The following is a 115,343-nucleotide window of genomic DNA, read 5'->3' on the forward strand; positions in this document are numbered from 1 at the left end:
TGGGCGCCCTTCCATATCGGGCTAAAACCCTTTTTTCCCCCGCGCCCGGGGTCGGCCGGGGCTCCCCGCTCAAAGCTACCTACGCTGGGATGGCGCCGCGCTAATCCTCCCGCGCCCCCGCCACCATGGGCGGGGTGCCGCACCTGCATGCGGTCCGCGGGTACGGGTCCGTCTACACGCTGCTCAACGTGGTCAACCCGACGCTGGAGTGGCTCGCCCGCGGCGGTCACGCGCGCCCGCGCTCCGGCGGCCTCGCCGCGGTGCGGCAGCGCGGACGTGACCAGCGCCGCTACTTCCGGCCCCTGATCGCCGAGGTTGTCGCCGGCGGCGACACCGCCTACGACGGCCCCTTCTGGGACGCGATGAGCCCGGGGCTGGTCCTCGCCAAGGTCGCCGCCAACGGCGTCGCGACGTTCCTCGTCGGCGGATGGCACGACGCGTTCCAGCGCGGGGCGCCGCTGAACTACGCCGCGCTGCAGAACGCGGCCGCCGGACGGCCGGACGACGCACCGATGGAACCCGGCCAGCCGGTGTCGGATCGGATCCGGTTGATGATGGGCCCGTGGTATCACGTGTCGAACCACGGCGGGCTGCACCTGCAGGCGCTGCAGTTGCGCTGGTTCGACCACTGGCTCAAAGACGACGCCGACGCGGCCATCTCTGGAAAGCCATTGACGTTCCAGGCGATCGGCAGCCCGCGGTGGTATCGCGCCGACAACTATCCGCTCGCCGAGGCGACGCCCACCCGCTTCTATCTGTCCGACCCGGGCCGGCTGAGTTTGAACGCCTCCCCGGACGGCACCGTGGTGCCACTCACCTACGTGCCGCGCGGCCCCTTGTCCGGCCGCAGCCTGGAGCAGTGGTCACTGGGCCTGAACAGCTTCATGTTCTCCCAGCGCGGCCGCACCATTCGCTACGACCAGGACAACCGTCGCCTGCAGCGTGGCGCGCTGACCTACACCACCGAGCCGTTCGGGCGGGCGAAACTGGTGGCCGGGCCGATCGCCCTGACCATCCACGCGACGGCCACCACCACCGAGACCGTGTGGGTCGCCCACCTCGACGCCGTCGCGCCCGACGGGGCCAGCCGCCCGCTGACCCAGGGCGCGCTGCTGGGCTCGCACCGCACGCTGGACCCCGACCGCACCTGGTACCTGCCCGACGGCAACGTGTTGCGGCCACAGCACCGCAGCACCCGATCGGCCGCGCAGCCCGTCGTGCCGGGGGAGCTGACCCGCTACGACGTCGAGATCTTCCCGACGGCGGCGCTGATCGAGGTGGGCCACCGGCTGCGGCTGACGATCACCACCTACGACTTTCCGCATCTGGTGCCCAGCAAGCCGGCCCGCCGGGCCCTGGCCGGCGGACACTACCAACTGCATCAGGGCGGGCCGACGCCGTCGCACCTCCTCGTCTCGTTGGTGGACCCGGACGCCGTGAGTTGAAACCGCGGCGGCTCCGCCTTCGCCGCCAAACGCGAGCCGCGGTTCACCGGAAAGTAGTCAGGCTCAGCGCTCGACGGCGGCGTGGGCGCGCACCGACGGTGCGATCCAATCCTCCAGAAACCTGCGCAGCTCCCGTCCGGCGCGCGGCGGACGGCCTGGGTCGACGATCAGTGATTGCAGGGTGCGCAGCATGATCTCGACCAGTTCGTCGAGCCTGCCCTCGGCGAATCCCGCTGCGGCCCAATCGACGTCGAATCGCTGCAGGATCGACCGGCCGAACGAGATGGCCATGTCGGACGTGACGCCCGCGGTGAAGGCGCTGGCCTTGCCGGGCTGGAACACCAGGCCGAGGTAGTTGTCGTGCGCGAGTTGCTCGTACGTGTAGGCGATGCCCTCGACCACCGCCTCGGTGGGATCGGTGATCGAACCCAGATGTGCCGCAAGGCGATCCAGGAACCCGTCGACGGCTGACAGTGCGGTCGCGCCCAGCAGCGCCTCGTGGGTGGGGAAGTACCGGTAGATCGTCTGCCGCGTCACGCCGAGCGTCGACGCGACCTCGGAGACGCTCACGGTTCCGCGCGCGTCGATGGCGCTGCGGGTGGCGCCCAGGATGCGTGCGACCGCCTCATCGTCGTCGGCCGGGATGTCACCCGACCAGCCGTGCCGGCGCATGGCGTGATCGTCGCACACGCCGGGCGCCCGCCTTGACAATACAAACAATAGTGATTGTATGGTCCGGAGCGTCGAGGCGAAGGAGACCAGCGTGACGACGACCGACAGACCGGTGAGCGGCACCGACGAGACGCTGACGCGGCGGGGCCTGCGTCTCGCGCGGGAAAAGACCACCGACCTGGCCGAGCGCGAATTGCGCGTGCCGCTGCACTACTACCGCGACCCCAAGATCACCGAGATCGAGGAATCGCAAATCCTGCGCCGGGTGCCGCTGGCCATCGTCCCGTCGGCGCAGGTGCCGAACAAGAACGACTACGTGGTGCGCTCGGTGCTGGGCGACTCGCTGCTGGTCACCCGCGACCGCACCGGCGCCAGCCACGTCTTGCTCAACTACTGCCGGCACCGCGGCGCCATGCCGGCCTGCGGTTCGGGTAACGCGTCGCGGTTCGTCTGCCCGTATCACGCCTGGACCTACCGCAACACCGGCGAGTTGTTCACCGTTCCGGGCAAGGCCGGCTTCGATTCGATGGACACCAAGGACTACGGCCTGGTCGAGCTGCCGTCCGACGAGCGGCACGGGTTCATCTGGGCGGTGCTGACGGCCGACGCCACCATCGATCTCGACGCCCATCTCGGTGACTTCGGCACGGAACTGGCGCTGTGGAATTACGAGTCGTACGGCTATCACACGCAACGCGAATTCACCTCCGCGGTGTCCTGGAAGGGCGCCCTGGAAGCGTTCGCCGAGGGTTATCACTTCCCGTACGTGCACGGCGAGAGCCTCATCGGTCAGAACACCCTGGCGAACACGATGGTCTACGACGAATTCGGCAAGCATCATCGCATCGGCTTTCCGTTCACCTGGATCACCAACGTGGACACCGACCCGACGGCGTCGCTGGACCCCTCGACGAACATGGGCGTGATCTATTGGGTCTATCCGAACCTGATCCTGGCCAACAGCCCGGTGGGAGTGGAGATCATCGACATGCTGCCCGCCGGTGAACCGACCCGGTGCACGGTCCGGCACAGCTGGATGGGCCGCGTCCCGGCCACCGACGACGCGATGAGAGCGGCCTACGACACGGTCTTCGAGGGGGTGCACGCCGCCGTGCGCGACGAGGACTTCGCCATGCTGCCCCAGTGCGGCGAGGGCGTCCGGCACGGCCAGCACGACCACATGATCATCGGACGCAACGAAATCGCCGTCCAGCACATGATCAAGGTGTTCGCCGAAGAACTGGGCGTCGCACTGGCCTGAACATCTTCCCGTTGGGTAGCCGCAGGCCAACGCGGGTACTGACCCTCTGAACCCGATGACGGAGAGGATCCGATGGCGCACCGCGACCGCGACTACACCGACGAACTGCTGCAAGAACTTCTGTTGACCTTCGGGCCGTGCGGGCAGGAGGGCGCGGTACGCGCGGTCATCGCCCGCGAACTGCAACCCCTCGTCGACGACATGTGGACCGACGACGCCGGCAACCTGATCGGCTACGTCGCGGCCGACCCCTCGGCCGGCGATCCCGGGTCCCCCAACCACCGCCACCGCACCGAGTCCATCCCCGGCACCGCGACCCGGGTGATGGCACACATGGACGAACTGTCCATGATCGTCAAGCGCGTGGAATCCGATGGCACACTGCACCTCACACAGCTGGGCACCATGTACCCGGGCAACTTCGGACTGGGGCCGGTCGCGGTGCTGGGCGACAACGAAACCCTCACCGCCGTACTGACTCTCGGCTCCGAGCACACCACCAAGGAGAGCTCGCGAATCTGGGAGACCAAGCCCGATCAGGGCGATCGCGCGCTGGACTGGGATCACGTCTATGTCTTCACCGGCCGCAGCACCGATGAGCTGACCGCCGCGGGGGTGCACGCCGGCACCCGGGTGTGCGTCGACGGTAGCAAGCGATCGGTGGTCGAGATCGGCGAGTACGTCGGCGCCTATTTCCTCGACGATCGCGCCGCGGTGGCCGCCCTGCTGAACGCCGCACGCCTGCTGCGCGAGCGCCAACAGCGGCCCGCCGACGACGTGTACCTGGTGTTCACCACCAACGAAGAGATCGGCGGGGTGGGCGGCACCTACGCCAGCGCCACCCTGCCCGGCGACCTCACCCTGGCCCTGGAAGTCGGCCCCACCGAACACGAATACAACACCAGCGTCACCGGAGGCCCGATCATCGGCTACAGCGACGCACTATGCGTCTACGACAAAGAGGTCGCCGACCGGCTGCTGAAATTCGCCACCGACCGCGAGCTGTCGCCGCAGCCGGCCGCGCTGGGCGCCTTCGAATCCGACGCCTCGCACTCCAAGGCCAACGGGCTGACCGCACGCGCCGGTCTGCTGTGCCTGCCCACGCTGAGCACCCACGGTTACGAGGTCATCGCTCGCCGCGCGATCGATGACATAGCCGCGATCGTGGTCGATTTCGTGCTGCAGCCGAGTCAAAAGACCACCTGAAAACCCGGTGGCCGCGCTGTCCGCGTGATCAACCGCGCGCTGACGGCCGCGGGCCGGGCACCAGACCCGGCATCGAAAACCGACCCGCGAATCCTTGCCGCGGCCGCAACGGTGCTCATAACCTGGCACCATCCGACCGCGTCCGGGGTGTTCGGTCCGGCGCGGTACACGACGGCGAGCAGGCGGGCAGGTCATGGCATCACCGCGACACGCAGAGCGCTGTCGCGATGCTGCGGGCGGCGGTCCTTAGCGGTGGCCGGACTGACCGGCGCCCGGTTGGACGAGCTGGCGACGATGGACATCTTCAAGGGCTGTCCCGCCGAAGACCTCGCCCCGCTGGCGGGCCGCCTGCAGCCACTGCGCGCCGCGGCCGGCCAGGTGCTGATGCGGCAGGGCGAGCAGGCCGTCTCGTTCCTGCTGATCTCCTCGGGCACCGCCGAGATCACCCATCTGGGCGACGACGGCGTGGTGATCGTCGAGCATGCGTCCCCGGGCATGATCGTCGGCGAGATCGCCCTGTTGCGTGACATTCCCCGGACCGCGACGGTCACCACCGCCGAACCGCTGACCGGTTGGATCGGCGACACCAGGGCCTTCGCCAGCCTGGTGCACATCCCCAACATCACGCCGCGACTGCTGCGCACCGTGCGCCAGCGTCTGGCGGCGTTCATCACGCCGATCCCGATCCGCGTACGTGACGGCACTCTGCTGTTGCTGCGCCCGGTGCTGCCCGGCGACAGCGAGCGCACCGTGCACGGACACGTCTACTTCTCCAGCGATACCTTGTATCGGCGGTTCATGACCCCGCGGCTTCCCACCCCGGCGCTGATGCACTACCTGTCGGAGGTCGACTACGTCGACCACTTCGTGTGGGTTGTCACCGACGGCAGTGACCCGGTGGCCGACGCGCGCTTCGTGCGGGACGCGAACGACCCGACGGTCGCCGAGATCGCCTTCACCGTCGCCGACGCCTATCAGGGCCGCGGTATCGGCACCTTCCTGATCAGCGCGCTGTCCATCGCCGCCGAGGTCGACGGCGTCGAAAGGTTCTCCGCGCGAATGCTTTCCGACAACGGGCCGATGCGCGCGATCATGGACCGCTACGGCGCCGTTTGGCAGCGCGAAGACATCGGCGTCATCACCACGGTGATCGACGTGCCCCGCCCGCGCCACCTGCGCCGTGAGGAGGCCGAGCAGATCAAGCGGGTGGCCCGACAGGTGATCGCGGCGGTCGGCTGAGGCCGCGCTGGCGTGGGACGACGGGTGCGGTCGCGTCGTGTGTTATCAACTCCTCATGCGGCCGTTCCGGATTGGCCCGTCACTGGCTGCCGTGCTCGCGGTGGTCATCGCCGCGTGCGGTCACTCACCCGCGCGCGCACCCTCGGCCAAATCCACGAAACCCGTTCCGCCCAGCGCCGTTACCGTCAACCCCGCCAACATCAAACGGGTCGTTCGAGACCTGCCGCCCGGCTACGAGGTGACCACCGGGATCCCCAGCACCGCCTCACCGAGGGTGATCTGGAGCCTGGGGGACGACCTGCAGGCCAAGCCGGCCACATGCGGGACGCTGGCCGATCCCGGGAACGGGCGCGACCAGTCGGCGCAGGGCGTGTCGGGATCGGGGAGCGGCGGCATCGTCGACGCGGTGGTGGTGGCTTTGCCGGAGCCGGTCGATTTTCCGGACGACCTGCTCGCCTCGTGCTCCCAGTGGTCGGAGTCCGCTGGGCGGACCGTGGTGCATGTCCACCTCACCGACGCGCCGCACGTCGACGGCGCCGACACCGTCGGCATGGTGGCAGATGTGAAGTCATCCGTCGAATCAGGCACCGAAATCGATTCGCGCACCTACACATTCACCGCGTACCTGGGCAACTATTACGCGTTCACCACGCTGACCACCGATCCGGGTTCGGCGCTTCCGGTGCTGCCGCCGCAGTTCGCCGCGGATCTGCTCGCCAAAACGGTGTCCACGTTGCGCAGCTGAGGCACCCGCTTGGGTAGATTGGCCACGATGTCCAAGATGTTGCTCGCGGTCGCGGCCGTCTGTGTCCTGGCCGGCTGCTCTTCGGCCAGTCACCCGACCAAGGTCGACATCAGCAAGGTCGCCGACGTGAAGTCCAGTTTCGGACCCGAGTTCAAGGTCAGCGACATCAGCGAACGGGGAATCGATCCCAAGCTGCTGGCGGGCCGCAAACTGCCCGACGGGTTGACGTTCGACCCGGCGAACTGCGCGAAAGTGGCGGCCGGGCCGGACATGCCGGCGGACCTGAAGGGCAACATGGCCGCGGTCACCGCCGAGGGCCGCGGCAACCGGTTCGTCGTGATCGCGCTGGAGACGTCAAAAGCGTTGCCGTTCAACGATCCCGGTAAGGACTGCACCAAAGTGACCTTCACCGGGCCGCAGATGCGGGGCGGTGTCCAGGTGGTCGAGGTGCCGCAGATCGAGAGCACCCGCACGCTGGGCGTGCATCGCGTCATGCAGGCGCTGACAGCGGGCGGTCCACGCACCGGTGAGTTGTACGACTATTCGGCCGTATTCGGCGACTACCAGGTGATCGTCATCGCCAATCCGTTGGTGGTTCCCAATCAGCCGGTCGCCCCGGTCGACACCCAGCGGGCGCGCGACCTGCTCGTCAAAGCGGTGTCCGCGGTGCGCACCTGAGCCTTTTAGCTTGATGGCGGCGGCCCGCGGCGCCCGGCTTGGACTATGCGGCGACCCGCTGCGCCCGGCTACGCCGCGCTTGCGATCGCCGCGGCCGCGCTTGCGATCGCCGCGGCCGCGCTTGCGACCGTCGCTAGCGCACACCGCGAGGCCGGAACTGGATGCTGACCCGGGGGCCGACGGGCGCCGTCGTCTTGGGCACCGCGTGCTCCCAGGTGCGCTGGCACGAACCGCCCATCACCAACAGGTCGCCGTGCGCCTGCGGTAACCGCAGCGACGGGCCGCCGCCGCGGCGGCGCATCGCGAACGCGCGGGTGGCGCCCAGGCTGACGATCGCCACCATGGTGTCCTCCGAACTGCTGCGACCGATGGTGTCGCCGTGCCAGGCCACGCTGTCCGAGCCGTCGCGATAGCAACACAACCCGACGGTGGTGAACGGCTCGCCGAGTTCGCCGGCGTAGATGTCGTTGAGCCGGCGCCGCAGCCGGGCCAGCTCCGGGTGCGGCGGCTCGTCGACCGTGAGGTCGTGAAAGCTCACCAGCCGCGGCACGTCGACGACCCGGTCGTACATCTGCCGGCGCTCCTCGCGCCACGGCACCGTCGACAGCAGGGCGTCCAGCAGGTCATCGGCGTCGGTGAGCCAGCCGGCACGGATCTCGATGAACGCGCCGTCACCGAGCTGCCTGCGCTCGGTGTGCTGGAACAGGGAGCCTTGGACCGCGATCTCCACGCAGCCGAGTTTATCGCACATCCGTTCGATCGCATGGGGCGCGCGGCGGGCGTGTGGCGGGACCGCGCGCCCCGGCGCCGCTACGGTTGAGCTGTGGGTGTTGTTGAGCTGGGCACCAATTCCGAGATCGGCGCGCTGCGCGTGGTCATCCTGCACCGCCCCGGGTCCGAGCTGCTCCGCCTCAATCCGCGCAACGTCGACCAGTTGCTGTTCGACGGCCTGCCGTGGGTCGCCCGCGCGCAGGACGAACACGACCAGTTCTCCGCGCTGCTGCGGTCCCGCGGCATCGAGGTGCTGCTGCTGTCGGACCTGCTCACCGAGGCGCTGACGCACAGCGGCGCCGCCCGCATGCAGGGCGTGGCGGCCGCCGTCGACGCACGACGGCTCGGAGTGCCGTTGGCACAAGAACTTTCGGGCTACCTGCGGGGACTCGAGCCGGCCCGGCTGGCCCAAGTGCTGATGGCCGGCATGACGTTCAACGAATTGCCCTCCGACACCCGCACCGACGTGTCGCTGGTGCTGCGCATGCACCACGGCGGCGATTTCGTCATCGACCCGCTGCCCAACCTGGTCTTCACCCGCGACTCGTCCATCTGGATCGGCGGGCGGGTGGTGATCCCGACGCTGGCATTGCGCGCCCGCATCCGCGAGGCGTCGCTGACCGATCTCATCTACGCCCATCACCCGCGGTTCACCGGCGTGCGGCGTGCCTACGAGTCGCGCACCGCCCCCGTCGAGGGCGGTGACGTGCTGCTGCTGGCGCCCGGCGTGGTCGCCGTCGGGGTGGGGGAGCGGACCACCCCGGCCGGCGCGGAAGCGTTGGCCCGCAGCCTTTTTGATGACGACCTGGCGAACACGGTGCTTGCGGTGCCGATCGCTCAGCGGCGCGCCCAGATGCACCTGGACACGGTGTGCACGATGGTCGACACCGACACGGTGGTGATGTACGCCAACATCGTCGACTCGTTGTCGGCGTTCACCATTGCGCGCACACCGGACGGAGTCGCGATCAGCGACGAGGCCCCGTTCCTGGAGGCCGCGGCCAAGGCGATGGAGATCGACAAGCTTCGGGTCATAGATACGGGGCTCGATCCCGTCGTCGCCGAGCGCGAGCAGTGGGACGACGGCAACAACACGCTGGCGCTCGCCCCCGGCGTGGTCGTCGCCTACGAACGCAACGTGCAGACCAACATTCGCCTGCAGGACGCCGGCATCGAGGTGCTGACCATCGCGGGATCCGAACTGGGCACCGGCCGCGGCGGTCCCCGGTGCATGTCGTGCCCGGCCGCCCGCGACCTGCTGACGTAACAGCGTCGAGATTGCCGCTAGGGTCGCGGTCGGTAGGTGAAGCACAGCCTTCACGGCAATCTCGGCGACGAACGGCGCCTCAGCGCCTCGCGCACGCGTTGAACGATCACGTTGGGTCGGTCCTCCTTAATCACCCTGATCACGTTCCAGCCGAGTCGGTCCACCATCTCGGCTCGCCGGATGTCTTTCACGTACTGTCTTCGGTCGGTGCGATGTTGCTCGCCGTCGTATTCGACTGCCACCATCGGCTGTTCCCACCCCATATCCAGGAAAGCGACGATGCGTCCGTCGGTAACCCGAATCTGCGTGGTAGGCGGGGGGAGTCCCGCGTCTATGAGGACGAGTCGCAGCCAGCTTTCTTTGGGTGATTGCGCACCGCCGTCCATCAGCGAGAGGGCTGCCCGGCACCGGCGCACGCCTCTCGCTCCTTTGTGGCCCGCGATCAACGTAGTCACCTCGGCGGCCGTGACGCCGGTCGCTGCGGACAAGGCGTCGAGATGGGTCACGGCCAATCCCCGCGGCAGGTGCCGACCAAGATCGAAAGCGGTACGCGCCAGGCTGGTGACAAGCATTCCGCCTAGGCCAACGACTTCTTCGGCACCGGTTCGTTCCCGGCGAACGATGATCCCGGGCGGCGGATGGTTGAACGGTCCGATGATCTCTATGGGTGTGAACTCGTCGACCCACTTGGCCCCGTGGAGCGCGGCGGCGGCACGGCCCGCGATGGTGCCTCGGCGGCCAGACCACAGCCAGGCCCCGATGATGTTCTCCCGCAGCGACATCGGGGCGTGTTTCGGAAGGTAGACGTTCCGGTGGATTCGCCGATAGTTCCAACGCAATTGACCACGCGTCATCGCGCCCCGCGCTATCGCCTCGGTCCCGAGGAAGGCCCTCGCCACGCGCCCATCATGAGCGCCGCCAGCGCTGCCGCGTCCACATTGCCGCCATGGCTGTGGATAAGGTGCGAAGCGCAGCCCTCACGGCAATCTCGCGGCAAAAGCTAGCGCCAGCTGGGCAGCCAGATCTCCATGTTCCAGGTCTGCTGCGAAATCGGCAGGCCGGTCAGTATCGGGAACAGCCACGCGAAGTTGGTCACCACCGCGGCCACATAACAGGACACGGCGATCAGCCCGAGCGTGCGTCGTTCCGAATTGTCATGGAGCCGCAGCCGCCGGGGCGGTGCGCCCGGGGTGTAGAGGACGTCGCCGCAAATCAGCGCGATCGCCATCACCAGGAACGGGGCCATGGTCGCCGCGTAGAAGAAGTACATCTGCCGATCGATGTCGGCGAACCACGGCAGCCAGCCGGCGCAGTAGCCGACCAGCACCGCGGCGTACCGCCAGTCGCGCCGGACCAGCATGCGCCACAACGCGAAAACCAGGACCGGCACCGCCAGCCACCACATCGCCGGGGTGCCCACCAGCATCTCGGCCTTGACGCAGGATTGGGCGCCACACCCGGCGACGTTCTGCTCGTCGATGGCATAGAGCACCGGCCGCAGCGACATCGGCCAGCTCCACGGCTTCGATTCCCACGGGTGGTAATTGCCCGCGGAATTCGTCAAACCCGCGTGGAATTGGAACGCCTTCGCGGTGTAATGCCACAGCGACCGGATCGCGTCGGGCATCGGAACAATCGAATGGGCGCCGATCGTCTGGCCCACCTCGTGCCGGTCGATGGCGGTCTCGGAGGCGAACCACGGTGCGTAGCTGGCCAGGTACACCAGCACCGGCATGACGGCCAGCGCGTACGCGGTCGGGACGAGGTCGCGCCGCAGTGTCCCCAGCCACGGCCGGGTGACCTGGTACTGGCGCCGCGCGGCCACGTCGAACGCCAGCGACATGGCCCCGAAGAACAGCACGAAGTACAGGCCCGACCACTTTGTGCCGCAAGCCAATCCGAGCAGGATCCCGGCGCCGAAACGCCACCACCGCACACCCAGCCGCGGCCCCCACACCGTGTCGGCGTTGCGGCCCTCCAGCAGCGCGATGTGCATCCGTTGCCGAACCTGGTCGCGGTCGACGATCAGCGCGCCGAACGCCGCGACCACGAAGAACGTGAGGATGCCGTCGAGCAGGGCGGTCCGCGAGGCGACGAAGCTGACGCCGTCGCAGATCACCAAAACCCCGGCGATGGCGCCGACCAGCGTCGAGCGGCTGATCCGCCGGACGATCCGCATCACCAGTGCCACCATCACCACGCCGAGCAGCGCGCCGGTGAACCGCCAGCCGATGCCGCTGTAGCCGAAGATCGCCTCGCCCAGGGCGATCAGCTGCTTGCCAACCGGGGGGTGGACGACCAGGCCGAACCCGGGGTTGTCTTCGACGCCGTGATTGTGCAGCACCTGCCAGGCCTGCGGCGCGTAATGCTTCTCGTCGAAGACGGGCGTGCCGCCGTCGGTGGGTGAGCCAAGATTGAGGAACCGGGTCACCGCGGCCACCAGCGTGATCACCCCGGTCACGACCCAGCCGCGGACATGATCGGTCGGGCCGAAATCGGCCACCGGCACCAGCGGCCCGGGGCTGACGACGGGCACCACGCGCTCCTGGTCGGCACCCTCCATCGTCAAGGGGGATTCGCGGGGCGGGGCGGTCATCACGTCGATCGTAGGCTGTCGGTCATGACCACCGGCCGCCTGTTGCTGGGCGCGACCCCGCTGGGCCAGCCGTCGGACGCCTCCCCCCGCCTGCTGGACGCCCTGGCCCGGGCCGACGTGGTGGCCGCCGAGGACACCCGTCGGGTGCGCACCCTGGCCAAGGCCCTCGACGTGCGGATCAGTGGTCGGGTGATCAGCATGTTCGACCAGGTCGAGAACGCCCGGGTGGAGTCGGTGATCGAGGCGATCCGCGCGGGCGCGACGGTGCTGGTGGTCAGCGACGCCGGGATGCCGCTGATCAGCGACCCCGGCTACCGGCTGGTGACGGCCTGCGTGGAGGCCGGACTGCCGGTGGGATGCCTGCCGGGGCCGTCGGCGGTGACGACCGCGTTGGCGCTGTCCGGCCTGCCTGCCGAGAAGTTCTGCTTCGAGGGATTCGCGCCGCGCAAGAAGGGGGCGCGGCGGACCTGGCTGGACTCCTTGGCCGACGAGCGACGCACGTGCGTGTTCTTCGAATCGCCGCGCCGGTTGCACGCCTGCCTGCAGGACGCGGTCGAGCGGCTCGGCGGCACACGCCGGGCGGCGGTCTGCCGGGAGCTGACCAAGGTGCACGAGGAAGTGGTGCGTGGGTCGCTCGACGAGCTGGCGGTGTGGGCGGCCGACGGTGTGCTCGGGGAGATCACCGTGGTGCTGGCGGGCGCCACCCCGAGCGCCGACCTGCCGTCGCTGGTCGCCGAGGTCGAGGAGCTGGTCGCGGGGGGCACCCGCATCAAGGACGCCTGCGGCGAGGTGGCCGCCGCCCACCCGGGGGTGCGTTCGCGTCAGCTCTACGACGCGGTGTTGCAGTCCCGGCGCGGCTGAGGCCGCGCGGTCAGACGGCCGGGCTCGCGGCGGCGACGGACGGCAGCCCGACGATCGGAGAGGCCTTGTGCAGGCATTCGGCCCACTCGGCGTCGGGCTGGGAGTCGGCGGTGATCCCGCCGCCGACGCCCAGCACGGCGGCGCCCACGGCATCGAATTCGACCGTGCGGATCGCGACGTTCAGCTCGCAGCCGGCCACGGGTGAGGCCAATCCTATTGTGCCGCAATATATTCCACGCCGATTCGGCTCCCATTGCGAGAGCAGTTGCCGGGCACGGTGTTTGGGCGTCCCGGTGACCGAGGCCGGCGGGAAGGTGGCATCCAGCAGCGCCGACGTCGGCAAGTCGGTGGGGACCTGCGCGGACACCGTCGACACCAGGTGCCACACGCCCGGGGCCCGCCGCACCACCAGCAGCTCGGGCACCGTCACCGTGCCGGTGACCGCGACTCGGCCGAGGTCGTTGCGGACCAGGTCGACGATCATGATGTTCTCGGCGACCTCTTTGGCCGACGCACGCAGCGCCGCGGGCCAGGCATCGAGCGGCAAGGTGCCCTTGATCGGGCTGGACCTGACGACGGTGCCGCGCCGTTGCAGGAAGAGCTCCGGGGACAGCGACGCCACCGCGCCCCAGGTGCCGGCGACGTAGGCCGCCCGGGCCGGCGACGTGCGCGCGACGCCGTCGATGAAGAAGTCGAGCGGGGAGCCGGTGACCGTCCCGGTGAACTGCGTGCACACGCAGGCCTGGTAAACCTCCCCGGCGCGGATGGCCTCCAGGCAGGCCAGCACCCCGCCGCGATGCGCGGCCCGGTCGGCGATGCCCCAATCGATGTCGCACTCGCGCGGCGCGACATCCGGTGCGGCCAGCGCGGTGGCGAGCCACCCCGGCATCGGCGCGCCGGAGAGGCTCTCGTACCACCAGTGCCCCTCGCGGTCGCGGCGCAGCACGCAGTCGGTCCACCCGCCGGCGGCCTCGGGGATGCGGCTGGGCTCGGCGCCGGCGCCGGCGTCGGGGTAGGACAGGTAACCGATCCAGCCGCCGCCCACCGCGTGCGGCTCCGGCGTCCGCGACGCCTCGACCGCGAACACGTCGTCGGCGTGCACCGGGCGCACCGACAGGCTCGGCGCGATCACCGCGAGGGCGCCGAACCACTCGCCGGTCAGCGCGGCCGGCGGGGGCAGACCGAACCGGCGGGTGGCGTCGCCCACGGCGCGCAGCACCTGGGGTGCGGCGCCAAGGTCGCCGAGCCGGTCGATTCGCACAGCCCTAGCTTGACAGAGCGGCGGCGTGTCGCACCCGCGGCGCCCGCCGCTGGTCGGATGGCGGCGACCCGTCCCCGGGCTACGCGCCCTTTGCGATCGCCACGCTCAGCCGCGGCTGATGTCGCGCGCGGTGGCCAGTGCGGCCAGTTTCTGCGGGTTGCGCATCACGTAGAAATTGGTGATCTTGTTGCCGACGATCTCCAGCGTGATCACACCCTCGAGCCGTTCGTCGAGGTATAGCAACACCGCCGGGGCGCTGTTGCAGGTCACCATGTCCACCCGCATCGTGCCGAGGGCCGCGGCCCGGCGCATCAGGCCGGCGACCGCGCGGGCGACCTTCTCGGCGCCGACCACCGGCCGCCGGGCGGCGCTCACCACGCCGCCGCTGTCGGCCGTCCAGGTGGCGTCCGGGGCGAGCATCGTCATCAGCGCTTCCACGTCGCCGCCGGCCGCAGTGGCCAGAAACTGCGCGGTGATCTCGGCGTTGCGTTCCGGGTCCACCGAGTCGAAGCGCTTGCGCCGGGCCCGCACGTGTTCGCGGGCGCGGTGCGCCACCTGCCGGACGGTGGGCGTCGGCCTGCCCACCGCCTCGGCGATCTCGCCGTAGTCGAACCCGAACACCTCGCGCAGCACGAACACCGCCCGCTCGTCGGGACTCAACGTCTCCAGCAACACCAGCATCGCCATCGAAATCGACTCCGCCAGAACGACGTCGGCCGCGGGATCCTGCTCGTCGAGCAGCAGCGGCTCGGGCAGCCACGGCCCCACGTAGTCCTCGCGCCGGCGAGCACCGGCCCGCAGCGAGTTCAGCGCCTGGCGGGTGACCAGCTGGGCCAGATACGACTTGGTGTCGCGCACCGTCGCCAGGTCGACCGCCGCCCACCGCAGATAGCTCTCCTGCAAGACGTCGTCGGCCTCGGTCGCCGAGCCCAGCATCTCGTAGGCGATGGTGAACAGCAGTGGTCGCAGCAGGGTGAACCGTTCGGCGTGCTCGCTGCCGGCCGGTGCTTGCGTCATGGCGCGACGGCCTCCGGGTCGGCCGGGGACTGCGCGGGCCGCTTGCCGCCCTTGATCCAGCGATACGAACCGGGCTTGGCCGCCTCCCGCCGGATCGACCACACCGTGCCCTTGCAGATCGCTTCCTTGAGCGACGCCGCCGCCCGGCCACCGAGGTACATGTTCACCGGGGTGTCGTCGGTGCGCGCCATCTGGAAGGTGGCGTGCGTGCGGCCCAGGCTGATGCACTGCCCGACGAAGGCCTGGTTCAGCGCCGCGGGGGTGTCGCCGGCGATACGGGCGAGCACGGTGTCGGCGGCTTGGGCGCCCATCGGGCCTGCGGCCTGGCAGCTCATCCGCAACGGCTGGCCGGACGGCGCGGCGGCGTCGCCCGCGGCGACGACGCGCTCGTCGTCGATGCTGGTGAGCGTCTCGTCGGTGAGCAGCCGGCCGGTCGGGTCGGTGTGCAGCCCGCTGCGTACGGCCAGGTCCGGCACGGCGAATCCGGCCGTCCAGATGGTCGCCCCGCTGGGCAGCACCACGCCGTCGCTCAGCACCACCTCATCCCAGCGCACCTCGGCCACCGCCACGGACTCCAGCACGTTGACACCCAGGCGCCGCAGCCGCTTGGCCACCGAGCGCCGGCCCCGCTTGCTCAGCGACGGACCGAGCACCGGGCCGCAGACCAGGGTCACCGGGCGTCCGGCCGCGGCGAGCTCGGAGGCCGTCTCGATGCCGGTCAGCCCACCGCCGACCACGGTGACGGGTGCGGGCAGCGGCAGATCGGTGAGCGCGTAGTGCAGCCGCTGCGCGCTTTCCAGGTCGGCGACCGAATGCGCGAACTCGGCGTAGCCGGGCACCGTCGACGCGGTGGCGCCGGTGCTTCCCACGGCGTAGATCAGGTAGTCGTAGGCCAGTTCGGCGCCGGAGGCCAGCCCCACCCGGCGGCCGGTGGTGTCGATGTGATCAACCGAGTCGACGATCAGCTGGATCCCCTCGCCGAGCAGCGTCGCGTAGTCGGCGGTCGCCGTGCCGGTGTCGGCAACCAACTGGTGCAAGCGGATTCGCTCGACGAAGACCGGTCGCGGGTTCACCACGGTGATCTCGATGTCCGGGCGCTGGCGCAGCCGGTTGGCCGCCAGCGTTCCGGCGTATCCGGCGCCGACAACGACAACATGGGTTCTTTGTGAGGCCACCTCGGTCATGGCTGTCTCCTTTTCGTGAGGACCTGTGCCCTTGAGACACCGCAGACCCGCCGAGCGTGACAGGGTCGCCCGCAAGTGTGACCCGTCTCACTTCCCGGTACGCGGCGCTGCGGGCCGATGACCGCCTGCACCCCGCTGAGCTGCGGCGAAGCCATGCCGAAACGCGCATGATACGCTGCGCTACGCCAATTCGTGGCCTGCCCCGGGCCGCCTGCACGCACCACTAGAACGCGCGAAATACGGGGCCACTTACCCGCGCATCGGTGTGTATCGGGAGAAGCAACCTTGACGACGATGACAGCTCTGACCGGGCGAGGCGCCGCGCCGGCGCGGTCGTGCAGCCCGCGCGGGCGGTTGTCGTCGGGCGCGATCTGACGTCACATGGTGTGCTCATTGAGGAAACGTGCGTTGGCCGCTGTCGTGTGCGCGGCTGTGGTGCTCACCGGTTGCGGCGGTAAGAGCGACCCCGGGCCGCTGTCGGCGATGGTCAGCCCGGCCATCCCAGGCACCGCGCAGGAGATCCCGAACCCGCTGCGCGGCCAGTACGAGGAGATGCTGAATCCGCTTTTCCCGCAAGGCAATTCGGCGCAGCAGCGATACTCCGCCTGGCCGGCGTCCTACGACGCCAGCCTGCGCGTCTCGTGGCGGCAGTTGCAGCCCGTCGACCCGCGCACGCTGCCCCCGGACGCACCGGATGACCGCAAGTTCGATTTCAGCGCCATCGACGACGCGCTGGCCAAGCTCGGCAGCCGCAACATGCGCCTGACCCTGGGCGTGTACGTCTACAAGTCCTGCTGCAACGACGCCTACGCCGACAACACCAACATCGCGATTCCGGACTGGCTGCGCCCGTCGGCCGCCAGCTACCCCGCGCCGCCGAACGCTTCCGCCCCGGGCGTGACCCAGGTGGTGCCGAACTTCAACGACCCCGACTACCTCAACGGCGTCAGCCAGTTGCTGGCCGCGCTCGGCCGCCGCTACGACGGCGACGAGCGCCTGTCCGTGTTCGAGTTCTCCGGGTACGGGGACTTCGGCCAGAACCAGCTCGCATACCTGCGTGATTCGCTGAGCGCGCCGGGTCCCACCCCCGACGACAGCGCGGTGAAGCTGGGTTATTACAGCCAGTTCCGAGACCAGAGCATCACCAAGGCCTCCATCGCGCAGCTGGTCGCGGCCAACACCAACGCCTTCCCGCACACCCAGCTGGTGGTGGCCCCGCAGAATCCGGAGATCGTCCGCCAACTGTTCGCCGACGACATCACCAAGAAGTTGGCCGCACCGGTCGGCATCCGCGCCGACTGCCTCGGGGTGCGGGCGCCCCTGCCGGAATGGGCCGAGGCCACCGACTCGCACTACGTGCGGTCCAACGACGCGGTGGTCAACGCGATCAAGCAGCGGCTGATGACCGCGCTGGTGATCAGCCAGTGGTGCCGCTTGCCCAGCGGTGCCGACGCCCGGTCGTATTACGAGAAGGGCCTGCACGACGTCATCCGCTATCACGTGTCGATGACGTCGAGCGCCGATTTCCCGGACCGCGATGCGACGTCGGCGATGGATCCCAAGCTGTTTCAGCTGTGGAGCCAGGCCAATACGTCCGCCGGCTACCGGTATTCGGTCGAGGCGAAGCCGGGATCGCAATCGATCCAGGGCAAGGTGGCGACGATCTCGGTCGACTGGACCAACTACGGCTCGGCGGCGGCCACCGAGCGCTGGGTGCCCGGCTACAAGCTGGTGGACTTCTCGGGCGCGGTGGTTCGCAGCCTGCCGGCGAACGTCAACCTCAAGACGTTGGTCCACGACGAATCCAGCCAGTCGCGTGAGGAGCCTGTCGCGGAGTCGGCCAGCGAGTCGGTGCATGTGGACGTCGCCGGCCTGGCGCCGGGTCACTACACGCTGCGCGCCTCGGTCGAATGGCAACAGCACATTCCGGGCGCCTCGCACGTGGTGAACTACGCCCCGATGGCCCTGGCGCGGGACGGCCGCGACGGCTCCGGACTGTACCCGATTGCCACACTTGACATTCCGAGCGACGCGGCCTCAGCAAACGGTCAGTGATCCGTCGCCTCGCGGCGCCCGTCGGCACCTTGCCGTAAGTCCTGATCGGCCGGGCCGTGCGTGATACCGTTTCCAAACGGATTTCGGCCGCGCCGCCGCGTGGTTCGACGTTCGGCCAGCAAACAACCGAGCGAACTATCGGACCCCTTCGATGGGTATTCGGACGGGTCGCCGAGTGTGCCCGTATCGGAGGACCCGTGCCACGCAGTCTGGACCTGGTGGTCACCTCCGTCGCCACCCAGTTGATGGAGGCCACGGCGTCCACCGCGACCCAGGTCAGCGAAAAGGTTCTCGCGCAGCTCGTCGCGCAGTTCGACGTGGACGCCAGCTTCCTGCGCCACCACGCCCCGGACGCCCCGGCCTCGGTGCCGGTGGCCGAGTGGCCAAGGCGCACCGACGCCACCGATCCGGATCCGGTGGCCGATCTCGAGCTGGACGGCGCCGAATCGGTGCTCGCCCAGTGCGAGCGCGACCGCAAGCCGGTGGTGACCCGGCCGGATCGGCCCAGCGGCTGGATTCGCCGCTCGCTGAACCAGGGCAAGTCACCGGTGTCGCCGTCGCTCGCCGTCGCGCCGCTGGTGTCCGGCGATGCGACCACCGGCGTGCTCGGCTTCGTCAAGTTCGGCGCCCGCAAGTGGAAACAAGCGGAGATCAACACGCTCGAGGCGGTCGCCGCGCTGTTCGCTCAGCTGCAGGCCCGCATCGCCGCCGAGGAACGGCTCCGCTATCTGGCCGAACACGACGACCTGACCGGCGTCTACAACCGTCGCGCGCTGGTCGCGCACCTGACCGAGCGGCTCGCGGCCGGCAGCCCCGGGCCCGTCGCGGTCTTCTACCTCGACCTCGACCGGCTTAAGCCGATCAACGACTACCTCGGCCACTCCGCGGGCGACTGGTTCATCACGATGTTCGCGCAGCGCCTCGAGGAGTGCGCGGGAAGCCAGAGCATGATCGCCCGGCTGGGCGGCGACGAGTTCGTGGTCATCCCGCACCAGCCGATGCCCTCGGAGGATGCCGAGGCGTTCGCGCGTCGCCTGTCGGCGATGTTGTGCGATCGCCTCACCATCGGCGGCCATGTGATCAGCCGCACCGTCAGCATCGGGCTGGCGGTGGGCACGCCCGGGACCGACAACTGCGCCGACCTGCTCCGGCGAGCCGACGAGGCCGTGCTGACGGCCAAGCGCGCCGGCGGCAACCAGACCGCGGTGTCCACGGACGACATGTCGCTGAAACGGGCCTTCCGCAACGACATCGAGCTGCACCTGCAGGGCGACATCGAAAGCGAAGGCCTGATCCTGCACTACCTGCCCGAGGTCGACCTGTGGACCGGCGCCATCGTCGGCGCCGAGGCGCTGGTGCGGTGGCGTCATCCGGTGTGGGGCCTGCTGCTGCCCGACGCGTTCATCGGTGTCGCCGAATCGACCAACCTGGCCGCGGAATTGGGCCGGTGGGTGATGCGCAGCGCCTGCGCCGAATTCAGCGGGTGGCGGGCCAACGGTGTCGGGCAGGGCGCCATGCTGCGCATCAACGTGTCGCCGATCCAGCTGATCAGCCGCGGTTTCGTGGAAGGTGTCGCCGACACCATCGGCGAGTTCGGCATCGAGGCCGAGTCGGTGTGCCTGGAGATCACCGAGCGCGCGGTGGTGCACGACATCGACACCACGCGAAAGACCTTGGCAGAGCTCAAGGAGGTGGGCGTGCAGATCGCCATCGACGACTTCGGCACCGGTTATGCCGTTCTGTCCCACCTGAAGTCCCTTCCGGTGGACATGCTCAAGATCGATGCCGGGTTCGTGCGTGACGTGGGCACCAGCGCTGGTGACCTGGCCATCGTCCGCGCGATCATCGGGCTGGCCGAGGCGTTCGACCTGGAAGTGGTCGCCGAAGGCGTCGAGACCCCCGCTGCCGCACTGACTCTGATGCAACACGGCTGCCACCGCGCGCAGGGCTTCCTGTTGTCGCGCCCGCTCCCCGGTGATGCGATGGCGGCCTTGCTGTCCGCGCGCTGGATGCCGATGCCGTTTCTGGCCGATCGCGAGTCATCGTCACTGGGTTCGCTGTAGCGCTGAAGTGCGGAGGGTCGAGGCGCCCTGACCGGCGCGTCGCGAGTGGCGAAACCCTACGCCCATGCGACCTGTGCGACGGGCGCGGCAGCTCGGGATCAAGGCACCCTGTCGATTTCGACAAAGCGCGCGTGATGATGCTGCATAATCTGCTGTGGGTACGCGCGGCCGGCGCTAGGAAATCTTCAATGGCGCTATTCGCGCCAGCAACTCGGGAAAGGTTCTTAGCCGATGGATTTCCGTACCTTCGTCCGGATTCTCGGCACGCACTGGAAACTCGCCCTGACCGGGCTGCTGGTCTGTACGATCGGCGCCGCGTTCGTTACGGCGTTGCAGACGAAGCATTATCAGTCGTCGGCTACGGTCCTCGTCTCGTTTTCCGGTGCCACCGACTTGAACGAGTTGTACAGCGGCACGGAGGCCGCCCAAGAACGGCTGTCGTCGTATGCCCAGATCGCCGGAGGGCGCATCGTGGCGGAGCGTGCTATCCGCCAACTCCAGCTTCCGATCAGCGTCGATGACCTGTTGAGCCAGACCCAGGTGAAATACACCGCGAAATCGGTGCTCTTCACGATCAGCGTCAAAGACACCGATCCGGCGCGTGCTGCCGCGCTGGCGGGCGCAATGGCGAATCAATTCGGCGTGATCGTGCCGACCCTCGGCGCGAATCCGGCCTCGGACGGTGCGGTCGTGCCGGCAACGCCGGGCGCGCGGCCCGAGGCGGATGAGCCGACCCTGCCGGCGGGCCAACCGCAGGACATCCCCGGCCCGCCGGGGCCGGCAGGACCGCCCGGGCCGCCAGGGGCTCCGGGACCGCCGGGGCTGCAGGTACCGGCAGGAGTGCTGGGGCCGACGGGGAAACCGTGGCCGAAAGCGCGGGCGACGGTCGTCGAAGCGCCTCGGGCATCCAAGATTCCGGTTTCGCCGGTGCCCATGCGCAACATGCTGATCGGTTTCATCGCCGGGGTGCTGCTTGCCATCGCGGTGGCGCTGACCCGCGAGGCCAGCGACCGCACCATTCGTACCCGCGAGAAGCTAGAAGCCGTTTCGGGACTGCCGATTTTGGCGGAGCTGCCCGGAAAGCGCGGAAAGGTTCCGCGCTTCGGCACCGACGCCGCATCCGACGACGCCATCCGGGGCATGCGCACCCGCCTGCTCAGGACGATAGGACCGGACGCCCGCCGGGTGTTGGTGACCGGGCCGTTCGGCGGCGAAGGCACGACGACGACCGCGATGAACCTTGCGCTCGCCCTCGCCGAAATGGGCGAGGACACACTGCTTGTCGAGGGCGATAGCCGTCGGCATGTGGTCGCCGGCTTACTGCGGGTCGAATCGGGCGAGGGATTGGGCAATGCTCTGGCCAACCCCGACCTCGCCGCGGAAGCCGTGAAGCCAACGCCGATTTCGAAGCTGTTCACCCTGGCGTCCCGCTCCGCGCGCCGCGAGAGTTTGCCTGCCAGCGCCTATTTGCCAGAAGTGCTGGACCGGGTCCTGCGGGAATTGTCGTCGCGCTTCGATCGAATCGTGGTCGACGGCCCGCCGGTCCTCGCGACGGCCGATGCCGGACTGCTGGCCGGCGCCGTGCATGCCACGGTGGTGGTGGTTCGCGCGAGACGCACCACCGCAGACGAACTCAAGGACGCGATAGCCGCGCTGCGCGCGACCGGCGCGGAAATCGTCGGCACCGTGCTGACCGACGCCCGCCAGTCGCTGCACATCAGGGCCGCGGACCGCGCCTACCGGTCAAAGGCCAGCGGGGCGGCGTGATCCGCCCTCTGCGCTTCGGCGTGGACCGCAACCGCGCGCAGACGCCCGCCGCACTGGTGATGTCGCAATGATCGCGGTGACCCACGTAGGGCCCGACATGTACACCATCGGCGGGACGCAATCCGTGATCCGGACCTTGCGCGACAACAAGATTGGCGCCGACGACATCCGAGTCCTGTCCACCTGGAACGGGAACAACCACGTGAAGAACCTGTTCCTCACCGCGCGCGTCGCGCTCGCGCTGACCCGGGCCGCTCGGCCGAGCATCGTGCACTTCCATATGACAAATGGCGGAGCGTGGCTGCGCGAAGGACCATTGCTTCGACTGGCCAGGGCCCGGGGCTCACGGGTGATCGTCACCCTGCACGGCTCGGACTTCCCCTACTTCGCCAGGGCACACCCCCGCTTCGTGGCTGCCACGTTGAAGCATGCCGACCATGTGATCCTGCTGTCGGAAGAAGCGCGCGCCGCCGTCACCGACGTGGCGCCCGCGGTGCGAACATCTGTTGTGGCGAACCCGATCGTGATCGATCGCGGTACGCCCGGGGCCGGATCGACGCCACCGGTGGTGCTTTTCGCCGGCACCGTCGGCCTCCGGAAAGGTGTCGACAAGCTGGTCGCGGCGTGGCGGCTACTCCTCGCCGAGGGTATCGAAGGGTGTTGTCGCATAGTCGGTCCCATCGACGACTACACCCCACCGCCGACCGAGCGGCTGATCGTCGAAGATCCGATACACCCCGACGCGGTCCGTGAGCTGATCCGGTCGGTGCGCGTGATCACCCTGCCGTCCTTCTCCGAGGGCATGCCGATGATCCTGACCGAGGCGCTTGCCGGCGCGCGCCCGTTCGTGGCGACCCCCGTCGGGGGCACGGCCCAGATCGCACCGGACCCGAGCATGCTTGTTCCCGTTGATGACGTGCCGGCACTGGCGGCGGCGATCGGCCGCTACCTGCGCGATCCCGGCCTGGCCGAACGTGACGGGTGGCGCGGTCAGCGGCACGTCGCGGCGACCCGCAGTCCGCACGTGATCGACGCCGAACTTCGCCGGATCTACGAGGGCTGCGGCATTGCAGCGCGTTGAACTTACACGATCCCGAATGGCCGTCAGCGCCATCGGTTTTGGATGCGCGGGCCTGATGCGGTCGCCGTCTCGGCGGGAACGGATGGCCGTGCTGGGTAGCGCCGTGGACAGCGGCGTCACCCACTTCGACACCGCCCGGATGTACGGGCTGGGCAGGGCCGAGACCGAGCTGGGGGCGTTCTTGCGCACCGTGCAGCGCGACGCCGTGACTATCGCGACCAAGTTCGGCATCGACGTGGGCGGCGCGGCGCGGCACCTCGGCCGGTTTCAAGCACCGGCACGAGCGTTGCTGACGAGGGCGCCCGCGCTGCGCCGCACGATCAAGCGCCGGCAGGCGCCGTCGGCGAGCGCCCGGCGGTATGACAAGGCCGCCGCGGCGCGCAGCCTCGAGGAAAGTCTCACCGCACTCCGGGTCGACTACGTGGACATCCTGTTCCTTCACGCCCCGAGGTCTCAGGACACGGTGGTCCACGATGAACTCCGCGGATTCTTCGAAGACGCCCGCCAGCAGGGCAAGATTCGTGCCTGGGGCGTCTCACAAGACGAGGAACTCGACGTGGATTTCGCTCGCGCGATCGGACCGGATTCGGTGAGTCAACTGCGCAGCGACCTGCTGGCTCCTTCACCGCGGTCTGCCGACCTCGCGTTCGGCATACTCAACAGGCCCTATGCGACCCTTTCGGCGGCGTTACGGGCCGACCCCGCCTTGGCGGGGCGCTGGCGCGAGGCCCTGCAGCTCGATCCGCTCGCTTCCGGTGCGCTACCCAGGCTGATCCTCGGTTCGTCTGCCATCGCAATGAGTTGCCGCGCAATGCTTTACAGCACCACCAAGCCACAACGGGTCGCCGAGGCGGCGGCCGCGGTTTCGGCGCCGCCGGACTCTGAGACCGTCGCGCGGTTCCTCGCTCTGGTCGAAGAGTTCCGAAACGGCGCTGCCGCATGATCGGCGGCCCGGCGGACTTCGTGCCCAACATGACGGTCGAGACCGATGTGGCGGTGGTCGGGGCCGGCCCGATCGGCATCGCGACGGCGCTGGAACTCGCGGGCTCCGGCATCCGCGTGGCGCTGATCGAAAGTGGTCTCGAGGGGGCGGACCGCACAGCGCAGCAGCTGGCGTCGTTCGATTCCCGACAAAACGACTACTTCCACTCGCGCAGTGACCTGACGGTCCGCCGGCAGGTGGGCGGCACGACGGCGCTATGGGGTGGGCGATGTGTCAGCTTCGACCCCATCGATTTCGAGGACCGGTCGATCACCGCCGACGCGCCGTGGCCCATCCGGTACCAGGATGTTGAGCCGTACCTGCAAAGGGCCTGCGACTGGGCGGTGTGCGGTAGGGCGGTGTTCAATGCGCGCGACATCCCGGAGATCGCGCAGCAGGACATGGTCGCCGGGCTTCCCGACGCCGCGGTACGCACGACCGATCTCGAACGCTGGTCCCTGCCAACGCGTTTCGGGCGCGAGTACGCGACCATGCTGCGCGACACCTCCTCTCTCACCCTGTGGACCGGCCTGACCTGCACCGAAATCGTGACGACCCCGGCCGGCGACTCCGTCGACCACCTGGTGGTCAAAACGCTTGACGGCCGACAGGGCCGGGTGGTCGCGGTGGACTACATCATCGCGACCGGCGGTTTGGAGGCCACCCGGCTGCTGCTCGCGTCGAACCGCCACCATCCGGCCGGGCTGGGGAACGCGGGCGGCCACCTGGGGCGCTGGTACATGTCCCACGTCGAAGCCCGGGTCGCGCGAGTGCATTTCACGACGGACCGGGTCATCCACGCATACGAGCGGGACAACGACGGGGTGTACGTTCGCCGGCGCTTCACCTTCGACCCGCGGCTGCTGGCCGAATCCGAGATGCCGAACGCCGCAGTATGGTTGGTGAATCCGCCGATCAGCGATCCCGGTCACGGAAGTGGGATCTTGTCGGGGGTCTACTTGACGCTGATCTCTCCGCTCGGCCGATTCCTGCTTGCGGAGGCGATTCGTGAGGCGCACACGAAGACGGACGGGTCGCCGCGGATCCTCGCGCATGTGCGCAACATCGCGCGAGACCTCTTCGGCTCGATCCGATTCATGGTCACGTTCTCCTATGCCCGGTTCTTCCGCAAGGGCCGCAAGGCGCCGGGCTTTTTCGTGAAGAGCGCCGACAACCGATACCTACTCCACTACCACGGTGAGCACGTTCCGCACTGGGAAAGCCGGGTGGAGCTGTCAGATGAGCGGGACGCTCTCGGCATGCCCAAGATTCGCACGCATATGCACTTCTCCGACGACGATTGCGAAAGCGTACGCAAGGCCATCGCTCTCATCGATGAGCACCTTCGCCGTCACGGCGTCGGGTGGGTGGAATGGCTGACCGACGACATCGGGGGCACGGTGCGTGCCTTTCTGGCGGGCCGGGCCGGGTTCCACCAGGCCGGGACCACCCGGATGTCCGAAACCGAGGCCGGCGGCGTCGTGGATCCCAACCTCGCAGTCCACGGGGTGCGTGGGTTATATGTGGCGAGCACGTCAGTTCTTCCGACATCGAGCCAGGCCAATCCGACGCTGCTCGGGATCGCGCTGGGCGTCCGGCTCGCAGAGCACCTCACGAAAGCCCGAATGGCTTGCCGTCCACCGGAATCACGCTGATACCTGCCAGAGTTCGTCGATGAGCGATTTGGTCTGCCGGATGTTCGCACGGCTGGAAGCGCCGAAGACAATGGACTGGATTTGTGGTTGCCCGCAGATGTACTCGATCGCCTCACGTGGCGGGATCGCACCCGAGGCGAAGACCGACATCGCGATCAGCCGGCATTGGCGTTCGCGGATCGTCTTCTCGTAAAGCTCGATGCCCCCACACATCCGGAAGCCGATCTTGTTGAAATTGGCGCATACGACCGGGTTCTCGATCCCTTGCCGGTCCAGCGCGTCGAGGAGGCGCGGAAGATTCATCGTGATGAAGCCCGGTTCGGCGCCGTACTTGGTCCTCACGTGATCGGCAAAAAACCGGAAGGCCTCATCCATTCCCAGTCCGAGGAGCAAGTCGGTAACGACGTTCTGGACAAAGATGATCGGCGTCGACAGTCCGGCGAACATCTTCATCTCGGCATCGACCAGAAGCTGCATTATCGGCTCGATGTCCTTGCTTGCCAGCGCGACTCCACCTTTGAACATCGACCTGACGGCCCCGGTGTCCGGCAGAAACTTCCGCAGCGCCTCGACCATCCCGAACTCGGTGACGGCGTTCGCGTACTTGTGCGCATACGGCATGCCCGGGTAGAAGACGTAATCGGGGTATTGAGCCTGGTTGGCCCGGAAGTGATCGCAGATTTCGCCGACGCGATCGTGAGTCGTGCAGACAAATGTGCGGATGCCTTCCTGATAGGCGTCATCGAGCGTCGCCAGCACCGGGGCGAGGTGCTGGAACCGCATCGCCTGGGCGCGCGCCTTCTCCTCGGACATGTGGTTGACACCGAAAAATTGGTTGTCACCGAAAAGCACACGGTCCATGATCAAGACGCCTTCGGGGTTGCGAATTTCCTGATGCGAGCCACAAGCTCGCGGCGCCGTGAACCGCGCGGAGATCCGTTCGCCGCCGGCAGCGCTGGCGGCTCGGGGCGCACGCTCAGCCCGGCGCCGGTGATCATGTCGACCACCCGGTCGACGTCAAGCGCCGAGCGAAAGGTGTTCACGCCATTGGTGCGATTCGTCATCACGCTCTGGGCGAAATAGTCGATCTGTGCCGAGTACTCCTCGCCGCGAAGGTAATACCAGACCTCCTCGGTGAGATCTGTCGTGTACCGGATCGTCCATCCCGGTTGCAGATCGGGGAGCTTAGGGTGCGCCTCGCGCAGATAGATCTGGCATTCCTGCCGATCGGCAGTGACGCGCCCGTTCGTTCCCCACACCGACACCTTTGTCGACATCTTGCGAAAGCTCTCATCGCTCCAGTTCACGCACAACTGGCCGCTCGCGCCGTCGGCATAGCGCATCGTGCAGTAGACCTCGTCGTCGACGTCGCGCGAGAAAACGCCGTGACGAACGACTCCGTCGACCGAATGAGGCACGCCGGCAACGAAGTTCATCAGGTCGATGGCGTGGCACGCGTAGTCGTAGAGGGCGCCACCGCCTTCGGCCTTCACCCCGCGCCAGGTGCTTCCCTTTTCGCGGAGGACGACCGGCCCGTATGCCTCCGCGCGCACGTGGTGTACCCGCCCGACGGCGCCCGACGAGACGATCCGTGCCGCCTCTTTGAAAGCGCCGACAAAGCGGCAGTGATAGCCGACCTGAGTAACGAGCTGACTGTCCTCCGCCAGGGCGACCAGGCGTTCGCCGTCGCTCACGTCAAGGACGAACGGCTTCTCGCAGAAGACATGCGTCCCGCGCCGCAAGGCCGCCTCCACCATCGGCGCATGCAACCGGGACGGGACCGCCACCACAACCGCTTCGGCCCTGGTGTCGGCCAGCATCCGATCGAGGTTGTCATAACAGGGCAGCCCGGTGTACTTGGCGAGGACGTCGCGCACATAGCCGGTCGAATCACAGATACCGACCACCTCGAGGTCCGGATGGGTACGCAGTATCGCGAGGTGCGACAAACCCATCTTTCCGAGGCCGACGATGGCCGTCCGAATCATTGTCTGGGCCCCTCAGTACGCAGTGACCGCTGCTTTGCGAGCTCGAGTGAACAACGAGGACGCTAACATCCAATCGGTCGTTGTTTTCGGCGATTTCGTCGATCTCTTTGGCCGGGACGGGATTTAATCTTTTCGTCGAGCAACTCGGTCGCAAGCGCCGGAGGTGACAAGACTTATGGGGCGCTTGCTTCTGATCGCGTCCTCGGGCGGGCACATCTACGAGATGTTCTGCCTGCGGGAGTTCTGGCAGGACAAGGACCGGTACTGGGTGAGCTTCGGGACCGCCGACGCTCGCTACCTGCTGCGCGACGAGGATGAGATCTATTGGGCGGCCCACCCCACCGTTCGCAATATCCCCAACCTGCTACGCAACCTGGTGCTGGCGTTTCGGCTCCTGATCGGCCACCGTCCGGCGATGATCTTGACCACCGGCTCAGGCGTCGCCGCCCCGTTCCTCTGGCTCGCCTGGTTGCTGCGGATCCCAACCGTTTTCGTCGAGTCCATCACCCGCATCAACGGGTTGTCGCTCACCGCCCGCATGGTGAAGCCCTTCGCCTCCCGCTTTCTGGTGCAATGGCCCGAATTGGCCGACCGGATTCGCGGCACGGAGTACCACGGGAGGATCGTGTGATTTTCGTGATTACGGGGATGGAGGTGCATCCGTTCAACCGGCTGGCCCGCGCGGTCGACGAACTGGCCCGCACGGGTGCGACGGGGGAGGACATTTTCATGCAACTCGGAACCTGCGGCTACGAGCCGCGGCACGCACGGTTCGAGCGCTTCCTGCCGTTCGGGGACGTCCGCGAGCGGATCCGGCGCGCCTCGGTGGTCGTGACCCACGCCGGCGCCGGATCGGCCCTGTTGTGCATCGAACAGGGGAAGCGCCCGGTCGCGGTTCCCCGACACTCGTCGCTGGGGGAGCACGTCGACGACCACCAGCTCTGGTTTGCCGAAAAGCTGGAGGCGGCGGGCCTGGCGACCGTGGTGCGCGCAATGGACGACCTACCGGAAGCCATCGCGGCGACGCGGTCCCTGTCCGCCCCGGCCGACGCGCTGGGGCCGGCCCGCGAGCTGACCGGATGGCTGCAGACGTACTGGCAGGGACTTCCCCACCGCCGGATGAAACCTTGCGGCCGCAACTAGGCGACGCGCCGCCGGCGCAGGACCACGACACGACAGTTCGCGCCGACCGCGAGTTTTGCGGCGGGGCGTGGTCTAGCATCGCGACGATGGCCCGCATGTGGAGCAAGAGAGCGATGGTCGTTGCCGCATGCGCGGCGTTGGCGCTCAGCGCCTGTGCGGAACAAACTGAACCGCTCACCGTCGTGGTGAGCCCGGCCTTACCGTTGACGGTTCAAGAGGTTTCCAATCCGCTGCGCGGTCAGTATGAATCGCTCTTGACACCGCTTTTCCCGCAAGGCAATCCCGCGCAGCACCAGTTTCCGGCGTGGCCCGCATCGTATGACGCCAGCCTGCGCGTCTCGTGGCGACAGTTGCAGCCCACCGATCCGAGCACGCTGCCGCCTGATGCCCCCGACGATCAAAAGTTCGACTTCAGCGTGATCGACAACGCCCTGGCGACGCTCGGCAGCCGAAACATGCGGATGAGCCTTCGGGTCTTCTCCTACAGTTCCTGCTGCGACACCACCTATGCGAACAACACGAATATCTCGATTCCTGACTGGATGCGGCCGGCGTCCACCAGCTATTCCGACCGGCCACGTTATTGGTGGACGCCCGGGCTGGTGCAGGTGGTGCCGAACTGGAACGACGCCAATTATCTGAATGCTTTCGGGCAGCTTCTCGCTGCCCTCGGTCGCCGGTACGACGGCGATGAACGGCTCAGCGTTTTCGAGTTCTCGGGCTACGGCGACTGGAGCGAGAACCACATCTCGTATCTGCGGGACACCTTGGGCGCGCCGGGCCCATCACCCGAAGAGAGCGTCGCGAAGCTCGGCTATTACAGCCAATACCGTGATCAGAACATCACCAGCGAATCTATCCGGCACCTGGTCGCGGCAAACGTCAGCGCGTTCCCGCGCACGCAAATGATCACGACGGTGCTGAACCCGGAAATCGTTCGCCAACTGTTCGCCGACGACGTCACCAAGCGGCTCTCCGCACCCGTCGGCATCCGATCGGATTGCCTTGGCGTCCTGAGTGTCTTGCACGATTGGTCCGAACGCGAGGACTCACATTATGTGCAGGCGAAGGATCCGCTCATCGCCGTGTTGAAGGACCGACTGGTGTCGGCGCCGGTCATCACGGAGTGGTGCAGACTGACCGAGGGAACTGATCGGCGACGCTACTACGAGAAGGGCCTGCACGACGTCATTCAGTACCACGTCTCGATGACATCGAGCCACAACTTCGAGGACGCGGCCTCCAAGACTCCGATGGACCCGGACCTGTTCCAAATATGGGCGCAAACCAACGTGGTTGCCGGTTACCGGTATTCGGTCGAGGCGCGGCCGGGATCGCAGTCGATCCGCGACGGCAAGGCGACGATCGGTGTCACGTGGACCAATTACGGCTCCGCCGTTGCGACCGAGAAATGGGTCCCCGTGTATCGGCTGGTGGATTTCTCGGGGGCGGTGGTCCGCACGCTCGCGCCGGCCGTGGCGCTGAAGTCGCTGACCACGCGGCAATCCGACCAACGCGTTGCCCTGGAACCGGTGCCCGCGTCGTCCACCGAGTCGGTCTCGGTCGACCTGGCGGGTCTGGCACCTGGCCATTACACGCTGAACGCATCGGTGGACTGGCAACAGCACAAACGCGATGCTTCGCATGTGGTGAACTATGCGCCAATGCATTTGGCGCGCGATGGGCGTGACGGGTCCGGGTGGTATCCGCTGGCGGCATTCGATATTCCACGCGATGCGCTGGTCGCCGCGCACCGATCATGAATTACGCCGGAATCCCGATGAAATGCGGCGGTGCCAAATACTATGCATTGGGTGTCGCGGGCAATATTTCCTGACCCTTCCCGATTTTTGGGATCGTCACACGGTGTCGCGCAGTGCGGCGCCACCTTCTCGATGCTGGGTGCGACTCCACGGCCGGGTGAGGTCCCGCCGAATTCCGTGCAGCCTCTCGACACGCGCGAGCCGGGACGACCGGCGTGATCCCCTACCTCGCCAGTCGACATCGTCTGGCGGTCAATGGGGTGTTGCTGGCGCTATTCGTGTTCGGGTGCTTCGTGTTCGGCGTGCTCTCGGTGCGCAGGACCACCGAGGGTGTGTTGCTGACCGCCGCATTGTTTTGCGTGATCGTCTACTGGGTGAAACCCGAAGGGATGGTGGCGGTCACGCTATTCGGTGCGTTCGCTGCCCTGCCGGAAGACCTGCACGTCGGCAAAGTCATCGGCCCAACAACGATCTACGCGTACCAAGTGGCCGCGTTGCTGGCGATCTGCTATCTGCTGCCTACCGTGCGACCACGGTTCCGCGATTGCTTGTTGCCGGTGATCTTGGTGCTCACGGTGGTGTCCTCCACCGTCACCGGTTTCGTGATGGGACACGTGGACAGGGTGGTGATGCGTGAATCGACCGCCATGCTCGAACTGGCGATCGGGTTTGTGTTGGCCGTGTTGATCGTCTACGGCAACCATGTCACCTGGTCGATCCGGGCGATGGTCGTGATCCTGTGGTTTTCGGCGGGCATGGCCATTGCAAGTTCGTTGCATGTCATCCGGCTGGCCGGCCGGGCGGAAAGCCTGCAAGGCACGACGGGCGCAAACCAGGCCCTCCGATTGATCCTGTCCACTCAGACGCCGGCCACCGCCGTGCTGGCCGGGCTGGTCGCCGCCACGGTCGTCGGCGGTGTCAGGGCCAAGATGTTTCTCGCACTAGGTCTGCCCGCGCTGATCATTTCGCTGCTGTCCTTCTCCCGCAACACGCTGATCGCCATGGCTGTGGCCGGCGGCATCGCCTTCGTCGCCAGCCTGAGCTGGGCGACCGTGCGTCGGACGGTCATGGCCGCCACGATCGGCGCGGCCGTCCTTGCGGTGACGATTCCGGGATCGATGTTTCTGCTGCAGCAATCCAAGGCCGCGGCGTGGCTGGGCGATCAGTTCGCCGCTTTCAGTCAACGGGTGCTCGGCGGGGTTTCGTCAAGTGCGCTCGCGGTGGATATTTCGGCGCTGGACCGGCTGCGGGAAATCAACCTACTTAAAGAGACGATCGCCCAGGCCCCGCTGTTCGGCCATGGCTTGGGTTACCCGTATCAGCCGCCGGACGGGGACGATGAGTTTCATTCGACGTTCCACCCCGCCTATTCAGAACAGTTCTACCTGTGGTGGTTGGCCAAGGCCGGGGTGGTGGGCATGGCGGCGTTCGCGCTGTTCGCGCTGACGCCGGTGATCCTGGCGTTGCGTTGCGCCTCGGCACCGGCGCGGATCAGCGCAGCGGTCGCCGCCGGTCTCCTTGCAATATCGGCCGTTTGGCCGTTACCGGAGATGCCGATGGACTCCTTAGGGCTGGGCTTGGCCCTGGGATCGGCGATGGGGTTCGCCAGACTGCGGGGGAGGACCGCGGACACGGGCCAAAACGAGGTCGACCCTGCTCCGGAGTTGGTCGCTGCCGCTGGGGCGCGGTCATGATCGCGGTCATTGAGGTGGGGCGCCTGATCCCCGCGTTCAGCCAACGGGGTTCAATCCCCGTGAAAGGCAGTCGATGATCAAGGCGCTGTTGGTCGGGGCCGGGGCAGTAGTCGAAAACAATTACCTTTACCCGCTGCGCCGTCTCGAGAAGGCCGAGGCAATACGGATCGCCGGTGTGGCCGATCCCAACACGTCGCGCGCGCAGCAGATTGCCGCCAGATTCAAGCGGGCTCGCCCTTACCCAGACTGCGATTCGGCCCTCGAGAGCGGTTCTTATGATCTCGCCTTGATCGCGTCGCCACCCGGTCTGCATGCCGATCACACGTGTGCCGCGCTGGAGCACGGTTGCCATGTGCTTTGTGAAAAACCCATGACCACAACGGCAGCCGACGCACAACGGATGAATATCGCTGCGGAACAGGCCGGGCGAGTGCTCGGGATTGCCCTTCCGCGAAGGTTTTATCCGAACTTTGCCGATGTCGCGATGTTGGTGGCGAACGGCGACCTGGGCGATGAGCTTCGGTTCACATATCGCGAGGGGGGGACCTTCGACTGGCCGGCCGCCAGCGATGCGGCGTTTTCTCGCGAGACGGCCGGCGGCGGTGCGCTCATCGACAAAGGCGTGCACCTACTGGACCAACTGAGCTGGATTTTTGGTGATCCGCTGGTGGTGAGCGCTTTCGACGACAGTCTTGCGGGCGGCGTCGAGACGAACGCGCAGCTGGAATTGGCGTTTCCCAATGCCCGCGGCACGATGCACGTCAGTTGGGAGTACCCGCTGAACAATGGATTGCGGATCCAGGGAAGTTGCGGCGAGATCGTGCTGGAGTGCGGAGAGATTCGAACCTACCGACGCAAGACGCGCGACGGCTGGATGCGCGTTCCCGCGACCACGAGTTGGCCAGTCGATTTGAGGCGAAGTGGAGGCAAGCGGCTACATCCGATTTTCGGGTTCGACTGCATTGAGCTCCTGGTGATCGCCATGCTCCGCTGCATCACCTATGGTGAGCCCTTCCCCGTCACCGGCGTTCAGGCCGCACGGCTGCAAGTGGCGATCGACGAGGCTTATCGGCAAGCGCAACCGATGGCCTGCCCGTGGCTCACCGGGCGGGAGCAACAGGCGGCTCGGGCGAAATACTGGAGAGCCGGATGAAGCCGATCGCGATCATCGGCGCGGGCAGCTATGTCGGCGCGCGCCTTATCGAGCAGGCGGAGTTGCGGGCCGAGCTGCCGCTCGTGTCGATCGTCCGGTCGAAGCGGAGCCAGGGGCGTCTGGCGAGGTTTGGCGTTCGCACGGTGCAGGGCGACGCCAGTGACCCCGCGTCACTGGTCCCGCTATTGCGGGGCTGCGGCATGGCGGTGAACCTGACGTCGGGAGACGACAAGCGCATCGTCGGGGATGTGCAGTCGATCTACCGGGCGTGTGGGGAAGCGGGAGTGCCGTTGTTCGTCCACATGAGTTCGGGCGAGGTTTTTGGCCGGGCCGATGAGGTTGATCTCCAAGAAGATAGCCTGCCGGACGGCAATCACTGGATGGAATATGGCCGGGAGAAGGCCGCAGCCGAGGGGTGGTTGCGGTCGCAGCCCAATGATCGCGTGCAGACCGTGATCCTGCGGCCCGGGTTGATTTGGGGGCCGGGGTCCGGTTGGCTGGTGGGGCCCGCCCAGGCCTTGATAGACGGTACCGCCTACCTTTTCAACGAAGGCCGCGGGATATGCAACCTCATTCATGTCGACAATCTGATCGGACACCTCGTGCAACTCGCGTGCTCGGAGGATGTCGGATCGGGGGTGTTCAATGTTTCCGATATCGAGACGCACTCGTGGGCAGGGTATTACGAAGCAATCGCCACCGAGATTGGTGTCGACCCATCGACCATCCTGCGGTTGCCGGAGTCAGATTTCCCCGAGGACTGGAGGATGCAGAAGCTCATCCGGCTCGCAAAAGTCGCTCCCGCCATGGCGATCAAGCGGCGCATGGCGGACGAGACCAAGCTTCGGATAAAACAGAACCTGCGGAACTGGATCCGCCCGCCGGCACGCGAAGCCGAGCCGATCAAGCCAACGCCATCGGTCGAGAAGGGAATGTGGTGGATTCAGGGGACGGCGCGGAAGCTGCCGTCGAATGCATTCAAGGAACGCTACCCCGGTTTACAGCTGCAAGAATTTCCCGAATTGATGGCCGCCGCTGGGCACTGGCTTCGCTATGCAGGGTTTGAACCGACCGGCAGCTTTGAGCTCAACAGCTAGCTCCCACCACAGGGTGCAGCGCCGGTTTGGGTGAGGTTTCACTCAGCGCCGACGCGCCGGCAGCACCTCTGCGATGACGTCCAGGAAGCGGTCCGCGACCAGGTCGACGGAGCATTGGTTCGCGTACTGGCGCGCCGCCTCGGCCCCATGCTGCGCCGCGGCGACCGGGTCGGCCAGGGCGTCGAAGGCGGCGGTGAGTCCGGCGATGTCGTCGACACCGATCGGGGAACAGCCCGGCGGCTGGTATTCGGCTAACCCGCCGGCGGTGGACACGATCGGCATGACGCCCAGCTGCATCGAGAGCACCTGCACACCGCTTTGTGAGGCGCAACGATAGTGGGCTACTGAACCTTTCGCGGCTGCCAGCGTGGGGACGACATCGGAATAGCGGTAGTTGCCGGAGCGCCAGAGTGTGTGCTCGGGCAGTGCGCCGACGTCCAGTTCGCCGGCGCCGATGAGCACCAGCTTGTCACCGCGCCAGCCGCCACCGGCGGTATGTCGCCGCCATGCCTCGAGCACCACGTCGACGTTCTTGTAGGGGTTGAGGCGACCGAACATCACGAAATTCCTACGCCGTTCGGGTTCCACCAACGGTGGCACCCGGTCCGGTCCGAGGTCGCTGGCGAGCGGCAACACGTGCACGTCGGTGCCGGCGACGTCGCGGCGGGTGGCGACGGCGGCCGCGACGTAGTTGCTGTAGGCAATCGTGGCCGCCGAGCGGGCGCCCCAGCGGTCCATCACCGCAAGCTCGTAGGCCGGCAGTTCTTCACCGGGGTCGTGCGGTCGATCGTCGTGGATCAGCTGGATGCGTGGAGCCCGTCCCGCCAACGCGATCCAGCGCGGATCTCGGACCAGTTCGGCGATCACGATGTCCGGTCGGTACTGCCGGATCCGGCGCCAGGCCTTTAGGGTCGGTCGCCAGGTCGCGGTCGTGCGAAACCGCGGATCCAGTACCAACTCATAATCGCGGGCGGTGTCCGACTCGGGGTGTTGATCGGAGGTCACCAACAGTACGTCGGCCCCTCGCCGCAGCAGCGCTTCGGCCTGCACGCGGGCCAGTGGCCTCATCCACGGCGAAAGCCACAGCACCCGAGGCGAATTCACAGTACTGCGTTAATCGCGTCGAGGTAGGCATCGGCCATTGCCGTCACCGTGTAGTGCTTGCGCATGCGTTCGTAGCCGCGTTGTCCCACCGCCGGCAGTGCGCCGGGGTCCGCCAGGATCCGGGCCATCTGTGCTCGCCATTCCGACACCGACACCGGCTCGACGAGAAATCCCGCCCTGCCGAAATCCAGCATCTCTGGGACAGCGCAGATCGCCGATGCCGCAACCGGTACCGCCCGAGCCATCGCCTCGAGAATTACGAGCGGGAACGCCTCGGAACGGCTTGGAACACACAGTAGATCCGCGTCCGCCAGCGCCGGCCCGGGGCCGGCCGACCAGCCGCACCACTGCACTCGATCGCGCAATCTGGTAGGCGTTCGCGCTTGTAGCGCTTCCCGATCGGGGCCGTCACCGAAAATCGACAGCCGCCACGGCAATTCGACTAATTCGTCGAGGGCCTCGATCAGCAGATGCGGGTTCTTGTGCTCGACGATGCGCGACAGCATCACCAAGTGCGGCGCTTCCCCGGTTGATCGGACCCGTGGGGTGGGCTCGCCGATCTCGCCGACACCATTGGGCGCGATGAATCGCGGTCCCCGGAGCCGATGCTGCTCGGCAAGCATGTCCCAATGTCGCTGCGCCAGAACGATAAACCCGTCCGAGCGGCGCATGGCGGCCGTCAGTGGCCGCGAGTAGATGGGCCTGCCCTCCTCAGGAGGAACATGCGGAGCGACAAGCCAATGCCGGTCTCTGCCGGCGGCCCGCCACAGGGTGCCGAATCCAACCTCGGTGTTGGTGTCGCCGGTGATGAGTACCGCCGGGCCCTTGGCGATGTCGAGGCTCGGCGCCCACCAGGGCTGGCGGATCACGCGCACGGTGTCCGGAATCTCGGCAAGCAAAGGGCCGAACCGTTGCACGCATACGATCGTGACCGAGTAGCCGCGCCGATCCAATTCCGTTGCCAACAACGCTTTTTGTCGCTCAGCACCCCCATAGACCAGGCGGTTGGTGGCGATGATGACCGATGGCAGGCCCGTCCGCGACCGTGCACGGCGCGACCGCCGCAGGCTTCCCAACGCGGTTGCGCCGGCCAGATATACGTCCGCGTGGTGGACGCCGTGTTGGTGTTCGAGCAGCAGCGCCGTGTGGGCGCGTGCCACGTCGCGGTCGCGCCGATCGACGGTGACGGCGGTCGTGCCGGCCGGCGCACGGTCGGCGCCGAGTTCGTTGGCCAGCAGAATGCGCCAGCCCGCCGCGCGGGCCCGACCCTGCCAGTCGGCCGCTTCGTCGTGGAAGAACTCTTCGTCGAAGCCTCCGATCGTGTTCCAGGCCAGGCGATTGATCGCCAGGCAGCCGCCACCCAAATCCCCGTCGATACTTCGGGTTTCGGGTGGCTGGTGGGCGTAGCGGTGTGAGATCGGGCCCCCGCGCCACGAGTCGGAGTAGCCGGCCGCCATGGTCAGCGCCCGGATCAGCGTCCGGCGCCGCGACGCGATGTCCCACGGTTTGCCACCGGGCGTCGTCGCATCGTGCACCATGGGCGACACGGCCGCCACGTGCGGCAGGCGAAGCAGCTCCCGGGTGCGGGTCAACGGCCCCAGCACCCGGGTATCGGCTTTGAGCAGCAGCAGGTCGGCATCGCCTGGCGCGTGCTCGGCCAGGGTGTTGAATGCCGCGGCGGCGGCGACGTTCGTCGGCCCCGACACCCAGTGCACCGTCGGGTATTTCGTGGCCAGTTCGGTCCGACCATAGGCATAGACGGGCAGCTCTGGCAGATGCTCGGCGACGCTGTGCAGACACATGTCGATGTGATCGTGGTTGTCGCCGGTCACGACCAGCACTGCGAGCGACCGTACGACCGGCAGCGCGGCGGCGCCGCCCACCGGGCGTTTGAGATATGCCCGGTCCGTCTGACGCGTCATGCGTTCAACTGCTTTTCGCGTAGCGCGGCCAGCGACGACCGGGTGATCGGGCCGAACACCGCGGTGGTGGCCAGGTATGCGACGACGGCCACCGCCAGCACCAGAATTACATGGTGTCCCGAGAGTAGCAGCGTCACAACCACACTCGCACCCGTTGGAACCAGCAGCCGCAGCATGAATTTCACCGGCGTGCGGTAGTGGCACCGGCGGCGCAGCCACCGGCTGGAAATCGCTATGTGGAACAACTCGGTGCACACCAGCGCAACGCCGGGGCCGACGGCACCGAACCGCCCGGCCAAAACGACATTGAGGGCGACGTTCAGCGCGAGGGTGGCGATTGTCAACCAGAGCAAGACCTGCTGATAGTGGGCGGCGACCAAACCTTGGCCGAGGGTGCCGCTGATGAATCGTAGAGCCGCCGCGACGAACAACAGTGCCAGCGTGGGCGTTCCGCGCTCGACGAACGCCTGGTCGCCGAAGAAGCCGATCAACGGCCCGGACAGCAGCGCGCCGACAACGGCGACCGGGACCGCCACGAAGGACATGAGCTCGACGCACCGACGCAGAAAGGCGGCGAACGCGGCGACGTCTCGGGAAAACAGTTCGGTGGCCGTCGACAGCGTCGACTTGTGGAAGATCAGTGACACCACGATGGTGTTGAACGCGATGGTGAGGGCCAAGCCGTACACGCCGACCTCGGAGCGCGAGCTCAGTAGGGACAAGATCACGCCGTCGGCACGGCTGTACAGCAGTCCGACCACCAGGAAGCACATGAGCGGCAGGCTTTCCCGTACCAGATCGGTGGCCTCGCGCGGCGCGAATAGCGGTCGCACCGAGATGTGCCGCATCGCGGCGGCGCCTTGGATCAGCAGCTGCGCAGCGGGCGGGATGAGTTGCGCGACAGCGAACCAGATCACGTCGGCGCGCGCAGTTACCAGGCAGGCGACCATGATCAGCGTGGCTGCCCGGGCCGTGACGTCGGAGATGGCGACCGCGGAAAATCGGACGGTGGCCAAAAACACCGGCTCGAAGCGCGTCACCATGGTCTGCATCAGCAATCCGCCCGACAGCACCACGAGCATCACCCGCACTTCGGTGTCGTGATAGACGAGCAAGCCGGAGCCGGCGGCCAGCGCCGCCAGCGGGACGCAATAGATCAGGGCCAGGCCGCTGTTGACGCGCACCAGGCGCTCCAGGTCGCCGCGGCCGGAAGTCACCCGGCGCACGATCACCGTGGCGAAACCGAGGTCGGCGAAGCTGGTCCACATCCCGACGAATGTGACCGCGACGGTGAGCAGGCCGTAGCGTCCGGGCCCCAGATAACGCGCGGTCATGGCCACCGAGACCACGGAGGCCAGCATGCCCAGCGCCCGGCAGATCAGTTGGATCGAGAACGCGTGAGCCATCCGCTTGAGTGGTACCGACGGCACCACCGCATGGGGTGCCGTCGGCTCGGTCATGGCTCGCGAGCCTAGTAGGCTCCGTGGCTTGTGAGGACCGCTTTCACCGTCTTGGCGATAATCACCAGATCACCTGACATCGACCAGTTGTCGACGTAGGACTGATCCAGCCGCACCGACTCTTCCCAGGAAAGGTCCGAACGGCCGCTCACTTGCCACAATCCGCTGACGCCCGGCTTGACCAGCAAACGACGTTTCACGTTGGTTTCGTAATTGTCGACCTCGCGTCGCAGGGGAGGCCGCGGGCCAACGACGCTCATGTCTCCCTTGAGGACGTTGATGAATTGGGGCAGTTCGTCGATGCTGTACCGGCGCAGAATCTTGCCGATAGGGGTGACCCGGGGGTCGTCGCGCATCTTGAACAGCATGCCGCCGGCGCCCTCGTTGAGGGACAGCAGTTGCTCGAGCTGGGTGTCCGCCCCGTCGGTCATGGTGCGGAATTTCAGCATCGTGAAGGGCTTTCCGTCGACGCCGATGCGCTCGGCCGGGTAGAAGACGGGCCCCTTACTGGTCAGCTTGATGGCGATGGCAGCCGCAAGGAGAAGCGGTGCGGTGGCGACCAAGGCGGCCAGGGAGAACACGAAGTCGAAGGCCTGCTTCTGAAAACGGTGCGCGCCTTCATATTGCGGCTTGTCGACGTGCAGCAGGGGCAGCCCTGCGGTGAGGCGCAGCGTCAACCGCGCCGCGGTCACGTCCATCACGCCCGGAGACACCACCAGGTCGACGTCCATCGTCTCGAGCTCCCACATCAGCTCCCGGATCCCGTGCATTCCCAAGCGATCCGTCTGCGTCAACGCCACCGTGTCCGCGCCGCAGATGCCGATCGCGGTGGCCGCATGGGTCTGGTCCCCCAGAATGGGGATCTTGCGGTCTCCGATGGTCAGCGTGTTGCCGCGGGCCGGCCCATAACCGGGGATGCAGACGCCGACCACGACGCAGCCGGCGAGGGGATTGCGGGCAAGTTCACCCGCAAGGTGGGTCACCGCCTGGCGGTCTCCGATCGCCAAAACCCGGGTCTGGCAACGGCCTTCGGCGCGCCTGCGGTTAACGTGCTTACGCCACCCACTGCGGCTCCCCAGCAACGCCAGCGTCCCGACGGGAAGCGCAATGGCCAGGTAGCCGCGGGCCAGATCAACCTTGGCGAGCAGCGTGACCATCGCGATGATTCCGAATGTCCAGAACGACGCGGTGCCGATCCGCCGGTATTCTTCGATTCCTGCGCCGATAACTCGGCTCGAGCGCGTCTGAAACACCGTGAGGGCAGACAGCCACAGCGCCGCGAAGAGGACGGAGAACAGCGTCATCATCGGGTCGGAGTAACCCGAGGTGTTCGCGATCTCGCCGAACCGAACGTACTGAGCGAGCAGCACCGACGCGCAGACGATCATCGAGTCGCTGATACGCAGGTACCGCGAGTATTGATCCTGCCAGCGCCGTAACGCTTTGCCGCCGGCCGCCTCCGCGCTTACCGCGGAAACTTTGATGTCGCCGCGATGCAACGCGGTCATGCCGGCGGGCCAGTGCTTCAGCGGTCGCCGGCCGAGCATGATGTCCGCGTCCACGGTGTTGCGAATCATTACCGACTGATGCATGTTGCCACCTGCTCCACTGGAACCAATCTGGGTTTGCGTGCGGGCCAGCTCGCGTCCCGCTCGGAGATGACCGTGACCGGAATGGGCCACGAGATGCCGAATTCGGGGTCATCCCAACGGATGCCCTGCTCCTCGGTCATCGCGTAGTCCCCGCTGACCTGGTAGCTGACTTCGGTGTCGTCGACCTGCGTCTGGAAGCCATGCGCAACGTAGGGGGGCAAGTACAGCGTCCGGTGGTCGTCGGCGCTCAGTTCGACCATCACGTGGTCGCCATAGGTCAGGGAGTCGGGACGGACATCGACCGCCACGGCGACGATGGCTCCCCGGGTGCAGCGGACGAGCTTGGCCTCGGCGTGTGGCGGCACCTGACGGTACAGACCACGCACGGTGCCCCGGGTGTAGTTGAAGACGATATTCGTCTGTGTGACATCGAAATTCAGTCCATGGTTGGCGAAGTCCCGGGCGCAGAACGAGCGTGAGGAAAACCCGCGATGGTCGCGACTGAGTTCGAGGTCGATGATCGTCACCCCGGCGACCTTGGTGGGTGTGTACTTCACTTACCCCTCCTTCTGTTACCGGGCTTGCAGAAAACCTTGTCGCTCATGCGTATCCGGCGGCCGGCGGGCGCGTCATCACGGTCGGTATGACGCCGTAGCGGGGTCCGAGTGTCTTGCCCGACGCGGCCGCCAGGCGCGGCAGCGAGCCCATGACGCTCGGCGGCACGTTCGCGCCGGCCAGGTTGATCGCGGGCAGGGCGGAAACGGCGCTGTTGGCCGCGGGGATCACGCTGGTCCAGCTGGCCGGCACGGCCAGCGGCCCCAGCGAGGCCGCGCTGCCGAGGCTGCCGAACACGCCGGAGCCGACCGATCCGAGCGATCCGAGCGCGCCCGCGCCGGAGCTCGCCGCACTGGCTGCCCCCGACGCGGCGGCCATGGCCCCGCTGCTGGCGGCATTCGCCAAGCCTTGTGCGGTTTGGGCCATGCCGAGGATCGAGGACATCCCGTACAGCGGGGTCCCCGCCGCCGAGAACGCACTCGGAATGGCACCCGGTATGCCCGACGCGAGGCCCGTCATGATCGACGAGGTGGCCGAGTCGGTGGCCGTGCTCCCGCTGGTACCGAGGGTGCTGCCGACGTCGCTGCCGCTGTCGGTCAGGAGGGAGACGCTGGATTTCATCGGTGAGGAAAGCTGGTGCAGCGTGGTGGGGACCTTCGACACCACCTGGGCGAGGTTTGCCTGCTCCGATGCCGAGGTGGCCTGAGAAACGGCGGCCGCCTGCTGGGCCGTTCCGCTCTCGTTGGTCACATTCGGGGCCGGGTTGAACTGGGTCACCGAGCACGCGGCGGCCGAGCCGGCGGCGTATTCATACATCGCCGCGGCGTCCTGCGCCCACATCTCGCCGTACTCCGCTTCCGTGGCCGCGATCGCCGCGGCGTTCTGGCCGAAGAAGTTGGTCGCGACGAGCACCGCGAGCTGGGAACGGTTGGCGGCGACCGCCGGTGGCGGGACGGTCATCGCGAAGGCGGCTTCGTAGACCTCGACGGCGAGCCTGGCCTGACCGGCCGATTCCGCGGCCCGCGCGGCCGCGCCGGCCGTCCACGCCATGTAGGGGGCGAAGGCGGAGGCCATCGCCAGCGACGAGGGGCCCATCCACCGCTGGGTGGTCAAGCCCGCGATCACGGTGCGGTAGCAGCTTGACGCGGCGTGCAGTTCGGCGGCCAAACCGTCCCAGGCCACCGCGGCGGCGGTCAGCGACAGCGGGCCGGGACCGGCGTACATCCGCATGGAGTTGATCTCCGGGGGAAGCGCTCCGAAATCGATCATTTCAGACCTTGACCATCAGGTGGGCCGAGTCGGCGTTGGCGGCGGAGGAGGTGCAGGCGACCGTCGAAGCGTTTAAAAAGCGCAGGTCAGCCGCGGTCTGGGGGTCGCTTGAGACCTGTGACCAGCGGTTCGCCGTGACGAACGACATGTGCTTCCCCTTATGCGGTGCAGACGGTCGAGACGATGTTTGGGCCGATACCAAACTGACGATCTGACAATAGCGTACAAAACATACTAATGGTTTGACAAGAACCTGTGATCTAGACCTCAGGTATTTACGCGCGCGTCAACCGGGACAGCCGTATGACTGCTAACCTCAGGAGTGGACTGGATATCTTGAGCGACGCGGGTGCGTGTTCGCTCCAACCCGTGAAGAACCGAGGTAGTTGTGTCCTGCTTGAGCAAGGCGTTTGTCGACGTGGTGGCGGGTCACTCTGCCCGCGACGACAGCCTCGGCCTGGACTCTTGCGTCAAATCTCGCGCCGCGGGGAATTCGAGTTCTCGATTGCGATGACCACCCACTCCACTGATGGACGAGCAGATGCGACCCGGCAACAGATACTGCGGGCCGCGTCACATCAGTTCGCCCGACGCCCGTACCACGACGTCGGCCTCGACGACATCCTCGCCGAGGCCGAACTGACCAAGGGTGCGATGTACTTCCATTTCAAGTCGAAGCACGCGTTGGCGGTCGCGATCATCGACGGCCAGACCGAGGCCGGCGCGGAAGCTGTGCAAGACCTGCTGTCACGCGGTCTCTCGGGCCTCGAGACCCTGATCGACTTCTCCTATCTGATCGCTATCAAGGACATCAAGACCGATGTCGTCAGGTCAGGGCTGAACCTGATGGAATCGGTCGGCCTGGCGGACGGGCTGCAGGAGAAGTTGTTCGATCAGTGGATCAAAGCGCTGGCCAGGGTCGCCGAGCAGGCCAAGTCCGAGGGCGACATCAACGACGAGTGCGACCCGCAGGACATCGGCCGCTTGATGGTCTCGCTGCACATGGGCCTGCGGAAGACCAGCAATCTGGACGAACCGGAGCGATTCCTGCGCGACCTGGAGAGGTGCTGGTCGCTGCTCCTGACCGGGGTTCTGCAACCCGACCGCATCGAATACTTCCGCCAATTCCTCAGGCGGCGTGCGGCGCTCGCCATCAACACCAGTTCCGCGGATGTCGACTAACGGCGGCAAGACCGGGGGCTTGAGACTCCGGAGGTGCGTGCACAATGGCGCGCCAAGTTCGCTCTGAAGCCACTCGCCGAAGAATCCTCGACTCCGCGATCGAAGTGTTCGGTGACGTCGGGTACGCCGCCGCCGGATGGAGCACCATCATCGAGCGCACGGGAATGACCAAGGGCGCTCTCTATCACCACTTCGATTCGAAAGAATCGTTGGCGTCGAACATCATCGAGGAAGGCTCGGACGCACTGCTCAGCGCCTTTCGCAATGTGTGCGGGGCGTCGTCGCCGGGACTGGAGAACCTGCTGCACGGCACGTTCACGATTGTCGAGGTGTTGAGCGCGGACAAAATGGCCCGCGCGGCCGCGCAATTGGCCACGGCTTTAAGCGGATTCAATGGAGCGGCATCGCGCTTCTACGCGAACCTGATGCTGGAGACGGCGCAAGAGGCACGGCGCGCAATCAAGGAGGGCGACCTCCGCAGCGAAATCGACCCCGACGTGCTCAGCGCGTCGGTCATCGGCACCATCTTCGGGGCCCGGTTGGTGGCCAATGCCATATCCAGCCACGGGCGAATCGGTGACATCGTCGGCGACCCCACCGCGCGCCTGCATCAGATATGGAAGTTGCTGCTGCCCGGCGTCGTCTCGGAAGCGTCGCTGCCCTACTTCGAGCAATTCCTGCGCCGCGAAGGAATGCGCCACGCGGCGGCCAGGGCCGCCCGCGACGAGGCGGCGGCGGAATCGGAAACCGAATAGCACCCGAAAGTCGCGGGTGACCGATCTCGAAGAGCTGGCGCCAGATACCTTTTCGCGATCGCCACGGCGACGATTCCGTTATTGGGGTTGAAGCGCTTTCAACAATGCATACTGTTCCGGTGATGTACCGGAAATCTCTGCGTCGAGTATTCGCATTGGCCGGTGTCGTCGGATTCCTGGTGATGAGCGCTCCGGCATCGTGGGGTGCGCCCGCCGACCCGACCACCCCGTCGGACTCGACGACGACGACCACGCTGTCGCTGCTCGACGTCGGGGCCCCCGCCAACTTGGAGTTCTGGGGTCTGAAAAGCAGCCAAGAGCTGAGCATTCCGGTGCTGCACGGGCTGACACCGGCCGCCCTGAACGCGACCGTCGAACTGCCGATCAATCTTCGCTCGGGGTTGATCACCGTGATGCAGGCCGACCGCACCATCGCGAGGCTGAACCTGCCCACCGCCGATCAGACACCGATCGTCATCCCCTTGGCTGGTGCAGAGGTGATCGACAACTCGCTGACGGTAACCGTGCATGCATTCCTGGTTCCGCTCGATGGATATTGCCTATACCAGGAGAGCCCCCTGCGTCTGACGAACGCAACGGTCAACTACACGGGCACAGAACTGCCGCCCACCACGGTGGCTCATTTCCTACCGCCGGTGCTGCGGCGGCTGACCATTTATCTGCCGCAATCGCCGTCGACGGCGGAGTCCGACACGGCAATTCAACTGGCTACGTCCGCGGCCTCGCGCTACGGCAGACAGGCTCCGGAGATCGTGGTGGTTCCGTTGCAGGAGGGGCAGACGGCGCCGCCGGCGCCGCCGCAATCGCTGGAACGTCAAGTCGTCGTCAAAGAGGGGCCGGACAACGGGCTTTCGCTGCAGGGCGCGTCGGGCGTGCCGTGGCTACTGATCTCCGGGCCGCTGAACACAACTGACGAATCGGACATGGCCGTCCTGTTCAGCGACCTGTCGGACCTGGCCCTGTCGTCCAAGGCTGCGATGGAATCGCCGAGGCCCAGAGTGCGACTACCCGGCAACACCGCCACGCTGCGCGAGCTCGGGCAGCCGTTCATCAACTCGACTTCCCTGCAACCGCGGGTGACGATCGGCGTGGATCAGACCCGATTCGGCAGATCCATTCACGCGGTGCGGGTGCATCTGCAGGGGTCGTACACGCCGACGTCGAACAACAGTGTCGGCCAGATCTCTGCGATGGTCGGGCGGGAGATCATCGACCACTGGCCGACCGATGGCCATGGCAGCGTCGACCGTTGGATCGACGTGCCGGACCGCGTGCTGCAGCGCTACACCAACCTTGATTTGGAACTCGACGTCGCCAGCAACGTTGGACATTGCGGAGATTTCTACACCGCCGGCCCCGGAAACCAGCTACTCACGTTGAACATCAACAGCGACAGCGCGATTGAAGGCAGCCCCGCCGCACCACCGATCCCGGACGGCTTTCAATCCGTACCGCAGTCCCTGATGCCCCGCGTGCAGGTGGGCATCGCGGAGCACTCGTTCATCGACACCGTGCGCGCGCTCGACATCATGATCGGCCTGCAGCGAATCAGTTCGATCCCGATCGACACCACTGTCACCAGCGTCAAACAGGCGATCGATTCCTCGAATCCCGCGCTATTGATTTCCGCCGACGGCTGGAATCACACCGACGTGGCGCTCCCGGTGGCCGCCGGACCCAGTGGCCCGATCACCATCAACGCCGTCGGGACCGGCGACAAGCCGGCCAAGCTCACGCTGGACCCCGCGCTGCGGTTTGCCTCTCTCCAAACGGTTTTCAACCATGGGAGGTCACTGCTGGTCGCGACGTCCAACGGAGCGCCGGGACAGCTCGACGAGCTGATCAGGTGGCTCAAGAGCGACAACAACAAGCATTGGCAGCGACTCGGAGGCGTCGCGGTGGTGTCGGTGCCCGGACAAGACCCGGTGACTGTCGACCATCCGCCGGTGGCCGCCATCGCATCCGCCGCGGGATCCGGAGGGCACTCCGACCTCGACTGGCTGTGGTGGTTCGGCGCCGGCTGGGTCGCCGTGGCCATCGTCGGTGCCGGGGTGATCCTGTGGCGCGTCAGGCGCGAATCATGGCGGCGCCAATAGGATTTGACACTTGATGGCACGAGTCAAGAGCGTGCTGAAGAGCCCGGCCGTCAAGGACATCGCGGCCCGATTATTGTGCGCCGCCGGGGTTCCGGCACTGGCACGGCGACGGCACCGCGACATGCTCGCCATCGTCATGTTCCACGGGGTGGAGGAACGCCCGCTGTCGCCCCCGTGCTGGCATGTCAACGGCGCAGAGCTGTATCGGCGCCAATTGGAGTACGTGCGTGCGCATTTCAACGTCCTGCCGCTCGAGGAGGCCCTCGCCCGGCTTACCGACGGGACGTTGCCGCCGCGCGCGCTGGCGATCACGTTCGACGACGGCACCCGCAACCTGGCGACACATGCGCTGCCGGCGCTGCGCGAGCTGAACCTGCCCGCGGCGGTGTTCCTCGCGACCGGTCCGATCGGCACCGGCGCAACCTTGTGGCCCGACCGACTGTGGCTGGCGATCGCCCACAGCGATGCGGTCGAAGTCGATTTGGCCGCACTGGGATTGGGAACGCTTTCGCTCGACGGCAACGCCAAACGCGGCGCCGCATACGTCGCGGCCGTCGAGGGATTGAAGAACCTGGCCGACGCGGAGCGCATCGCGGTGCTGGACGAGGTCCTGGGCGCGCTCGGGTACCGCGACGACGCCGACCCCGGCCCGTTCCGGATGCTCAGCTGGGACGAAGCGCGGGAGATGGCCGCCGATCCGCTGGTGACGCTATATCCGCATACGGTCACCCACCCGATTCTCGCGCGGTGCGGGGACGACAAGGTCGAGCAGGAGATCACCGATTCCTGCGTGGCGCTGGAGCGTGAGACCGGGCGAGCGCCAACAATTTTCGCCTACCCGAACGGCCGGCCGCAGGATTTCGATGGCCGGGCCATGACCGCACTGCGCCGCCGTGGGGTGCGCTGGGCGTTGTCCACCGCGCCGGGCTTCGCCGATCGCCGCTGTGACCCGCTGGCACTGCCGCGGTTGGCGGTCGGCAGCAATGCCTCGTTCGACTACTTCCGGCTGATGGTCTCCGGCGGCCTGGCGCGCCGGCGCGCGACGACGCCTGCGGGCCGCTGAGCAACGTCGTCGGCGACTAGCGGGTTTCTTCCCACAGCTGCTCGGTCAGATCCTGGAAGGCGGCCAGGGCGAACTGATCGTCGGCCCGCCGCACCGCGGACTTGCTCATCAGCGCGCGCACCACAGAGCCGTCCTTGTGCGCCAGCTCGACGACCTCGTTCGCGAGAGCATGGACGGTCGCCAACAGCGAATCCGACGCCGGAGCCTCGTGGAAGATCTGTTCAAACCGCAGCGACAGGGTCTCGTCGGGCTCGTAGCCCATCATGTCGGCAAATGCGGTGTTGGCGAACAAGATACTGCCGTCATCGCCGATGGCCAGCACCGGAACCGGGATCCGCTCCAGCACCACCAGTGCGGGCAGCTCCTTCAAGGTCGTCATCGGCGATTGGCTCTGTTGCCTGTTCTGGCGTCGCTCCACACCGAAGATTATGGTCTATGCCAGAAGTTATGTTGAGTTCTTTTGTTCAAAAGCGGCACAGAAGTATTCGCCGTGTCGACGAACTCGGTTAAATGTCAACCGAATTGTAGGGTCGTTGACCGCCGCTCACCGGTTTTGCGGGTTCCGCTCATTCCCCTTCGGAAATCGGCTGGTAGCGCGGGAACACGCCCGCGGGCGCGGGCAGCGCCGTGCCCGGCGTCAGCCGGGTGCCGACGGCGGCAAACGCTCGCTGATCGGACGGCTGGCCGAGCAGATCCAGCAGCTTGCCTGCCGATTCGGGCATGACGGGCTGCACCAGTAAAGCGGCGATGCGGACCGCCTCGCAGGTGACGTACAAGACGGTGCGGAACCGCTCCTGATCGGCTTTCGACTCGCTCTTGCGCAACACCCACGGCTGTTGCGCCGAGAAATATTTGTTCGCCTCGCCGAGCATCAGCCAGATCGCTTCCAGAGCCAGATGCATCGCCTGCGAGTCGAAACTGGCCCGCACGCGTTCCAACAGGCCGTCGGCCGTGGCGAGCAATTCGGAGTCGGCGGCGATCAGCTCACCGGGTTCGGGGAGGACCCCGTCGAGGTTCTTGGCGATCATCGACAGCGACCGTTGGGCCAGGTTGCCCAGCTCGTTGGCCAGATCGGAGTTGATCCGGGTGACGATGGCGTCTTCACTGAAGCTGCCGTCCTGGCCGAACGGCACTTCGCGCAGCAGGAAATAGCGCACCTGGTCAACCCCGTACGTGTCGATCAGGTTGATCGGGTCGACGACGTTGCCCACCGACTTGCTCATCTTCTCGCCACGGTTGAGCAGGAACCCGTGCGCGAAAACCCTACGGGGCAGCTCGATTCCGGCCGACATCAAAAACGCGGGCCAGTACACGGTGTGGAATCGGATGATGTCCTTGCCGATCATGTGCAAGTCGGCCGGCCAGTAGCGGCGGAACCGCTCGGATTCGGTGTCCGGGTAGCCGACCCCGGTCAGGTAGTTGGTCAGCGCGTCGACCCAGACGTACATCACGTGGTCGGGATGCTCGGGCACCTGCACGCCCCAGTCGAACGAGGTGCGCGAGATGGACAGGTCGCGCAGCCCGCCGGAGACGAAGCTGACCACCTCGTTGCGTCGCACGTCGGGCGCGATGAAGTCCGGGTTCGCCTCGTAGTGGGCCAGCAGCTTGTCGGCGTAGGCCGAGAGCCGGAAGAAGTAGGTCTGCTCCTCGGTCCAGGTCACCGGCGCGCCCGTCTCCAAGGCCAGCCGGGATCCGTCCTCGAGGAGTTTGGTCTCCGATTCGACGAAGAACCGTTCGTCGCGCACCGAATACCAGCCCGAGTAGGTGTCCAGGTAGATGTCGCCGGCCGCCGACATCCGGCGCCAGATGTCCTTGGACGCCTCGTGATGGTCGGGATCCGTGGTGCGGATGAACCGGTCGAAGGAGATGTTCAACCGTTCCTGCAGCCGCTGGAACACGTCCGAGTTGCGCCGGGCCAGCTCGGCCGTCGGGATGCCTTCGGCCGCCGCGGTTTCGACCATCTTGAGCCCGTGCTCGTCGGTGCCGGTCAGAAACCGCACATCGAACCCGTCGAGCCGCTTGAACCGGGCGATCGCGTCGGTCGCGATGTACTCGTATGCGTGGCCGATGTGCGGATCGCCATTGGGATAGGTGATCGCGGTGGTGACGTAATAGGGCCTCATCGCCCCCAACCTTATTGGGGGGCGACCTATTGTGTGCGCGTGAGTTCCAAACGCCGGCCCCCTCCGGCCCCCGAGCCGTTGAGCCCACTCGTCGACGCGCACACCCACCTGGATGCGTGTGGTGCCACCGACGCCGGGGGCGTGCGGGCCATCGTGGACCGCGCCGCGGCGGTCGGGGTGGGCGCGGTCGTCACGATCGCCGACGACCTGGACTCGGCGCGCTGGGTCACCCACGCCGCCGAGTGGGACCCGCGGGTCTACGCCGCGGTGGCGCTGCACCCGACCCGCGCCGGCGCGCTCGACGACGCCGCCCGCGCCGACATCGAGCGACTGGTGACCCACCCCAGGGTGGTGGCCGTCGGCGAGACCGGGCTGGACCTGTATTGGCCGGGCCGCCTGGACGGCTGCGCCGAGCCGGCCGTGCAGCGGGAGGCGTTCGCCTGGCACATCGACCTGGCCAAGAGGTGCGGCAAGCCGCTGATGATCCACAACCGCGACGCCGACGAGGAGGTGCTCGACGTGCTGGCGGCCGAGGGCGCCCCGGACACGGTGATCTTCCACTGCTTTTCCTCGGATGCCGCCATGGCCCGCCGCTGCGTGCACGCGGGGTGGCTGCTGAGCCTGTCCGGCACCGCGAGCTTTCGCAACGCGCATGCCCTGCGCGAAGCCGTCCCGTTGATACCGCCGGAGCAACTGCTGGTGGAGACCGACGCGCCATTCTTGACGCCCCATCCCTATCGGGGGACGGCGAATGAGCCCTATTGCCTTCCTTATACTGTTCGGGCGATCGCCGAACTGGTGGATCGTCGCCCAGAAGAGCTGGCCGAGATAACAACAGGCAATGCTCACCGGGTGTACGGATTGGTCACAGCGTGACGTAAACGACCAGGCGATTCGTTGATGTTCGCCGCGTCGGAGTTGCCCAACATTGACCGGTTCGTTACCGTCTTGTGATCGAACGGTTGGGCCTAAGGGCCCTTAATTTGTGACTTGCTGCTGAATGAGTGGGTTGTTGAGGGTTGGGTAGCGCGCGTTGAGTGTATTGACAAAACTTCATCAGAACCCTTCGCCGATGTTGCGGCTCGTAGTCGGAGGGCTGCTGGTAGTCCTGGCATTCGCGGGCGGATACGCGGTCTCGGCGTGCAAGACGGTGACGTTGACCGTCGACGGGGTCGCCATGCAGGTGACCACCATGAAGTCTCGGGTCATCGACATCGTCGAGGAGAACGGCTTCTCCATCGACGAGCGCGACGACCTGTATCCCGCCGGCGATGTCGCGGTGCACGACGCGGGCAAGATCGTGTTGCGGCGCAGCCGCCCGCTACAGATCTCGCTCGACGGCCATGACACCAAGCAGGTATGGACCACCGCCTCCACCGTCGACGAGGCGCTTGCCCAGCTGGCGATGACCGACACCGCCCCGGCCGCGGCCAACCGTGGCAGCCGCGTTCCGCTGGCCGGAATGGCGCTGCCCGTCGTCAGCGCCAAGACCGTCCGCATCAACGACGCCGGCGCGATCCGCAATGTGCACCTGGCCGCGCCGAACGTCGCCGGCCTGCTGAGCGCCGCCGGCGCGCCGCTGCTCGACAGCGACCAGGTGGTGCCCGCCGCGACCGCGCCGATCGTCGACGGGATGGAAGTCCAGGTGACCCGCAACCGGATCCAGCAGGTGACCGAGCGGATCCCGCTGCCCCCCAACGCCCGTCGCATCGACGATCCGGGCATGAACATGAGCCGCCAGGTCGTCGAGGATCCGGGCAGCCCGGGCACGCAGGACGTCACCTTCTCGGTGGCCACCGTGAACGGTGTCGAGACCGGCCGGCTGCCGATCGCCAACACGGTGATCACGCCCGCCCGCGATTCCGTGGTCCGCATCGGCACCAAGCCGGGCACCGAGGTGCCCCCCGTCAGCGACGGTTCCATCTGGGACGCGATCGCGAGCTGTGAGGCCGGCGGGAACTGGGCTATCAACACCGGTAACGGGTACTACGGCGGTGTGCAGTTCGACCAGGGCACGTGGGAGCGCAACGGCGGTTTGCGGTTTGCCTCGCGCGCCGACCTCGCGACCCGCGAGGAGCAGATCACCGTTGCCGAGGTGACCCGAGAGCGCCAGGGTTGGGGTGCGTGGCCAGTGTGCAGCGGAAGAGCTGGTGCACGCTGACCATCCGGCTACTCGGGCGTACCGAGATCAGGCGGCTGGCCAAAGAACTTGAATTTCGGCCACGGAAATCCCTCGGCCAAAACTTCGTCCACGACGCCAATACGGTGCGCCGGATAGTCACGACCTCCGGGGTGAGCCGGTCCGACCACGTCCTGGAGGTCGGGCCCGGACTCGGGTCGCTTACCTTGGCACTGCTCGACCGCGGCTCGACCGTCACCGCCGTCGAAATCGACCCGGTACTGGCCGAACGGCTGCCCCAGACCGTCGCCGAGCACTCCACCAGCGAAAGCCAGCGCCTCACGGTGGTCAACCGCGACGTCTTGACCCTGCGCCGCGACGATCTGGCCGCGCAGCCGACCGCCCTGGTCGCCAACCTGCCCTACAACGTCGCCGTCCCGGCGCTGCTGCACCTGCTCGCCGAGTTCCCGTCCATTCACACGGTGACGGTGATGGTGCAGGCCGAGGTCGCCGAGCGCCTGGCCGCCGAGCCGGGGGGCAAGGAGTACGGCGTGCCCAGCGTCAAGGTGCGCTTCTTCGGCCGGGTTCGTCGTTGCGGCATGGTGTCGCCGACCGTGTTCTGGCCGATTCCCCGGGTCTATTCCGGGCTGGTGCGCATCGACCGCTACGCGACATCGCCGTGGCCTGTCGACGAGGCGTTCCGTCGCGACGTGTTCGCGCTGGTCGACATCGCGTTCGGGCAGCGGCGCAAGACCTGCCGCAACGCGTTCGTGGAGTGGGCCGGCTCGGGCAACGAGTCGGCGGATCGGTTGCTGGCCGCCAGCATTGACCCCGCCCGCCGCGGTGAGACGCTCTCGATCGACGACTTCGTGCGGTTGTTGCAGCGATCCGCCGACCGGCCCCACGGCGTCCCCGAGACGACTCCGCACAGCGCCGAGCAGGGGGCGTCGGCCGGCTGACGGCGGACCGCCCGGGCGCAGTTGCGTGTGGTTGGCTCTCAGCAGCGATAGTCTGCTGCGGTGTCAGCGTCTGACGGCAACACCGCCGCGGCTTGGGTTCCGACCGGGTCGGTCACCGTCCGGGTCCCCGGAAAGGTCAACCTCTACCTGGCCGTCGGCGACCGCCGCGAGGACGGCTATCACGAGCTGAACACCATCTTTCAGGCCGTTTCGCTGCTCGACGAGGTGACGGTCCGCAATGCCGATGTGCTCTCGCTCGAGATCGTCGGCGAGGGCGCCGAGAAACTGCCCACCGACGAACGCAATCTCGCGTGGCAGGCCGCCGAGCTGATGGCCGAGCACGTCGGCCGGGCGCCGGATGTGTCGATCATGATCGACAAATCGATTCCCGTGGCCGGCGGGATGGCCGGTGGCAGTGCCGACGCCGCGGCCGTGCTGGTGGCGATGAACTCGCTGTGGGAAGTCAACGTTCCGCGCCGCGACCTGCGCGCGCTGGCCGCCCGGTTGGGCAGCGACGTGCCGTTCGCGCTGCACGGTGGAACCGCGTTGGGCACCGGCCGCGGCGAGGAGTTGGCGACGGTGTTGTCCCGCAACACGTTTCACTGGGTGCTGGCGTTCGCCGACAGTGAGCTGCTGACGCCGGCCGTCTTCGCCGAACTGGACCGGCTGCGCGAGGCCGGGGACCCGCCGCGGCTGCCCGCGCCCGGGCCGGTGCTGGCCGCCCTGGCGGCCGGCGATGCCGAACAGCTGGCGCCGCTGTTGGGCAACGAGATGCAGGCGGCCGCGGTGAGCCTGCACCCGGCCCTGCGGCGGACGTTGCGCGCCGGGGTGGCGGCCGGGGCGCTGGCGGGGATCGTGTCCGGGTCGGGCCCGACGTGCGCCTTCCTGTGCTCGTCGGCGGCCGCCGCCGTCGATGTCGGTACCGAGGTGTCGGGCGCGGGTGTCTGCCGCACGGTGCGGGTCGCCAGCGGGCCGGTGGTGGGCGCGCGCGTCGTCCCCGCCCCGACCGAGGTGTGACACCCCATTTGGTGTGAAAAGAACCCCAATTTGAGCATTAGTTTGGGCGCTACCCTAAGAGGAGTTTAAGATCATGCGCGGTGACGGGAAGCGTTGAGCAAGATCACTTAATTCCATCGTCCGCCGGACGTTCCGGCGGACGATCAATGAATGGGGTCCGGCAAGGTTTCGCCGGCCCTATTCGTGCTTATCGGGTGGTCGAGCGCCGCCATATCGCGGCGGGTGCGGACGGATCATCGATCCGAGACCTAACCGCCGCCCAACTGTGTTTGCGTGCTTGCGGTGAAGAGTTGCCCGGCGGCGGAACATGAGATTTCGGGCATTGGGACGAGGGCTGGAACCGAGGAGGCTTTGGTGAGCAGGTTTACCGAGAAGATGTATCGCAATGCCCGCTCCGTGACGACGGGCATGGTCACCGGTGAACCCCACGAACCGGTCCGCCACACCTGGGGCGAGGTCCATGAGCGTGCGCGCCGCATCGCGGGTGGCCTGGCCGCCGCGGGCATCGGGCCCGACGACGCGGTCGGCGTGCTCGCCGGCTACCCCGTGGAGATCGCGCCGACGGCGCAGGGCCTGTGGATGCGCGGGGCCAGCCTGACCATGCTGCACCAGCCCACGCCGCGCACCGACCTGGCCGTGTGGGCCGAGGACACGATGAACGTCATCGGCATGATCGAGGCGAAGGCCGTCGTCGTCTCCGAGCCGTTCCTGGTGGCCATCCCGGTGCTCGAGGAAAAGGGCATCAAGGTCGTCACCGTCGCCGACCTGCTGGCGGCGGAGCCGATCGAACCCGTCGACGTCGGCGAGGACGCGCTCGCGCTGATGCAGCTGACCAGCGGCTCCACCGGATCTCCCAAGGCGGTGCAGATCACCCACCGCAACATCTATTCCAACGCCGAGGCGATGTTCATCGGCGCCCAGTACGACGTCACCAAGGACGTGATGGTCAGCTGGCTGCCCTGCTTCCACGACATGGGCATGGTCGGCTTCCTGACCATCCCGATGTACTTCGGCGCCGAGCTGGTCAAGGTCACCCCGATGGACTTCCTGCGCGACACGCTGCTGTGGGCCAAGCTCATCGACAAGTACAAGGGCACCATGACCGCCGCGCCCAACTTCGCCTACGCGCTGCTGGCCAAGCGGTTGCGCCGCAACGCCAAGCCCGGCGACTTCGACCTGTCGACCCTGCGGTTCGCCCTGTCCGGCGCCGAGCCCGTCGAACCCGCCGACGTCGAGGATCTGCTCGACGCCGGCAAGCCGTTCGGGCTGCGGCCCTCGGCGATCCTGCCCGCCTACGGCATGGCCGAAACCACGCTGGCCGTGTCGTTCTCGGAGTGCAACGCCGGCCTGGTGGTCGACGAGGTGGACGCCGACCTGCTGGCCGCCCTGCGCCGCGCCGTACCCGCGACCAAGGGCAACACCCGTCGGCTGGCCACGCTCGGCCCGCTGCTGCGCGACCTCGAGGCGCGCATCATCGACGAGAACGGCGACGTGATGCCCGCCCGCGGCGTCGGCGTCATCGAGCTGCGCGGCGAGTCGCTGACTCCCGGCTACCTCACCATGGGTGGGTTCATCTCGGCCCAGGACGAGAACGGCTGGTATGACACCGGCGACCTGGGCTACCTGACCGAAGAGGGTCACGTGGTGGTCTGCGGACGCGTCAAGGACGTCATCATCATGGCGGGCCGCAACATTTATCCCACCGACATCGAGCGCGCCGCCTGCCGCGTCGAGGGGGTGCGGCCCGGCTGTGCCGTGGCGGTTCGGCTGGACGCCGGCCACTCCCGCGAAACGTTCGCGGTGGCCGTGGAGTCCAACGCCTTCCAGGACCAGGCCGAGGTGCGTCGCATCGAGCACCAGGTCGCCCGGGAGGTCGTGGCCGAGGTGGACGTGCGGCCGCGCAACGTGGTGGTGCTCGGTCCGGGAACCATTCCGAAGACGCCGTCGGGCAAGCTGCGCCGGTCGACCTCCGTCAGCCTGGTCACCTAGTCCGGACTACCAGGCGTGGACGCTGTTCTGCGCGGGCTCTAGCCCCAGTTCGATCAGCAACTCGGTCGCGTCCGCGGCCTGCTCGCAGATGGTGGGAACCTCGGCGCGCTCGGCGGCGTTGAATGCTTCCAGCACAAACGCCGCCGGATCCTTGCGTCCCGGGGGGCGGCCGATCCCGATGCGAACCCGCTGAAAATCCTTGCTGCCCAACGCATTCACGACCGAACGCAGGCCGTTGTGGCCGCCTTCGCCGCCACCGATCTTGAGCCGGATGCGCCCGAAGTCCAAGTCGAGATCGTCGTGGATGACGATGACGTCGCCCGGTGTCACCGAATAGAACTTCGCCAACGGGCCGACCTGGCGGCCGGATTCGTTCATGTAGCAGCGCGGCTTGGCCACCACGACCGAGTGCCCGGCGAGCCGGCCGCTGACGATCTCGGCGCCGGAACGCTTGTGCGCCTTGAACTTCGAACCCATCCGCGCCGCCAGCAGGTCGGCGACCATGAACCCGACATTGTGCCGGGTCCGGGCGTAGTTGTCTCCGGGATTGCCCAGGCCGACGACCAGCAACGGCTCGGCCACGTTGTGATCCGCCTACTCGGACTCGGCCTCGGCGGCCTCTTCTTCGCCGGCCTCGGCTTCTTCTTCGCCTTCGGCCGCCGCGGCCTCCTCGGTGACCTCGCCCGCGCCCTCTTCGGCGAGTTCCTCGGCCGTCGGCGCGGTGACCACGTTGACCACCAGCGTCTCCGGGTCGGAGATCAGGGTGACGCCCTTGGGCAGGGTGATCTGGCCGGCGGAGAACTGGGTGCCGGGCTCGGCGCCCTCAACCGACACCGTCAGCTGCTCGGGAATCGACAGGGCGTCGGCCTCGATCTCGATGGCGCTGGCGTCCTGGGTCACCAGGGTGCCGGGCACGGCCTCGCCCTCGATGACGACACGGACCTCGACGACGACCTTTTCGCCGCGGCGCACTACCAGCAGGTCGGCGTGCTGGATGGTGCGGCGGATGGGGTGGATGTCCAGCGACTTGGTCAGGGCCAGCTGCTCCTTGCCCTCGATGTCGAGGGTCAGCACCGCGTTGGTGCCCGCGTGCCGGAGCACCGCCGCGAAGTCGTGGCCGGGAAGTTCCAGGTGCTGCGGGTCGGTGCCGTGGCCGTAGAGGACGGCCGGGATCTTGCCGTCGCGGCGGGCGCGCCGGGAGGCACCCTTGCCGGTCTCGCCGCGGACCGCGACCTTCAACTGGTTGAGTGCCTGCTTGGCCATCGTGTCGCTCCTGTGTGCTCGCTCGTGTTTCGGGGCACGGCCAGGGTCGCGACGAGACGATTCGTCGGTCTCCGTCGATAACGGTGCCGGCCAGCCAGCCACCCTCGCCGTGACGCCCGGCCAGGTTAGCGCATCCGCACCTCAGAGGGGAAATCCGGCGGCCGGCGCCGGGCCCGAGTCACACCCGTCACTCAGAGCGGGAACTGGGTCTTCGTCAGCTGCTCGGACAGTGACCACAGCGCCGCCGCCGTAGCCGAATCCCGGGCGCGCCGGCTGCGCCCGACCGCTTGGGTGCGGCCCATCTGGCCGAATCGGGGCCCGACGAAGGTGTCCCCGGGCAAATTCTGGGACGCCGCGTACAGCGTTTGCCGCGCGCCGAAGTCGGCGTCGGTGGCGACCACCCGGGTGACCGCCGACATCAGCGCGTCACCCAGCTTGCGGCCTGAGGCGCCCTGCAGGTTGGTGTGCGAGTAGCCGGGGTGGGCCGCGAGCGCCCGCAGCGGGGAGCCGGCCGCGGTTAGGCGGCGCTGCAGCTCGCTGGTGAACAGCAGGTTGGCGAGCTTGGACTGGCTGTAGGCCAGCCACGGCGAATACCGCCGGTTCTGCCAATTCAGGTCGTCGAGGTCGATGCGTCCGGGCCAGTGGGCCATCGACGAGACGGTCACCACCCGATCGGTCAACTTGGGCAGCAACAGGTTTGTCAGCGCGAAGTGCCCGAGATGGTTGGTGCCGATCTGGGTCTCGAAGCCGTCGACGGTCAGCCCGAAGGGGGCGGCCATGATGCCGGCGTTGTTGATCAGCACGTCGGCCTTGCTCACCCCGTCGGCGAACCGGCGCACCGACGACAGATCCTGCAGGTCGAGCTCTCGCACCTCGACCTGGCCGGCCATCTGGCGGGCCGCGGTCTCACCCTTGCGGATGTTGCGGACGGCCATGATGATCGTGGCTCCCCGTCGCGCCAGCTCGCGGGCGGTCACGGCGCCCAACCCGCTGTTGGCACCGGTGATGATGACGGTTCGTTCGGCGAACGACGGTAGGTCTGCGGCGGTCCAGCCTGTCATGGCTGACAACACTAATGGCGACGCTACTTCGCCGCGACGACGAATCCGTGAATGATCGTGTCGATGTCGCTCGACTGCGCCGCCGCCTGATTGGCGAAGCCGGTGATGGTCAGCTGCACCAGATAACGCTGGTGTGCGGGCGCCGATCCGGTCGCGATGACGATGCGGTTCCAGCTGTGCAGCCGCATGCCGGCGTCGAGGTCGTAGCTGCCCTGGATCATCGACGAGGGAAAGCCGTTGTAGGGCGCGCCCGAGGCGTCCAGCTGCTTGAAGTTCTGGAACAGCTGCGCATCATCGTTGCCGTGCTTGATCACCTGGGCCGGGTCGAAGTTCCCGTTGAGCTTGAACACCACCAGCCGCGCCGTCGGGAACTTGCCGCCTTGGGAGATGATCAGCGTCTGCGGGCTGATGTTCGGGCTGGTGAACGGCGACCAGCCCGGGGGAGTCGGGATCGACACCGTCAGGTCGGGCAACGATCCCGGCGCCACCGGCTCGCCGGTCACCCCGATGCTTTGCAGATACTGCGACAGGGGAACCGGCTTCTCCGCCGGCTTGGTGGTCGTGGTCGTCGGGGTCTTCGACAGGATCGATTGGTAGTCAGGGGGTTTCGGCGCACAGCCTCCCGCGGCGAAAGCCACCGCAACCATCGCGGCAGCGGCCACGCGGCGGCCGAGCCGGCTCACAGAATCTCGCGGACCGCGTCGATCGGGCGGGCCAGCCGAGTGCCTTTCGGCGTGACGACGAAAGGACGTTCGATGAGGATGGGGTGTTCGACCATGGCATCCAGCAACTGGTCATCACTCGCCCCCGCGAGACCGAGCTCGTCATACAGCGACTCACGCTTGCGGGTCGCTGTGCGCACGTCGATACCCGCGTCGCGGATCATCTTGACCAGCTCTGCGCGGGTCGGTGGGGTCTTCAGATACTCGACAATGGTCGGCTCAAAGCCGTTGTCGCGCAACAGGTCCAGCGTCTTGCGGGAAGTGCTGCAGCGTGGGTTGTGAAGGATTACGGCGTCGTCTGGCTTGCCAGCCATCTAGGCGTCTCCGTCGAAAAGCCCGGTGACCGAACCGTTTTCGAAGACAGCACGGATGGTGCTGGCCAGCAGCGGCGCGATGGACAGGACCGTCAGCTGGGGGAAACGCTTCTCCTCGCCGATCGGCAGGGTGTTCGTCACGATCACCTCCCGGGCGCCGCATGCGGCCAGCCGCTCGGCGGCCGGATCGGAGAGCACACCGTGGGTGGCCGCGATGATCACGTCACCGGCGCCCTCGTCGCGCAGCAGCTTCACCGCGCCGGCGATGGTGCCACCGGTGTCGATCATGTCGTCGATCAGCACGCAGGTGCGTCCGGCCACCTCACCGACGACGCGGTTGGACACCACCTGGTTGGGCACCCGCGGGTCGCGGGTCTTGTGAATGAAGGCCAGCGGGACGCCGCCCAGCGAGTCGGCCCATTTCTCGGCGATGCGCACCCGGCCGGAGTCGGGCGAGACGACCACCATGTTGCCGTCGGGGTAGTTGTCGCGGATGTAGCCGGTCAGCAGGTTCTGCCCGCGCATGTGGTCGACGGGCCCGTCGAAGAAGCCCTGGATCTGGTCGGTGTGCAGGTCGACGGTGACGATCCGGTCGGCACCCGCGGTCTTGAGCAGGTCGGCGACCAGCCGAGCCGAGATCGGCTCGCGGCCGCGGTGCTTCTTGTCCTGCCGGGCGTACGGGTAGAACGGCATGACGGCGGTGATCCGCTTGGCGCTGCCCCGCTTGAGGGCGTCGATCATGATCAGCTGTTCCATCAGCCAGTTGTTCACCGGGTCCGGGGCCGACTGCAGGACGAAGGCGTCGCATCCGCGCACCGATTCGTGGAACCGCACGAAGATCTCGCCGTTGGCGAACTCCCGCGCCGTCTGTGCGGTGACGTGGACGTCGAGCTCCTTGGCCACCTGCTCGGCCAGCTCCGGATGCGCACGGCCGGAGAAAAGCATCAAATTTTTGCGGTTATCGGTCCAGTCGTGGCTCAACGCACTGCCCTCGCCAAATCGGGGTGGGGGATGGAAGGCCCCATCGTACGAAGCGAATCGTACGGAAATGTGGCCGGGTTGCCAGCTAGCAAATGCACGGTGTCTAGTCGGCTTCTGGCCGGGCACCGGCCGCGGGGCCTTGACCAGCGGCTTTCTCGGCGGCCTCGGCCGCCTGCGCGGCCGCGCTGCCCGGGCGCTTGCGGCGCACCCATCCTTCGATGTTGCGTTGCGGACCCGCCGATACCGCCAGCGTTCCGGGCGGGACGTCGTTGCGCACCACCGTGCCCGCGCCGGTATAGGCGCCGTCGCCGACGGTCACCGGCGCCACGAACATGGTGTCCGAGCCGGTGCGCACGTGCGAGCCGATGGTGGTCCGCCGTTTTGTTTCGCCGTCGTAGTTGACGAACACGCTGGACGCCCCGATGTTGCTGTGTTCGCCGATGTCGGCGTCCCCGACGTAGGTCAGGTGTGGCACCTTGGAGCCGGTGCCGATGGTGGCGTTCTTGGTCTCGACGAACGCGCCGAGCTTGCCGTCGTCGCCCAGCGTGGTGCCGGGCCGCAGGTAGGTGAACGGCCCGACGGTCGCGCCGGCGCCGATCGACGACGCGGTGCCGTGGGTGCGGACCACCGAGGCGCCGTCGCCGACGCTGACGTCGGTCAGGGTGGTGTCCGGTCCGACGACGCAGTGGCTACCGACCTGGGTGCGGCCCAGCAGCTGTGTCCCCGGCTGGATGACGGTGTCGCGACCGATGCTGACGTCGACGTCGATCCAGGTGGTCGCGGGGTCGACGATGGTGACGCCGGCCAGCTGGTGGCCCGCGATGATGCGCCGGTTGAGTTCGGCGCCCAGCTGCGCGAGCTGGACGCGGTTGTTGACGCCGGCGACCAGCGCGCTGTCGTCGACGTGGCGGGCGTGGATGGCCAGGCCGTCGCCGCGCAAGATGCCGATGACGTCGGTCAGGTAGAGCTCGTGCTGGGCGTTGTTGGAGCTCAACCGGTTCAGCGCCGAGCGCAGCGCCGCGGTGTCGAAGGCGTAGACGCCGGCGTTGACCTCACGGATCTCGCGTTGCGAGGGCGTGGCGTCGGCGTGTTCGACGATCGCCATCACCTCGTTGTCCTGGGTGCGCAGGATGCGGCCGTAGCCGCTGGGGTCGCTCACGGTCGTGGTCAGCACGGTGACCGCGGCCGGCGCCGCGTTGTGCGAGGCGATCAGGTCGGCCAGGGTGTCGGCGTCCAGCAACGGGGTGTCGCCCGAGGTGACGACGACGACCCCGGCGTAGTCGTCGGGCAGCGCGGCCAGGCCACACAGCACGGCGTCGCCGGTGCCGCGCGGCCGGTCCTGCAGCGCGACGTCGATGGGACGTCCCAGCGCGTCGGCCCAGTCGCCCACCAGCGGCGCGATCCGCTCGTGGTCGTGGCCGAGAACGACGGTCAGGTGCTGCGGAGCCACCTTGGTGATCGCGTGCAGGAGGTGGGACAGCATGCTGCGCCCGCCGATGGTGTGCAGGACTTTCGGGGTGTCCGACCGCATCCGGGTGCCGGGCCCGGCCGCCAGCACCAGGACCGCGGTGTCACCTTGGATTGTCATCAAGCCTCCTCGGCCTCTTTGGCGCGAGCTGGGGGCACCTCCCGCTTGCGGGGAGCGTGTCTGTACAACGACACGTCGTCAAGCGTGTCATTTTGTGCACCCTCGCGGCAAAGGGGCCCACGAGCCGAGCTCCGTCGCCAGGACTCGAACCTGAACTATCTGAACCAAAATCAGAGGTGCTGCCGATTACACCACGACGGATCGCTGACCCAATGGTGAGCGGCGGTTGAGACCGACCGCGCCACCAAGACTTTAGTCTGACGGCGATGCGGGCCGCTTGTCGGCTGTTGACCGATACGCTGAGTGACGTGGCCGTGCTCGATCGTGACCCGGACAAGGTGGAGAAGGAAGCGCGGGCGCCGCGCGCGCGGATGACCGGAACCGAGCGCCGCCAACAACTGGTCGGCATCGCGCGCACGCTGTTCGCCGAACGCGGCTACGAAGGCACCTCGATCGAGGAGATCGCGCTGCGCGCCAACGTGTCCAAACCCGTCGTCTACGAGCACTTCGGCGGCAAGGAAGGCCTGTACGCCGTCGTCGTGGACCGCGAGATGTCGGCGCTGCTGGACGGCATCACCTCGTCGCTGACCAACAACCGGTCCCGGGTGCGCGTCGAACGCGTCGCGCTGGCGCTGCTCACCTACGTCGAAGAGCGCACCGACGGCTTTCGGATCATGATCCGCGACTCGCCGGCCGCGATCAGCTCGGGCACCTACTCCAGCCTGCTCAACGATGCCGTCAACCAGGTCAGCTCGATCCTGGCCGGCGACTTCTCCCGTCGCGGCCTCGATCCCGGGCTGGCGCCGCTGTACGCGCAGGCGCTCGTCGGCTCGGTGTCGATGACGGCGCAGTGGTGGCTCGACACCCGCGAGCCCAAGAAGGAAGTGGTGGCCGCGCACCTGGTCAACCTGATGTGGAACGGCCTGACCCACCTCGAGGCCGACCCCCGGCTGCAGGACGAGTAGCTCGGCCGATGGCGGCGACCCGCTGCGCCCGGCGTGGACTGTGCGGCGACCCGCTGCGCCCGGCTACGCCGCGCTTGCGATCGCCGCGGCCGCGCTTGCGATCGCAGCTAGCCGCAGTCGCGGGCCAGCAGGTCGGTGACGGTCTCCCGGCGAACCAGTTCGCGGGCCCGCCCGTCCCTGACGGCCACCAGCGCCGGGCGCCCGACCATGTTGTAGTTCGACGCCATGCTGTGGTGGTAGGCGCCGGTACAGGCCACCGCCAGCAGGTCGCCGGGGTGCAGATCCGCCGGAAGCTCGATGTCGCGGGCGATCTCGTCGCCGGCCTCGCAATGCCGTCCGACGACGGTGACCCGCTGCTTGAGGCCCAGCGAATGCCGGTTGGCCAGCGCGGCCGTGTATCGCGCGCCGTACAGGGAGACCCGCGGGTTGTCGCTCATGCCGCCGTCGACCGCGACGAACGTGCGGCCGCCCGGCTGGGTCTTGATCGAGCACACCCGATACAGCGTCACCCCGGCACGGCCGCAGATGGCACGACCCGGTTCCACCACGATCTGCGGCCGCGGGAAATGCTCGGCCGCGCAGGCCTCGTCGAGGGCGTTCTCGATGACGTCGGCCAACTGCTCGAGATTCAGCTCGCGATCGCCGGGGACATAGGGGACGGCGTGCCCGCCGCCGATGTTCAGCTCGGTGAGTATCACGCCGTGCCGGGCACGGATATCGGCCATCGCGGCGATCATCCGGCGGATCGCCTCGCCGTACAGCGCGGGGTCGGATACCTGCGAGCCGATGTGGCAGTGCAGGCCGACGAGGTCGAGGATCGGGTGCGAGAGCACCCGCTGGGCGGCGACGTCGGCCCGGTCGCCGTGCAGCGTGAACCCGAACTTCTGGTCGCTGACACCGGTGGTGACCGCGCGGTGGCCGTGGATGTCGATGTCGGGGGTCACCCGGATCAGCACGGGTTGGCGCCGTTGCGCCAAACCGGCGAGGTAGGCGATCTCCATGCCGGAATCCAGCACGATGCGCCCCACGCCGACGCGCACCGCTTCGCGCAGCTCCTCGGGCGACTTCGCGTTGCCGTGCATGACGATGCGCGCCGGGTCGACTCCGCCGGCAAGAGCGACGGCCAGCTCGCCGCCGGAGCAGACGTCGAGGCCGAGGCCCTCTTCGCGGGCCCAGCGGGCCACCGCGGTGCTCAATAGCGACTTTCCGGCGTACACCACCTCGACGCCGCGCAGCGTCTTGCGGTAGCGGCGGGCGCGAAGCCGGAAGTCGGTTTCGTCGATGACGTAGGCCGGGGTGTGAAATTCGTCGGCGATATCGGCCAGCGGTACACCGCCGACGCACAGCCTGCCCTCCTCGTCGGGGTGGGTGGTGATCGGCCAGATGGCGGGATCGAAACGCGGGGAAGCCGCCTGACCGAGGGACGGCAGGATGTCCAGCAATGTCATGAATCCAACCTGCGCCCGCGGGTATTCGGGTGGTGGCGTTCTTACGATCCCTTGACGGCGGCGACCTCAATATTGACGTGGTTCGGTGTGTCCGGCCCTGTCGCCCAGGGCCCCTAGAATGGAATTCATCATGACCGCACCGGGGGCTGCTCGCCCAGAAACCCCGATCGCGGGGCTCGTTGAATTGGCGCTCACCGCGCCGACCTTCCAGCAGTTGATCGACAGCGCGTCCGCTTCGCCTGCCGAATTGAGCCTGGTGGGTCCAGCCAGCGCACGACTGTTCGTCGCCAGTGCGCTGGCGCGGGTGGGCCCTCTGCTGGTAGTCACCGCGACCGGGCGCGAAGCCGACGACCTGACCGCTGAACTGCGCGGGGTCTTCGGCGATTCCGTCGCGGTCTTCCCGTCCTGGGAAACGCTGCCGCACGAGCGACTTTCGCCCGGCGTCGACACCGTCGGCGCGCGGTTGACGGTGCTGCGCCGGCTGGCCCATCCCGACGACGCCCGGCTGGGTCCGCCTTTGCAGGTGGTGGTGACCGCGGTGCGCTCGCTGCTGCAGCCGATGACGCCGCAGCTGGGCCTCGTGGAACCGGTCACGCTGAGCGTCGGGACGGAAATCGAATTCGAGGGCGTGATCACCCGGCTCGCCGAGCTGGCCTACACCCGGGTCGACATGGTCGGCCGGCGCGGCGAATTCGCGGTGCGCGGAGGCATTCTCGACGTCTTCCCGCCGACCGCCGAGCACCCGGTGCGCATCGAGTTCTGGGGCGACGAGGTCAGCGAGATGCGGATGTTCTCGGTCGCCGATCAGCGCTCGATCCCGGAGATCGAGGTCGACACCCTGATCGCGGTGGCCTGCCGTGAACTGCTGCTCACCGATGAGGTGCGGCAGCGCGCCGCGGAGCTGGCCGCCCGGCACCGCAGCACCGAACCCGCCATCACCGGCAGCGTCACCGACATGTTGGCCAAGATCGGCGAGGGCATCGCGGTCGACGGCATGGAGGCCCTGCTGCCGGTGCTTCGGCCCGGCGAGCACGTGCTGCTGACCGACCAATTGGCCGAGCGCACACCGGTGTTGCTCTGCGATCCGGAGAAGGTCCGCACCCGCGCCGCCGACCTGATCAAGACCGGCAGCGAATTCCTCGAAGCGTCGTGGTCGGTCGCCGCGCTGGGTACCGACGCCCCGGTCGACGTGGCGCAGTTCGGCGGATCGGGATTCGCCGAACTCGACGAGGTGCGGGCCGCGGCGGCCCGCGCCGGGCACCCGTGGTGGACGTTGAGCCAGCTGTCCGACGAGTCGGCCGTGGAACTCGATATCCGCTCGGCGCCCTCGGCCCGGGGACATCAGCACGACATCGACGGCATCTTCGCGATGCTGCGCGCGCACGTCAGCACCGGCGGCTACGCCGTCGTCGTCGCGCCCGGCACCGGCACCGCGCACCGCGTGGTGGAGCGGCTGGCCGAATGCGACACCCCCGCCGCCATGCTCGAATCGGGTGCCGCCCCCAAGGCCGGCGTGGTCGGTGTGCTCAAGGGCCCGCTGCACGACGGCGTCATCATCCCCGGCGCCACGCTGGTGGTGATCACCGAGACCGACCTGACCGGCAGCCGGGTGGCGGCCGTCGAGGGCAAGCGCCTGGCGGCCAAGCGGCGCAACACCGTGGACCCGTTGGCCCTGACCGCCGGTGACCTGGTGGTGCACGATCAGCACGGCATCGGCCGGTTCGTGGAGATGGTCGAGCGCACCGTCGGCGGCGCCCGCCGCGAGTACCTGGTACTCGAATACGCCTCGAGCAAAAGGGGCGGCGGCTCCGACAAGTTGTACGTCCCCATGGACTCCCTCGACCAGCTGTCGCGGTACGTCGGCGGCCAGGCGCCCGCGCTGAGCAAGCTGGGCGGCAGCGACTGGACCAACACCAAGACGAAGGCCCGCCGCGCGGTGCGCGAGATCGCCGGCGAGCTGGTGTCGCTGTACGCCAAGCGGCAGGCCAGCCCCGGGCACGCGTTCGGGCCGGACACGCCGTGGCAGGCCGAAATGGAGGACGCGTTCGGCTACACCGAGACCGTCGACCAGCTCACCGCGATCACCGAGGTCAAGGGCGATATGGAAAAGCCGGTCCCGATGGACCGGGTGATCTGCGGCGACGTCGGTTACGGCAAGACCGAGATCGCGGTGCGGGCGGCGTTCAAGGCGGTCCAGGACGGCAAGCAGGTCGCCGTGCTGGTGCCCACCACGCTGCTGGCCGACCAGCATCTGCAGACCTTCTCCGACCGGATGACCGGGTTCCCGGTGACCGTCAAGGGCCTCTCCCGGTTCACCGACGCCGCCGAATCCAAGGCCGTGATCGACGGCCTGGCCGACGGGTCGGTGGACGTGGTGATTGGCACGCACCGGCTGCTGCAGACCGGGGTGCGCTGGAAGGACCTCGGCCTGGTGGTGGTCGACGAGGAGCAGCGGTTCGGCGTCGAGCACAAGGAGCACATCAAGAGCCTGCGCACCCACGTCGACGTGCTGACCATGAGCGCCACCCCCATCCCGCGCACGCTGGAGATGAGCCTGGCCGGCATCCGCGAGATGTCGACGATCCTGACGCCGCCCGAAGAGCGCTACCCGGTGCTGACCTACGTCGGCCCGCACGACGACAAGCAGGTCGCCGCCGCCCTGCGCCGCGAGCTGCTGCGCGACGGGCAGGTCTTCTACGTGCACAACCGGGTCAGCTCGATCGACCGGGCGGCGGCGAAGATCCGGGAGCTGGTGCCCGAGGCGCGGGTGGTCGTCGCGCACGGGCAGATGCCCGAGGAACGGCTGGAACGCACGGTCCAGGGATTCTGGAACCGCGAATACGACATCCTGGTGTGCACCACGATCGTGGAGACCGGACTGGACATCTCCAACGCCAACACGCTGATCGTCGAGCGCGCCGACACCTTCGGCCTGTCGCAGCTGCACCAGCTGCGCGGCCGGGTGGGCCGCAGCCGGGAGCGTGGCTACGCCTACTTCCTGTATCCGCCGCACGCGCCGCTGACCGAAACGGCCTACGACCGGCTCGCCACCATCGCGCAGAACAACGAGCTGGGGGCGGGCATGGCGGTCGCGATGAAGGACCTCGAAATCCGCGGTGCCGGCAACGTGTTGGGTGTCGAGCAGTCCGGCCACGTCGCCGGGGTCGGTTTCGACCTGTACGTCCGGCTGGTGGGCGAGGCGGTGGAGGCCTACCGGGCGGCCGCCGACGGCCAGACCGTCACGACGGCCGAGGAGCCCAAGGACGTGCGGATCGACCTGCCGGTCGACGCGCACCTGCCGCCGGACTACATCGCCAGCGACCGGCTGCGCCTGGAGGGGTACCGGCGGCTGGCCGCCGCGGCCTCCGACGGCGAGATCGACGCGGTGGTGGAGGAACTCATCGACCGGTATGGGGCGCTGCCCGAACCCGCCCTGCGGCTGGTGGCGGTGGCGCGGCTGCGGCTGCTGTGCCGAGCGGCCGGCATCACCGAGGTGTCGGCGGCGTCGGCGTCGACCGTGCGGCTCTCGCCGATGACGCTGCCGGATTCGGCTCAGGTGCGGCTCAAGCGGATGTACCCGGCCGCGAGCTACCGCGCCACGACGTCCACCGTGCAGGTTCCCATCCCGCGGGCCGGCGGGGTGGGCGCGCCGCGACTGCGCGACGTCGAGCTGGTGCAGATGGTGGCCAACCTGGTGACGGCACTGCAAGGCAAACCGCAGGCAGACATTGGTATAACGAGTGAACTACCTGCGTCGATGGCAAGTGAGGAGCGACAAGCGCGATGATCCGCGCCCGCGACGATGCAGAGCTAAGCGATGAGGAGGAGGGGCGCCCGTGATCGTCGTCTTGTTCGACCCGCGCCGCCCCTCGCTGGTACCCGTGGAAGCCATCGAGCACCTCGGCGGCGAAGTGCAATACACCGAGGAGATGCCCGTCGCGGTGCCGTGGTCGCTGCCCGCGGCGCGCCCGGTGCACTCCGGTGAGGACGCCCCGGTGCTGCTGTCGTCGGACCCCGAGCACCCCGCCGTCGTCGCCCGGTTGGCGGCCGGGGCCCGGCTGATCTCGGCGCCCGAGACGCCGCGCGGGGAACGGCTGGTCGATGCCGTCGCGATGATGGACAAACTGCGCACCGCCGGGCCGTGGGAGAGCGAGCAGACCCATGACTCGCTGCGCAGGTTTCTGCTGGAGGAGACCTACGAGCTGTTGGACGCGGTCGGCAGCGGTAACGCCGAGGCGTTGCGTGAGGAGCTCGGCGACGTGCTGCTGCAGGTGCTGTTCCATGCCCGCATCGCCGAGGACGCGGCGCAGTTCCCCTTCACCATCGACGACGTCGCCGCCACCCTGATCCGCAAACTGGGCAACCGGGTACCGGGAGTGCTTGCCGGGCAATCGATTTCACTCGAAGAGCAGTTAGCTCAGTGGGAAGAGCGCAAGGCGGCCGAGAAGCCGCGCAAATCGGTGATGGACGAGGTGCACACCGGTCAGCCCGCATTGGCGCTGGCGCAGAAGGTCATTGCGCGCGCAGGCAAGGCGGGCCTGCCCGCGGACCTGATCCCCGAGGCGATCACCTCGATCTCGGTGTCGGCCGACGTCGATGCCGAAAGTGCCCTGCGCAGCGCCGTTCTGGAATTCGTGGAGACGGTCCGCGAGGTTGAGCGGGCGATCTCGGCCGTGCGCCGCGGCACCGGTGTGCCCGAGGAGTTCGACGTCGCCCCGCTCGGCGAGATCTCCGAGGACGAGTGGCGCGAGCACTGGCCGACCGAAGGACCGGCGGCCGACGACCGTCCGGAGCGCCCGGCACCCGAGAGCGACGGCGAGGCCGATGCGTGCCTGGAGGCGGTCGAGGAAGAATCCGCCGCCGACGCGACGGTAGACGAGGCCTGACGCGCCGGCGACGCCCGTGCCGAAGCGCCGCCGGGCCCTAATTCGCACTTTCGGCCGCGAGTCGGAGCGATCACCGGAATGTTTGCCGGATTTGTCATCGATCGCTCGGTAATATCGCGGATGAGGTTGCGAATCCCCGTGGTCGGCGACAGTCTGACTACGCTAGCCGAGACGACTAGCAGCTAACCGAGCATTAGCTGAATCCGACGAGCGGTCGGTGCGCCGAGGCCCGAGGCAACCGGGTAGTTCCCGAACGCATGGGACGATGGTGTGGCGGAAGTTGGTGCAGGCGAGTTTTAGGGGAGCTCAGGAAAGCATGGTGTCGCCGAGGCGTTGGATGCGCGCGGCCGCCGTGATCGGCGCGACCGCAATCGTTCTGGCCTCCAGTTGCACCTGGCAGCTCAGCCTGTTCATTCCCGACGGGGTTCCGCCGCCGGCAGGGGATCCGGTTCCGGCCGTCGACACCCATGCCAGCGGTCGGCCTGCGGATCAGTTGCGCGAGTGGGCGGGGCAGCGGTCGGCGGGGCTGGAGATCCCGGTGATCGCGCTCGAGGCCTACGCCTACGCGGCCCGGGTCGCCGAAGTCGAGAACCCGAAATGTCACATCGCGTGGACCACCCTGGCCGGCATCGGCCAGGTCGAGAGCCACCACGGCACCTACCACGGCGCGCGCCTGGCCCCCAACGGCGATGTGAGTCCCCCGATTCGGGGTGTGCGCCTGGACGGCAGCGGCGGCACGCTGCGCATCGTCGACACGGAGGAAGACGTCACCGACGAAGACGGTGTGACGCGCGCCATGGGGCCGATGCAGTTCATCCCGGAGACGTGGCGGCTCTATGGTGTCGACGCTCACAACGACGGCCGCGTCAGCCCGGACAACATCGACGACGCCGCGCTCGCGGCGGCCGGGTATCTGTGTTGGCGCGGAAAGGATCTCGCGACGCCCCGCGGCTGGATCACCGCGCTGCGCGCCTACAACAACTCCGGTGTCTACGCCCGGGCGGTTCGCGATTGGGCGACCGCTTACGCGAAGGGCCACCCGCTGTAGCAGGATGTATCGCTGACCGGAAAAAGCACGCACCGGCGACGACGCAAGGAGAACTCAGTGCCGATTATCGAGCAGGTCGGGGCCCGCGAGATCCTCGATTCCCGCGGCAACCCGACAGTCGAGGTCGAGATAGCCCTGATCGACGGGACGTTTGCCCGCGCGGCGGTGCCGTCCGGCGCGTCGACGGGCGAGCACGAGGCCGTCGAGCTGCGCGACGGTGGCGAGCGTTACGGCGGCAAGGGCGTGCAGAAGGCGGTGCAGGCCGTGCTGGACGAGATCGGTCCGGCGGTGATCGGCCTGAACGCCGACGATCAGCGGCTGGTGGACCAGGCACTGCTGGATCTGGACGGCACCCCCGACAAATCGAGGCTGGGCGGCAACGCGATCCTGGGCGTGTCGCTGGCCGTGGCCAAGGCCGCCGCCGATTCCGCCGAGCTACCGCTGTTCCGCTACCTCGGCGGCCCGAACGCGCACATCCTGCCGGTACCGATGATGAACATCCTCAACGGCGGCGCCCACGCCGACACCGCCGTCGACATCCAGGAGTTCATGGTGGCGCCGATCGGTGCGCCCAGCTTCGCCGAGTCGTTGCGCTGGGGCGCCGAGGTGTACCACGCGCTGAAGTCGGTGCTGAAGAAGGAGGGCCTGAGCACCGGCCTGGGCGACGAGGGCGGCTTCGCGCCCGACGTGTCGGGCACCGTCGCGGCGCTGGATCTGATCAGCCGCGCCATCGAGTCGGTCGGTTTCAAGCTCGGCTCCGATGTCGCGCTGGCGCTCGACGCGGCGGCCACCGAGTTCTTCACCGACGGCACCGGCTACAAGTTCGAGGGCGCCACCCGCACCGCCGAGCAGATGGCGGACTTCTACGCCGGGCTGCTCGGCTCGTACCCGCTGGTGTCCATCGAAGACCCGCTGTCCGAAGACGATTGGGACGGCTGGGCGACCCTGACCGCCTCGATCGGGGACCGGGTACAGCTGGTCGGCGACGACATCTTCGTCACCAATCCCGAGCGCCTGGAAGAGGGCATCGACAAGGGCGTGGCAAACGCGTTGCTGGTCAAGGTGAATCAGATCGGCACGCTGACCGAGACCCTGGACGCCGTCGCGCTCGCCCACCACAGCGGCTATCGCACGATGATGAGTCACCGCAGCGGCGAGACCGAGGACACCACGATCGCCGACCTGGCGGTTGCCGTCGGCAGCGGACAGATCAAGACCGGCGCACCTGCCCGCAGCGAGCGCGTCGCCAAGTACAACCAGCTGCTGCGGATCGAGGAGGCGCTCGGTGACGCCGCGCGCTACGCCGGCGACCTTGCCTTCCCGCGGTACGCCGTGGAGGCGAAATAGCTTGACGTTCAACGGCTGACATGGCTGACGCGAAACGGCCCGACTCGAAACGGCGCTCCCCGGCATCACGCCCGGGGAAGGCCGGCGATTCGGGCCGGGGCCGTCGCACGGCCAAGCCGTCCTCCAAGCCGTCTTCGCGGACGTCGCCCACGGCGAACCAGGCCGGCCGGACCGCCACACGAACGCAGCAAGAGCATGTCGTCGAGCCCATCACGCGCCAGGCCGCCGAATCGGTGGAGCAGCGCTCCGAGCAGCGGCTGGGTTTCACCGCCCGCCGCGCGGCGGTGCTGGCCGCGGTGATCTGCGTGCTGACATTGACCATTGCCGGACCGGTGCGCACCTATTTCGCGCAGCGCACCGAGATGAATCAGCTGGCCGCAACCGAAGCGGCGCTGCGCCGCCAGGTCGCGGACTTGGAGCAGCGCAAGGCCAAGCTCGGTGACCCGGCCTACATCGCGGCGCAGGCCCGCGAGCGCCTCGGCTTCGTCAAGCCCGGAGACATCCCGTTCCAGGTTCAGCTTCCGCCGTCGGCGGCCGAGCCGGCGCAGCCGGGATCCCCGTCGGCGAAACCGGCCAACAACGACCCCTGGTACACGTCGCTGTGGCACACCATCGCCGATGCCCCGCACCTGCCGCCGGCCAAAGCGCCTGCGCCCGAGGCCCCGCCGGCCGAACCGGGATCGCCCGGCCCGGTGCCCGCACCGAACCCCACGGGTCCCGGTGGTTGATCGTACCGACCTGGAAGCGGTGGCGCGCCAGCTCGGGCGCGAGCCGCGCGGGGTACTCGAAGTCGCCTACCGGTGTCCCAACGGTGAACCCGGCGTGGTGAAGACGGCTCCGAAACTGCCTGACGGCACGCCGTTTCCGACGCTGTACTACCTGACCCATCCGGCCCTGACGGCCGCCGCCAGCAGACTGGAGACCACCGGGTTGATGCGTGAGATGACCGAAAGGCTGGGCAAGGAGCCGGAATTGGCGGCCGCCTACCGGCGCGCCCACGAGTCGTACCTGGCGGAGCGGGACGCGATCGAGCCGCTGGGGACCACGTTTTCCGGCGGCGGGATGCCGGACCGGGTCAAGTGTCTGCACGTGCTGATCGCCCATTCGCTGGCCAAGGGCCCCGGTGTGAATCCGTTCGGCGACGAGGCCCTGGCGATCCTGGCCGACGAGCCCGCGATGGCCGGCATCTTGGTGGCCGGCCGATGGTGACCGGTAGGCTCGCGGGAATCGACTGCGGTACCAACTCAATCCGGTTGCTGATCGCCGACTTCGACGGCGGCAGGCTGCGCGACGTACACCGGGAGACGCGGATCGTGCGGCTGGGTCAGGGTGTCGACGCGACCGGTGAGTTCGCGGCGGACGCGATCGCCCGCACCCGCGCGGCGCTCACCGATTATGCGGCGGTGATCAAAGAGCATGGTGCCCAGCGGGTGCGGATGGTGGCCACGTCGGCCGCCCGTGATGTCGCCAACCGCGACGCCTTTTTCGCGATGACGGCCGAGGTGTTGGGCGCGGTGCTGCCCGGGGCGATCGCGGAGGTGATCACCGGCGCCGAAGAGGCCGAGCTCTCGTTCCGCGGCGCGGTCGGCGAGCTGGATAGTGCGACAGGGCCTTTCGTCGTCATCGACCTGGGCGGCGGCTCCACCGAAATCGTAACCGGCGGCGGTGACGCCGAAGATGGAGTGACGGCCGGCTACTCGGCCGACATCGGCTGCGTGCGGCTGACCGAACGTTGTCTGCATTCGGACCCGCCGACGCGCGAGGAGGTGGCGGCGGCCCGGCGGGTGGTGCGCGAACGACTCGGGGTCGCGCTGGGTGTGGTGCCGGTGGAGGGGGCGAAGACCTGGGTGGGACTGGCGGGGACGATGACGACGCTGTCCGCGCTGGCCCACAACATGACGACGTATGACTCTGCGGCCATTCATCTTTCGCGTGTCGCCGGAGATGACCTGTTGTCGGTGTGCGAGCGGCTGATCCGCATGACGCGGGCCGAGCGCGCGGCGCTGCCGCCGATGCACGAGGGCCGGGCCGACGTGATCGGCGGGGGCGCGATCGTCGTCGAGGAGCTGGCCCGCGAGCTGCGCGCCCGGGCGGGTATCGACGAGCTGACGGTCAGCGAGCACGACATCCTGGACGGCATCGTGTTGTCCATCGCCGGGTAGGTCACATCCGCCCCGCCTGCGTGCAGGCCGAAGTGGCGGATGGCGCGGTTCCGGCCGCAGGTCTCACGCCTCGAAGCGGTATCCCATGCCCGACTCGGTCAGCAGGTGTTTGGGATGCGACGGGTCGTTCTCGAGCTTGCGGCGCAGCTGCGCGAGATACACACGCAGGTAATGCGTTTCGGTCGCATACGCCGGCCCCCACACCTCCTTGAGGAGTTCCTCGCGCCCCACCAGCTTGCCGCGGTTGCGGACCAGGACCTCCAGCATCCCCCACTCGGTCGGGGTGAGGTGGACTTCGCTGCCGTTCTTGGTGACCTTCTTGGCGGCCAGGTCGACGGTGAATGATTCGGTCTCGATCACCGGCTGTTCCAATTCGGAGGCCGCGGTGTTGCGCCGCACCGCCGCGCGCAGCCGTGCCAAGAACTCGTCCATCCCAAAGGGTTTGGTCACGTAGTCGTCGGCGCCGGCGTCCAGCGCCTCTACCTTGTCCGACGAGTCGGTGCGCGCCGACAACACGATCACCGGCGCGGTGAGCCAGCCGCGCAGGCCGGCCAGCACATCGATGCCGGAGATGTCGGGTAGGCCGAGGTCGAGGATCACCACGTCGGGTTTGTGTTCGGCGGCCGCGCGCAATGCGCCGGCCCCGCTGGACGCGGTGATCACCTCGTAGCCCCGCACGGTCAGGTTGATGCGTAGCGCACGCAGGATCTGCGGTTCGTCGTCGATCACCAAAACGCGCGTCATGCCGCGTCCGTCGCTTGCGGCGCAGCCATATCCACGATCACGGTCAGTCCGCCTCCCGGGGTGTCGGTGGCCGTAATTGTCCCGCCCATCGCCTCGACAAAGCCCCGCGCCACGGACATCCCCAGGCCGACGCCGATGGTGTTGTCGTGATCGCCGAGCCGCTGGAACGCTTCGAAGATCTGTTCCTCGGCCCCGTGCGGGATCCCGGGGCCCTCGTCGATGACGTTGATCAGCACGCGATCACCGACCCGCCCGGCGTTGACGCGCACCACACAGTTGGGCGCGTAGCGCAGCGCGTTGTCGATCAGGTTGGCCAGCACGCGTTCCAGTAGCCCGCCGTCGGCCATCACCATGGCGTCGGCCACGTCGACCTTGACCCGGTCGATGGCAGACCGGAAGAAACCGGTGGCGCCCTTGCCGATGCTGATCAGAGCCCGCTGCACGGTCTCCTCCAGATAGACCCGGCTCAGATCCGGATGGATCACCCCGGCGGCCAAACGCGATGAATCCAACAGGTTTCCGACCAGCGCGGTCAACTGATCGATCGACTCCTCGATGGTGGCCAGCAATTCGGCGGTGTCGGCGGGGGAGAAGGCGACATCCTCGGCGCGCAGACTGGAGACGGCAACCTTGGCCGCCGCCAGCGGCGTGCGCAGGTCGTGGCTGACCGCCGACAGCAGGGAGCGTCGCAGTTCGTCGGCCCGGAGTATCGCCTCGGCGCGGCTGGCCTCCTCGGCGAGCTCACGCTGCCTGACCAAGCCCGCGGCCTGCCGCGCCACCGCGCCGAGCACCCTCCTGTCACGCGCGGAGAGCCTGCGGCCCGCCAGCAGCATCCAGAACTCGTCGTCGCCGACCTCGATCGCGGTGTCGGCCGAATCGACGGTGACGCACGGGTCGCGGCCCACACAGGCGACAACCTCGCTCTTCTTGCCGCCGGCCCGGGCGTCCTCGGCCGTCTCTCGCAGCATGCTGACCGTCCGCTGGGCATAGGTCTCTCGTACCCGTTCGAGCAGCGTTTCCAGATCCGCCCCCCGCAGGACGGAGCCCGCGAACAACGTCAACAGCTCCGCCTCTTGCGAAGCGCGGCGCGCTTCCCGGGTGCGTTTGGCCGCGAAGTCGACCAGGACCGCGACGGCGACCGCGATGAGCAGCAGCACCAATTCGGTGATGGCGCTGTTGGGTTCGGCGATGGTGAAGCTGTGCCGCGGCGCGATCAGGTAGTAGTTCAGTAACAACCCGGACAGCACCGCCGAAAGTGCAGCGGGCGCAACGCCTCCCAGCAACCCGACCAGCAGTACACCGATGAAGAACAACGCGCTCTCGCCGCCGGTGTCCAGGTAGGGGTCCAGCATCGTCACCGTGATCGCGCAGATGACCGACGGCACGATGAAGGCCGCCAGCCACGACGCCACCCGTCGCTCGCGGGGCGCGAGCGAGGACGCGCGGAAGCCGCGTTTGGATTCTTCGTGGGTGACCAGGTGGACGTCGATCTTGCCGGACAGCTCGACGATCCTCGGGCCGATTCCCTCCTCGAACAGCCGCGCCCAGCGCGATCGGCGCGAGGTGCCGATCACCAGCTGCGTCGCGTTCATCTCGCGGGCGAACTCGAGTAGGGCCGTGGGCACGTCGTCGCCGACCACGGTGTGCATCGACGCGTCCAGGCTGTTCGCCAGCTCCCGGATCTTGGCCATCCGCGACTCCGACAGCCCGGCCAGCCCGTCACCGCGGATGACGTGCACCACCATGAGTTCGGCGGTCGACTTCGAGGCGATCCGCGACGCGCGTCGCACCAGCGTCTCGGACTCCGGACCACCGGTGACCGCGACGACGACCCGCTCGCGGGCCTCCCACATGTCGGTGATCTTGTTCTCGGCCCGGTATTTGGCCAGCGCGGTGTCGACCTGGTCGGCCAGCCACAGCAGCGCCAATTCCCTTAGCGCGGTGAGGTTTCCACGTCGGAAGTAGTTGGACAGCGCCGCATCGATGCGATCCGGGGCGTAGACATTTCCGTGAGACAACCTGCGGCGCAATGCCTCTGGCGTGATATCGATGAGCTCGACCTGTGACGCCTGGCGCACGATCGAGTCCGGTATGGTCTCCTTCTGTTCGATGCCGGTGATCTGCGCGACGACGTCGTTCAGGCTTTCCAGGTGCTGCACGTTGACCGTGGAGATCACGGTGATCCCGGCGTCGAGCAGTTCCTCGACGTCCTGCCATCGCTTAGGGTTCTTGCTGCCCGGCGTGTTGGTGTGCGCCAGTTCGTCGACCAGCACGACCTGGGGGTGACGCGCCAAAACCGCGGGCACGTCGAGTTCGGGGAAGCTGCCGCCGCGGTATTCGACATAGCGCGGCGGAATCACCTCGATGCCCTCAAGCAGCTCAGCGGTTTTCGACCGCCCGTGGGTTTCCACCACGCCCGCCACCAGATCGGTGCCGCGCTCCAGCCGCCGATGCGCTTCGCCCAGCATCGAGTACGTCTTGCCCACGCCCGGAGCCGCACCGAGGTAGATGCGTAGCTCCCCGCGCTTGGGATGGTGGTCGCGGAGGCTGACGTCACTCACGTCAACCATCATCCCCCCTGGCGCTAGCTCGTGACCGGATACCGGTGGTCGAGTTGCAGGTTTAGTTGCAGCACATCGACGCGCGGTTCACCGAAAAATCCGAGGCCGCGGCCGCTGCTGTTCTGCGCGACCACCTCACGTATCTGATCTGCGCTGACGTGACGCACTTTGGCCACCCGTGCCACCTGGATCTGGGCGTACGCGGGTGAAATGTTCGGGTCCAGACCGCTGCCGCTGGCGGTCACCGCGTCCGCCGGCACCGCCGGCTCGGCCGGTGCGGCGCCGCGGATCGGCACGATCTGCCCGATCGTGTAGTCCTCGCCGTACTTGGCGCATTCGACGCGCGCACCCTGGTAGAGCGCGAGGAACGGCGTGGTCGTCGAGCCGCACGGCTCGTTGAGGCTGACCACCCGGGCCGGGTGGGTGACGTTGCCGCGACCGTCGCGCGGGCCGATCACCGACAGCACCGCACCCACGCCGCCGCCCGTGCAGAACGGCCGCGACCCGTCGACGCCCTCCAGCTTGCCCACCGCCGCGCTGCGTGAGCACACCGTCGTCAACAGGCTCGGCTTGAAACCCGCGTCCGACGCGGACTTGCCGGCCGCCAGTTGGGACGGATCGGCGGGTATGTCGACGATGCTTTCCGGCCCGAGGTTGCTGCCTCCCGACGACGTCGGGTCATACCCGGTGCCGGCCGCCGAGGGGCGGCTCTGGAAGTACTGCGGCAGCGCGTTGCCGCCGGGGTCGGTGAACGACTGACCGATCAGCCTGCTGCCCACCGGCTTTCCGTCGGCGGTGAGTATCGACCCTTCGGCCTGGTCGCGCAGTCCGGGGAATTGCGCGACCACCCAGATGAACAGCGGGTAGGCCAGGCCGGTGATCACGGTCAGTACCAGCAGCGTGCGCAATGCCGCCCAATGCAGGCGGACGAAATTCGAGAACGTCATGTCAGGACATCCCTGGGATGAATTGGACGATCAGGTCGATCGCCTTGATTCCGATGAACGGGGCGACGATGCCACCGAGGCCATAGACGTAGAGGTTGCGGCTCAACAGCTTTGACGCGCTGCTCGGCGTGTACCGCACGCCGCGCAGCGACAGCGGTATCAGCATGACGATGATGATCGCGTTGAAGATGACCGCGGACAGGATCGCCGATTGCGGGCTGTGCAGCCGCATCACGTTGATCAGATCCAGCCCGGGGAACAATGCGACGAACATCGCCGGGATGATCGCGAAGTACTTCGCGATGTCATTGGCGATCGAGAAGGTGGTCAGCGCGCCACGGGTGATCAACAGCTGCTTACCGATTTCCACGATCTCGATGAGTTTGGTGGGATCGGAGTCCAGGTCGACCATGTTGCCGGCCTCTTTGGCCGCCGACGTGCCGGTGTTCATCGCCACTCCCACGTCGGCTTGAGCCAGGGCGGGCGCGTCATTGGTGCCGTCGCCCGTCATCGCGACCAGCTTGCCGCCCGCCTGCTCGCGCTTGATCAACTCGAGCTTGTCCTCGGGCGTGGCCTCGGCCAGGAAGTCGTCGACCCCGGCCTCGTCCGCAATCGCCTTGGCGGTCAACGGGTTATCGCCGGTGATCATCACCGTCCGGATGCCCATCCGCCGCATCTCGTCGAACCGCTCGCGCATGCCCTGCTTGACGACGTCCTTGAGGTGGATGACGCCGAGCACCGCCGCCTCACCGTCGCGGCTTTCCCCGACCACCAGCGGGGTACCACCGCCGGCCGAGATGCCGTCGACGACCTCGCCGAGCTGCTGGGGGACCTTACCCCCTTGGGCGCGAACCCATTCCGCGACCGAACTCGCCGCGCCCTTGCGCAGCAGGTGGCCGTCGAGGTCGACGCCGGACATCCGGGTGGTGGCCGAAAACGCCACCCACTGGGCCTGGGACAGCTCACCCGGCGTGCGCGCACGCAGCCCGAAGTGCTGCTTGGCGAACACGACAACCGAACGGCCCTCGGGTGTTTCGTCGGCCAGGCTGGACAACTGTGCGGCGTCGGCCAGCTGCTCGGCGGAGACCCCGTCGAGCGGGATGAACGCCGCGGCCTGCCGGTTGCCCAGCGTGATGGTGCCGGTCTTGTCCAGCAGCAGGGTATTGACGTCGCCGGCGGCCTCCACCGCCCGCCCGGACATGGCGAGGACGTTGCGCTGCACCAGACGGTCCATCCCGGCGATGCCGATCGCCGACAGCAGCGCGCCGATCGTCGTCGGGATCAGGCACACCAACAACGAGACCATCACGATGCCGGTGACGCCGCTTGCGCCCAGCGCCTGGCCATCCGGGACGCCGGGGTTGTTGGCCTTGGAGTAGATCGCCAACGGCTGCAGGGTCGCCACGGCGAAGACGAAGATGATCGTCAACGCGGCCAGCAGGATGTTCAGCGCGATCTCGTTCGGTGTCTTTTGCCGGTTGGCGCCCTCGACCAGCGCGATCATCCGGTCGATGAAGCTCTCCCCGGGCTTTTGGGTGACCTTGACGACGATGCGGTCGCTGAGCACGGTGGTGCCGCCGGTGACCGCGGAACGGTCGCCGCCAGACTCGCGGATCACCGGCGCCGACTCGCCCGTGATGGCCGATTCATCCACGGAGGCAATGCCTTCCACGACGTCACCGTCGCCCGGGATCACCTGCCCCGCCTCGACCACGACGATGTCGCCACGCTGTAGCTGCGGTGCGGCGACCGCTTCCTCCACCGCGGTCGCGCCGGGCGCCCAGTCCTTGAGCCGCCGGGCCATGGTCTGGGTCTTGGCCCGGCGCAGCGTTTCGGCTTGCGCCTTGCCCCGGCCCTCGGCCACCGCCTCGGCCAGATTGGCGAACAACACGGTGAGCCACAACCAGATCACGGTCAGCCAGGCGAACCAGGTCGGGTCGATGATGGCCAACGCGGTGCTCCAGGCGGCGCCGATCTCCACGATGAACATCACCGGGTTGCGCCACAGCGTGCGTGGGTCGAGTTTGCGCAGCGCGTCCGGTGTGGACTTCCACAGCATCTTCGGGTCGAGCAGGCCGCCCTGCACCCGTTTTCTGCCGGCGGACGCCGCCGGCTGGGGCCGCTCGGTGGGGTGGATCGCGGTCGCGGTCATCAGTGGATTCCTTCGGCGAGAGGCCCGAGCGCGAGCATGGGCAAGAACGTGAGGGCAACGACGATCAACGTGACGCCGGCGACCATGCCCACGAACTGCGGCCGGTGCGTGGGCAGGGTCCCCGCCGAATCCGGTGTGCTGCCCTGCCTGGCCAGCGACCCGGCCAGGGCCAGCACCAGCACGATGGGCAGAAACCGGCCGAACGCCATGGCCAGGCCGAGGGCCGTGTTGTACCAGTCGGTGTTGGCGCTCAGTCCGGCGAAGGCCGACCCGTTGTTGTTGGCCGCCGAGGTGAACGCGTAGAGCACCTCGGAGAGCCCGTGTGGTCCGCCGTTGAGCATGCCGGCCCGCTCGCCGGGCAGCGCCATCGCGATCGCGGTGCCGGTCAGCACGATCAACGGTGTGACCAGGAAATAGGTTGCGGCAAGCTTGATTTCGCGCGGGGTGATCTTCTTGCCGAGGTATTCGGGGGTACGCCCGACCATCAACCCGGCGACGAAGACGGTGATCACCGCCAGCACGAGGATGCCGTACAGGCCCGAACCGGTGCCGCCGGGGGCCACCTCGCCCAGCTGCATGTTGAACATCGCGATCATGCCACCGAGGCTGGTCAGGGAGTCGTGGGCGGAGTCGACCGCCCCGGTGGAGGTGAGCGTCGTCGCGGCCGCGAACACCCCCGAGTCGGTGACGCCGAAGCGCTGCTCGACGCCCTCCATCGCGGAGCCGATCGACGTGGGCACGGTGCCGTGGTGCTGCGCCTGGAACCACAGCATGAACGCCGTGCTGGCCGTGTACAGCGTCGCCATCACGGCCGCGATCGCGAAGCCCTGCTTGGGGTTACCGACCATGCGCCCGAAGGTGCGCGGCAACGAGAAGCCGATCACCAGGATCAGGAAGATCTCCAGCCAGTTGGTCCAGACGGTCGGGTTCTCGAACGGGTGTGCGGAGTTCGCGTTGTAGAAGCCGCCGCCGTTGGTGCCGAGCTCCTTGATGACCTCCTGGCTGGCCACCGGGCCGCCGGTGATGGTCTGCTGCGTCCCGTTGACGGTGGTCACCAGCTGGTCGTGCAGGTGGAAGTTCTGGATAGCCCCGCCGGCCACCAGCAGGATCGCGCTGAGGACGGCGATGGGCAGCAGGATGCGCAGCGTTCCGCGGACCAGGTCGACCCAGAAGTTGCCCAGCTCGCCGGTGCGCCTGCGGGCGAACCCGCGCACCAGCGCGACGGCCACCGCCATGCCGACGGCGGCCGACACGAAGTTCTGCACCGCCAGGCCGGCCATCTGGACCAGATGGCCCTGAGTCGTCTCGCCCGAATACGCCTGCCAGTTGGTGTTGGTGACGAAGCTGACCGCGGTGTTCCACGCCAGCGAGGGCGTCATCTTGGTGGCCGGGTCGTGCAGGTGCAGTGGCAACTTGTTTTGCACGAGCTCGAACACGAACAGGAACAGGATGCTGACCGACGAGAACGCCAACACGCTGCGGGCGTAGGCACCCCATGTCTGCTCCGAACGGGAATCGACCCCGATCAGCCGGTAGATCACTCGCTCGGCGTAGAGGTCCTTTTCGGACGTGTACACCCGAAACATATAGTCCCCGAAGGGCACATGGACGACCACCACCGCCGCGACGAGGACAACGAAGAAAAGCACCCCGGCCGTTGTCGTGTTCACTTAGAACCTCTCCGGGAACAGCAGGGCGCCCCCGAGGTAGAGCGCGATGACGATGGAAAGCACCAAGCCGATCGCGTTTTGGTAGTTCACAGCCGCTCGACCAACTTCTGAGCCAGGCCGAGCGCGGCGAACACCGCCACGGTCAGCATGAGATACACCACCACGCCCATCGTTTCTCCGTCCCGCGCCCATCGCGTGCATAAGAAAGGACCCCGGCAAATCAGCCACAGCGCAGTCCCGCCAGCCGAGGTCAGCTCGAAATTAGCTCCGGTGTCATCCGCCGGGGCGACCGGTTGACGGTTTCCTAACAGCGCGGCAGCGGCTCTTTACGGTTCCTTTACGGCCCGCCGACCCGGTAAATGCGCAGACAAAGTGCGAGTGGGGGCCGGCTGAATTACCGGCTCGGCGCAGGGTGGGCCGGGTCGTCGATCAACGGCAGCCGCACCCGGAAAACCGTGCTGCTCTCGTTGGATTCGGCGCTAACCGAACCATGATGGGCCTTGACGATCGAGCTGACGATGGCCAGACCCAGCCCGTTGCCGGTGCCGTTCGATCTCGACTTGTCGGCCCGGACGAACCGTTCGAACAAGTTGGGCAGCAGCTCCGCGTCGATGCCCGGACCGTCGTCGGTGACGGTTAGTTCCGCGTAGGGCGCCCCGGGACCGTAACGGCGGCAGGTGATTCCGGTCGTCACCGTAACCCCGGGCGGGGTGTGCACGCGGGCGTTGGTGAGCAGATTGCTGACCAGTTGATGTAAGCGCGCGTTATCGCCGCGCACCCATACCGGCTCGTCGGGCAGATCTTTGACCCAATGATGCGTCGACCCCGCCACCATCGCGTCGTTCACCGCGTTGCTGACCACCTCCGTCAGGTCGACGTCCTCGGACTGCAGGTCTTGCCCCTCGCCCAGGCGGGAGAGCAGCAGCAACTCGTCGACGAGCGAGGCCATTCGCCGCGCCTCGGACTCGATTCGGGCCAACGCGTATTCGGTGGTCGGCGGCAGGGCCGAACTATCCTGGCGGGTGAGTTCCGCGTAGCCCTGAATGGCCGCCAGCGGTGTGCGCAATTCGTGGCTGGCATCGGTGATGAACTGGCGCTGCCGCAGATCCGAGTCGACCCGATGCGCCAGCGCACTATCGACGTTGTCCAGCAGGCGGTTCAGCGTGTGCCCGACGATCCCGACCTCATTTTGCGGGTTGGTGTCCTGCGGCGGCACCCGGACGCTGATCCGGTGGTCGTCATCGGTGAGCGGCATGGCGGCGACACCGGCCGCGATCGACGCCAGCCGGCGCAACGGACGCAGCGTGTAACCGACCACCCACACGGTGAGTCCGGCGGTGATCACCAACGCCGCCGCGGTGAGCACGATGGTGGTGAGCTGTTTGCGGGCGATGATCCGGTCGGCGAAGTTCTGCGACACCCCGACCACCAGGACGTCGGATCCGGTGACGGTGCTGTCGACGCGGTAAGGCCCCAGCCTGCCGAGGATTTCGGTGCGCGGCGGCCCGTCGCCCCACGTCTGCGCTTGCAGGTCGCGGATGACGTCGGCCGGCGCGGGCTTGGGTTCGTCTTCGGAGAAAACCGCCGACCCGATCACGGTGCCGTTGTGTAGCACGGCGATCAGGTTCCCCGGCGTCTGCCCGGTGAACTCCAGCATCGCCTGTGCGATCGGCTGGGTGCCGGGATGCGGCGAGACGTGTTCGCCGTTGCGGTATTTGGTGTACTGGTGGCTGAACGCGTCCAGGGACTCGGCGACATCTGCATCGCTCATGATGTTGACGTAACCGCGGAGGCTCAGCACCGAGACCATCCCGACCGTCACCAGCACCACGCTGACCACGGCCAGCACCCCCAACAGCAGTTGTCGCCGCAGCGAATGGGGGAACCACCGGGGAAAGACCCGGGATGCGCTGTCGGGGTCTCGTGTCATTCCGCCGGCCGCAGCATGTACCCCACACCGCGGACGGTATGAATCATCGGTTCTCGCCCCGAGTCGATCTTCTTTCTCAGATACGAGATGTAGAGATCCACAATGCTGGTGCGGCCGGCGAAGTCGTAATTCCAGACACGGTCCAGGATCTCGGTGCGGCTCAGCGCGCGGCGGGGATTGCGCATGAGAAAGCGCAGCAATTCGAACTCGGTGGACGACAGCGCTATCGGGTCGCCATCGCGGGTGACTTCCCGGCTGGCGCTGTCGACCCTGAGGTCGCCGACCTTGAGGGTTTCGGCCGTCGGCGTGGGCTGCTGGCCGGAGCGGCGGAGCAACCCACGCAGCCGGGCGACCAGTTCCTCGAGGCTGAACGGCTTGGTCATGTAGTCGTCGGCGCCCGCGGTCAGTCCGGTGACTCGATCCATCACCGAGTCGCGCGCGGTGAGGAAGAGCGTGGGGGTGTAGGCGTCGGATTGCCGGACGCGTTCCAGGATTCGCAGTCCGTCCACGTCGGGCAGCATGATGTCGAGGACGAGAACGTCCGGACTGACCCGGTCGAATTTGGCCATGGCCTCGCGCCCATTGTGGGCGATGTCGACAACCCAGCCCTCGTAATGCAGCGCCATCTTCACCAGATTGGTCAGCGCCGGCTCGTCGTCGACTAGCAAAACCCTGATGGGTGACCCATCGGCACGGTAAATCCTGGGCAGCTGCCCCAGGATGGCCTGGCGTGGGCGCTGCGCGCCTGAGTATCCCGACATCGCGGTCATGTTCCTACATTCTGGCAAGCCACACACAGGACTGTCACGGAGTTCATAGAATTCTCAAATGTAGGGGCTGTTCGCCGGATCACATTCGATGGCATTCAAATATGAGTTTTATATGTGCCGCGTGTGTCGGCTTGAGGCGAGTCTGAATCCGAAAAATACTGGAATGCAGAGCCGTTGGTCTGACACCGACGATCCTATGACGGGTCCGAATCGCCAGACCCACGGCGCAAGAATGGATTTCAATAATACAGCCGAGCTGCATCTCAGTGAATGTCGTCGATGCTCGGTACCTACGCACGACGGCGCGGGACGACGAAGTCCCGATCTTCATCACTTACCAGTTACATGATGTTACGAATAGTGGTTGATTGAAATGTTTTTCGTAGCGCAGCGCACGCTCGTGAAGTCCCCGACCTCGAGTGTGGTGCCGATCCGAATCCGCAGCCATTCCCGGTCGTTCGCGACGGTGGCCACCGCAGGAGCGGCCATTTGCTCGCCTTGCGGCCTGCTCGCGTTCCCGGCCGCCGAAGAGGCGTCGATCGGGGCGACGAACGGTTCGGCGGCACCCACCCGCTCCGCGCCGACGGCACACGACACGCGATCGCCCAAGCCGCTCAACACCATGTGGACGCCGCGCCGTCGCCGGGCGGCACGGTTCGCACCGTCCCGGTGCGACAGCAAACTTCAGTAGAAAGCGGAGAAGCCATGGATTTCGGCGCGTTGCCCCCGGAGGTCAATTCCGGCCGGATGTATCTGGGGCCGGGGCCCGCGACACTATTGGCCGCCGCGGCGGCATGGGACGCGCTGGCCGCTGAGCTGAGCGCCGCCGCGGGGGGCTACGAATCGGTGATCACGACTCTGACCAACGAGTGGCTGGGGCCGACGTCGATGTCGATGGCGGCGGCGGTCGCGCCGTATGTGCTGTGGCTGCGTGCCACCGCCGAGCAGTGCGAGCAGTCGGCCATTCAGGGTTCGGCTGCCGCGGCCGCCTTCGAAACCGCGTACGCGATGACGGTGCCGCCTCCGCTCATCGCCGCCAACCGCGCTCAGCTGATGACACTGGTCGCGACCAACTTCTTGGGGCAGAACACGCCCGCGATCATGGCCACCGAGGCCCAGTACAGCGAGATGTGGGCCCAGGACGCCGCCGCGATGTACAGCTACGCCGCCAGTTCCGCTACCGCTGCGACCTTCAGCGCGTTCACCCCGCCTCCGCAGACGACGAACCCGGGCGGGGTGGCCGGTCAGGCCGGCGCGGTTGCCCAGGCGAGCGCAACCCAGGCCGGCGGCCACGCCCAGACGGCCTCGACGCACGCGCTGTCATCGGTTCCCCAAGCCCTGCAGAGTCTCTCGACTCCCGGGTCCTCGTCGGGCACCGGCCTGGCGCCGGCCGCGGTCGGCACCGGTACGTCGCTGGGGTCCTCGGGAGCCTCCGCCCCGATCAGCGCGCTATCGAGCCTGTCCGGCACGAGCAAAGGTGCCAGCAAGGGCGCGAGCACCGGGCTGAGCGCCGTGCAGGGCGTCGGCGCTGCCCTCGGCGGCGCGACGGGGTCCGGCGACACGGCAGGCCTCGCGTCGGACGCGATTGGCCTGGGATCCGATTTCGCCGGCCTGGGCGCCGACGGTGCCGGATTGGGCGGTGATGGTGCGGGGGTCGCTATGGACGTGTACGGCCTGGGGCTCGACGTGGAGGGCGCGGGTTCCATCATCGGCGCCGAAGGGGGCGCGGCCCCGGGCTTGGGCAGCCTGGGCGACGCGGGCGCGCTGGGCAACCTCGGGCCGGCGGGCGGCCTCGGCGCCACCGCCTCGGCGAGCGTGGGCCAAGCGCCTTCGCTCGGCACCCTGTCGGTGCCCCCGACATGGGCCGAGACGGTGTCGTCGGTGGCGCCGCTGCCGGCTTTCGACGCCGCCGCACCCGGACCGGTGAGCGCGTTGCCGTCGCCCGCGACCGGCACGGGCGTGTCCAAGCTGCCGCTGGGCGCGATGGTGGGCCGCGAGTCCGACGGCGCGGTTCATCGAATCGGGTTGCGCCCCTCACTGTTTCCGCGTTCACCGGTGGCCGGATAACCGGAGCCGGCGACAAATCGGGCTTGCGCTGTGGCACAAGCCCAATCGCCTACCGAACAACGGGGCCGCACACCAAGTGGTGTGCGGCCCCGTTGTCGAGACGAGGTGTCAGGCCCAGCTGGACCCGACGGCGCTGTCGGTGCTGGCCATGTTGCTGCCCGCGGACTGGACCTTCTGTCCGTGGGAGTTGGCCTGCTCGTAGATGACCTGGAAGTTGCGACCCAACTGGGTGATGAACTCCTGGCATGCCACCGAACCCGCACCGCCCCAGAAGTCGCCGGCAGCAAGCACATCGCGAACGATGGCCTGGTGCTCGGCCTCCAAGGACGCGGCCTGGGCGCGGATCAACGCACCGTGGGCGTCGACATCGCCGAACTGGTAATTGATGCTCATTTGGTTACTCCTTAAAAGTGTTGGGCGACAGCGGCTTTGACTGCTAGCTGCTGAGGATTTGCTGCGAGGCCTGCTCTTGCTGCTCGTAGTTGTTCGCGTCGCGGATCAGACCGTCGCGCACCCCGTGGAGCATGTTGACGATGTTGCGGAAGGCCTGGTTGACCTGACCCATGGTGTCGTACGAGGTGGCCTGGGCCTGACCGCTCCAGCCCGAGCCGGCGATGTTCATCGACGACGCCCACATCTTGCGAGCCTCGTCCTCAACGGTCTGGGCGTGGACCTCGAAGCGGCCCGCCATCGCCCGCATCTCGTGCGGGTCGGTCATAAAACGTGTTGCCATGACGGCTGTCTCCTATCTTGAAGCTTCAGTTCGCCGAAGTCTTAGCAGTTGTAATTGATGCGGTGGTGGCCGCGTTGTAAAGAGCCTACGGCCTACCGGTTAATTGCTCGCCTCAAATGGGTGACTTGTACCCCCTTTTCCCATATCAGCGGACCCTCTCAGACGACAACCTGTTTGGGCATGACGATCGGCTTGAAGCCGTACCGAGGTCCGGCGCCGTAGGCGCCCGCGCCCTTTGCTGCCGCCGCCATTCCGGGCATGCCGGGCATCGCGGTGACCGGCTCGGCCGAGGCGGCCTCGGAGGCGACGGTCCAGCCCGAGCCCTCGAGCGGGGCGGCGGCCGAAGCCGCAGTCGCCGGCGCGGCCGTGGACCAACTTGCCGGTACCGAGAGGCCGCCGACCGCCGACGCCTCGCCGACGCTCGCCGACGCCGCCGCGCCCAGACCCCCCGCCGGCGTCACCGCGCTCACCATCGCACCCTCGGTGATGCCCGCCGCACCGGCTGGCGCCACGTCGCTGACCGCGGCCGCGGGGGCCGCGGAGGACAGGGTATGGCCCAGCGAGACCGCTGTCGGGATGGTGTTCATGACGAACCAGGCCGCCGTGTTGACCGCACCGTTGGTGGCATTGAACACCGATGGCGTGCCGAGGAAGCCGTCGATCGACTGCAGCAAGCCCGCGCTCGTCGGAATCGGTGGCGTGGTGTAGCCGGGAATCGCGTCGAGGGGAGCGGCATCCAACGCCTGGACGGTCCCGTTCGCCGAATTGCCCACAAGCGCGCTGTTGTCGATGGCCGCCGCGGCCGTCGGGTTGGTGGTTGACGTCAGCGGCGTCACCGGCTGCAGGGTGCCGGCCGCCGCCGAGGCCGCCTGGTAGGTGGCCATCATGGTGGCGTCCTGAACCCACATCTCGGCGTACTGCGCCTCGGTCGCGGCGATGGCAGCCGAGTTGACCCCCAGGAAGTTCGTCGCGACGAGCGTCGCCAGCAGCGACCGGTTGGCCGCGATCACCGGCGGGGGCACCGTGGCCGCGAAGGCCGCCTCATACGCGGCTGCCGACGCGGTGGCCTGCGTGCTGGCCTGTTCGAGCGCCGCCGCCGTCTCGGTGAGGTACGTGACGATGGGCTGGGCGGCGGTGGCCGCCGCCGCCGCCCCGCCACCCGTCCACTGCTCGGTGGTCAGCAACGAGATGATCGATTCCCACTGGCTGGCGGTCGAGCTGATCTCGGCGGACAGGTTGGCGTACGCCGTAGCGGCGGCCATGAGCGGCCCCGAGCCCGCGCCCGCGTACATGAGCGACGACGTGATCTCTGGTGGTACACCCGCAAAATCAAGAACCATTCCTAATCCCGTTCCTTGTTGTCGGTGTGAAAACGTGCTTGCTGGCCGGTGGGCGAGTCTGTGCCCGCCGCCTAGAGGCTCGACGCCTTCGGCATGACGATCGGCTTGACGCCGTAGCGCGGCGCGCCGAAGCCCGCGCTGTTGCGCGCCATCGCCCCCACGCCCGGCATGCCCGGCACGATCGTTCCGGCGCCGGCCTGCGGCGCGGCGGCCGTCCAGCCGACGGTCTGCAGCGGCGCGGCGGCGGTGCCCGCAACCGGGGTGACCGCACCGGCCCAGGTGGGCGGCACCGAGAGCTTGCTGACCATGGTCGCCTGGCCCATCGCAGCCGCGGGCATCGCGCCCATGCCGACCATGCCGGGGCTGGCCGGTGCGGTCGACGCGGCGAGGTCCGCGGCCCCGGCCGCGGCCGCGGCGTCGCCCGTGTCCGAGGCGGCGGCGGGAAGCAGACCGCCACCGGCCATGCCGAGCAGGTCGGACGCGGCCGACGCCCAGTTGCCGCCGCCGATGTTCAACATGTTGCCCAGGTTGCTGGACAGGCCGAACGGACCGCCCAGACCGGCGCTGTAGTTGCCGGTCCCGCCGAGGAGCCACTGCAGGACGTCGAGCGGGTTGCTGCCGGACGTCGTGGCGTCCAGGGGGCTCGCCGCGATGTTCGCGTTCGAGAGCACGGCCTGGGCCGCGTTGACTGCCTCGGTGTCGCCGTAGCTGTTGGAGCTGACCCCCAGGGTGCTCGCGTACTGCTCCAGCTGAGCCTGGGCCTGCGCCGCGACCGTCTGGTAGGTGGTGCCGTAGGTCGAGAACAGGGCGGCCTGCTGGGCCGAAACCGGGTCGGCGGCCGCCGGGGCGACGACCGTGGTCGCGGCAGCCGCGCCCGCGTTCTGCGCCGCCAAATTGGTGTTGATCCCGCTGAGCAGTTGCTCCGCGGCTAACATCTCTTCAGTTTGTGTTGTCAGAAACGACATCCGTTGCTCCTAGTGTTGGAACGAGTCGACCCCCGGCGTGGATCGACCTCTCTGCACGTAAACGGCCCCTTGCGTGTGCGTAAGGCTAATGACCCACAACCTCACGTTCCCCACCCAAAGGGCGCAGGTGACAGCCGTTTACGGCTTTTTAACGACAAGGGCGGCAGTTTTAACAAGGCCCTGTCGGACGACATAGTGATGTCATCTGAGCGGCGGCCCCGAGAGAGGAAACCGCGCGCGGCGCGCGGATCGTAGCGGACGCCCATGCGGGCCGCACGTTGTACATCTGGCTAATTAGTGAGTCGATGCGATGCCGCGCGCGGGGCCGCAACACGCTAGATTCGCCGCCGGGCCCCCATAGCCCAATTGGCAGAGGCAGCGGACTTAAAATCCGCCAAGTGTCGGTTCGAGTCCGACTGGGGGCACCAAGTCTGCACTGGTAGGGCAAGTGTTCCCGATTCGCTACCGGGCGCGTGCACGCACCCGTCAGACGGAACGCGGCGGGTGCACGTTGCGGTTTGCGATGAACGGGAATCGAGGTATGCGTAGCGCGCAAGCGCATGCCCATGGCGGTCTGTTCGGGAAGAGTCGCCAGGCGCTTACAGAATCCAATACACACTCCACATACGTGGGAAGTCGCCCTATGAACGCTCCGTCCCTCAGCCAAGATCTGTACGGATTCGCCATCGAGCTGCGTCGCCTGGCCTACAGCATGCCCGGCGGGCACGAGGACCCGTTGGTCCGACTCAGCGAGCGCATGATCCACTACGCCGAAGAAGAAGCCGGTAACCCGTAGCGCCCTACATTTTGCTGCGGAATTCGGGGCAGTACGACGCCGTCGCCGCCCCGATCACGGTGCCGGCGCCGTTGGTGCTCAGCCCGAGTGCCTTCTGCACGTCGTCGACCGTCTGGGCCATGGTGTCGCCACCCGCCCAGTCGGCGCACACCGCATGGCCGACATTGATCATCGTTTGGTCGTTGCCGCTGGGCCAGCTGAGCCCCCGCTGGGTCAGCGCGCGCAGAAAGTTGTCGTCAGCCGGGTCGGCGTTCGCGGCCGGGGCGGTGGCGAGGACGATGAACGCGGCCAGGCCGACAGCGATCGGGCCGCGCAAGCTTGCCGTGTTCTTCATTCGCTGACTCCTCGCCGTGGATGGTGCAGGAACCGAATCCTAATTGTGCAGCCCCGAATCGTCAGATCGGAACGAATCGGGGCGGCTGGTGCCGCGGCCGAATGTGGCAGGCGCAGTAAGTTCGTCGTACCGTTGCGCGATTTGCCACCCCGAAGGAGAGAGCGCCGAAGTGACCGAGGATCCGCGGGGCGACGGGGTCTCCCGCCAATACGACCGGTGGGAATATCCGCCTCCGGTAACCGATCTGGCGGCGTGGACCACGAACCACTGGGATTGGTTCGACCCCTACTGGGCCCATCGGATGTTGTGGCCCGACCGGGAATACAAGGCGGACTTGGACATCCTGGTGGCGGGCTGCGGCACCTTCCAGGCGGCCGTGCTGGCCTACATGAACCGCGGGGCCAAGGTCGTCGCGATCGACGTCAGCCAGTCCGCGCTGAATCACCACCGGCGGCTGAAGGACAAGCACGGCCTGGACAACCTGGAGTTGCGGCTGCTTCCGATCGAAGAGGTGTCGGCGCTGTCGCGCGACTTCGACCTCATCGTGTCCAGCGGCGTCCTGCACCACCTGGCCGACCCGCTGGCCGGGTTGACGGCGCTCGGTGAGTGCCTGCGCCCGGACGGGGTGCTGGGCGTCATGCTCTACGCGAGGTACGGCCGGATCGGGGTCGACATGCTCGAGTCGGCGTTCCGCGACCTCGGCCTGTCCCAGGACGACGCCTCGGTACAACTGGTCGTCCAGGCGATCGCGACGCTGCCGGCCGACCACCCCGTGCGCACTTATCTGCACAGCGCGCGCGATCTGATGTCCGAGGGCGCGCTCGTGGACACCTTCCTGCACGCCCGCCAACGCAGCTACACCGTCGACGAATGCCTGGAGCTGGTCGACTCCGCCGGGCTGGCGTTTCAGGGCTGGCTGCGCAACACGCCGTATTACCCGCACGACCTCTTCGCCCCGGCGAGCCGGTTCCAGTCGGTGGTCAACCAGCTGCCCGACACCAAGCTGTGGTCGGTGATGGAACGGCTGCAACCGGCGAACGCCACCCACTTCTTCCTCGCCTGCCGCCCGGACCGACCGAAAGGCGACTACAGGATCGACTTCTCGGCGGCGGCCTGCCTCGACTACGTCCCGGTGCTGCGCGCCGCCTGCGTCTTGTCCGGCGACACCATTCACATGCCCGGCGCGACGCTGAAGCTCAACCCGGCCCAGCTGCCCTTCGTCGAGCTCGTCGACGGCCGCCGCACCATCGCGGCGATCATCGACGGCGTGGCAGAGCGCGATGACGTCAGGCCCGAAGACACCCGGCGTGTGCACGACTTCGGGCTGACGCTGTTCCGGTCGCTGTGGCGCCTGGACTTCCTGGCGATGGCGCTGCACGCCGTGCCGCCCGCTCAGCACCCGGAACCGGTTGTGCCATAACATGTTCGATGAATCGCGATCGGCGGTCGCTACAACCAACGTGCGCGCGGACCAACAGTTTGGGCCTGCCGCCGACCGGGCCGCAAACCGTCATCCATACACTGACCCAGCATGGGCATGCTGTTCGGCCTCGCGCCGTGGATCGTGTATTGGGTACTCGTCGGTAACGTTCCGTTCGTCGCGGCCGTGCTGGTCGCATTGACGATCGCCGCCGCCAGCCTGGGCGTGGGGGGCGCGATCGGCAGGAAGTGGCAGTTCTTCGATTTTGCTTCCGCCGCAGTGCTTTTGATTCTCGCCGTCCTGGCCTTCGCCCTCAGCGATTTGTTCCTGCAGCGGTGGATCCTGCCGCTGAGCAACGCCGGGATCTTCCTGGTAACGCTGATCGGGGTACTGATCGGCAAGCCCTTCGTGGCCGAGTTCGCCGCGGCGGAACAAGCCCCCGACGTCGCCAAGACCGAGCTGTTCGGCCGCGTCGTCAAGGTCCTGAGCTGGCTGTGGGTCGCGACGTTCGCCGGGATGACGGTGTCGTCGGTGATCCCGTCGATCCTGGAAGGTCCCGCAGTGCCCGCTGGGACCACCGCCGCCCTGATGCTGGACACGAAGACACCGCTGTCGTTCCTCTGCTATTGGATCATCCCGTTTGGGCTGCTGGGGCTCGCGGCGGTGGCGTCGCGGCTACTGCCCGACCGGATGCTGGTCGGCATCGACGACGTCGCGCGGGAAACCTCGTTCGTCGCTTACGACGAAGCCACCATCGACGAGCTCTATTTCTTGGCCCAGGAGCACGCCAACCGTGAGGTCGGCCCCGGCAAGGAGGCGTACGCCGTCAAGGTCGGCGGGATGGGAACTCCGTTGACCGGAGACGAGTCCCGCAAGTCGTGGCCCTCGACCTACAAGGTGCGCGACAAGCGGCACTGAACCCGCAGCGTGATTCGGCTACGTTGGTTCTCGGCGGAGCGGCCCCGGACCTGCCGCAGCGCTGAAGCATCCGGTTGGCCACAACGGCAATGCCACCGGAGCGGAGAAAGGGAGTCGCGATGAACGCACCCAGCGCAGACGCCATTCGCGCAGAGACCATCACCATCACTGGCCACGGCGGCGACGAGATCGAGGCATACCAGGCCGTGCCGCTCGCGCAGGCCTCGCGGGGCGGCGTCGTGTGGATCCACCACATGCCCGGGTACGACCGGGAGACCAAGGAGTTCGTCCGCCGGCTCGCCGTCAGCGGCTACAACGCGGTGGCGCCGAACCTCTATTCGCGGGAGGCCCCCGGCGCCGCGCCCGATGACGCGGCCGCCGCGGCGCGCGCCGCCGGCGGGGTGCCCGACGAACGATTGGTCGGCGACGTCGCGGGCGCGGTGGAGCAGCTGCGCACGTTGGACGGCGCCAACGGCAAGTTCGGTGTCATCGGGCACTGCTCGGGCGGGCGGCACGCCTACCTGGCGGCCTGCTCGCTGCCGTTCGACGCGGCGGTGGACTGCTACGGCGCCTTCATCGTCGAGGACCCACCCGAGGGCATGCCCAAGGCGATGAAGCCGATCCTGCACCTGGCCGCAAACCTCAGCTGTCCGCTCCTGGGCCTGTTCGGGCTCGACGACCGGTTCCCGGCGCCCGCCGCGGTGGCCGCCCTGGACGCCGAGCTGAACAAACTGGACAAGCCGCACGAGTTCCACTCCTACGAGGGTGCGGGACACTCGTTCTTCTCCGTCGACCGCCCGGCGTACCGGCCGGAGGCCGCGGTGGACGGCTGGCACCGCATCGACGAGTTCTTCGCCACCTACCTGAAGGGCTAGGCATCTCCCATGTGCACGTATCTCACCGAACATGTCGAGATCGACGGCAGCGGCAAGGGGGCGACGGGATGGTTCGGCGCCAACCGCGCGACGGTGTATGTCGACCACCCCGTCCACGCGCCCTACGGCCACACCGTCAACATCGACGTGATCAACCCGCAGCTCGGCCCGTCTGCACGGGTGGCCCTGGAACTGACCGAGGAGAGCGCGCTGGCGCTGGCCGACGCGATCCGCAAGGCCATCGGTCACGCCCCGGCCGGGCTGGCGTCCAAGGACCAGTAGGTCAGCGATGACCGCCGACTCCGGCTACCCGCAGATGGCCGCCTCGCGCGGCAGGATCGAACCCGCCCCCCGGCGGGTCCGTGGTTATCTCGGCGACGCGCTGGTCTTCGACACCACCGCCGCCCGGTACGTGTGGGAGGTTCCGTATTACCCGCAGTACTACATCCCGCTCGACGACGTCAGTTTCGAGTTCCTGCACGATGAAAACCACGCTCAGACAGTGCAATTCGGCGCGTCGCGACTGTACTCCCTGGTGGGCGCCGGCCAGACGCACGAGTCCGCGGCGCGAGTATTCGATGCCGTCGGGGACGGCCCGCTGGCCGGAACCGTGCGGTTCGACTGGAATCCGTTGCGCTGGTTCGAAGAAGACGAGCCGATCTACGGCCACCCACGCAATCCGTATTCGCGCGTCGACGCCCTGCGCTCGCACCGGCATGTGCGCGTCGAGCTCGACGGAATTGCCTTGGCCGACACCATAACTCCCGTCTTGCTGTTCGAAACAGGTTTGCCGACAAGGTATTACATCGATCCGACCGATGTCGCGTTCGAGAACCTGGAACCCAGTCCCACCCAGACGTTGTGTCCGTACAAGGGGGTTACGTCGGGTTATTGGTCGGTGCGCGTGGGTGACGCCCTGCACGAGGACCTGGCGTGGGCCTACCACTATCCGCTTCCGGCGGTCAGTCAGATTGCCGGTCTAATCGCTTTCTACAACGAGAAACTCGACATCACCGTCGACGGTGTTGGCTTGGAGAGGCCGCAAACGCAGTTCAGCTAGGCGCGCGGCATTCCGAAATGAATTCTTAAAATCGCGCTCATACAGGCGAAACATTGCCATTCGACGCTTCACCCGTCTACGGCGTCACTTCGCACCGCAGCTGATTCTCAAAGGCCTACCGGCCCGAATTGGGGTGTGTCTGAACCATGTTGCCTTATCCAGATTGGGTGAATCCCGGAGATAACGCCTGGCAGTTGGTGGCGGCGACTCTGGTCGGCCTGATGAGCATTCCGGGCATTGCCGTCCTGTACGGCGGAATCGTGCAGAGAAAGTGGGCCGTCAACACCATGTTGATGGCCTTCACCGGATTTTCTTTGGTGCTGGTCGTGTGGGTGCTCTGGGGTTTCAAGATGGGGTTCGGCGAACCGCTGAAACTCGGGCCGGGCATCCTGCAGGCGGCGGTCGGGAAGCCCAGAACCATCCTGAGTAGCAACAACCAGCAGATCGCCTATATCCCGCTGCTGGATGGCACCATGCCGTCTTTCCGCTTCTCGGAGACCACGCTGGCGTACTTCCAGTTCGTGTTCGCCGCCATCACGCCGCTACTTTTTCTCGGCAGCGTGATCGGGCGAATGAGCTTCAAGGTCTGGCTGATCTTCGTGCCGCTCTGGTCGACGTTCGCGTACTCGGTCAATGCTTTCCTGTTGTGGGGCGGCGGCTGGTGGTCACACGCGGGCGCCCTGGATTACAGCGGCGGGTACGTGATTCATCTTGCCGCCGGGACTTCCGGGTTCGTCGCCGCCGCGGTGATAGGTCCGCGCTTGGCGCGGGACCGGGAGCGTGCGGTGCCGAACAACCTGCCGCTGGCCGCGGTCGGCGCCGGGGTTTTGTGGCTGGGCTGGAACGGCTTCAACGGGGGCGACCCGTACTTCTCGGGTGCCGACGCGTCACTGGCGGTGATCAACACCAATCTCGCTACCGCGGTCGCATTGCTGACCTGGGTGATCTGGGACATCTTCGCGAGCAAGCAGCGCAAGCCGACGTTCCTCGGTGCGGTGAACGGGATGATCAGCGGTCTGGTCGCGATCACGCCGGCGGCCGGTTTCGTCAACAGCTTCGGTGCGATGATCATCGGGGCCGTCGCCTCGTCCCTGGTCTGGATGTCATGGAATTGGCTCGGTACGACAAGGCTTTTCAAGAAAGTGGACGACACGTTGGGTGTGTTTCACACGCACGGCGTGGCGGGTTTGGCCGGCGGGTTGCTGGTCGGGGTACTCGCCGACCCGCACATCGTCGAATATCTCGGCGGCAGCACAGGGCAGGACGTGACTTTCGCCGGTTGGCTGTACGGTCACCATCCCAAACAGATATTGATCCAGGCCGGTGCCGCGGGCACGGTCATCGTCTGGGATGCGCTGGTCACGTTTGTCATCCTGAAAGTGCTTGGCCCGTTTATGAAATTGCGGTTGCCGGACGAGGTGTTGGAGACCGGGGACCTCGGCGTCCACGACGAAGAGGCTTACCCCGACGACACACTCGTCACGGGCCGGCGGCTCGAGCCGCTCTCTGCCTCACGGAGTGATTCGGGCGCACCCAAACACGCTGAGCCGGTGGATGATTGAGAATGCGAAGCCGTCATGAAGCTGATTACCGCGATCGTCCAACCCTTCACCCTCGATGACGTCAGGCACGCCGTGGAGTCCGCCGGTGTGCTGGGGTTGACCGTCACCGAGGTCCAGGGGTATGGGAGGCAACGGGGGCACACCGAGGTCTACCGCGGAGCCGAATACGCAGTCGATTTCGTACCGAAAGTGCGGGTCGAGGTGCTGATCGACGAGGAATTCGTGGACCGGGTCACAGGGGCGATCATCGGCGCGGCCCGCACCGGGAAGATCGGTGACGGCAAGGTGTGGGTGTCACCGGTGGAAGCGCTTGTCCGCATCCGGACCGGGGAACGCGACCATGACGCGCTGTGATCCGACGTCCGCCGCGAGAAGGTCACACCGTCGGATGTGTGATTCATCCCTCGTCGCCCGAAAAACCTGAGAATTCCTTACATCCCCAGCCGATAACGCGCTCACGTGGGCTGTTAGCGGCGCGAGCGAAATCCGCCGGAAGCGGGTTTGCCTGACTTTCGCTACGGGTAAGCGACTGCGATACAGCGTGATTGGAAGTCTGAGCAGAACCTGAGTGCGGACAGTGACGTAGCTAACGTCGAGCATCTCGAACTGCGGTGCGGCGATTTTTGGCCAGTAGACTACCGAAAACCAGTCTCGTCAGCGCCTTTCGGTGCTGAAAGCCGGTGGATCCGGAGGCCAAATCGTCGCACACGTACCGGCGGCTTCGCCACTGTGCCCACCAGAGCCGACAAACACAGCAAAGGCGGTGCCAGCGTGAACGATGTGAACGGCCCTAAGGCCGCGCACGACGATCGAGACGCCCGAATCTTCGAGCTCGACACCACCTCGGTGGTGCGCGTGCCATTGCACCACGGCCCGATCAGCGATATCGACATCAGCCCGGACGGGCGCCGGCTGGTCGCAACGAATTACGGTCGCGACATGGTTTCGGTCATCGACGCCAACACGTGTCGTGTCTCGAGCACCGTCCCCGGGCTGGTCGAGCCGTTCGCGGTCACCATGAGCAGCGCGGACTCCAACTACGCCTACGTCAGCATCGCGACCGCCGGCTACGACGCCATCGAGGTCATCGACGTCGTCACGAACTGGCGTATCGCCACACACAAGCTCGCGAACAGCGTCAGCGACCTGACGGTGAGCCCGGAGGGCAAATTCCTTTACGCCAGCCGGAACGCGGTTCGCGGCGCCGATGTGACGGTGCTGGACACCACCACCGGCGAACTCGAGGTCATCGACCTGGCGACCGCGCCGGGCACCTCCGCCGAATGCGTGCGGATCAGCTCCGACGGACGCCGGCTGTACGTCGGCATGAACGCCCCGACAGGCGGCAGCCTGGTCATGATCGAGACGCGGACCCGGTCCGACAATCGCCGGGTCGGCGGCCGGTCGCGCATCGTCGGCGTCGTCGACCTCGGTCTGCCCCTGCGCGATGTGGCGTTGAGCAACGACGGCGGCACAGCGTACGTGGCGAGCTGCGATCCCGTCGCGGGCGCGGTGCTCGACGTGATCGACACCCGGGTCAACAAGATCGTCGGCACCCACAAGATCCCGGAGATCACCGGCCCGCTCACACGGATGACGCTCAGCCGCGACGGCGCGCGGGCCTACCTGGTCAGCGACGACCGCATCACGGTGCTGAGCACCCATCAGCAGGACGTGGTCGGCGAGGTCAGGGTGTTCCAGCACCCGTCGTGCGTGGTGGAGAGCCCCGACGGCACCCATCTCTATGTCGCCGACTACTCCGGTGTGGTCACCGCGGCGCGCATCTCCTCGAGCGCGCCATCGCAGGCCCGCGACGGTGCGAGCGACCGGGACCTGTCGGTCGCCGGCTGGCTTCCCGAACTGCCGGAGTGGGAACCGGTCCTGGTCTAGGCTCGCCGGTGCGGCGCGGCGTCCAAAGCGACCCCGGCGGAACGGAATCCACCAATCGACCGTCAGCACCCTCAGGTGCTGACACTCTCGGCGGGTTGAGGCTTAGGGTGGGAGGCGGCCGACGGCACAGGCGGGTGCTGCCCCGAGAGTTAAGGCGGTAGATCAGTGGACGGCACGATGCAGGACTATCCGTTGACCATCACCGCGATCATGCGTCACGGCTGCACCGTGCACGGCGAACGCACCGTCACGACGGCCACCGGTGACGGCTACCGACGCACGACCTACCGGGAGCTGGGCCGGCAGGCCGCGCAACTGGCGAATGGCCTGCGCCGGCTCGGCGTCACCGGTGACCAGCGGGTAGGCACGTTCATGTGGAACAACGCCGAGCACCTCACCGCATACCTCGCCCTGCCCTCGATGGGCGCCGTCCTGCATACCCTCAACATCCGGCTGTTCCCCGAGCAGATCGCCTTCGTCGCCAACGAGGCCGAAGACCAGGTGGTGCTGGTCGACTCCTCACTGGTGAAATTGCTGGCACCCGTGCTGCCCGAGCTCGAGACCGTGCACACCGTGATCGTGGTCGGCGACGACACCGAGGCGCTGGAGGGCGCGGGCAAGACCGTGCTGCGCTACGCCGACGTCCTCGACGGCGAGTCCACCGAGTTCGACTGGCCCCGCATCGACGAGAACTCCGCGGCCGCGATGTGCTACACCAGCGGCACCACCGGCAACCCGAAAGGCGTTGTCTACAGCCACCGTTCGAGCTTCCTGCACACGATGGGCGCGTGTACCACCAACGGCATCGGCGTCGGGGCCACCGACAGCGTGCTGCCCATCGTGCCGATGTTCCACGCCAACGCCTGGGGGCTGCCGTACGCGGCGCTGATGGCCGGCGCCGACCTGGTGTTGCCCGATTGCCACCTCGACCCCCGCTCGCTGGTCGCGATGGTCGAGGACCTGAAGCCCACCGTGACCGGCGCGGTGCCGACAATCTGGAACGGCGTCCTGCATCACCTCGAGGACGACCCCGACCACGACATGTCGTCGCTGCGGTTGGTGGTCTGTGGCGGCTCGGCCGTCCCGGTGTCGCTGATGCGCACCTTCGAGGAAAAGCACGACGTGCAGATCCGTCAGCTGTGGGGCATGACGGAGACGTCGCCGCTGGCCACCATGGCGTGGCCGCCCCCGGGCACCCCGGAGGACCAGCACTGGGCCTTCCGCGGGACGCAGGGTCAGCCGGTGTGCGGGGTGGAGATGCGCATCGTCGACGACGACGGTCAGGTACTGCCCAACGACGGCGAGGCCGTCGGCGAGGTCGAGGTCCGCGGACCGTGGATCGCCGGCTCCTACTACCTGGGCCGCGACGAATCGAAGTTCGACTCCGGCTGGCTGCGCACCGGCGACGTGGGCCGCATCGATGAGCGCGGGTTCGTCACCCTGACCGACCGTGCCAAGGACGTCATCAAATCCGGTGGGGAGTGGATCTCCTCGGTCGAGTTGGAGAACTTCTTGATCGGGCACCCGGATGTGGTCGAGGCCGCCGTGGTCGGTGTTCCCGACGAGCGCTGGGAGGAAAGGCCGCTCGCGGTGATCGTGGCCAAGGAGGGCGCTGCGGTGAGCCCCGAACAGCTGCGAAACTTCCTCGCCGACAAGGTCGTTCGGTGGTGGCTGCCCGAGCGGTGGACCTTCGTCGACGAGATCCCGCGCACCAGCGTCGGCAAGTACGACAAGAAAACCATCCGGTCGCGTTACGCCGAGGGCGAATACCAGGTGATCGAGGCGCGCTGAGCGCAAAGGCGTTACACCAGTGGCACATTCATTCATCGTCGATCAATCCGTGGTCACCCCGGTCGCGGTCCAGGATGCCTTTCACGGCACGCTGCCCATTCCGCTGCCGACGCTTTTCCACCGCTGGTACGGGCCGTTCCCGCCGATCAGGGAGGTGCGCGAGCAGACCGGCGCCTGGGACGCGGCGGGCCAAACCCGCGTCGTGCACCTGGCCGGAGGCGCCACCATGCGCGAGGAACTGACCAGCGTCGACCCGCCGCGCTCGTTCGGCTACCGGCTCTCGGAGATCACCGGCCCGATGGCGCTGCTGGTCGACCACGTTCTCGGCGAATGGATCTTCGCCCCGGCCGCGGGCGGCACGCAGATCACCTGGCGCTGGGACATCCGCCCACGCTCGGCGTTGACGGCTTGGGCCCTGCCGGTGCTGGGCAGGATGTGGAAGGGCTACGCGCGCCAAGCGCTGCACGACCTGTCGGCCGTGCTGACGGGCTGACCCGCGACCGCTAGCGTGGGAAGTCATGTGCCGACTTTTTGGCCTGCACGCCGGAACGCACGCGTGCACCGCGACCTTCTGGCTGCTGGACGCCCCGGACAGCCTGGCTCAACAGAGTAGGCGCAACCCGGACGGCACCGGGCTGGGCGTCTACGACGAACACGGCCGGCCGCACCTGTACAAGGAGCCGATAGCGGCCTGGCAGGACGCGAAATTCGCGACCGAGGCGCACCGGATGACCGGCACGACCGTCATCGCCCATGTCCGCTATGCCACCACCGGTTCGCTCGACATCCACAACACCCACCCGTTCCTGCAGGACGGGCGGATCTTCGCGCACAACGGCGTCCTCGAGGGGCTGGACATCCTCGACGCGCGGCTGCGTGAGGTCGGCACCGACGACCTGGTGTTGGGCGACACCGACTCCGAGCGGGTGTTCGCGTTGATCACCGCCGCCATCCGGGCGCGCGACGGCGACATCACGGCCGGCCTCACCGACGCCATGCGATGGCTCGCCGAGCACGTCCCTATCTACGCGGTCAACGTGTTGTTGTGCACGGCCACCGACATGTGGGCGCTGCGATACCCGGAGACCCATCACCTCTATATCCTGGATCGATCCGACGACGCGGCTTCGCATGACTCCGAATTCGACCTGTGCACCAACCGAATTCACGCCCGCTCGGAGCATCTGTGTGAACGGTCGTCGGTGGTGTTCGCCACCGAGGTGATGGACGACGAGCCACGCTGGCGGCTGCTGCCGGCGGGTGAACTGTTCCATGTCGATGCGGCTCTGCAAATCCACCGCAGCATGATCCTGCCGGACCCGCCCAAACATCTGCTGCGTCGCGAGGACCTGAGCTCGCCGGTGGAGGAGTCGCAGCACGCGCTGCCGAACACCCGACAACTGGCCTGACGCCGTTTGGCAAGGTAGACGACGTGACACTCAATCGCGCCCTGGTGCTGGCCGGTGGGGGAATAGCGGGAATCGCCTGGGAGACAGGTGTTCTGCGGGGCATCGCCGACGAGTCGCCCGCGGCGGCCCGGCTGCTGACCGAATCGGACGTGCTGGTCGGGACATCGGCCGGCTCGGCCGTCGCCGCGCAGCTGAGCAGCGGCCACACCCTGGACGAGCTGTTCGACCGGCAGGTCGCCGAGGCGTCGGCCGAAATCGATTCCGGTGTCGACCTCGAGACCATCACCGAAATGTTCCTGACGGCCCTGGGCGAGCCCTACGAGGACACGCTGGACCGGACCCGGCAACAGATGCAGCGCATCGGCGCGGTGGCGCTGGAAACCAAAACCGTTCCGGCACGGGTGCGCCGCGACGTCATCGCGCGGCGCCTGCCGTCACACCACTGGCCGAACCGGGAGTTGCGGATCACCGCGATCGACGTCGACACCGGCGAATTGACCGTCTTCGACCGCGGCTCCGACGTCGAGCTGGTCGATGCCGTCGCGGCCAGCTGCGCGGTGCCCGGGGCATGGCCGCCGGTGACCATCGCGGGCCGGCACTACATGGACGGCGGCGTCGCCAGCTCGGTCAACCTCGTGGTGGCCGCCGATTGCGCGACGGCGGTGGTCTTGGTGCCCTCGGGCGTCGATGCGCCGGCGCCGTTCGGCGCCGGGCCGGCCGCCGAGATCTCCGCGTTTCCCGGCGCGGCGCTCGCCGTCTTCGCCGATGCCGATTCGCTGGCCGCCTTCGGGCCCAACGCGCTGGACCCGGGCTGCCGCATCCCGTCCGCCCGGGCCGGACGCGAGCAGGGCCGCCGCGAAGCCGCGGCCGTCGCCCGGTTTCTGGGCCTGTGACAGCGCTTGACGCGCAAGAGATTTGAGCGCCGCTCAGCGTTCGATCGCGGGCGGGACGTCTCGGTCGTCCTCGACTTCCAGGGCGTCCAGCGCGTCGTCCGCCAGCGCGCGGCCGGCGGCGATCACCTCCACCGCCCGATGGAATTCCAGGGCCCGGCACGTCGAGCGCGGGACCTCGATGTGCAGGTCGGGCGGGTAGACCGCCAGGGTGTGGCGGGCCAGGGCGGCCTGGGCGATGTCGATGGTCCGGTTCATCACCTCGAAGCTGCCCAGTTTCGGCACGTCGGGTCCGACGCCGGCCAGCTCGCCGGCGTCGTCAACCGGCTGCTCGCCCTCCTGGGTGTCCGTCCAGCCGTCCGGCTCGCCGGGCGGCCCGCCCAGCCTGCTCAACACCGCGCGGGCCGTCGGCCGATCGAGCAGCGACCGAGCGGCGGCCGTGTCGAGCAGCGCCGAGGTGCTGCGCACCATGCGGGTCAACCACTCGACGGTGGCGCCCGGCTCCGGTTCGCGGTTGCTGATCGCCTCGCTGCCAGACAGGCTCACCGCGATGGTCAGGTCGGCGTTGACCGCGGCGAGCGGGGCCAGCGGCAGCGGGTCCAGGATGCCGCCGTCGGCGAGCAGCCGCCCGTCGACGGCGTGGGGTGCGATCACGCCGGGGATCGCGATGGACGCCCGGATCGCCTCGTCGAGGGGGCCGCGCTGAAACCACACCGACTTGCCCGCCAGCAGGTCGGTCGCCACCGCGGTGTAGGGGACGGGCAGGTCCTCGATGGCGACCGGGCCCAGGATGTCGCGCACCGCGTCCAAGATCTTGCCGGCCCGCATCACGCCGGCCGCGCTGATGGACGGGTCCAGCAGCCGCAGGATGGTGCGCTGGGTCAGCGACTTCGCCCAGTCGGCGAACTCGTCGAGCCGCCCGGCCGCCTGCAGCCCGCCGACCAGCGCGCCCATCGACGAGCCGGAGACGCCGACGATGTCGTAGCCGCGCGCCACCAGAGCCTCGATCACCCCGATGTGCGCGTAGCCGCGGGCGCCGCCGCTGCCGAGGGCGAGTGCCACCCGGGCCGGTTCTGATCGACGCGGAAGTTCGTCGGGCACCCCTATATTTTGCGCGGAGGAGGGCGGCCGGCGGGGGGCGCGGGCACTTTTTTCAGCCGTGATCCCAATTACGCGGCGGCGAAAAATCCCCGGGCCGTGGCGCTACCCGCATTCGTCGTTGGCGGCCGCCCGCGCGGCGACGATCACGGCGGCCTGGCGGGCCGGCGTCAACTTCGCCCACGGCGCGTTCCAGCTGCCCGCAGTGCCCGCGGGAGACGCCTGAACCATCGACAGATACGGCTCGAACAGCGACGCATCCGTCTTGGGCTGGGCGTCCATCCACTCTTTCGCGGCGTGACAGGCCTGGTAGTACTCCTCTTCGGTCGAATCCGCGGGGACGTCCACCCTGGTCGTCACGCCGGCGGGGGACAGGCCGACGGAGCCCGCGGGCGCCGGCCCCGGGCCGGAGGGGCCGCCGGATTGCCGCGCCGACGGGGACGAAGGGGCGCCGTGCGAGCACCCCGTGACCGCCAGGATGACGGCCGCGGCAACAGCCGCGCCCCACCGCCGGGACCGATCACCGCGCCAGCGCACCGTCTCAATCTATGCAACACTGGCGGCCGTGATGGAGCGCTTCGGATTTTGCGAGTGTTGTCGGCCGTAACACGCCGCCGCTTGTCCTGTCCGTTTCGCCCTGGAGCTCGTAAATGTCTGTGCCCGTCGCCGCCGCGACTGCCCCGCGCCCGCGCGTCCTCTCCGCCCCGTCCGCCGGCCCGACCCGGCTGCGAGTGCCCGATCTGCTCTACGCCACCGATCAGGCCGCCGACGATGTGCTCAGCGGGCGCTGCGACCACCTGTTGCCCGCGGGCGGCATACCCCGGTCGCGGCGCTGGTTCACCCGCATCCACGGCGACGAGGAACTCGACGTCTGGCTGATCAGCTGGGTGCCCGGCCAGCCGACCGAGCTGCACGACCACGGCGGGTCACTGGGCGCGCTGACCGTCATTTCCGGATCGCTGAACGAATACCGTTGGGACGGAAGGGATTTGCGACGACGCCGGCTGGACGCCGGCGACCAGGCCGGCTTTCCGTTGGGCTGGGTGCACGATGTGGTCTGGGCGCCGCGGCCGGTCACCGTGCCCGTGTCGCTGCCGGTCGCGGGGGCGCCGAACGTCGCAGCCGCGCCGGTGCAGCCGACCCTGAGCGTGCATGCCTACTCGCCGCCCCTGACGGCAATGTCGTACTACGAGATCACCGACCGCAAGACGTTGCGCCGCGAACGCACCGAACTGACCGACCAGCCGGAAGGATCGCCATGAGCCGTATCGACGTCGTCTTGAGGTCCGCCCGGCGCCGATATCGCCGCCTGCCCGCCGTCGAGGTGCCCGATGCGCTGCGGCGCGGCGCGGTGCTGGTCGACATCCGGCCGCAGGCCCAGCGCTTCCGCGAGGGCGAGGTGCCCGGGGCGCTGGTCATCGAACGCAACGTCCTGGAGTGGCGCTGCGATCCCACCAGCGAGGCCAGGCTGCCCGAGGCCGTCGGCGACGACGTCGAATGGGTGATCCTGTGTTCGGAGGGCTACACCTCCAGCCTGGCGGCGGCCGCGCTGCTGGACATCGGGCTGCACCGCGCCACCGACGTCATCGGCGGCTATCACGCGCTGGCCGGCGCCGGCGTGCTGAGCGAGCTGGCCGGGGGCCGGGTGGACCCGGCGTTCGCCGGCACGGGCGGCACCGCGCGCCGCTGGCTCTAAGTCGTCTCGTCGGAATGCAGCAGCGGACGCAGCTTCGCGGTCTTGTCCGGCGTCCAGCCGGGCGGTGGCAGCACCGCCGCCCAGCCGTCGGCGACGTCGGCGACGTAGTGGTGGCCATGACCGTCGGGCACGTCCACCGCCACCGCCATGTCCGCCGACACCTGCAGGAAGGTGACGACCGGGATCCAGCGGGTCTGCGGCAGCACGTCGTAGCCGCGCGGCTCGTTGAGCCAGTCGGGCTTGCTGAACAACAGGTCCGGCGTCCACCAGGCGATGGGGTCCGACGCGTGCTGCAGGTACACCACCCGCGGGTGATCCCACGGCGCGTTGGGACGCGTCAAATCCTTTGCGCGAGCGACGAATCGGACGTACCGACCGTCCTGGTAGATCGGTAACCACTCCGGCGATCCGTTGTCGCGCGTCGACGTCAGATCGGTCCAGATGGTGTTTTTGAAGGTCGGTCCGCTGAACAACGCCCCGTCGGTGCGGGCCAGCACGTTGTTCAGGCTCAGGAACGGCGCCTCGCCCCCGAACGATCCCAGGCTCTCGCCGAACACCACGAGCTTGGGCCGGCTGCCCTCGGGCATCTGGCGGATCAGCTTGTCGACGGCCTCGAAGAGCGCCTGCCCGGCGTGCCGGGCGTTTTCCTTGTCCACCAGGAACGACAGCCAGCTCGGCAGGAACGAATACTGCATGCTCACGATCGCGGTGTTGCCGTTGTACATGTATTCCAGCGCCGAGGCTTCCGCCTCGTTGATCCAGCCGGTGCCGGTGGTGGTGCCCACCGCGACGACGGCGCGCTGCAGGCCGCCCTCGCGCTGCAGTTCCCGGGCCGCCAGCTCCGCGGCCGCCGTGATGCCCTTCGACGAGTCCAACCCGGCGTAGGCGCGGATCGGCTCCGTGGCCGGGGACCCGTTGAACGCGGTCAGATCGGCGACCTTTGGACCGCCCTCGACGAAGATGCGGCCCTCGCGGCCCAGCGACTCCCACGACACCAGCGACTCCGGACCACCCGAGCGCAGCGGGGTCTTCGGGGGAGCGGTGTCGGGATTCATCTCCTCGTTGGCCGAGGCGAACGTGTTGTTCATGGTGCGCATCGCGAACTTGAGCACGACGCCGTTGAGCAGGGTGATGGTCAGGACCACCAGGGTGACGACCACGATGGTCGCCGAGAGTCGAAACGGTACGAACCGGTCCACTTGACCGACAAGGAATTTGACCAGCCAGCGGGTGAATTGACCCAGCTCGACCACCGTGAACAACACCACCAGGGACAGCACCGCGGCCAGCGGATAGTCGTACCACTTCAGGTGCTCCACGCCCATCAGGTCGCGCACGTCGTCCTGCCACACGTGAAACCAGATCGCCATGAGTATCTGGCCCAACACCCCGACCGGGATCAGCACCTTCCATGCCCAGGAGGGCGGCGGCGGGCTGTGATCCTTTTCCCGCATAAACCGCACCAGCCAGACCGAAAAGACGCCCAGCCCATAGCCGATGGCGCCGGAGAGCCCGCTGACCAGCCCCTGGAACAACGGACCGCGTGGCAGCAGCGACGGTGTCAGCGAAAGCCAGATGAAGATCACCCCGACCGCGGTGCCGGTGAACGTGTAATGCCGTACCCACCAGGGTTTTTCGGTCCACGGCAGGGTCGGGGCGGCGCGCCCGGCCCGCGACACGGGTGCCGGTTGCGGTGCGACGTCCGGCTTGGGCGTCGCGGACTCCTCGACGACGTCCGCCGGGCCTCGGTCTGCCTCGGTGGGCGGCGCGGAAACCGGTTCGCTCATGCAAGCGTCCTAGCGGTGGGTGAAGTTCGGCGGGCGCTTCTCGACGAAGGCCGCCATTCCTTCGGACTGATCCTCGGTTGCGAAAGTCGAGTGAAAGAGCCTGCGCTCGTAGAGAAGTCCCTCGGTAAGGGTGGATTCGAACGCGCGGTTGACGGCCTCTTTGGCCATCCGGGCAGCCGAGTGCGACATCTGCGAAATGGTGGTCGCGACGGCCTTGGCCTCGGTCAGCAGGTCGTCGGCCGGCACCACTCGCGAGACCAGGCCGCTTCGTTCGGCTTCTTCGGCGCCGATGGTCCGGCCGGTCAGGATGAGGTCCATGGCCTTGGCCTTGCCGATGGCGCGGGTCAGCCGCTGTGAGCCGCCCATCCCGGGCAGTACCCCGAGCTTGATCTCGGGCTGGCCGAATTTCGCTGTGTCGGCGGCGATCAGCACATCGCACATCATCGCCAGCTCGCAGCCGCCGCCCAGCGCGTGCCCGGCCACCGCGGCGATCGTCGGGGTGCGGACCGCGGCGAGCTTGCTCCAGGGGGCGAAGAAGTCGGCCCCGAAGGCGTCGGCGAACGTCAGCGCGACCATCTCCTTGATGTCGGCGCCGGCGGCGAACGCCTTGGCCGAGCCGGTGATGATGATCGCCCCGATGCCGGGATCGTCGTCGAAATCGGCCGCGGCGCTGGTGACTTCGTTCATCACTTGAGTGTTCAGGGCGTTGAGGGCCTTCGGCCGGTTCAGGGTGATGATGCCGACACGCTCTTCGCGCTCGACGAGGATGGTCTCGTAATTCGTGTCTGTCATCCAAACCGCCTTTCTAGAAACTCAAGTCGTCGTCGACCGGGGCGAAATACGCCTCGACGTCGGCCGCCGTGACCGCGGGCAGCTGCGCCGGCGACCATTGCGGATTGCGATCCTTGTCGATCAGCTGGGCGCGGATGCCCTCCACCAGGTCGTGTGAGCGCAGTGATGCCGACGACACCCGATAGTCCTGCACCAAAACGTCTTTCAATGTCGACAGCTTGGCGGCGCGGCGCACCGCCTCCAGCGTCACCGACAGCGCGATCGGGGAACGGGTCGCGATCAGGTCGGCAGCCTCGTTGGCCGGACCCGCCCCTTCTTTTTGGTGGCCGCGCAAACTGGCGACGATGTCCGCGACGGAGTCGCCGGCATAGCATTCGTCGATCCAGTCGCGTTGCGCGGCAAGGTCACTGGCCGGCGGTTCGGTCGCGTACTTGGCGAGTGCGTCCTGCACACCGTCGGAGACCACCGCGCGGCGGAACGCCTCGACGTCGCCGTGCGGCACGTAGTGGTCGGCGAAACCCATGGCGATGGCGTCGGCGCCGGAGAACGGCGCGCCGGTCAGCGCGGCGTGCAGACCCAGGCCGCCGGGAGCCCGAGACAGCAGATAGACACCGCCGACGTCGGGGATGAAGCCGATGCCGACCTCGGGCATGGCGATCTTGGAGGTATCGGTGACCACCCGGGTGTTCGCGTGCGCGCTGACGCCGACGCCGCCGCCCATCACGATGCCGTCCATCAACGCCACGTACGGCTTCGAGAACTCGGCGATCTGCGCGTTGAGCAGATACTCGTCACGCCAGAACCGTCGCGCCTCGAGCCCGTCCTTGCGCGCGCTGTGATAGATCGACACCACGTCGCCGCCGGCGCACAGCCCGCGTTCGCCGGCGCCGGACAGCACCACCGCACGCACCGCGTCGTCGCCCGCCCAGTCGGTGAGGATGGCGCTCAGCGCGTCGACCATCGGCTGATTCAGCGAGTTGATCGCCTTGGGGCGGTTGAGCGTGATCAAGCCGACGCTTCCCTCGACTTCGGTCAGAACCTCATCGGATTCGTCGGTCACGCCCTCGCCTCCCTTGACCCGGTTTAGGCCGGTCCAGCCTCGAGGAAGAAATCTAGATCGTCACGACCGGCGCGGTACCCGCGGGTAAGGGTTATCTTTAACGCGACGACAACGGCGGAGGCTATATACACCGGAAAACGCCCAGGTCCGCTGGGAACCAGGGTGCAACGCCGATCGTTGAGATTGTGTTCGCACAGCTCGAAGCCAATTAGAGAGGATCCGACGGTGCGGGAGACAAGCAACCCGGTATTTCGTTCTTTGCCTAAGCAGAGGGGCGGATACGCGCAATTCGGCACTGGCGCGCCCCCGATGCAGGGCTATGGGGCCGACCCCTACGCGGCTCCGTACCAGGCCCCGTACCAGGAGGCCAAAGCTTCGCGTCCGCTGACCATCGACGACGTCGTCACCAAGACCGGCATCACGCTGGCCGTGCTGGCGGTGTCCGCCGTGGTCTCCTACTTCCTGGTCGCCCGCGACGTCGCGCTGGCCATGCCGCTGGCCCTGATCGGCGGGCTGGGCGGCCTGGTCCTGGTGCTGGTGGCCACCTTCGGTCGCAAGCAGGACAACCCCGGCATCGTGCTGAGTTACGCCGTGCTCGAGGGTCTGGTCCTGGGCGCCATCTCGTTCGTCTTCGCCAACTTCTCGGTGTCGAACGCCAACGCCGGGGCGCTGATCGGCGAGGCGGTGCTGGGCACCTTCGGGGTGTTCTTCGGCATGCTCGTCGTCTACAAGACCGGCGCCATCCGGGTCACGCCCAAGTTCACCCGCATGCTGGTCGCCGCGATGTTCGGCGTGCTGGCCCTGATGCTCGGCAACTTCGTGCTGGCGATGTTCCACGTCAACGGCGGCACCGGCCTGGGCCTGCGCAGCGGCGGCACGGTGGCGATCATCTTCTCGCTGGTGTGCATCGCGATCGCGGCGTTCAGCTTCCTGATCGACTTCGACGCGGCAGACCAGATGGTCCGCGCCGGCGCGCCGGAGAAGGCGGCCTGGGGCATCGCGCTCGGCCTGACCGTGACGCTGGTCTGGCTGTACATCGAGATCCTGCGTCTGCTGAGTTATCTGCAGAACGACTAGCTCTGCCACAGAGAAAAACCGGCACGCCTGAGGGCGTGCCGGTTTTTTCGTCCGCGTCGAGGGTGTCGAGTGTGCACTGACGGCGGGCCCACCCGGCGTGTCGCCGCCATAGTTGCACGCCCGACGGCCGCCGCCCGAGTCGTCTAGCTCAGCCGCTCGATCACCATCGCCATGCCCTGGCCGCCGCCGACGCACATGGTCTCCAGACCGAACGTCTTGTCGTGCGTCTGCAGGTTGTTGAGCAGCGTCGTGGCGATGCGGGCGCCGGTCATGCCGAACGGGTGGCCCAGGGCGATCGCCCCACCGGACACGTTCAGCTTGTCCTCGTCGATGCCCAGCTCGCGCGCCGAGCCCAGCACCTGGACGGCGAACGCCTCGTTGATCTCGAAAAGGTCGATGTCGCTGACCGACAGCTTGGCGCGCGCCAGAGCCTTCTTGGTCGCCTCGATCGGGCCCAGGCCCATGATCTCGGGGGACAGGCCGCTGACCCCGGTAGACACGATGCGCGCCAGCGGCGTCAGGCCCAGCTCCTTGGCCTTGGTGTCGCTGGTGATCACCACCGCCGCGGCGCCGTCGTTGAGCGGGCACGCGTTGCCCGCGGTCACCGTGCCGTTGGGCCGGAACACCGGCTTGAGCTGGCTGATCTTCTCGTAGGTGGTGCCGGGACGCGGGCCGTCGTCGGTGCTCACGGTGGTGCCGTCGGGCAGGGTCACCGGGGTGATCTCGCGCTCGAAGAAGCCGCTCTTGATCGCTTCCTCGGCACGGTTCTGGCTGCGCACCCCCCAGTGGTCCTGGTCCTCGCGGCTGATGCCGGTCAGCAGCGCCACGTTTTCGGCCGTCTGCCCCATCGCGATGTAGACGTCGGGGATGTTGTCGTCGGCCCGGGGGTCGTGCCACTCCTCGGCGCCCTCGGCCGCGGCGGCCGAGCGCTCCTGGGCCTCACCGAACAGCGAGTTCTTGGTGTCCGGCCACGAGTCGGCGCTGCCCTTGGCGAAGCGGGACACGGTCTCCACACCCGCGGAGATGAAGGCGTCGCCCTCACCGGCCTTGATCGCGTGGAAGGCCATCCGCGAGGTCTGCAACGACGACGAGCAGTAGCGGTTGACGGTGGTGCCGGGCAGGAAGTCGAAGCCCAGTTCGACGGCGATGACGCGCGCCAGGTTGTAGCCGGATTCACCGGCCGGCTGGCCGCAGCCCAGGATCAGGTCGTCGATCTGATGCGGGTTCAGGGCGGGCACCTTGTCGAGCGCGGCGCGCACGATCTGGACGGTCAGGTCGTCGGGGCGCATGTTGACCAGCGACCCCTTCATCGCGCGGCCGATCGGCGAGCGAGCGGTTGAGACAATGACGGCTTCAGGCATGGTGGTTCCCTTCAGATCCCTGCAGATCCCACAGATGGGGCTGGCTCGCTTCGCCTTCGGGCGGTAGGTCCACCGCGACGGGCGAGAACAAATCTAGTCGCTGCCGACCTCGGGGCACGAAGACGGGGCAGGTCCGGGAGCCGGACGGCGCCACAACCGCGACATCACGCTGGTGCGGGTGTGCCGCTGCCCGAGCACCGGCGTCGCCGCCGGCACGGGCGAACTCGCCGGTGGGCGCTGCACCTCTTCGCCCAGCGCGTCGCAGAGGGCGAGCAGCAGCGCGTCGGCCGCGAGCGCGTAGGCCGGTGCCGAGGGGTGGTAGCCGTCGGCGGAGAACATGGCGTCGGGGGTGGCGCGGAATTGCGGCGCCATCAGCTGCGCCAAGGGCACCGGCACGCCGCCGGCCGACCGGACCGCCGCGGTCTGGGCGCGGGCAAGCTGCAGGCAACGCTCGTGCGCCAGCGAGCGCAGCGGTTGCGGAATGGCGCTGATGAACCCGAGATCGGGGCAGGTGCCGACGATCACCACGGCGCCGCGGGCGCGCAGCTTGCGGACGCTCATCCCCAGCCGCTGCGCCGACTGGCTGATGCCGTTCAGCGCGGTCACGTCGTTGGCGCCGACCATGATCACCGCGATGTCCGGCGGCGGGCCGGCCACGAACATCGCGTCGACCTGACCGCACACGCCCTTGGAGGTCGCGCCCACGATCGCCTTGGTGCTCAACCGGATTCGTTTGCCGGTCTGCTCGGCGAGGCCGCGCGCGATCCGTACCCCGGGCACTTCGTCGGCGCTCATGCAGCCGTAACCGGCGGCGGTCGAGTCACCGAAGATCATCAGGTGCTGGTCGACCGCCATGCCGCGGTGCCACCGTTCCACCGGGCCGCCGCCGCGCACGTACACGCCGTCCGCACGGGGCGGGATGTCCCAGGACTTGGGGATGATCGTGCGCGCGTGGGTGGCCTGGCCGACCAACAGACTGCGTGCCCCCAGGTAGGCGGTTCCTGTCGAGGCCAGCGCGCCCGCTGTGGCCAGGGCGATCGCCGAACGACGTGGCACCCGCATGGTCACGCCATCAAGTTTAAAGGGGCTGCGAGTTTCGCGCGGGTGGCTGGAAAACGAACTGATTACGGTGCGAAGCAAAACTGGTATCGAATCAGCTATTTCATACGTTGTACTAAGCAACGCCTGTCAAGCTGATGGCAAGGGGTTGGCTGAACGCTCTGGCAAACGGCTGAACCAGACGCTCAGTCTCCTCGTCACATGCTGTATCGCACTACAACGGCGTAGGAAGTGTTGAGCATGACTGCACCTAGTAAGGAATTGGGGTCTTCGGCAACTACCCTTCGGCCCCATGACGTCCTGAGAGCGCGTCGAGCCAAGGCACGCGAATTCGCGATCAGCGACGGAGCACCCGTCGAGGTCCTGGAATCCGGGCCTAGCGTCGCCGCCCGATTGGCGAACCTCACCTCGCGCCTGACCATCCGGCCGATCCTGTCCGTCGGCAGCCATGTCCCCAACCTGCCCTGGCCCTGGGGCCTCATCGACCTCACCGCCCGGGTGCTGATCCCGGCGTCGGCCACGGTCCGCGAGACCATCAAGCTGCCCCACGCGTCGGCGCAGCTGGTCCGCGCGCCCGGGGTGCTGCCCGCCGACGGCGGCCGCCGCGTGATCGTCTACCTCCACGGCGGCGCGTTTCTGACCTGTGGGGCGAACTCGCACGGACGGCTCGTCGAAGCCCTGTCCAAGTTCGCCGACTCGCCGATCCTGGTGGTCAATTACCGTCTGCTGCCCAAGAATTCGGTCGGGATGGCGCTCGACGACTGCCGCGACGCGTACCTGTGGCTGCGGCAGCGCGGGTACGAACCCGACCAGATCGTGCTGGCCGGTGACTCCGCCGGCGGCTACCTGGCGCTCACGCTGGCCCAGCGCCTGCAGGAGGAGGGGGAGGAGCCCGCTGCGCTGGTGGCGATCTCGCCCTTGCTGCAGCTGGCCAAGGAACCCAAGCAGGCCCACCCCAACATCGAGACGGATGCGATGTTCACGGCCGGGGCGTTCGATGCGCTCGCCGAACTGGTGGCCGGGGCGGCCCGGAAGAACATTGTCGACGGGAAGCCCGAAGAGATCTACGAACCGCTGGAACACATCAAGCCGGGCCTGCCGCGCACGCTGATCCACGTGTCGGGCTCCGAGGTGCTGTTGCACGACGCGCGGCTGGCGGCGAGCAGGCTGGCCGCGGTCGGCGTGCCGGCCGAGGTTCGGGTGTGGCCCGGGCAGATCCACGACTTCCAGCTGGCCGCGCCGATGGTCCCCGAGGCCATGCGCTCGCTGCGGCAGATCGGCGACTACATCCGCGAGGCCACCGGGTAGACGGGCGGAGAGTAGTAGTTGTGCGCCGCGCGAAACCGCCTGAGACGATGAACGTATGCGGATCGCGCAGCACATCAGTGACCTCATCGGCGGCACGCCGCTGGTGCGTCTGAATTCCGTCGTCCCCGACGGCGCCGGCATCGTGGCGGCCAAGGTCGAATACCTCAATCCCGGTGGCAGCTCGAAGGACCGGATCGCGGTGAAGATGATCGACGCCGCCGAGGCCAGCGGGCAGCTGCGGCCCGGCGGCACCATCGTCGAACCCACCTCGGGCAACACCGGCGTCGGGCTGGCCCTCGTCGCTCAGCACCGCGGCTACAAGTGCGTGTTCGTCTGCCCCGACAAGGTCAGCGAGGACAAGCGCAACGTGCTGATGGCCTACGGCGCCGAGGTCGTGGTGTGCCCGACGGCCGTGCCGCCCGAGCATCCGGACAGCTACTACAGCGTCTCCGACCGGCTGGTCACCGAGATCGACGGCGCCTGGAAGCCCGACCAGTACGCCAACCCGGAGGGCCCGGCCAGCCACTACGCCACCACCGGCCCGGAGATCTGGGCCGACACCGACGGCAAGGTCACCCACTTCGTCGCCGGCATCGGCACCGGCGGAACGATCACCGGCGCGGGCCGCTACCTCAAAGAGGTGTCGGGCGGCGCGGTGCGCATCATCGGCGCCGACCCCGAGGGGTCGGTGTATTCCGGCGGCACCGGCCGGCCTTATCTGGTGGAGGGCGTCGGTGAGGACTTCTGGCCGCAGGCCTATGACCGCACGGTGCCCGACGAGATCATCGCCGTCTCCGACTCCGACTCGTTCGACATGACCCGGCGGCTGGCCCGAGAGGAAGCGATGCTGGTCGGCGGGTCGTGCGGGATGGCGGTGGTCGCCGCGCTCAAGGTCGCCGAGCAGGCCGGGCCCGACTCGATCGTGGTGGTGCTGCTGCCCGACGGCGGGCGTGGCTACATGTCGAAGATCTTCAACGACGCGTGGATGTCGTCGTACGGGTTCCTGCGCAGCCGCCTCGACGGCTCCACCGAACAGTCCAGGGTCGGCGACGTGCTGCGCCGCAAGTCCGGGGAGCTGCCCGACCTGGTGCACACCCACCCGTCCGAGACCGTGCGCGACGCGATCGGGATCCTGCGCGAGTACGGGGTGTCGCAGATGCCGGTCGTCGGCGCCGAGCCGCCCGTGATGGCGGGGGAGGTCGCCGGCAGCGTCTCCGAGCGCGAACTGCTGTCGGCCGTCTTCGAGGGACGGGCCAAACTGGCCGACGCGGTCGCGCTGCACATGAGCCCGCCGCTGCCGATGATCGGCGCCGGCGAGTTGGTCAGCGCGGCCGGCAAGGCGTTGCGCGATTGGGACGCGCTGATGGTGGTCGAAGAAGGCAAACCGGTGGGCGTGATCACCCGGTATGACTTGCTGGGCTTCCTCTCCGACGGGCCGCGGGGCTTGTCCGGGCGCCGCTGATTGGCGGCGCCGCGCGTCTCGCCGGGGCGCGACGGGCTCGGGTACTGTTTCGGCTAGCCCAGCTAGGTTCCGCTGACCCGGAGTGGAAGGTTGCCCATGACCGATCAACCGCCGCCCGGCGGCGCTTACCCGCCACCTCCCTCGTCGCCCGGGCCCTCGGGCGG

Annotated in this window: 103 protein-coding genes, 2 tRNA genes and 1 pseudogene; 57 read left to right on the plus strand and 49 right to left on the minus strand. The window is 67.7% G+C overall.

The features are described from left to right. A pseudogene (locus tag ACYQ8K_RS05160) lies at positions 1-1,445 on the plus strand (CocE/NonD family hydrolase); the annotation flags it as partial. 63 nt (positions 1,446-1,508) lie between these two features. Here ACYQ8K_RS05160 and ACYQ8K_RS05165 read toward each other — a convergent pair. Then, the gene (locus ACYQ8K_RS05165) at positions 1,509-2,117 is read right to left on the minus strand and encodes a TetR/AcrR family transcriptional regulator (RefSeq protein ID WP_459967479.1); all 609 of its coding nucleotides are present in this window, start codon (positions 2,115-2,117) and stop codon (positions 1,509-1,511) included. A gap of 58 nt (positions 2,118-2,175) precedes the next feature. Here ACYQ8K_RS05165 and ACYQ8K_RS05170 point away from each other — a divergent pair, with 58 nt between their 5' ends. From ACYQ8K_RS05170 to ACYQ8K_RS05190, 5 genes are all read left to right on the plus strand, one after another. Then, a complete protein-coding gene (locus ACYQ8K_RS05170; protein WP_459967368.1) occupies positions 2,176-3,378 on the plus strand; it encodes an aromatic ring-hydroxylating oxygenase subunit alpha in 1,203 nt (400 codons plus the stop codon). Positions 3,379-3,450: 72 nt separating this feature from the next. After that, positions 3,451-4,584, plus strand: a complete 1,134-nt coding sequence (locus tag ACYQ8K_RS05175; protein WP_459967369.1) for a M20/M25/M40 family metallo-hydrolase — start codon at positions 3,451-3,453, stop codon at positions 4,582-4,584. Positions 4,585-4,878: 294 nt separating this feature from the next. Then, positions 4,879-5,823 (plus strand): GNAT family N-acetyltransferase, encoded by a 945-nt coding sequence (locus ACYQ8K_RS05180; RefSeq protein WP_459967480.1) that lies wholly within the window; start codon positions 4,879-4,881, stop codon positions 5,821-5,823. A gap of 55 nt (positions 5,824-5,878) precedes the next feature. Beyond that, positions 5,879-6,568: a DUF5642 family protein gene (locus ACYQ8K_RS05185; protein ID WP_459967370.1), complete on the plus strand. Its 690-nt coding sequence runs from the start codon at positions 5,879-5,881 to the stop codon at positions 6,566-6,568. A gap of 27 nt (positions 6,569-6,595) precedes the next feature. Further along, entirely contained in the window at positions 6,596-7,246 is a 651-nt protein-coding gene (locus ACYQ8K_RS05190) for a DUF5642 family protein (RefSeq protein WP_459967372.1), read from the plus strand. A 133-nt stretch (positions 7,247-7,379) separates the two neighbouring features. Here ACYQ8K_RS05190 and ACYQ8K_RS05195 read toward each other — a convergent pair whose 3' ends face one another. Continuing rightward, the gene (locus ACYQ8K_RS05195; RefSeq protein WP_459967373.1) at positions 7,380-7,976 is read right to left on the minus strand and encodes an alpha-ketoglutarate-dependent dioxygenase AlkB; all 597 of its coding nucleotides are present in this window, start codon (positions 7,974-7,976) and stop codon (positions 7,380-7,382) included. Between the two features lie 93 nt (positions 7,977-8,069). Between ACYQ8K_RS05195 and arcA the strand changes: the two genes are divergently transcribed. Further along, the gene (gene arcA / locus ACYQ8K_RS05200; protein WP_459967375.1) at positions 8,070-9,284 is read left to right on the plus strand and encodes an arginine deiminase; all 1,215 of its coding nucleotides are present in this window, start codon (positions 8,070-8,072) and stop codon (positions 9,282-9,284) included. A 50-nt stretch (positions 9,285-9,334) separates the two neighbouring features. Here arcA and ACYQ8K_RS05205 read toward each other — a convergent pair whose 3' ends face one another. Together ACYQ8K_RS05205 and ACYQ8K_RS05210 are read right to left on the minus strand one after the other, a co-directional pair. Continuing rightward, positions 9,335-10,183, minus strand: a complete 849-nt coding sequence (locus tag ACYQ8K_RS05205) for a DUF559 domain-containing protein (protein WP_459967376.1) — start codon at positions 10,181-10,183, stop codon at positions 9,335-9,337. 101 nt (positions 10,184-10,284) lie between these two features. Beyond that, positions 10,285-11,823: a dolichyl-phosphate-mannose--protein mannosyltransferase gene (locus tag ACYQ8K_RS05210; RefSeq protein ID WP_459967481.1), complete on the minus strand. Its 1,539-nt coding sequence runs from the start codon at positions 11,821-11,823 to the stop codon at positions 10,285-10,287. An 81-nt stretch (positions 11,824-11,904) separates the two neighbouring features. Here ACYQ8K_RS05210 and rsmI point away from each other — a divergent pair, with 81 nt between their 5' ends. Next, positions 11,905-12,741, plus strand: coding sequence for a 16S rRNA (cytidine(1402)-2'-O)-methyltransferase (rsmI, locus tag ACYQ8K_RS05215; RefSeq protein ID WP_459967377.1), 837 nt, complete (start codon positions 11,905-11,907; stop codon positions 12,739-12,741). A 10-nt stretch (positions 12,742-12,751) separates the two neighbouring features. On the opposite strand, the gene ACYQ8K_RS05220 is transcribed toward rsmI, so the two are convergent. The 3 genes from ACYQ8K_RS05220 to ACYQ8K_RS05230 all read right to left on the minus strand — a co-directional run bounded on the left by ACYQ8K_RS05220 (position 12,752) and on the right by ACYQ8K_RS05230 (position 16,203). Next, entirely contained in the window at positions 12,752-14,002 is a 1,251-nt protein-coding gene (locus ACYQ8K_RS05220) for an aminodeoxychorismate synthase component I (RefSeq protein WP_459967379.1), read from the minus strand. 105 nt (positions 14,003-14,107) lie between these two features. Then, the gene (locus ACYQ8K_RS05225) at positions 14,108-15,019 is read right to left on the minus strand and encodes an RNA polymerase sigma-70 factor (RefSeq protein WP_459967380.1); all 912 of its coding nucleotides are present in this window, start codon (positions 15,017-15,019) and stop codon (positions 14,108-14,110) included. Further along, positions 15,016-16,203 carry an NAD(P)/FAD-dependent oxidoreductase gene (locus tag ACYQ8K_RS05230; RefSeq protein ID WP_459967381.1) on the minus strand — a complete coding sequence of 396 codons (1,188 nt, stop codon included), beginning with the start codon at positions 16,201-16,203 and terminating at the stop codon, positions 15,016-15,018. Before ACYQ8K_RS05230 ends, ACYQ8K_RS05225 begins: the two co-directional genes overlap by 4 nt. A gap of 381 nt (positions 16,204-16,584) precedes the next feature. Between ACYQ8K_RS05230 and ACYQ8K_RS05235 the strand changes: the two genes are divergently transcribed. The 6 genes from ACYQ8K_RS05235 to ACYQ8K_RS05260 all read left to right on the plus strand — a co-directional run bounded on the left by ACYQ8K_RS05235 (position 16,585) and on the right by ACYQ8K_RS05260 (position 25,806). Beyond that, entirely contained in the window at positions 16,585-18,258 is a 1,674-nt protein-coding gene (locus tag ACYQ8K_RS05235; RefSeq protein ID WP_459967383.1) for a hypothetical protein, read from the plus strand. Positions 18,259-18,455: 197 nt separating this feature from the next. Next, positions 18,456-20,321: a putative bifunctional diguanylate cyclase/phosphodiesterase gene (locus tag ACYQ8K_RS05240; protein ID WP_459967384.1), complete on the plus strand. Its 1,866-nt coding sequence runs from the start codon at positions 18,456-18,458 to the stop codon at positions 20,319-20,321. A gap of 231 nt (positions 20,322-20,552) precedes the next feature. After that, positions 20,553-22,088: a tyrosine-protein kinase domain-containing protein gene (locus tag ACYQ8K_RS05245; RefSeq protein ID WP_459967385.1), complete on the plus strand. Its 1,536-nt coding sequence runs from the start codon at positions 20,553-20,555 to the stop codon at positions 22,086-22,088. Between the two features lie 67 nt (positions 22,089-22,155). Further along, complete coding sequence (locus ACYQ8K_RS05250; RefSeq protein ID WP_459967386.1) at positions 22,156-23,169, plus strand: glycosyltransferase family 4 protein; 1,014 nt, start codon at positions 22,156-22,158, stop codon at positions 23,167-23,169. Positions 23,170-23,185: 16 nt separating this feature from the next. Then, positions 23,186-24,112 (plus strand): aldo/keto reductase, encoded by a 927-nt coding sequence (locus tag ACYQ8K_RS05255; RefSeq protein WP_459967387.1) that lies wholly within the window; start codon positions 23,186-23,188, stop codon positions 24,110-24,112. Beyond that, positions 24,109-25,806 carry a GMC oxidoreductase gene (locus tag ACYQ8K_RS05260; protein ID WP_459967388.1) on the plus strand — a complete coding sequence of 566 codons (1,698 nt, stop codon included), beginning with the start codon at positions 24,109-24,111 and terminating at the stop codon, positions 25,804-25,806. The genes ACYQ8K_RS05255 and ACYQ8K_RS05260 overlap by 4 nt, the downstream gene beginning before the upstream one ends. Here ACYQ8K_RS05260 and ACYQ8K_RS05265 read toward each other — a convergent pair. Beyond that, complete coding sequence (locus ACYQ8K_RS05265; RefSeq protein WP_459967389.1) at positions 25,798-26,673, minus strand: hypothetical protein; 876 nt, start codon at positions 26,671-26,673, stop codon at positions 25,798-25,800. The genes ACYQ8K_RS05260 and ACYQ8K_RS05265 overlap by 9 nt on opposite strands. Further along, on the minus strand, positions 26,670-27,794 hold the full coding sequence (locus ACYQ8K_RS05270; protein WP_459967391.1) for a Gfo/Idh/MocA family protein: 1,125 nt from the start codon (positions 27,792-27,794) through the stop codon (positions 26,670-26,672). The genes ACYQ8K_RS05265 and ACYQ8K_RS05270 overlap by 4 nt, the downstream gene beginning before the upstream one ends. Before the next feature lie 175 nt (positions 27,795-27,969). Between ACYQ8K_RS05270 and ACYQ8K_RS05275 the strand changes: the two genes are divergently transcribed. The 6 genes from ACYQ8K_RS05275 to ACYQ8K_RS05300 all read left to right on the plus strand — a co-directional run bounded on the left by ACYQ8K_RS05275 (position 27,970) and on the right by ACYQ8K_RS05300 (position 34,644). Continuing rightward, positions 27,970-28,425 carry a UDP-N-acetylglucosamine--LPS N-acetylglucosamine transferase gene (locus ACYQ8K_RS05275; protein ID WP_459967392.1) on the plus strand — a complete coding sequence of 152 codons (456 nt, stop codon included), beginning with the start codon at positions 27,970-27,972 and terminating at the stop codon, positions 28,423-28,425. Beyond that, positions 28,422-28,937, plus strand: a complete 516-nt coding sequence (locus ACYQ8K_RS05280) for a glycosyltransferase (protein WP_459967393.1) — start codon at positions 28,422-28,424, stop codon at positions 28,935-28,937. The genes ACYQ8K_RS05275 and ACYQ8K_RS05280 overlap by 4 nt, the downstream gene beginning before the upstream one ends. An 86-nt stretch (positions 28,938-29,023) precedes the next feature. After that, entirely contained in the window at positions 29,024-30,700 is a 1,677-nt protein-coding gene (locus ACYQ8K_RS05285) for a hypothetical protein (protein ID WP_459967395.1), read from the plus strand. 215 nt (positions 30,701-30,915) lie between these two features. Then, positions 30,916-32,394 (plus strand): O-antigen ligase family protein, encoded by a 1,479-nt coding sequence (locus ACYQ8K_RS05290; RefSeq protein WP_459967396.1) that lies wholly within the window; start codon positions 30,916-30,918, stop codon positions 32,392-32,394. A gap of 73 nt (positions 32,395-32,467) precedes the next feature. Next, on the plus strand, positions 32,468-33,547 hold the full coding sequence (locus ACYQ8K_RS05295; protein ID WP_459967397.1) for a Gfo/Idh/MocA family protein: 1,080 nt from the start codon (positions 32,468-32,470) through the stop codon (positions 33,545-33,547). Continuing rightward, positions 33,544-34,644: an NAD-dependent epimerase/dehydratase family protein gene (locus ACYQ8K_RS05300; RefSeq protein WP_459967399.1), complete on the plus strand. Its 1,101-nt coding sequence runs from the start codon at positions 33,544-33,546 to the stop codon at positions 34,642-34,644. The genes ACYQ8K_RS05295 and ACYQ8K_RS05300 overlap by 4 nt, the downstream gene beginning before the upstream one ends. 42 nt (positions 34,645-34,686) lie before the next feature. Here ACYQ8K_RS05300 and ACYQ8K_RS05305 read toward each other — a convergent pair whose 3' ends face one another. Genes ACYQ8K_RS05305 through ACYQ8K_RS05335 form a run of 7 tightly spaced genes read right to left on the minus strand, consistent with a single transcriptional unit; the run spans position 34,687 to position 42,694 of the window. Continuing rightward, positions 34,687-35,733, minus strand: a complete 1,047-nt coding sequence (locus tag ACYQ8K_RS05305) for a glycosyltransferase family 4 protein (protein WP_459967482.1) — start codon at positions 35,731-35,733, stop codon at positions 34,687-34,689. An 11-nt stretch (positions 35,734-35,744) separates the two neighbouring features. Beyond that, positions 35,745-37,670, minus strand: a complete 1,926-nt coding sequence (locus ACYQ8K_RS05310; RefSeq protein WP_459967400.1) for a glycosyltransferase — start codon at positions 37,668-37,670, stop codon at positions 35,745-35,747. Continuing rightward, on the minus strand, positions 37,667-39,130 hold the full coding sequence (locus ACYQ8K_RS05315; protein WP_459967402.1) for an oligosaccharide flippase family protein: 1,464 nt from the start codon (positions 39,128-39,130) through the stop codon (positions 37,667-37,669). Before ACYQ8K_RS05315 ends, ACYQ8K_RS05310 begins: the two co-directional genes overlap by 4 nt. An 11-nt stretch (positions 39,131-39,141) precedes the next feature. Continuing rightward, complete coding sequence (locus ACYQ8K_RS05320) at positions 39,142-40,722, minus strand: sugar transferase (protein WP_459967403.1); 1,581 nt, start codon at positions 40,720-40,722, stop codon at positions 39,142-39,144. Beyond that, positions 40,707-41,279: a dTDP-4-dehydrorhamnose 3,5-epimerase family protein gene (locus tag ACYQ8K_RS05325; RefSeq protein ID WP_459967404.1), complete on the minus strand. Its 573-nt coding sequence runs from the start codon at positions 41,277-41,279 to the stop codon at positions 40,707-40,709. The genes ACYQ8K_RS05320 and ACYQ8K_RS05325 overlap by 16 nt, the downstream gene beginning before the upstream one ends. A gap of 43 nt (positions 41,280-41,322) precedes the next feature. Next, on the minus strand, positions 41,323-42,546 hold the full coding sequence (locus ACYQ8K_RS05330; RefSeq protein ID WP_459967405.1) for a PPE family protein: 1,224 nt from the start codon (positions 42,544-42,546) through the stop codon (positions 41,323-41,325). Position 42,547: 1 nt separating this feature from the next. Then, entirely contained in the window at positions 42,548-42,694 is a 147-nt protein-coding gene (locus ACYQ8K_RS05335) for a hypothetical protein (protein ID WP_459967407.1), read from the minus strand. Positions 42,695-43,056: 362 nt separating this feature from the next. On the opposite strand from ACYQ8K_RS05335, the gene ACYQ8K_RS05340 reads away from it, so the two are divergent. From ACYQ8K_RS05340 to ACYQ8K_RS05355, 4 genes are all read left to right on the plus strand, one after another. After that, entirely contained in the window at positions 43,057-43,728 is a 672-nt protein-coding gene (locus ACYQ8K_RS05340; RefSeq protein WP_459967408.1) for a TetR family transcriptional regulator, read from the plus strand. 44 nt (positions 43,729-43,772) lie between these two features. After that, positions 43,773-44,483 (plus strand): TetR family transcriptional regulator, encoded by a 711-nt coding sequence (locus ACYQ8K_RS05345; protein WP_459967409.1) that lies wholly within the window; start codon positions 43,773-43,775, stop codon positions 44,481-44,483. A gap of 104 nt (positions 44,484-44,587) precedes the next feature. Then, a complete protein-coding gene (locus ACYQ8K_RS05350; protein WP_459967410.1) occupies positions 44,588-46,600 on the plus strand; it encodes a hypothetical protein in 2,013 nt (670 codons plus the stop codon). Positions 46,601-46,613: 13 nt separating this feature from the next. Next, entirely contained in the window at positions 46,614-47,663 is a 1,050-nt protein-coding gene (locus ACYQ8K_RS05355; RefSeq protein WP_459967412.1) for a polysaccharide deacetylase family protein, read from the plus strand. A gap of 16 nt (positions 47,664-47,679) precedes the next feature. On the opposite strand, the gene ACYQ8K_RS05360 is transcribed toward ACYQ8K_RS05355, so the two are convergent. Continuing rightward, positions 47,680-48,042, minus strand: coding sequence for a PAS domain-containing protein (locus ACYQ8K_RS05360; protein ID WP_459967414.1), 363 nt, complete (start codon positions 48,040-48,042; stop codon positions 47,680-47,682). A 187-nt stretch (positions 48,043-48,229) separates the two neighbouring features. Further along, complete coding sequence (gene metG, locus ACYQ8K_RS05365) at positions 48,230-49,786, minus strand: methionine--tRNA ligase (protein ID WP_459967415.1); 1,557 nt, start codon at positions 49,784-49,786, stop codon at positions 48,230-48,232. A gap of 33 nt (positions 49,787-49,819) precedes the next feature. Between metG and ACYQ8K_RS05370 the strand changes: the two genes are divergently transcribed. From ACYQ8K_RS05370 to ACYQ8K_RS05390, 5 genes are all read left to right on the plus strand, one after another. After that, on the plus strand, positions 49,820-50,662 hold the full coding sequence (locus ACYQ8K_RS05370) for a TatD family hydrolase (protein WP_459967416.1): 843 nt from the start codon (positions 49,820-49,822) through the stop codon (positions 50,660-50,662). A 157-nt stretch (positions 50,663-50,819) separates the two neighbouring features. After that, positions 50,820-51,947 (plus strand): transglycosylase family protein, encoded by a 1,128-nt coding sequence (locus ACYQ8K_RS05375; protein ID WP_459967417.1) that lies wholly within the window; start codon positions 50,820-50,822, stop codon positions 51,945-51,947. After that, positions 51,911-52,864 carry a 16S rRNA (adenine(1518)-N(6)/adenine(1519)-N(6))-dimethyltransferase RsmA gene (gene rsmA / locus ACYQ8K_RS05380; RefSeq protein ID WP_459967418.1) on the plus strand — a complete coding sequence of 318 codons (954 nt, stop codon included), beginning with the start codon at positions 51,911-51,913 and terminating at the stop codon, positions 52,862-52,864. Before ACYQ8K_RS05375 ends, rsmA begins: the two co-directional genes overlap by 37 nt. 60 nt (positions 52,865-52,924) lie before the next feature. Next, positions 52,925-53,881 (plus strand): 4-(cytidine 5'-diphospho)-2-C-methyl-D-erythritol kinase, encoded by a 957-nt coding sequence (locus ACYQ8K_RS05385; RefSeq protein ID WP_459967419.1) that lies wholly within the window; start codon positions 52,925-52,927, stop codon positions 53,879-53,881. A 354-nt stretch (positions 53,882-54,235) separates the two neighbouring features. Continuing rightward, on the plus strand, positions 54,236-55,870 hold the full coding sequence (locus tag ACYQ8K_RS05390) for a fatty acyl-AMP ligase (protein ID WP_459967420.1): 1,635 nt from the start codon (positions 54,236-54,238) through the stop codon (positions 55,868-55,870). A 6-nt stretch (positions 55,871-55,876) separates the two neighbouring features. Here ACYQ8K_RS05390 and pth read toward each other — a convergent pair whose 3' ends face one another. From pth to ACYQ8K_RS05430, 8 genes are all read right to left on the minus strand, one after another. Then, on the minus strand, positions 55,877-56,452 hold the full coding sequence (pth, locus tag ACYQ8K_RS05395; RefSeq protein WP_459967422.1) for an aminoacyl-tRNA hydrolase: 576 nt from the start codon (positions 56,450-56,452) through the stop codon (positions 55,877-55,879). Positions 56,453-56,464: 12 nt separating this feature from the next. Further along, a complete protein-coding gene (locus ACYQ8K_RS05400; protein ID WP_459967423.1) occupies positions 56,465-57,133 on the minus strand; it encodes a 50S ribosomal protein L25/general stress protein Ctc in 669 nt (222 codons plus the stop codon). 191 nt (positions 57,134-57,324) lie between these two features. Further along, entirely contained in the window at positions 57,325-58,194 is an 870-nt protein-coding gene (locus ACYQ8K_RS05405; RefSeq protein ID WP_459967424.1) for an oxidoreductase, read from the minus strand. Between the two features lie 23 nt (positions 58,195-58,217). Further along, positions 58,218-58,841 carry an LpqN/LpqT family lipoprotein gene (locus ACYQ8K_RS05410; RefSeq protein ID WP_459967483.1) on the minus strand — a complete coding sequence of 208 codons (624 nt, stop codon included), beginning with the start codon at positions 58,839-58,841 and terminating at the stop codon, positions 58,218-58,220. 32 nt (positions 58,842-58,873) lie between these two features. Continuing rightward, positions 58,874-59,230 (minus strand): arsenate reductase (glutaredoxin), encoded by a 357-nt coding sequence (arsC, locus tag ACYQ8K_RS05415; protein ID WP_459967425.1) that lies wholly within the window; start codon positions 59,228-59,230, stop codon positions 58,874-58,876. Next, complete coding sequence (locus tag ACYQ8K_RS05420) at positions 59,231-60,211, minus strand: ribose-phosphate diphosphokinase (protein WP_064953125.1); 981 nt, start codon at positions 60,209-60,211, stop codon at positions 59,231-59,233. Positions 60,212-60,314: 103 nt separating this feature from the next. Then, complete coding sequence (glmU, locus tag ACYQ8K_RS05425; protein ID WP_459967427.1) at positions 60,315-61,799, minus strand: bifunctional UDP-N-acetylglucosamine diphosphorylase/glucosamine-1-phosphate N-acetyltransferase GlmU; 1,485 nt, start codon at positions 61,797-61,799, stop codon at positions 60,315-60,317. A gap of 129 nt (positions 61,800-61,928) precedes the next feature. Next, positions 61,929-62,000, minus strand: a tRNA-Gln gene (locus ACYQ8K_RS05430). 170 nt (positions 62,001-62,170) lie between these two features. On the opposite strand from ACYQ8K_RS05430, the gene ACYQ8K_RS05435 reads away from it, so the two are divergent. Then, positions 62,171-62,764: a TetR/AcrR family transcriptional regulator gene (locus tag ACYQ8K_RS05435; RefSeq protein WP_007776775.1), complete on the plus strand. Its 594-nt coding sequence runs from the start codon at positions 62,171-62,173 to the stop codon at positions 62,762-62,764. 107 nt (positions 62,765-62,871) lie between these two features. Here ACYQ8K_RS05435 and lysA read toward each other — a convergent pair whose 3' ends face one another. After that, positions 62,872-64,212 carry a diaminopimelate decarboxylase gene (gene lysA / locus ACYQ8K_RS05440; RefSeq protein ID WP_459967428.1) on the minus strand — a complete coding sequence of 447 codons (1,341 nt, stop codon included), beginning with the start codon at positions 64,210-64,212 and terminating at the stop codon, positions 62,872-62,874. Between the two features lie 130 nt (positions 64,213-64,342). On the opposite strand from lysA, the gene mfd reads away from it, so the two are divergent. The 7 genes from mfd to ACYQ8K_RS05475 all read left to right on the plus strand — a co-directional run bounded on the left by mfd (position 64,343) and on the right by ACYQ8K_RS05475 (position 73,655). Beyond that, positions 64,343-67,999: a transcription-repair coupling factor gene (gene mfd / locus ACYQ8K_RS05445; RefSeq protein ID WP_459967429.1), complete on the plus strand. Its 3,657-nt coding sequence runs from the start codon at positions 64,343-64,345 to the stop codon at positions 67,997-67,999. Between the two features lie 49 nt (positions 68,000-68,048). Continuing rightward, the gene (locus ACYQ8K_RS05450; protein ID WP_459967430.1) at positions 68,049-69,098 is read left to right on the plus strand and encodes a nucleoside triphosphate pyrophosphohydrolase; all 1,050 of its coding nucleotides are present in this window, start codon (positions 68,049-68,051) and stop codon (positions 69,096-69,098) included. Positions 69,099-69,417: 319 nt separating this feature from the next. Then, entirely contained in the window at positions 69,418-70,146 is a 729-nt protein-coding gene (locus ACYQ8K_RS05455) for a lytic transglycosylase domain-containing protein (protein ID WP_459967484.1), read from the plus strand. Between the two features lie 57 nt (positions 70,147-70,203). Then, positions 70,204-71,493, plus strand: coding sequence for a phosphopyruvate hydratase (eno, locus tag ACYQ8K_RS05460; RefSeq protein WP_459967432.1), 1,290 nt, complete (start codon positions 70,204-70,206; stop codon positions 71,491-71,493). Between the two features lie 20 nt (positions 71,494-71,513). Next, positions 71,514-72,221 carry an FtsB family cell division protein gene (locus ACYQ8K_RS05465; RefSeq protein ID WP_459967433.1) on the plus strand — a complete coding sequence of 236 codons (708 nt, stop codon included), beginning with the start codon at positions 71,514-71,516 and terminating at the stop codon, positions 72,219-72,221. Further along, positions 72,214-72,702, plus strand: a complete 489-nt coding sequence (locus ACYQ8K_RS05470) for a DUF501 domain-containing protein (protein WP_459967434.1) — start codon at positions 72,214-72,216, stop codon at positions 72,700-72,702. The genes ACYQ8K_RS05465 and ACYQ8K_RS05470 overlap by 8 nt, the downstream gene beginning before the upstream one ends. Further along, positions 72,696-73,655: a Ppx/GppA phosphatase family protein gene (locus ACYQ8K_RS05475; RefSeq protein WP_459967435.1), complete on the plus strand. Its 960-nt coding sequence runs from the start codon at positions 72,696-72,698 to the stop codon at positions 73,653-73,655. Before ACYQ8K_RS05470 ends, ACYQ8K_RS05475 begins: the two co-directional genes overlap by 7 nt. A 63-nt stretch (positions 73,656-73,718) precedes the next feature. Here the strand turns inward: ACYQ8K_RS05475 and ACYQ8K_RS05480 are convergent, their stop codons facing one another. From ACYQ8K_RS05480 to ACYQ8K_RS05525, 10 genes are all read right to left on the minus strand, one after another. Further along, positions 73,719-74,399 (minus strand): response regulator, encoded by a 681-nt coding sequence (locus tag ACYQ8K_RS05480; RefSeq protein ID WP_064953778.1) that lies wholly within the window; start codon positions 74,397-74,399, stop codon positions 73,719-73,721. After that, on the minus strand, positions 74,396-76,972 hold the full coding sequence (locus ACYQ8K_RS05485) for an ATP-binding protein (protein WP_459967436.1): 2,577 nt from the start codon (positions 76,970-76,972) through the stop codon (positions 74,396-74,398). Before ACYQ8K_RS05485 ends, ACYQ8K_RS05480 begins: the two co-directional genes overlap by 4 nt. Before the next feature lie 11 nt (positions 76,973-76,983). Continuing rightward, on the minus strand, positions 76,984-77,907 hold the full coding sequence (locus ACYQ8K_RS05490) for a potassium-transporting ATPase subunit C (RefSeq protein ID WP_459967437.1): 924 nt from the start codon (positions 77,905-77,907) through the stop codon (positions 76,984-76,986). A gap of 1 nt (position 77,908) precedes the next feature. After that, positions 77,909-80,059, minus strand: a complete 2,151-nt coding sequence (gene kdpB, locus ACYQ8K_RS05495; RefSeq protein ID WP_459967439.1) for a potassium-transporting ATPase subunit KdpB — start codon at positions 80,057-80,059, stop codon at positions 77,909-77,911. Then, positions 80,059-81,729, minus strand: coding sequence for a potassium-transporting ATPase subunit KdpA (kdpA, locus tag ACYQ8K_RS05500; protein ID WP_459967440.1), 1,671 nt, complete (start codon positions 81,727-81,729; stop codon positions 80,059-80,061). Before kdpA ends, kdpB begins: the two co-directional genes overlap by 1 nt. After that, positions 81,730-81,819, minus strand: coding sequence for a potassium-transporting ATPase subunit F (locus ACYQ8K_RS05505; protein WP_064878954.1), 90 nt, complete (start codon positions 81,817-81,819; stop codon positions 81,730-81,732). Then, complete coding sequence (locus ACYQ8K_RS05510; RefSeq protein ID WP_459967485.1) at positions 81,816-81,899, minus strand: potassium ABC transporter ATPase; 84 nt, start codon at positions 81,897-81,899, stop codon at positions 81,816-81,818. The genes ACYQ8K_RS05505 and ACYQ8K_RS05510 overlap by 4 nt, the downstream gene beginning before the upstream one ends. A gap of 224 nt (positions 81,900-82,123) precedes the next feature. Further along, positions 82,124-83,659 carry a sensor histidine kinase gene (locus ACYQ8K_RS05515; protein ID WP_459967442.1) on the minus strand — a complete coding sequence of 512 codons (1,536 nt, stop codon included), beginning with the start codon at positions 83,657-83,659 and terminating at the stop codon, positions 82,124-82,126. Then, entirely contained in the window at positions 83,656-84,429 is a 774-nt protein-coding gene (locus ACYQ8K_RS05520; protein ID WP_459967443.1) for a response regulator transcription factor, read from the minus strand. The genes ACYQ8K_RS05515 and ACYQ8K_RS05520 overlap by 4 nt, the downstream gene beginning before the upstream one ends. A 351-nt stretch (positions 84,430-84,780) precedes the next feature. Beyond that, a complete protein-coding gene (locus ACYQ8K_RS05525) occupies positions 84,781-85,053 on the minus strand; it encodes a hypothetical protein (protein ID WP_459967444.1) in 273 nt (90 codons plus the stop codon). A gap of 81 nt (positions 85,054-85,134) precedes the next feature. Here ACYQ8K_RS05525 and ACYQ8K_RS05530 point away from each other — a divergent pair, with 81 nt between their 5' ends. Beyond that, positions 85,135-86,496 (plus strand): PPE family protein, encoded by a 1,362-nt coding sequence (locus ACYQ8K_RS05530; protein WP_459967445.1) that lies wholly within the window; start codon positions 85,135-85,137, stop codon positions 86,494-86,496. Positions 86,497-86,604: 108 nt separating this feature from the next. Here ACYQ8K_RS05530 and ACYQ8K_RS05535 read toward each other — a convergent pair whose 3' ends face one another. From ACYQ8K_RS05535 to ACYQ8K_RS05550, 4 genes are all read right to left on the minus strand, one after another. Further along, positions 86,605-86,889, minus strand: a complete 285-nt coding sequence (locus ACYQ8K_RS05535) for a WXG100 family type VII secretion target (RefSeq protein ID WP_007771417.1) — start codon at positions 86,887-86,889, stop codon at positions 86,605-86,607. Positions 86,890-86,932: 43 nt separating this feature from the next. Then, positions 86,933-87,229 (minus strand): WXG100 family type VII secretion target, encoded by a 297-nt coding sequence (locus ACYQ8K_RS05540; RefSeq protein ID WP_007168951.1) that lies wholly within the window; start codon positions 87,227-87,229, stop codon positions 86,933-86,935. A gap of 158 nt (positions 87,230-87,387) precedes the next feature. Further along, positions 87,388-88,569, minus strand: a complete 1,182-nt coding sequence (locus ACYQ8K_RS05545) for a PPE family protein (protein ID WP_459967446.1) — start codon at positions 88,567-88,569, stop codon at positions 87,388-87,390. Positions 88,570-88,640: 71 nt separating this feature from the next. Next, the gene (locus ACYQ8K_RS05550; RefSeq protein ID WP_459967448.1) at positions 88,641-89,534 is read right to left on the minus strand and encodes a PE/PPE C-terminal domain-containing protein; all 894 of its coding nucleotides are present in this window, start codon (positions 89,532-89,534) and stop codon (positions 88,641-88,643) included. Between the two features lie 351 nt (positions 89,535-89,885). Between ACYQ8K_RS05550 and ACYQ8K_RS05555 the strand changes: the two genes are divergently transcribed. Further along, positions 89,886-89,962: transfer RNA gene (locus tag ACYQ8K_RS05555), tRNA-Leu, on the plus strand. A 215-nt stretch (positions 89,963-90,177) separates the two neighbouring features. Next, positions 90,178-90,330 carry a hypothetical protein gene (locus tag ACYQ8K_RS05560; protein WP_459967449.1) on the plus strand — a complete coding sequence of 51 codons (153 nt, stop codon included), beginning with the start codon at positions 90,178-90,180 and terminating at the stop codon, positions 90,328-90,330. A 4-nt stretch (positions 90,331-90,334) separates the two neighbouring features. On the opposite strand, the gene ACYQ8K_RS05565 is transcribed toward ACYQ8K_RS05560, so the two are convergent. After that, positions 90,335-90,664: a DUF732 domain-containing protein gene (locus ACYQ8K_RS05565; RefSeq protein ID WP_459967450.1), complete on the minus strand. Its 330-nt coding sequence runs from the start codon at positions 90,662-90,664 to the stop codon at positions 90,335-90,337. A gap of 169 nt (positions 90,665-90,833) precedes the next feature. Here ACYQ8K_RS05565 and ACYQ8K_RS05570 point away from each other — a divergent pair, with 169 nt between their 5' ends. The 12 genes from ACYQ8K_RS05570 (at position 90,834) to ACYQ8K_RS05625 (ending at position 102,482) form a co-directional block, all read left to right on the plus strand. Then, on the plus strand, positions 90,834-92,084 hold the full coding sequence (locus ACYQ8K_RS05570; protein ID WP_459967451.1) for a methyltransferase: 1,251 nt from the start codon (positions 90,834-90,836) through the stop codon (positions 92,082-92,084). 111 nt (positions 92,085-92,195) lie between these two features. Then, the gene (locus tag ACYQ8K_RS05575; protein WP_459967452.1) at positions 92,196-93,002 is read left to right on the plus strand and encodes a hypothetical protein; all 807 of its coding nucleotides are present in this window, start codon (positions 92,196-92,198) and stop codon (positions 93,000-93,002) included. A 119-nt stretch (positions 93,003-93,121) separates the two neighbouring features. Next, positions 93,122-93,877: a dienelactone hydrolase family protein gene (locus ACYQ8K_RS05580; protein ID WP_459967454.1), complete on the plus strand. Its 756-nt coding sequence runs from the start codon at positions 93,122-93,124 to the stop codon at positions 93,875-93,877. Positions 93,878-93,886: 9 nt separating this feature from the next. Further along, positions 93,887-94,159: a DUF6295 family protein gene (locus tag ACYQ8K_RS05585; protein WP_065054221.1), complete on the plus strand. Its 273-nt coding sequence runs from the start codon at positions 93,887-93,889 to the stop codon at positions 94,157-94,159. Positions 94,160-94,166: 7 nt separating this feature from the next. Beyond that, on the plus strand, positions 94,167-94,937 hold the full coding sequence (locus tag ACYQ8K_RS05590) for a DUF427 domain-containing protein (protein WP_459967455.1): 771 nt from the start codon (positions 94,167-94,169) through the stop codon (positions 94,935-94,937). Positions 94,938-95,104: 167 nt separating this feature from the next. Next, on the plus strand, positions 95,105-96,499 hold the full coding sequence (locus ACYQ8K_RS05595) for an ammonium transporter (RefSeq protein WP_459967456.1): 1,395 nt from the start codon (positions 95,105-95,107) through the stop codon (positions 96,497-96,499). Between the two features lie 15 nt (positions 96,500-96,514). After that, positions 96,515-96,853 carry a P-II family nitrogen regulator gene (locus ACYQ8K_RS05600; protein WP_065029682.1) on the plus strand — a complete coding sequence of 113 codons (339 nt, stop codon included), beginning with the start codon at positions 96,515-96,517 and terminating at the stop codon, positions 96,851-96,853. Positions 96,854-97,270: 417 nt separating this feature from the next. Continuing rightward, positions 97,271-98,389, plus strand: a complete 1,119-nt coding sequence (locus ACYQ8K_RS05605; RefSeq protein WP_459967457.1) for a WD40 repeat domain-containing protein — start codon at positions 97,271-97,273, stop codon at positions 98,387-98,389. A 165-nt stretch (positions 98,390-98,554) separates the two neighbouring features. Further along, positions 98,555-100,180 (plus strand): long-chain fatty acid--CoA ligase, encoded by a 1,626-nt coding sequence (locus tag ACYQ8K_RS05610; protein WP_459967459.1) that lies wholly within the window; start codon positions 98,555-98,557, stop codon positions 100,178-100,180. 19 nt (positions 100,181-100,199) lie between these two features. Further along, positions 100,200-100,673: an SRPBCC family protein gene (locus tag ACYQ8K_RS05615; protein ID WP_459967460.1), complete on the plus strand. Its 474-nt coding sequence runs from the start codon at positions 100,200-100,202 to the stop codon at positions 100,671-100,673. A gap of 25 nt (positions 100,674-100,698) precedes the next feature. Continuing rightward, positions 100,699-101,589, plus strand: a complete 891-nt coding sequence (locus ACYQ8K_RS05620; protein WP_459967462.1) for a class II glutamine amidotransferase — start codon at positions 100,699-100,701, stop codon at positions 101,587-101,589. 23 nt (positions 101,590-101,612) lie between these two features. Further along, a complete protein-coding gene (locus ACYQ8K_RS05625) occupies positions 101,613-102,482 on the plus strand; it encodes a patatin-like phospholipase family protein (protein WP_459967463.1) in 870 nt (289 codons plus the stop codon). 33 nt (positions 102,483-102,515) lie between these two features. Here the strand turns inward: ACYQ8K_RS05625 and ACYQ8K_RS05630 are convergent, their stop codons facing one another. Beyond that, positions 102,516-103,580, minus strand: coding sequence for a patatin-like phospholipase family protein (locus ACYQ8K_RS05630; protein WP_459967464.1), 1,065 nt, complete (start codon positions 103,578-103,580; stop codon positions 102,516-102,518). A 102-nt stretch (positions 103,581-103,682) separates the two neighbouring features. After that, positions 103,683-104,114 (minus strand): lipoprotein LpqV, encoded by a 432-nt coding sequence (locus ACYQ8K_RS05635; RefSeq protein ID WP_459967465.1) that lies wholly within the window; start codon positions 104,112-104,114, stop codon positions 103,683-103,685. Positions 104,115-104,227: 113 nt separating this feature from the next. On the opposite strand from ACYQ8K_RS05635, the gene ACYQ8K_RS05640 reads away from it, so the two are divergent. Together ACYQ8K_RS05640 and ACYQ8K_RS05645 are read left to right on the plus strand one after the other, a co-directional pair. After that, positions 104,228-104,839: a cupin domain-containing protein gene (locus tag ACYQ8K_RS05640; protein WP_459967466.1), complete on the plus strand. Its 612-nt coding sequence runs from the start codon at positions 104,228-104,230 to the stop codon at positions 104,837-104,839. Next, a complete protein-coding gene (locus ACYQ8K_RS05645) occupies positions 104,836-105,273 on the plus strand; it encodes a rhodanese-like domain-containing protein (protein ID WP_459967467.1) in 438 nt (145 codons plus the stop codon). The genes ACYQ8K_RS05640 and ACYQ8K_RS05645 overlap by 4 nt, the downstream gene beginning before the upstream one ends. Here the strand turns inward: ACYQ8K_RS05645 and ACYQ8K_RS05650 are convergent. The 3 genes from ACYQ8K_RS05650 to ACYQ8K_RS05660 are packed head-to-tail and all read right to left on the minus strand — an operon-like array spanning position 105,270 to position 108,912. Continuing rightward, positions 105,270-107,060 (minus strand): alpha/beta hydrolase, encoded by a 1,791-nt coding sequence (locus ACYQ8K_RS05650; protein WP_459967468.1) that lies wholly within the window; start codon positions 107,058-107,060, stop codon positions 105,270-105,272. The genes ACYQ8K_RS05645 and ACYQ8K_RS05650 overlap by 4 nt on opposite strands. Positions 107,061-107,069: 9 nt before the next feature. Further along, positions 107,070-107,852, minus strand: coding sequence for an enoyl-CoA hydratase (locus tag ACYQ8K_RS05655; RefSeq protein WP_459967469.1), 783 nt, complete (start codon positions 107,850-107,852; stop codon positions 107,070-107,072). Positions 107,853-107,865: 13 nt separating this feature from the next. Continuing rightward, on the minus strand, positions 107,866-108,912 hold the full coding sequence (locus ACYQ8K_RS05660) for an enoyl-CoA hydratase/isomerase family protein (protein WP_459967470.1): 1,047 nt from the start codon (positions 108,910-108,912) through the stop codon (positions 107,866-107,868). 225 nt (positions 108,913-109,137) lie between these two features. Here ACYQ8K_RS05660 and ACYQ8K_RS05665 point away from each other — a divergent pair, with 225 nt between their 5' ends. Next, positions 109,138-109,989, plus strand: a complete 852-nt coding sequence (locus tag ACYQ8K_RS05665; RefSeq protein ID WP_459967471.1) for a Bax inhibitor-1/YccA family protein — start codon at positions 109,138-109,140, stop codon at positions 109,987-109,989. Positions 109,990-110,132: 143 nt separating this feature from the next. Here ACYQ8K_RS05665 and ACYQ8K_RS05670 read toward each other — a convergent pair whose 3' ends face one another. Then, positions 110,133-111,350 carry an acetyl-CoA C-acetyltransferase gene (locus ACYQ8K_RS05670; protein ID WP_064953992.1) on the minus strand — a complete coding sequence of 406 codons (1,218 nt, stop codon included), beginning with the start codon at positions 111,348-111,350 and terminating at the stop codon, positions 110,133-110,135. 93 nt (positions 111,351-111,443) lie between these two features. Beyond that, complete coding sequence (locus ACYQ8K_RS05675) at positions 111,444-112,406, minus strand: SGNH/GDSL hydrolase family protein (RefSeq protein ID WP_459967486.1); 963 nt, start codon at positions 112,404-112,406, stop codon at positions 111,444-111,446. A gap of 243 nt (positions 112,407-112,649) precedes the next feature. On the opposite strand from ACYQ8K_RS05675, the gene ACYQ8K_RS05680 reads away from it, so the two are divergent. Next, the gene (locus ACYQ8K_RS05680; protein WP_459967472.1) at positions 112,650-113,717 is read left to right on the plus strand and encodes an alpha/beta hydrolase fold domain-containing protein; all 1,068 of its coding nucleotides are present in this window, start codon (positions 112,650-112,652) and stop codon (positions 113,715-113,717) included. A 55-nt stretch (positions 113,718-113,772) separates the two neighbouring features. After that, positions 113,773-115,179 carry a cystathionine beta-synthase gene (locus ACYQ8K_RS05685; RefSeq protein ID WP_459967474.1) on the plus strand — a complete coding sequence of 469 codons (1,407 nt, stop codon included), beginning with the start codon at positions 113,773-113,775 and terminating at the stop codon, positions 115,177-115,179. Positions 115,180-115,343: the final 164 nt, after the last annotated feature.

The organism is Mycobacterium sp. MUNTM1, assembly GCF_054660795.1.

Coding starts and splice junctions, on each gene's coding strand:
- ACYQ8K_RS05165 (WP_459967479.1), bottom strand. CDS start 2,117: ATGCGCCGGCACGGCTGGTCGGGTGACATCCCGGCCGACGACGATGAG.
- ACYQ8K_RS05170 (WP_459967368.1), top strand. CDS start 2,176: ATGGTCCGGAGCGTCGAGGCGAAGGAGACCAGCGTGACGACGACCGAC.
- ACYQ8K_RS05175 (WP_459967369.1), top strand. CDS start 3,451: ATGGCGCACCGCGACCGCGACTACACCGACGAACTGCTGCAAGAACTT.
- ACYQ8K_RS05180 (WP_459967480.1), top strand. CDS start 4,879: ATGGACATCTTCAAGGGCTGTCCCGCCGAAGACCTCGCCCCGCTGGCG.
- ACYQ8K_RS05185 (WP_459967370.1), top strand. CDS start 5,879: ATGCGGCCGTTCCGGATTGGCCCGTCACTGGCTGCCGTGCTCGCGGTG.
- ACYQ8K_RS05190 (WP_459967372.1), top strand. CDS start 6,596: ATGTCCAAGATGTTGCTCGCGGTCGCGGCCGTCTGTGTCCTGGCCGGC.
- rsmI (WP_459967377.1), top strand. CDS start 11,905: ATGACCACCGGCCGCCTGTTGCTGGGCGCGACCCCGCTGGGCCAGCCG.
- ACYQ8K_RS05225 (WP_459967380.1), bottom strand. CDS start 15,019: ATGACGCAAGCACCGGCCGGCAGCGAGCACGCCGAACGGTTCACCCTG.
- ACYQ8K_RS05230 (WP_459967381.1), bottom strand. CDS start 16,203: ATGACCGAGGTGGCCTCACAAAGAACCCATGTTGTCGTTGTCGGCGCC.
- ACYQ8K_RS05235 (WP_459967383.1), top strand. CDS start 16,585: ATGGTGTGCTCATTGAGGAAACGTGCGTTGGCCGCTGTCGTGTGCGCG.
- ACYQ8K_RS05245 (WP_459967385.1), top strand. CDS start 20,553: ATGGATTTCCGTACCTTCGTCCGGATTCTCGGCACGCACTGGAAACTC.
- ACYQ8K_RS05250 (WP_459967386.1), top strand. CDS start 22,156: ATGATCGCGGTGACCCACGTAGGGCCCGACATGTACACCATCGGCGGG.
- ACYQ8K_RS05255 (WP_459967387.1), top strand. CDS start 23,186: ATGGCCGTCAGCGCCATCGGTTTTGGATGCGCGGGCCTGATGCGGTCG.
- ACYQ8K_RS05260 (WP_459967388.1), top strand. CDS start 24,109: ATGATCGGCGGCCCGGCGGACTTCGTGCCCAACATGACGGTCGAGACC.
- ACYQ8K_RS05270 (WP_459967391.1), bottom strand. CDS start 27,794: ATGATTCGGACGGCCATCGTCGGCCTCGGAAAGATGGGTTTGTCGCAC.
- ACYQ8K_RS05275 (WP_459967392.1), top strand. CDS start 27,970: ATGGGGCGCTTGCTTCTGATCGCGTCCTCGGGCGGGCACATCTACGAG.
- ACYQ8K_RS05285 (WP_459967395.1), top strand. CDS start 29,024: ATGGCCCGCATGTGGAGCAAGAGAGCGATGGTCGTTGCCGCATGCGCG.
- ACYQ8K_RS05295 (WP_459967397.1), top strand. CDS start 32,468: ATGATCAAGGCGCTGTTGGTCGGGGCCGGGGCAGTAGTCGAAAACAAT.
- ACYQ8K_RS05300 (WP_459967399.1), top strand. CDS start 33,544: ATGAAGCCGATCGCGATCATCGGCGCGGGCAGCTATGTCGGCGCGCGC.
- ACYQ8K_RS05310 (WP_459967400.1), bottom strand. CDS start 37,670: ATGACGCGTCAGACGGACCGGGCATATCTCAAACGCCCGGTGGGCGGC.
- ACYQ8K_RS05315 (WP_459967402.1), bottom strand. CDS start 39,130: ATGACCGAGCCGACGGCACCCCATGCGGTGGTGCCGTCGGTACCACTC.
- ACYQ8K_RS05320 (WP_459967403.1), bottom strand. CDS start 40,722: ATGCATCAGTCGGTAATGATTCGCAACACCGTGGACGCGGACATCATG.
- ACYQ8K_RS05330 (WP_459967405.1), bottom strand. CDS start 42,546: ATGATCGATTTCGGAGCGCTTCCCCCGGAGATCAACTCCATGCGGATG.
- ACYQ8K_RS05335 (WP_459967407.1), bottom strand. CDS start 42,694: ATGTCGTTCGTCACGGCGAACCGCTGGTCACAGGTCTCAAGCGACCCC.
- ACYQ8K_RS05340 (WP_459967408.1), top strand. CDS start 43,057: ATGACCACCCACTCCACTGATGGACGAGCAGATGCGACCCGGCAACAG.
- ACYQ8K_RS05345 (WP_459967409.1), top strand. CDS start 43,773: ATGGCGCGCCAAGTTCGCTCTGAAGCCACTCGCCGAAGAATCCTCGAC.
- ACYQ8K_RS05350 (WP_459967410.1), top strand. CDS start 44,588: ATGCATACTGTTCCGGTGATGTACCGGAAATCTCTGCGTCGAGTATTC.
- ACYQ8K_RS05355 (WP_459967412.1), top strand. CDS start 46,614: ATGGCACGAGTCAAGAGCGTGCTGAAGAGCCCGGCCGTCAAGGACATC.
- ACYQ8K_RS05360 (WP_459967414.1), bottom strand. CDS start 48,042: ATGACGACCTTGAAGGAGCTGCCCGCACTGGTGGTGCTGGAGCGGATC.
- metG (WP_459967415.1), bottom strand. CDS start 49,786: ATGAGGCCCTATTACGTCACCACCGCGATCACCTATCCCAATGGCGAT.
- ACYQ8K_RS05400 (WP_459967423.1), bottom strand. CDS start 57,133: ATGGCCAAGCAGGCACTCAACCAGTTGAAGGTCGCGGTCCGCGGCGAG.
- ACYQ8K_RS05405 (WP_459967424.1), bottom strand. CDS start 58,194: ATGACAGGCTGGACCGCCGCAGACCTACCGTCGTTCGCCGAACGAACC.
- ACYQ8K_RS05410 (WP_459967483.1), bottom strand. CDS start 58,841: ATGGTTGCGGTGGCTTTCGCCGCGGGAGGCTGTGCGCCGAAACCCCCT.
- arsC (WP_459967425.1), bottom strand. CDS start 59,230: ATGGCTGGCAAGCCAGACGACGCCGTAATCCTTCACAACCCACGCTGC.
- glmU (WP_459967427.1), bottom strand. CDS start 61,799: ATGACAATCCAAGGTGACACCGCGGTCCTGGTGCTGGCGGCCGGGCCC.
- ACYQ8K_RS05435 (WP_007776775.1), top strand. CDS start 62,171: ATGACCGGAACCGAGCGCCGCCAACAACTGGTCGGCATCGCGCGCACG.
- lysA (WP_459967428.1), bottom strand. CDS start 64,212: ATGACATTGCTGGACATCCTGCCGTCCCTCGGTCAGGCGGCTTCCCCG.
- mfd (WP_459967429.1), top strand. CDS start 64,343: ATGACCGCACCGGGGGCTGCTCGCCCAGAAACCCCGATCGCGGGGCTC.
- ACYQ8K_RS05465 (WP_459967433.1), top strand. CDS start 71,514: ATGGCTGACGCGAAACGGCCCGACTCGAAACGGCGCTCCCCGGCATCA.
- ACYQ8K_RS05475 (WP_459967435.1), top strand. CDS start 72,696: ATGGTGACCGGTAGGCTCGCGGGAATCGACTGCGGTACCAACTCAATC.
- ACYQ8K_RS05480 (WP_064953778.1), bottom strand. CDS start 74,399: ATGACGCGCGTTTTGGTGATCGACGACGAACCGCAGATCCTGCGTGCG.
- ACYQ8K_RS05485 (WP_459967436.1), bottom strand. CDS start 76,972: ATGATGGTTGACGTGAGTGACGTCAGCCTCCGCGACCACCATCCCAAG.
- ACYQ8K_RS05490 (WP_459967437.1), bottom strand. CDS start 77,907: ATGACGTTCTCGAATTTCGTCCGCCTGCATTGGGCGGCATTGCGCACG.
- kdpB (WP_459967439.1), bottom strand. CDS start 80,059: ATGACCGCGACCGCGATCCACCCCACCGAGCGGCCCCAGCCGGCGGCG.
- ACYQ8K_RS05510 (WP_459967485.1), bottom strand. CDS start 81,899: ATGGGCGTGGTGGTGTATCTCATGCTGACCGTGGCGGTGTTCGCCGCG.
- ACYQ8K_RS05515 (WP_459967442.1), bottom strand. CDS start 83,659: ATGACACGAGACCCCGACAGCGCATCCCGGGTCTTTCCCCGGTGGTTC.
- ACYQ8K_RS05520 (WP_459967443.1), bottom strand. CDS start 84,429: ATGACCGCGATGTCGGGATACTCAGGCGCGCAGCGCCCACGCCAGGCC.
- ACYQ8K_RS05525 (WP_459967444.1), bottom strand. CDS start 85,053: ATGGTGTTGAGCGGCTTGGGCGATCGCGTGTCGTGTGCCGTCGGCGCG.
- ACYQ8K_RS05530 (WP_459967445.1), top strand. CDS start 85,135: ATGGATTTCGGCGCGTTGCCCCCGGAGGTCAATTCCGGCCGGATGTAT.
- ACYQ8K_RS05535 (WP_007771417.1), bottom strand. CDS start 86,889: ATGAGCATCAATTACCAGTTCGGCGATGTCGACGCCCACGGTGCGTTG.
- ACYQ8K_RS05540 (WP_007168951.1), bottom strand. CDS start 87,229: ATGGCAACACGTTTTATGACCGACCCGCACGAGATGCGGGCGATGGCG.
- ACYQ8K_RS05545 (WP_459967446.1), bottom strand. CDS start 88,569: ATGGTTCTTGATTTTGCGGGTGTACCACCAGAGATCACGTCGTCGCTC.
- ACYQ8K_RS05550 (WP_459967448.1), bottom strand. CDS start 89,534: ATGTCGTTTCTGACAACACAAACTGAAGAGATGTTAGCCGCGGAGCAA.
- ACYQ8K_RS05560 (WP_459967449.1), top strand. CDS start 90,178: ATGAACGCTCCGTCCCTCAGCCAAGATCTGTACGGATTCGCCATCGAG.
- ACYQ8K_RS05565 (WP_459967450.1), bottom strand. CDS start 90,664: ATGAAGAACACGGCAAGCTTGCGCGGCCCGATCGCTGTCGGCCTGGCC.
- ACYQ8K_RS05575 (WP_459967452.1), top strand. CDS start 92,196: ATGGGCATGCTGTTCGGCCTCGCGCCGTGGATCGTGTATTGGGTACTC.
- ACYQ8K_RS05580 (WP_459967454.1), top strand. CDS start 93,122: ATGAACGCACCCAGCGCAGACGCCATTCGCGCAGAGACCATCACCATC.
- ACYQ8K_RS05585 (WP_065054221.1), top strand. CDS start 93,887: ATGTGCACGTATCTCACCGAACATGTCGAGATCGACGGCAGCGGCAAG.
- ACYQ8K_RS05590 (WP_459967455.1), top strand. CDS start 94,167: ATGACCGCCGACTCCGGCTACCCGCAGATGGCCGCCTCGCGCGGCAGG.
- ACYQ8K_RS05600 (WP_065029682.1), top strand. CDS start 96,515: ATGAAGCTGATTACCGCGATCGTCCAACCCTTCACCCTCGATGACGTC.
- ACYQ8K_RS05620 (WP_459967462.1), top strand. CDS start 100,699: ATGTGCCGACTTTTTGGCCTGCACGCCGGAACGCACGCGTGCACCGCG.
- ACYQ8K_RS05640 (WP_459967466.1), top strand. CDS start 104,228: ATGTCTGTGCCCGTCGCCGCCGCGACTGCCCCGCGCCCGCGCGTCCTC.
- ACYQ8K_RS05645 (WP_459967467.1), top strand. CDS start 104,836: ATGAGCCGTATCGACGTCGTCTTGAGGTCCGCCCGGCGCCGATATCGC.
- ACYQ8K_RS05650 (WP_459967468.1), bottom strand. CDS start 107,060: ATGAGCGAACCGGTTTCCGCGCCGCCCACCGAGGCAGACCGAGGCCCG.
- ACYQ8K_RS05655 (WP_459967469.1), bottom strand. CDS start 107,852: ATGACAGACACGAATTACGAGACCATCCTCGTCGAGCGCGAAGAGCGT.
- ACYQ8K_RS05670 (WP_064953992.1), bottom strand. CDS start 111,350: ATGCCTGAAGCCGTCATTGTCTCAACCGCTCGCTCGCCGATCGGCCGC.
- ACYQ8K_RS05680 (WP_459967472.1), top strand. CDS start 112,650: ATGACTGCACCTAGTAAGGAATTGGGGTCTTCGGCAACTACCCTTCGG.
- ACYQ8K_RS05685 (WP_459967474.1), top strand. CDS start 113,773: ATGCGGATCGCGCAGCACATCAGTGACCTCATCGGCGGCACGCCGCTG.